Origin of the sequence: Roseivirga sp. UBA838 (genome assembly GCF_002296035.1) — a bacterium.
In the GTDB taxonomy this organism is placed as follows: Bacteria; Bacteroidota; Bacteroidia; order Cytophagales; family Cyclobacteriaceae; genus Roseivirga; species Roseivirga thermotolerans.
Genome location: NZ_DBHC01000010.1, coordinates 117,581 through 232,923, shown reverse-complemented (window position 1 = coordinate 232,923; position 115,343 = coordinate 117,581). Strand labels below are relative to the sequence as shown.

At 44.7% G+C, this 115,343-nt stretch carries 95 protein-coding genes (2 of these 95 running past the window's edge); 48 read left to right on the top strand and 47 right to left on the bottom strand.

Annotation, left to right across the window (positions count from 1 at the left end; genetic code table 11):
• The 4 genes from B3O12_RS03825 to B3O12_RS03810 all read right to left on the bottom strand — a co-directional run.
• On the bottom strand, positions 1 to 173 hold the beginning of the coding sequence (locus B3O12_RS03825) for a hemolysin family protein (RefSeq protein ID WP_189628939.1). 1,111 nt of this gene lie to the left of the window's left edge; the window shows 173 of its 1,284 coding nt (coding positions 1–173); it begins with the start codon at positions 171 to 173; the stop codon falls past the left edge of the window.
• 214 nt (positions 174 to 387) lie between these two features.
• Positions 388 to 933, bottom strand: coding sequence for an LPS export ABC transporter periplasmic protein LptC (lptC, locus tag B3O12_RS03820; RefSeq protein ID WP_189628938.1), 546 nt, complete (start codon positions 931 to 933; stop codon positions 388 to 390).
• Between the two features lie 57 nt (positions 934 to 990).
• Positions 991 to 2,316 (bottom strand): hypothetical protein, encoded by a 1,326-nt coding sequence (locus B3O12_RS03815; protein ID WP_189628937.1) that lies wholly within the window; start codon positions 2,314 to 2,316, stop codon positions 991 to 993.
• A gap of 13 nt (positions 2,317 to 2,329) precedes the next feature.
• The gene (locus tag B3O12_RS03810) at positions 2,330 to 3,646 is read right to left on the bottom strand and encodes a hypothetical protein (RefSeq protein ID WP_286755349.1); all 1,317 of its coding nucleotides are present in this window, start codon (positions 3,644 to 3,646) and stop codon (positions 2,330 to 2,332) included.
• 242 nt (positions 3,647 to 3,888) lie between these two features.
• Between B3O12_RS03810 and B3O12_RS03805 the strand changes: the two genes are divergently transcribed.
• The 3 genes from B3O12_RS03805 to B3O12_RS03795 all read left to right on the top strand — a co-directional run bounded on the left by B3O12_RS03805 (position 3,889) and on the right by B3O12_RS03795 (position 6,921).
• Positions 3,889 to 4,956: an anhydro-N-acetylmuramic acid kinase gene (locus B3O12_RS03805; RefSeq protein ID WP_286755348.1), complete on the top strand. Its 1,068-nt coding sequence runs from the start codon at positions 3,889 to 3,891 to the stop codon at positions 4,954 to 4,956.
• A 128-nt stretch (positions 4,957 to 5,084) separates the two neighbouring features.
• The gene (locus tag B3O12_RS03800) at positions 5,085 to 6,593 is read left to right on the top strand and encodes a sodium:proton antiporter (protein ID WP_286755347.1); all 1,509 of its coding nucleotides are present in this window, start codon (positions 5,085 to 5,087) and stop codon (positions 6,591 to 6,593) included.
• Positions 6,594 to 6,684: 91 nt separating this feature from the next.
• Positions 6,685 to 6,921 (top strand): hypothetical protein, encoded by a 237-nt coding sequence (locus B3O12_RS03795; RefSeq protein ID WP_286755346.1) that lies wholly within the window; start codon positions 6,685 to 6,687, stop codon positions 6,919 to 6,921.
• Here the strand turns inward: B3O12_RS03795 and B3O12_RS03790 are convergent.
• Together B3O12_RS03790 and B3O12_RS03785 are read right to left on the bottom strand one after the other, a co-directional pair.
• Positions 6,915 to 7,334 (bottom strand): Fur family transcriptional regulator, encoded by a 420-nt coding sequence (locus B3O12_RS03790; RefSeq protein WP_189628932.1) that lies wholly within the window; start codon positions 7,332 to 7,334, stop codon positions 6,915 to 6,917. The genes B3O12_RS03795 and B3O12_RS03790 overlap by 7 nt on opposite strands.
• Positions 7,335 to 7,388: 54 nt before the next feature.
• Positions 7,389 to 7,685 (bottom strand): DUF6787 family protein, encoded by a 297-nt coding sequence (locus B3O12_RS03785; protein ID WP_229838518.1) that lies wholly within the window; start codon positions 7,683 to 7,685, stop codon positions 7,389 to 7,391.
• 165 nt (positions 7,686 to 7,850) lie between these two features.
• Between B3O12_RS03785 and B3O12_RS03780 the strand changes: the two genes are divergently transcribed.
• Positions 7,851 to 8,777 (top strand): universal stress protein, encoded by a 927-nt coding sequence (locus tag B3O12_RS03780; RefSeq protein ID WP_189628930.1) that lies wholly within the window; start codon positions 7,851 to 7,853, stop codon positions 8,775 to 8,777.
• A gap of 23 nt (positions 8,778 to 8,800) precedes the next feature.
• Here B3O12_RS03780 and B3O12_RS03775 read toward each other — a convergent pair whose 3' ends face one another.
• Both B3O12_RS03775 and gpmI read right to left on the bottom strand, forming a co-directional pair.
• On the bottom strand, positions 8,801 to 9,370 hold the full coding sequence (locus tag B3O12_RS03775; RefSeq protein WP_286755345.1) for a hypothetical protein: 570 nt from the start codon (positions 9,368 to 9,370) through the stop codon (positions 8,801 to 8,803).
• Positions 9,367 to 10,875, bottom strand: a complete 1,509-nt coding sequence (gene gpmI, locus B3O12_RS03770) for a 2,3-bisphosphoglycerate-independent phosphoglycerate mutase (protein WP_286755344.1) — start codon at positions 10,873 to 10,875, stop codon at positions 9,367 to 9,369. Before gpmI ends, B3O12_RS03775 begins: the two co-directional genes overlap by 4 nt.
• A 127-nt stretch (positions 10,876 to 11,002) precedes the next feature.
• Here gpmI and B3O12_RS03765 point away from each other — a divergent pair, with 127 nt between their 5' ends.
• The 4 genes from B3O12_RS03765 (at position 11,003) to B3O12_RS03750 (ending at position 13,910) form a co-directional block, all read left to right on the top strand.
• Positions 11,003 to 11,407: a DUF4783 domain-containing protein gene (locus B3O12_RS03765; protein ID WP_189628927.1), complete on the top strand. Its 405-nt coding sequence runs from the start codon at positions 11,003 to 11,005 to the stop codon at positions 11,405 to 11,407.
• A 23-nt stretch (positions 11,408 to 11,430) separates the two neighbouring features.
• The gene (nadC, locus tag B3O12_RS03760) at positions 11,431 to 12,288 is read left to right on the top strand and encodes a carboxylating nicotinate-nucleotide diphosphorylase (RefSeq protein ID WP_189628926.1); all 858 of its coding nucleotides are present in this window, start codon (positions 11,431 to 11,433) and stop codon (positions 12,286 to 12,288) included.
• 108 nt (positions 12,289 to 12,396) lie between these two features.
• Positions 12,397 to 12,873, top strand: coding sequence for a YcxB family protein (locus B3O12_RS03755; RefSeq protein WP_189628925.1), 477 nt, complete (start codon positions 12,397 to 12,399; stop codon positions 12,871 to 12,873).
• A gap of 179 nt (positions 12,874 to 13,052) precedes the next feature.
• Positions 13,053 to 13,910, top strand: a complete 858-nt coding sequence (locus B3O12_RS03750; RefSeq protein ID WP_286755343.1) for a DMT family transporter — start codon at positions 13,053 to 13,055, stop codon at positions 13,908 to 13,910.
• 37 nt (positions 13,911 to 13,947) lie between these two features.
• On the opposite strand, the gene uvrA is transcribed toward B3O12_RS03750, so the two are convergent.
• On the bottom strand, positions 13,948 to 16,764 hold the full coding sequence (uvrA, locus tag B3O12_RS03745; protein ID WP_286755342.1) for an excinuclease ABC subunit UvrA: 2,817 nt from the start codon (positions 16,762 to 16,764) through the stop codon (positions 13,948 to 13,950).
• Positions 16,765 to 17,035: 271 nt separating this feature from the next.
• Between uvrA and B3O12_RS03740 the strand changes: the two genes are divergently transcribed.
• From B3O12_RS03740 to B3O12_RS03725, 4 genes are all read left to right on the top strand, one after another.
• Entirely contained in the window at positions 17,036 to 17,635 is a 600-nt protein-coding gene (locus tag B3O12_RS03740) for an RNA polymerase sigma factor (RefSeq protein WP_189628922.1), read from the top strand.
• Positions 17,610 to 17,846, top strand: coding sequence for a hypothetical protein (locus B3O12_RS03735; RefSeq protein WP_189628921.1), 237 nt, complete (start codon positions 17,610 to 17,612; stop codon positions 17,844 to 17,846). Before B3O12_RS03740 ends, B3O12_RS03735 begins: the two co-directional genes overlap by 26 nt.
• A 14-nt stretch (positions 17,847 to 17,860) precedes the next feature.
• The gene (nth, locus tag B3O12_RS03730; RefSeq protein WP_189628920.1) at positions 17,861 to 18,514 is read left to right on the top strand and encodes an endonuclease III; all 654 of its coding nucleotides are present in this window, start codon (positions 17,861 to 17,863) and stop codon (positions 18,512 to 18,514) included.
• Between the two features lie 188 nt (positions 18,515 to 18,702).
• Complete coding sequence (locus B3O12_RS03725) at positions 18,703 to 19,932, top strand: glycosyltransferase family 4 protein (protein ID WP_286742756.1); 1,230 nt, start codon at positions 18,703 to 18,705, stop codon at positions 19,930 to 19,932.
• On the opposite strand, the gene B3O12_RS03720 is transcribed toward B3O12_RS03725, so the two are convergent.
• Positions 19,898 to 21,181, bottom strand: coding sequence for a hypothetical protein (locus tag B3O12_RS03720; protein WP_189628918.1), 1,284 nt, complete (start codon positions 21,179 to 21,181; stop codon positions 19,898 to 19,900). The two genes, B3O12_RS03725 and B3O12_RS03720, sit on opposite strands and share 35 nt — an antisense overlap.
• Before the next feature lie 44 nt (positions 21,182 to 21,225).
• On the opposite strand from B3O12_RS03720, the gene B3O12_RS03715 reads away from it, so the two are divergent.
• Entirely contained in the window at positions 21,226 to 21,879 is a 654-nt protein-coding gene (locus B3O12_RS03715; protein ID WP_189628917.1) for an outer membrane beta-barrel protein, read from the top strand.
• A gap of 77 nt (positions 21,880 to 21,956) precedes the next feature.
• Here B3O12_RS03715 and B3O12_RS03710 read toward each other — a convergent pair whose 3' ends face one another.
• The 3 genes from B3O12_RS03710 to B3O12_RS03700 form a co-directional block, all read right to left on the bottom strand.
• Positions 21,957 to 23,513 (bottom strand): Rne/Rng family ribonuclease, encoded by a 1,557-nt coding sequence (locus tag B3O12_RS03710; RefSeq protein WP_189628916.1) that lies wholly within the window; start codon positions 23,511 to 23,513, stop codon positions 21,957 to 21,959.
• A gap of 170 nt (positions 23,514 to 23,683) precedes the next feature.
• Positions 23,684 to 24,499 (bottom strand): tetratricopeptide repeat protein, encoded by an 816-nt coding sequence (locus tag B3O12_RS03705; RefSeq protein WP_286742751.1) that lies wholly within the window; start codon positions 24,497 to 24,499, stop codon positions 23,684 to 23,686.
• A gap of 18 nt (positions 24,500 to 24,517) precedes the next feature.
• Positions 24,518 to 24,820, bottom strand: coding sequence for an HU family DNA-binding protein (locus B3O12_RS03700; RefSeq protein WP_189628914.1), 303 nt, complete (start codon positions 24,818 to 24,820; stop codon positions 24,518 to 24,520).
• Positions 24,821 to 24,964: 144 nt separating this feature from the next.
• Here B3O12_RS03700 and mutY point away from each other — a divergent pair, with 144 nt between their 5' ends.
• The 7 genes from mutY (at position 24,965) to B3O12_RS03665 (ending at position 32,518) form a co-directional block, all read left to right on the top strand.
• Positions 24,965 to 26,023: an A/G-specific adenine glycosylase gene (mutY, locus tag B3O12_RS03695; RefSeq protein WP_286755341.1), complete on the top strand. Its 1,059-nt coding sequence runs from the start codon at positions 24,965 to 24,967 to the stop codon at positions 26,021 to 26,023.
• A gap of 37 nt (positions 26,024 to 26,060) precedes the next feature.
• The gene (locus B3O12_RS03690) at positions 26,061 to 26,492 is read left to right on the top strand and encodes a single-stranded DNA-binding protein (protein ID WP_189628912.1); all 432 of its coding nucleotides are present in this window, start codon (positions 26,061 to 26,063) and stop codon (positions 26,490 to 26,492) included.
• 21 nt (positions 26,493 to 26,513) lie between these two features.
• Complete coding sequence (gene gldE, locus B3O12_RS03685) at positions 26,514 to 27,845, top strand: gliding motility-associated protein GldE (protein ID WP_189628911.1); 1,332 nt, start codon at positions 26,514 to 26,516, stop codon at positions 27,843 to 27,845.
• Positions 27,845 to 28,429 carry a gliding motility lipoprotein GldD gene (gldD, locus tag B3O12_RS03680; RefSeq protein WP_286742741.1) on the top strand — a complete coding sequence of 195 codons (585 nt, stop codon included), beginning with the start codon at positions 27,845 to 27,847 and terminating at the stop codon, positions 28,427 to 28,429. The genes gldE and gldD overlap by 1 nt, the downstream gene beginning before the upstream one ends.
• A 186-nt stretch (positions 28,430 to 28,615) precedes the next feature.
• Positions 28,616 to 30,709 carry an ATP-dependent DNA helicase RecG gene (gene recG, locus B3O12_RS03675; RefSeq protein WP_286755340.1) on the top strand — a complete coding sequence of 698 codons (2,094 nt, stop codon included), beginning with the start codon at positions 28,616 to 28,618 and terminating at the stop codon, positions 30,707 to 30,709.
• An 81-nt stretch (positions 30,710 to 30,790) separates the two neighbouring features.
• Positions 30,791 to 31,690: a DUF488 family protein gene (locus B3O12_RS03670; RefSeq protein WP_286742736.1), complete on the top strand. Its 900-nt coding sequence runs from the start codon at positions 30,791 to 30,793 to the stop codon at positions 31,688 to 31,690.
• Positions 31,691 to 32,518, top strand: coding sequence for a hypothetical protein (locus tag B3O12_RS03665; RefSeq protein WP_286742734.1), 828 nt, complete (start codon positions 31,691 to 31,693; stop codon positions 32,516 to 32,518).
• Between the two features lie 5 nt (positions 32,519 to 32,523).
• Here B3O12_RS03665 and B3O12_RS03660 read toward each other — a convergent pair whose 3' ends face one another.
• The 7 genes from B3O12_RS03660 to B3O12_RS03630 form a co-directional block, all read right to left on the bottom strand.
• On the bottom strand, positions 32,524 to 34,659 hold the full coding sequence (locus B3O12_RS03660) for a carbohydrate binding family 9 domain-containing protein (RefSeq protein ID WP_286755339.1): 2,136 nt from the start codon (positions 34,657 to 34,659) through the stop codon (positions 32,524 to 32,526).
• Positions 34,660 to 34,797: 138 nt separating this feature from the next.
• Positions 34,798 to 35,577, bottom strand: a complete 780-nt coding sequence (locus B3O12_RS03655) for a LytR/AlgR family response regulator transcription factor (RefSeq protein ID WP_189628903.1) — start codon at positions 35,575 to 35,577, stop codon at positions 34,798 to 34,800.
• Positions 35,574 to 36,632, bottom strand: coding sequence for a histidine kinase (locus B3O12_RS03650; RefSeq protein WP_286755338.1), 1,059 nt, complete (start codon positions 36,630 to 36,632; stop codon positions 35,574 to 35,576). The genes B3O12_RS03655 and B3O12_RS03650 overlap by 4 nt, the downstream gene beginning before the upstream one ends.
• Positions 36,629 to 37,657 (bottom strand): sensor histidine kinase, encoded by a 1,029-nt coding sequence (locus B3O12_RS03645; RefSeq protein WP_286755337.1) that lies wholly within the window; start codon positions 37,655 to 37,657, stop codon positions 36,629 to 36,631. The genes B3O12_RS03650 and B3O12_RS03645 overlap by 4 nt, the downstream gene beginning before the upstream one ends.
• Before the next feature lie 107 nt (positions 37,658 to 37,764).
• Positions 37,765 to 39,327 carry a hypothetical protein gene (locus B3O12_RS03640; protein WP_286755336.1) on the bottom strand — a complete coding sequence of 521 codons (1,563 nt, stop codon included), beginning with the start codon at positions 39,325 to 39,327 and terminating at the stop codon, positions 37,765 to 37,767.
• A gap of 268 nt (positions 39,328 to 39,595) precedes the next feature.
• Positions 39,596 to 42,055 carry an ABC transporter permease gene (locus tag B3O12_RS03635; protein ID WP_286755335.1) on the bottom strand — a complete coding sequence of 820 codons (2,460 nt, stop codon included), beginning with the start codon at positions 42,053 to 42,055 and terminating at the stop codon, positions 39,596 to 39,598.
• 162 nt (positions 42,056 to 42,217) lie between these two features.
• Entirely contained in the window at positions 42,218 to 44,593 is a 2,376-nt protein-coding gene (locus B3O12_RS03630) for an ABC transporter permease (protein WP_286755334.1), read from the bottom strand.
• A gap of 180 nt (positions 44,594 to 44,773) precedes the next feature.
• On the opposite strand from B3O12_RS03630, the gene B3O12_RS03625 reads away from it, so the two are divergent.
• From B3O12_RS03625 to B3O12_RS03605, 5 genes are all read left to right on the top strand, one after another.
• Positions 44,774 to 45,574 (top strand): DUF6503 family protein, encoded by an 801-nt coding sequence (locus tag B3O12_RS03625; protein WP_286755333.1) that lies wholly within the window; start codon positions 44,774 to 44,776, stop codon positions 45,572 to 45,574.
• Between the two features lie 146 nt (positions 45,575 to 45,720).
• On the top strand, positions 45,721 to 46,791 hold the full coding sequence (locus B3O12_RS03620; protein WP_286755332.1) for a WD40/YVTN/BNR-like repeat-containing protein: 1,071 nt from the start codon (positions 45,721 to 45,723) through the stop codon (positions 46,789 to 46,791).
• 636 nt (positions 46,792 to 47,427) lie between these two features.
• Entirely contained in the window at positions 47,428 to 49,815 is a 2,388-nt protein-coding gene (locus B3O12_RS03615; RefSeq protein ID WP_286755331.1) for an ABC transporter permease, read from the top strand.
• A gap of 49 nt (positions 49,816 to 49,864) precedes the next feature.
• Complete coding sequence (locus B3O12_RS03610; RefSeq protein WP_286755330.1) at positions 49,865 to 50,176, top strand: DUF6660 family protein; 312 nt, start codon at positions 49,865 to 49,867, stop codon at positions 50,174 to 50,176.
• 110 nt (positions 50,177 to 50,286) lie between these two features.
• Positions 50,287 to 52,458, top strand: coding sequence for a TonB-dependent receptor (locus tag B3O12_RS03605; RefSeq protein ID WP_286755328.1), 2,172 nt, complete (start codon positions 50,287 to 50,289; stop codon positions 52,456 to 52,458).
• Between the two features lie 528 nt (positions 52,459 to 52,986).
• Here the strand turns inward: B3O12_RS03605 and B3O12_RS03600 are convergent.
• The 4 genes from B3O12_RS03600 to B3O12_RS03585 all read right to left on the bottom strand — a co-directional run bounded on the left by B3O12_RS03600 (position 52,987) and on the right by B3O12_RS03585 (position 65,141).
• Positions 52,987 to 54,594: a S8 family peptidase gene (locus B3O12_RS03600; protein ID WP_286755327.1), complete on the bottom strand. Its 1,608-nt coding sequence runs from the start codon at positions 54,592 to 54,594 to the stop codon at positions 52,987 to 52,989.
• 100 nt (positions 54,595 to 54,694) lie between these two features.
• A complete protein-coding gene (locus tag B3O12_RS03595) occupies positions 54,695 to 55,183 on the bottom strand; it encodes an asparaginase domain-containing protein (protein ID WP_286755326.1) in 489 nt (162 codons plus the stop codon).
• 111 nt (positions 55,184 to 55,294) lie between these two features.
• The gene (locus B3O12_RS03590) at positions 55,295 to 56,323 is read right to left on the bottom strand and encodes a PorP/SprF family type IX secretion system membrane protein (protein ID WP_189628892.1); all 1,029 of its coding nucleotides are present in this window, start codon (positions 56,321 to 56,323) and stop codon (positions 55,295 to 55,297) included.
• 7 nt (positions 56,324 to 56,330) lie between these two features.
• Positions 56,331 to 65,141 carry a PKD domain-containing protein gene (locus B3O12_RS03585; protein WP_286755325.1) on the bottom strand — a complete coding sequence of 2,937 codons (8,811 nt, stop codon included), beginning with the start codon at positions 65,139 to 65,141 and terminating at the stop codon, positions 56,331 to 56,333.
• A gap of 524 nt (positions 65,142 to 65,665) precedes the next feature.
• Between B3O12_RS03585 and B3O12_RS03580 the strand changes: the two genes are divergently transcribed.
• The 8 genes from B3O12_RS03580 (at position 65,666) to B3O12_RS03545 (ending at position 75,696) form a co-directional block, all read left to right on the top strand.
• Positions 65,666 to 66,655: an AAA family ATPase gene (locus tag B3O12_RS03580; RefSeq protein ID WP_189628890.1), complete on the top strand. Its 990-nt coding sequence runs from the start codon at positions 65,666 to 65,668 to the stop codon at positions 66,653 to 66,655.
• 134 nt (positions 66,656 to 66,789) lie between these two features.
• On the top strand, positions 66,790 to 68,289 hold the full coding sequence (locus tag B3O12_RS03575; protein ID WP_286747436.1) for a hypothetical protein: 1,500 nt from the start codon (positions 66,790 to 66,792) through the stop codon (positions 68,287 to 68,289).
• Between the two features lie 129 nt (positions 68,290 to 68,418).
• The gene (locus tag B3O12_RS03570) at positions 68,419 to 71,295 is read left to right on the top strand and encodes a TonB-dependent receptor (RefSeq protein WP_189628888.1); all 2,877 of its coding nucleotides are present in this window, start codon (positions 68,419 to 68,421) and stop codon (positions 71,293 to 71,295) included.
• 146 nt (positions 71,296 to 71,441) lie between these two features.
• Positions 71,442 to 72,071: a peptidoglycan-binding domain-containing protein gene (locus B3O12_RS03565; protein ID WP_189628887.1), complete on the top strand. Its 630-nt coding sequence runs from the start codon at positions 71,442 to 71,444 to the stop codon at positions 72,069 to 72,071.
• A gap of 4 nt (positions 72,072 to 72,075) precedes the next feature.
• A complete protein-coding gene (locus B3O12_RS03560) occupies positions 72,076 to 72,459 on the top strand; it encodes a hypothetical protein (protein WP_189628886.1) in 384 nt (127 codons plus the stop codon).
• Between the two features lie 9 nt (positions 72,460 to 72,468).
• Complete coding sequence (locus B3O12_RS03555; protein WP_286747435.1) at positions 72,469 to 73,311, top strand: hypothetical protein; 843 nt, start codon at positions 72,469 to 72,471, stop codon at positions 73,309 to 73,311.
• Entirely contained in the window at positions 73,304 to 73,786 is a 483-nt protein-coding gene (locus tag B3O12_RS03550) for a Rab family GTPase (RefSeq protein WP_189628884.1), read from the top strand. The genes B3O12_RS03555 and B3O12_RS03550 overlap by 8 nt, the downstream gene beginning before the upstream one ends.
• Entirely contained in the window at positions 73,783 to 75,696 is a 1,914-nt protein-coding gene (locus B3O12_RS03545) for a hybrid sensor histidine kinase/response regulator (protein WP_286755324.1), read from the top strand. The genes B3O12_RS03550 and B3O12_RS03545 overlap by 4 nt, the downstream gene beginning before the upstream one ends.
• 134 nt (positions 75,697 to 75,830) lie before the next feature.
• On the opposite strand, the gene B3O12_RS03540 is transcribed toward B3O12_RS03545, so the two are convergent.
• Both B3O12_RS03540 and B3O12_RS03535 read right to left on the bottom strand, forming a co-directional pair.
• Complete coding sequence (locus B3O12_RS03540; protein WP_286755323.1) at positions 75,831 to 78,362, bottom strand: M14 family zinc carboxypeptidase; 2,532 nt, start codon at positions 78,360 to 78,362, stop codon at positions 75,831 to 75,833.
• 100 nt (positions 78,363 to 78,462) lie between these two features.
• Positions 78,463 to 78,966 carry a hypothetical protein gene (locus B3O12_RS03535; protein ID WP_189628881.1) on the bottom strand — a complete coding sequence of 168 codons (504 nt, stop codon included), beginning with the start codon at positions 78,964 to 78,966 and terminating at the stop codon, positions 78,463 to 78,465.
• A gap of 128 nt (positions 78,967 to 79,094) precedes the next feature.
• On the opposite strand from B3O12_RS03535, the gene B3O12_RS03530 reads away from it, so the two are divergent.
• Positions 79,095 to 79,685, top strand: coding sequence for a 2'-5' RNA ligase family protein (locus B3O12_RS03530; protein WP_286755322.1), 591 nt, complete (start codon positions 79,095 to 79,097; stop codon positions 79,683 to 79,685).
• On the opposite strand, the gene B3O12_RS03525 is transcribed toward B3O12_RS03530, so the two are convergent.
• The 3 genes from B3O12_RS03525 to B3O12_RS03515 are packed head-to-tail and all read right to left on the bottom strand — an operon-like array spanning position 79,675 to position 81,495.
• Positions 79,675 to 80,184, bottom strand: coding sequence for a YceI family protein (locus tag B3O12_RS03525; RefSeq protein WP_286755321.1), 510 nt, complete (start codon positions 80,182 to 80,184; stop codon positions 79,675 to 79,677). The genes B3O12_RS03530 and B3O12_RS03525 overlap by 11 nt on opposite strands.
• Entirely contained in the window at positions 80,168 to 81,001 is an 834-nt protein-coding gene (locus B3O12_RS03520; RefSeq protein WP_286755320.1) for a DUF3298 and DUF4163 domain-containing protein, read from the bottom strand. The genes B3O12_RS03525 and B3O12_RS03520 overlap by 17 nt, the downstream gene beginning before the upstream one ends.
• Complete coding sequence (locus tag B3O12_RS03515) at positions 80,998 to 81,495, bottom strand: DUF6702 family protein (RefSeq protein WP_286755319.1); 498 nt, start codon at positions 81,493 to 81,495, stop codon at positions 80,998 to 81,000. Before B3O12_RS03515 ends, B3O12_RS03520 begins: the two co-directional genes overlap by 4 nt.
• A gap of 83 nt (positions 81,496 to 81,578) precedes the next feature.
• Between B3O12_RS03515 and B3O12_RS03510 the strand changes: the two genes are divergently transcribed.
• Together B3O12_RS03510 and B3O12_RS03505 are read left to right on the top strand one after the other, a co-directional pair.
• Complete coding sequence (locus tag B3O12_RS03510; protein ID WP_189628876.1) at positions 81,579 to 82,160, top strand: HupE/UreJ family protein; 582 nt, start codon at positions 81,579 to 81,581, stop codon at positions 82,158 to 82,160.
• A gap of 11 nt (positions 82,161 to 82,171) precedes the next feature.
• Positions 82,172 to 84,508: a M1 family metallopeptidase gene (locus B3O12_RS03505; protein WP_189628875.1), complete on the top strand. Its 2,337-nt coding sequence runs from the start codon at positions 82,172 to 82,174 to the stop codon at positions 84,506 to 84,508.
• 330 nt (positions 84,509 to 84,838) lie between these two features.
• Here B3O12_RS03505 and B3O12_RS03500 read toward each other — a convergent pair whose 3' ends face one another.
• The 11 genes from B3O12_RS03500 to B3O12_RS03450 form a co-directional block, all read right to left on the bottom strand.
• On the bottom strand, positions 84,839 to 85,444 hold the full coding sequence (locus B3O12_RS03500; protein WP_189628874.1) for a YkgJ family cysteine cluster protein: 606 nt from the start codon (positions 85,442 to 85,444) through the stop codon (positions 84,839 to 84,841).
• A gap of 89 nt (positions 85,445 to 85,533) precedes the next feature.
• Positions 85,534 to 86,178: a hypothetical protein gene (locus B3O12_RS03495; protein WP_286747422.1), complete on the bottom strand. Its 645-nt coding sequence runs from the start codon at positions 86,176 to 86,178 to the stop codon at positions 85,534 to 85,536.
• A 103-nt stretch (positions 86,179 to 86,281) separates the two neighbouring features.
• Complete coding sequence (locus B3O12_RS03490; protein ID WP_189628872.1) at positions 86,282 to 87,040, bottom strand: LytR/AlgR family response regulator transcription factor; 759 nt, start codon at positions 87,038 to 87,040, stop codon at positions 86,282 to 86,284.
• Complete coding sequence (locus B3O12_RS03485; protein WP_286755318.1) at positions 87,037 to 88,062, bottom strand: sensor histidine kinase; 1,026 nt, start codon at positions 88,060 to 88,062, stop codon at positions 87,037 to 87,039. The genes B3O12_RS03490 and B3O12_RS03485 overlap by 4 nt, the downstream gene beginning before the upstream one ends.
• A gap of 20 nt (positions 88,063 to 88,082) precedes the next feature.
• Positions 88,083 to 88,772 (bottom strand): hypothetical protein, encoded by a 690-nt coding sequence (locus B3O12_RS03480; RefSeq protein ID WP_286755317.1) that lies wholly within the window; start codon positions 88,770 to 88,772, stop codon positions 88,083 to 88,085.
• 12 nt (positions 88,773 to 88,784) lie between these two features.
• Positions 88,785 to 89,429, bottom strand: coding sequence for a hypothetical protein (locus B3O12_RS03475; protein WP_286747415.1), 645 nt, complete (start codon positions 89,427 to 89,429; stop codon positions 88,785 to 88,787).
• A 109-nt stretch (positions 89,430 to 89,538) separates the two neighbouring features.
• A complete protein-coding gene (locus tag B3O12_RS03470) occupies positions 89,539 to 89,976 on the bottom strand; it encodes a DUF2141 domain-containing protein (RefSeq protein ID WP_286747413.1) in 438 nt (145 codons plus the stop codon).
• A gap of 10 nt (positions 89,977 to 89,986) precedes the next feature.
• A complete protein-coding gene (locus tag B3O12_RS03465; RefSeq protein ID WP_286755315.1) occupies positions 89,987 to 92,149 on the bottom strand; it encodes a TonB-dependent receptor in 2,163 nt (720 codons plus the stop codon).
• Positions 92,150 to 92,323: 174 nt separating this feature from the next.
• Complete coding sequence (locus B3O12_RS03460) at positions 92,324 to 93,064, bottom strand: LytR/AlgR family response regulator transcription factor (RefSeq protein ID WP_189628867.1); 741 nt, start codon at positions 93,062 to 93,064, stop codon at positions 92,324 to 92,326.
• Positions 93,061 to 94,116, bottom strand: coding sequence for a sensor histidine kinase (locus B3O12_RS03455; RefSeq protein WP_286747409.1), 1,056 nt, complete (start codon positions 94,114 to 94,116; stop codon positions 93,061 to 93,063). The genes B3O12_RS03460 and B3O12_RS03455 overlap by 4 nt, the downstream gene beginning before the upstream one ends.
• Before the next feature lie 199 nt (positions 94,117 to 94,315).
• The gene (locus B3O12_RS03450) at positions 94,316 to 95,011 is read right to left on the bottom strand and encodes a LiaF transmembrane domain-containing protein (RefSeq protein ID WP_286747407.1); all 696 of its coding nucleotides are present in this window, start codon (positions 95,009 to 95,011) and stop codon (positions 94,316 to 94,318) included.
• Positions 95,012 to 95,354: 343 nt separating this feature from the next.
• Between B3O12_RS03450 and fumC the strand changes: the two genes are divergently transcribed.
• The 5 genes from fumC to B3O12_RS03425 all read left to right on the top strand — a co-directional run bounded on the left by fumC (position 95,355) and on the right by B3O12_RS03425 (position 101,527).
• Positions 95,355 to 96,755: a class II fumarate hydratase gene (gene fumC / locus B3O12_RS03445; protein WP_189628864.1), complete on the top strand. Its 1,401-nt coding sequence runs from the start codon at positions 95,355 to 95,357 to the stop codon at positions 96,753 to 96,755.
• Between the two features lie 48 nt (positions 96,756 to 96,803).
• Positions 96,804 to 97,457: an Ezrin/radixin/moesin family protein gene (locus tag B3O12_RS03440; RefSeq protein ID WP_189628863.1), complete on the top strand. Its 654-nt coding sequence runs from the start codon at positions 96,804 to 96,806 to the stop codon at positions 97,455 to 97,457.
• A gap of 87 nt (positions 97,458 to 97,544) precedes the next feature.
• Positions 97,545 to 99,248, top strand: a complete 1,704-nt coding sequence (gene recJ, locus B3O12_RS03435; protein ID WP_286755313.1) for a single-stranded-DNA-specific exonuclease RecJ — start codon at positions 97,545 to 97,547, stop codon at positions 99,246 to 99,248.
• A 12-nt stretch (positions 99,249 to 99,260) separates the two neighbouring features.
• Positions 99,261 to 99,992 carry an LPS export ABC transporter ATP-binding protein gene (gene lptB, locus B3O12_RS03430; RefSeq protein ID WP_189628861.1) on the top strand — a complete coding sequence of 244 codons (732 nt, stop codon included), beginning with the start codon at positions 99,261 to 99,263 and terminating at the stop codon, positions 99,990 to 99,992.
• Complete coding sequence (locus B3O12_RS03425) at positions 99,992 to 101,527, top strand: GH3 auxin-responsive promoter family protein (RefSeq protein ID WP_189628860.1); 1,536 nt, start codon at positions 99,992 to 99,994, stop codon at positions 101,525 to 101,527. Before lptB ends, B3O12_RS03425 begins: the two co-directional genes overlap by 1 nt.
• A gap of 70 nt (positions 101,528 to 101,597) precedes the next feature.
• On the opposite strand, the gene B3O12_RS03420 is transcribed toward B3O12_RS03425, so the two are convergent.
• The 4 genes from B3O12_RS03420 to mazG form a co-directional block, all read right to left on the bottom strand.
• Positions 101,598 to 102,209: a thioredoxin family protein gene (locus B3O12_RS03420; protein WP_286755311.1), complete on the bottom strand. Its 612-nt coding sequence runs from the start codon at positions 102,207 to 102,209 to the stop codon at positions 101,598 to 101,600.
• A gap of 11 nt (positions 102,210 to 102,220) precedes the next feature.
• Positions 102,221 to 102,727 (bottom strand): TlpA disulfide reductase family protein, encoded by a 507-nt coding sequence (locus B3O12_RS03415; RefSeq protein WP_189628858.1) that lies wholly within the window; start codon positions 102,725 to 102,727, stop codon positions 102,221 to 102,223.
• A gap of 597 nt (positions 102,728 to 103,324) precedes the next feature.
• A complete protein-coding gene (locus tag B3O12_RS03410; protein WP_286747397.1) occupies positions 103,325 to 105,091 on the bottom strand; it encodes a chloride channel protein in 1,767 nt (588 codons plus the stop codon).
• Entirely contained in the window at positions 105,088 to 105,897 is an 810-nt protein-coding gene (gene mazG, locus B3O12_RS03405; protein ID WP_189628856.1) for a nucleoside triphosphate pyrophosphohydrolase, read from the bottom strand. The genes B3O12_RS03410 and mazG overlap by 4 nt, the downstream gene beginning before the upstream one ends.
• 86 nt (positions 105,898 to 105,983) lie before the next feature.
• On the opposite strand from mazG, the gene B3O12_RS03400 reads away from it, so the two are divergent.
• The 4 genes from B3O12_RS03400 (at position 105,984) to B3O12_RS03385 (ending at position 109,149) form a co-directional block, all read left to right on the top strand.
• Positions 105,984 to 106,214, top strand: coding sequence for a hypothetical protein (locus B3O12_RS03400; RefSeq protein WP_189628855.1), 231 nt, complete (start codon positions 105,984 to 105,986; stop codon positions 106,212 to 106,214).
• An 84-nt stretch (positions 106,215 to 106,298) separates the two neighbouring features.
• A complete protein-coding gene (glmM, locus tag B3O12_RS03395) occupies positions 106,299 to 107,684 on the top strand; it encodes a phosphoglucosamine mutase (protein WP_189628854.1) in 1,386 nt (461 codons plus the stop codon).
• A gap of 11 nt (positions 107,685 to 107,695) precedes the next feature.
• A complete protein-coding gene (locus B3O12_RS03390) occupies positions 107,696 to 108,838 on the top strand; it encodes a cysteine desulfurase family protein (RefSeq protein ID WP_286755309.1) in 1,143 nt (380 codons plus the stop codon).
• Positions 108,835 to 109,149 (top strand): hypothetical protein, encoded by a 315-nt coding sequence (locus B3O12_RS03385; protein WP_286755307.1) that lies wholly within the window; start codon positions 108,835 to 108,837, stop codon positions 109,147 to 109,149. Before B3O12_RS03390 ends, B3O12_RS03385 begins: the two co-directional genes overlap by 4 nt.
• On the opposite strand, the gene hemH is transcribed toward B3O12_RS03385, so the two are convergent.
• Positions 109,146 to 110,165, bottom strand: a complete 1,020-nt coding sequence (gene hemH, locus B3O12_RS03380) for a ferrochelatase (protein WP_189628851.1) — start codon at positions 110,163 to 110,165, stop codon at positions 109,146 to 109,148. The genes B3O12_RS03385 and hemH overlap by 4 nt on opposite strands.
• 297 nt (positions 110,166 to 110,462) lie before the next feature.
• Here hemH and B3O12_RS03375 point away from each other — a divergent pair, with 297 nt between their 5' ends.
• Both B3O12_RS03375 and B3O12_RS03370 read left to right on the top strand, forming a co-directional pair.
• Positions 110,463 to 111,674, top strand: a complete 1,212-nt coding sequence (locus tag B3O12_RS03375) for a bifunctional alpha/beta hydrolase/OsmC family protein (protein WP_286747387.1) — start codon at positions 110,463 to 110,465, stop codon at positions 111,672 to 111,674.
• A 13-nt stretch (positions 111,675 to 111,687) separates the two neighbouring features.
• Positions 111,688 to 113,055, top strand: coding sequence for an amidohydrolase family protein (locus tag B3O12_RS03370; RefSeq protein ID WP_189628849.1), 1,368 nt, complete (start codon positions 111,688 to 111,690; stop codon positions 113,053 to 113,055).
• Positions 113,056 to 113,272: 217 nt separating this feature from the next.
• Here the strand turns inward: B3O12_RS03370 and B3O12_RS03365 are convergent, their stop codons facing one another.
• Positions 113,273 to 113,737 (bottom strand): hypothetical protein, encoded by a 465-nt coding sequence (locus B3O12_RS03365; RefSeq protein ID WP_286755305.1) that lies wholly within the window; start codon positions 113,735 to 113,737, stop codon positions 113,273 to 113,275.
• A 47-nt stretch (positions 113,738 to 113,784) separates the two neighbouring features.
• Positions 113,785 to 114,327, bottom strand: coding sequence for a DUF2911 domain-containing protein (locus B3O12_RS03360; protein ID WP_189628847.1), 543 nt, complete (start codon positions 114,325 to 114,327; stop codon positions 113,785 to 113,787).
• Positions 114,328 to 114,463: 136 nt separating this feature from the next.
• On the opposite strand from B3O12_RS03360, the gene B3O12_RS03355 reads away from it, so the two are divergent.
• A protein-coding gene (locus B3O12_RS03355; RefSeq protein WP_286755304.1) for a glycine--tRNA ligase crosses the window boundary here: on the top strand, positions 114,464 to 115,343 show its 5' portion. Its footprint extends 665 nt past the window's final position; the window shows 880 of its 1,545 coding nt (coding positions 1–880); its start codon is at positions 114,464 to 114,466; the stop codon falls past the right edge of the window.

The following is a 115,343-nucleotide window of genomic DNA, read 5'->3' as shown; positions in this document are numbered from 1 at the left end:
AGTCTTGAAGGCTTCTGTGTAAAGAAGGAGAGTATTCTACCAGCCAACTTGCCCTGCTGATTTTGTAGCTCAATTTGTAGCTTGCTGGCACTTACAAAAGCGATCTCTGTTCCGGAGAAGAATGCTGAAAAAATAAGACAGACCAAAATCATGGTCAGTTGGTAAGTATCCATTATGCTCGGGGCTTTTTCTTTTTGGTTGAAGGAGTAGTTTGTTGTTTTTCGTTTTCTTTTCTTTTGGCTCTCCTATACCTCACTAAAAATAACAAACCCAATGATAGCATGAAAATGAAGTAGGAAGCAGCCATGCCGAAAGTCATGGTTTGGTGAACTCCTATAACAAACAACACCACGCTCAACGAAAAAAGAATAGTATCTCCTAAATTCTTCAAAACTTCTCTTCGATTATAATTTTACCATCTCTGGGGTTTACAAACTCATATGAGGAAAAATCTTGTGGGGCGGTCATACCCTCGGCCTGAATCACCTCCGTTTCAGTCTCCACAATCACGAATTTTTCGGTAAAAATCTTTTCGGTCTCCGGATTCCAAAACAGCTCCTCCGTTCTTAAAGTTTGTTTTTGCTGCAAGTTATTGACAAAAACATCGCCATTGGCCCTATAAATATTACTGTTGTTTTCTTTGTAGCCTCTGTCGGCCGTAAGCTCAGATGTTTGATTTCCGGTTTTGTCATAAAAGGTAACCTTTATTCCTTCAGGAAATTCTATATCTCCGTTTTGATGCTGCAATTGCTTCTTGCCGGTTATTACCACTTTTACCACAGTAGAGTCAGAAAACTGAATGAATACATCTTCCGACTCGAACATAGGACCATCATAGACCTCCATTTCGGACAGTTTTTTCTGGTCGGCAGTACAAGCCGAAACACACAGAAGTAATAAGAAGATTGCTGGTATGTGAGCTTTTGTTATCATAAATAAAAACGGTCTTCTCCAATAGAAAAAGACCGTTTTAGTAGGTTTAATATTTTACTATTGGTCTGGTCTTCTCTGTAGTTTCACAGTTTTCTGAATCCAGCACCCAACAGTCATAGAATCTCCTTCTTTTTTATTCTCGGTAAAGATGTCCGAAATAGTTGGGAATTGTGCTTTGGCTTGTGCCATTTTGGTAGCATTGCCTGCCGCGGCATAGTAATCATAAGCGGCAATGTATCTGGCTCGGTCTTCTACCTGGCTAACCTTTTTATCACACTGAGTGCTGGCCATAACCATGTCGCCAATCAGCTCCATCATTTCAGGCTTGAGGGTAGGATCTACCTCTGCTGCTTCCAAAGCATATTTTCTGGCCTCTACATAGTTGCCATTAATGCGTTCTGTAGCTGCTACTTGTTTAAGCGCCTTACCTTTATCTGTATTGTCTTCTGTAAGCTCGGCCGCTTTTTTAAAGTACTCCTTAGACTTTTCGTACTCCTTTTCTGCTCCAAACTTAACCCCTAACAAATAACCTACTCCATACTGAGGGCTGTTGGCAAAGTAAGACTCTGCAGCCTGTACAAACCACTCTGTATCGGTACATCCACCATCATAGGCAAACACGAATATTTTGTTGGCCAACTCGGCATCGTTAGGATTGGCTTTAAATTCAGGCACAAGCTTATTCACTATAAAATCACAGTCAATCAACTTCATGTCTGCCAACTTCTCGTCTATAAAAGCCTTTATTTGCTCGTAGCGTTTAGGGCTTTTATTAGAAGCTTTGGCCTGGGCAATCTCATGATCGATATGCTTAGTACACTGATCGTAGATAGAGAGAATCTCTTCTTTGCTAATCTGCACATTGTCTCTGGCAAAGGCCAACACTGCCAACTGCATGTAGTAGCGGCCTAGCGGATAGAAAGCATCTACTCCTTTGAGCTCATAGGCTCTTTTAAACACATCGAGGAGCATTTGAGTTTTCTGTGCATCTCTATAGTAATACTTAAATGCATCGATAGCCTTGCGGTCAATTACTTCTTTCTCCTGACCATCGAAGTTGGCAAATCGCATGTCGTACAACTTCATCACCTTTTCAGCTGCCTTTGCTTTTACAGCCTCATCCTTCGAATTCTCAAAAGTCTCGTCCCAAACTTTAATACCATTTATATAAAGAGAGGTACTCAGCTTAGGGAATTTTTCGAGAAGTTTTTCGAGGTGTGGCTTGGCGGCATCATAACTCCCCTGACGGTAGTTATCATCAAACAGCGTCCAAAGCGTTTGAGCTTCAGATCTTTGTGCCGGATCCTCAGGCCAGTTAAATTGAGCGCTTACTGATGTGGATAGCGCTATCACAGCGAAAATTATTAGAGCTTTTAATCTCATAATATCAGTAGTTTTAGTTAAATCTTTGTTTCGTGAACCAAGTAATATCCTGAAGGGAGAAACCAAGGTTCAAGGTTACATAATTCTCTCTTATGAGTCCAACCGTTGATATATTTCCGCGCTGACCAAGAGTAGCACCGAAGTTAACATGCGACAAACCCCAGAAAGAAGTAAGTGGCAAAGATACTCCAAAATTTATACCAACATCGTTAACTGACTCATTATTAACAAGAAACGGTGTTTTCTCATAATGGAACCCAAACCTAAAACTGGAAACATTCAGTAATTTTGAGGGCTGATCGAAGTTTGGAATGAATTCTCCACCAAATGCCACTCGCATAGATTTGCCATAATAAGACTCTGCCAATCCGTCACGATTCCGATAATCATTCCAATCCTGAAGCTGCACATCGAGCCCGATAGTTAGTTTTCTGAACTTCTCATAAGAGATACCAAAACCCATTCGCTCAGGAATGGTAATAGTTCTGTTCAGGTTTTTGTCATAAACCAATGTATCCGAACTGGTCAGATTTCCGCTGTTGGTCTCGTTTTCGAACGTAACGAGTGTGGTTTGTTTAATATCTACTGCCGGATTGTAGTAAGCTCCGATATGTATTCCCGAATTATCTGAAATGCGCAAGTCGTAAAGTAAGCCTACTGAAGGAGCTAACTCGCTAAAGCTTCTTCTTTCCTTAACTATAGTGGTGGCAAAGTTGGTGTTTACGTTTTGTAAGGTAAACCTATCTTCATTGTTTATTGAACCATAATAGTAGGTGGCCTTGAGGCCCAAAGTGAAATTACCCAAACTCACAGAAGAGGAAAGGTTAATCTGATCGATACCTCCAACTCCTGACACATCTACCAGGGTTGTTCCTCCCTCCGGACCGTTTTGTTGCTGTACAAAGCCGTAGCTAACACTTGAATATGGATTTAAGGAGAGGCCAACGTTCCAGCGATTATATATAAGAGGCATGCTAAGGCCAAAATCTTTGAACCCACCGGTCATGGTGCTGTAAGAGCTCTGCCCGTTGGTAATACTTCTATAGTCTAAAGCCGTTCCAAGCTGAAAAACCGCTTCAGCGTTGGTTCCCAGCAAAGCCGGGTTCAGGTCGTTAAAGAAAAACTTGGAGTTGTTACTAATACCCAGACCACCCATGGCCGCATTGTGGGCATAGCCCGACCAGTTGAGACTTCCGACACCAAAGACCGAATAGCTCGACTGATCTACCTGGGCCACAGCAGATTGCCAGGTAAATAAGCCAACAAATGAGACCAACAATATGCTTCTGGCCTTTGATATTACACCCCTAATCACAATAGATTCCAACATGCACAATTTTGAGGGTTACAAAGATGTCGGTTTTTCCATTAGATTCAAATGTTTTCCCATTCACTGACCACATAAGAGCCTCTTTGCCAACATTTTTAACAAAAATTGAGAAGCGCAATCGATTTCACCCCCTCCTCAACCACCGCTTTTCATAAAATCGTACCACTCGAATTACCTTGGGAACCAACTTTCAAAAAAAAACCGTTAATGGGGTTTAATTTCCGACTCAACCAAAATTCCTATTGAAAAACTACTACCGCATTATTGGCACAATGTCTGGCACTTCTTTGGATGGCCTGGACATGGCTCTGGCCACTTTTAAACGTGAAAATCCTGAAAGTGCATGGAGCTTTAGCATTGAAAAAACCCAAACAGTTCCTTACTCCAAAGAGCTGAAAGAAGCTTTAAAACATGCAATTAGCTACTCATCTGACCAGATCATACGTCTGGACTGGCAGTTGGGCGAGTTTATGGCAATGGCAATACAGCGGTTTAAATACGGTGTTGGACCGGTAGATTTTGTGGCCTCTCATGGACACACAATTTTTCATCAGCCGGATAAAGGGGTTACTCTGCAAATTGGGTCGGCACAAAAAATTCAGGTCATTACAGGCCTCCCCGTTGTCAACAACTTTAGGCAGGCCGATGTAAAAGCCGGGGGGCAGGGTGCTCCACTCGTACCTATAGGCGACAGGGATTTGTTCGGAGATTTCGACAGTGCTCTTAACCTGGGAGGAATTGCCAACATATCTTTCGATTACCAGGGCCAGCGAATAGCTTATGATATATGCCCCTTTAACATGGCGCTCAACGAATTGGCGAGCCAATTGGGTCACGAGTTTGACTATGCCGGAAGAATGGCTGCCTCCGGCACTGTAAATAGCAGCTTGTTGGAGAGGCTCAACCAGATAGAATACCTTAAAAAGCCATGGCCAAAATCATTAGGACTGGAAGATTACAGGGCATTCTGGAAGCCTGAACTGGACCACTCCGATGGCCGCATAGAAGACAAGCTGGCCACTTGTGTAATTCATGCCGTAGAACAAATTGGAGCAGCATTGAATCAATTTGACAAAAAACGTGTATTGATAACCGGTGGTGGCGCTTACAACCGCCACTTCATTGAATCACTTCAGCAATATTGTAGCAACTGCGAGATAGTGATTCCGGAAAAAACCGTGATAGAGTTTAAGGAGGCTTTGGTTTTTGCCTACCTGGGACTTCTGCGTGTGGAGGGCCAGCCGAACTGTCTGGCCTCAGTTACGGGAGCAAGAAATGATGTATTGGGCGGAGATTTAATTGGTTTCTAACTGGACTTTGCAATTATTTCATCTGCTCATAACAAGGATTATCAATTCCTGAATTATCTTACCCGCCACATTGCGCTGGTTTGAATATTAGACTAACTAAATTATTTTAGCGGCTCACACTGACTTTCATGAGAAACACTATCTATCTGATCTTACTAAGTATCTGTCTGGGACTTCTTGTACCTACGCATTCGTTAAGAGCAGATAGTGATACGCCCAAAGAAAGCGTGGTTCTCCTGCAAGATTCTTCCCATGGAGACCAATCGATTGAATCGGCCGATGCACATGCTATAGGTTCCGAAGAACATCATGAAGAAGCCCCTCCGGGCTGGTCGGTTATTCCTTTCGTATTGTTGCTGGGTATGATTGCCACCGGACCGCTCTTTTACGAACACTTCTGGCACAAAAACTATCCTATAGTGGCCGTAAGTCTGGCTGCCATTGTGGTTTTATATTATTTATTTGGGCTGCACAACACCCATGCACCGGTTCATGCTCTGGCTGAATATGTTCAGTTTATTGCCCTCCTGTCTTCTTTGTATATCGCCTCAGGCGGAATAATGATTAAGGTAGACAAGCAGGCTACTCCCATGGCCAATGTTGCTTTGTTACTAATTGGAGCTGTTATCTCCAACTTTATAGGAACCACAGGAGCTTCCATGCTTCTTATAAGACCTTTCATTCGGTTGAATCAGGGACGCATAAGACCTTACCATATCATCTTCTTCATTTTTATAGTAAGTAATATTGGTGGAGCGCTAACACCCATTGGAGACCCTCCACTGTTTCTTGGGTTCCTGAAAGGGGTTCCTTTCATGTGGACTGTAGAACACAACCTGCTACCATGGGCCGCAGCCCTGGCCATTCTGGCGGTAATATTCTATTTGTTCGATAAGCGCAACACCGACCTTGAGCTGGACGAAGATGTAGAGTTTAGTGGAAAGACCAATATAGTGGGAGGTAAGAACTTCATTTGGCTTGCCATAGTAATTGCCTCCGTATTTCTGGATCCAAACGTAATTGATGGTGTTCCTGCCATTGTTTATGACGGCCAAAAGTTCTCTTTCCTCCGAGAGCTTATTATGTTCTCCGTTGGTTTCTTCTCCTACAAATTTGCGGATAAGAAGGCCATTGATGGAAACGAGTTTAATTTTGAGCCAATAAGAGAAGTTGCATTCATTTTCATAGGCATTTTTGGTACAATGATGCCTGCTCTGGCTCTTGTTTCAGAGTTTGCACAGTCAGAATCTGGTGCAGCCCTTATTGGAGCCAATAGTCTCTACTGGGGCACAGGCTTTTTGTCGGGCTTTCTGGACAACGCCCCTACATACTTGAACTTTCTGGCAGCCGCTCTAGCCTCGCAGGGTGGAGATATTAGTGTAATAACCGATGTGCAGGCCTATGCTGCCGGAGGCATTTATCCGGACTCTGTAATTAACCTAAAAGCAATAGCTGTTGGAGCCGTTTTCTTTGGCGCAATGACCTATATAGGCAACGGGCCAAACTTTATGGTAAAATCTATTGCTGAGCAGACGGGTATTCATATGCCTTCTTTCTTTGGCTATATTCTGCGGTATTCCGTTCCCATACTCATCCCCATCTTTGTGGTTATCTGGCTTATTTTCTTTGTGCTATAAGTTTACAATCCGGCCATTGCTGATTGGCTAAAAAGAGCCAAAGTAAAATATTTCGAACCACCAGCTTCGAAAAGAAGTATTACTAATTATTATGGGTAGCTTATACTACGACCTTATTCTAAGCGGGCTCACTTATGTACTGCTTACTTACCTAACCTTTACGCTTATGAGAAGACGAAAGCGTTCTGATTCTAATGGTGATGAGGGAGGAATTAATTGGGAGGAGGGGCCACAGATAGATTTACCTCCCGGAGTTGTTTGGCCAACAGGCCCTTCTGACTCTGAACCACCAAAGAAGCAGCTAAAAAAAGAAGAGTTGGTTTACTGATTGCATTTATTGCAAACCCCGGAAACCAAGTAATTGCTTTCCAGAGCCTCGAAGCCGGCAGGCAACTTTACCTCGGGTATATCTACCAACTCCAAACAGGTGGTTTCATCACACTCCTGGCATTTAAAGTGGATATGATTGTGCTTGTGGGAATCTTCAGAGCATTCATCATGACACAAGGCATATCGGGTAGCACCACTATCGTCAAGTACTTTATGAATAAGTCCCTTGTCCATAAAAGATTTTAGGGTTCGGTAAATGGTTACCCTGTCGTACTTGCCATCAATTTCTGTTTCGATATCGCTATGGCTTATAGCCACCTGCTTATCTAGAAAAACAGAAATAACATCGCCTCTACTTTGCGTGAGTCTTAATGAATGGCTCTTCAGCAGTTTTTTTACTTCGCTATCCACGATCTAAATATAAAGATTGACAGTAAGATAAGGCTATTTTGAATAAAATGGTTCTCAGTTCTTGTCACGCTTTTTGAACAGCCGCCCCATACGCTGCACAAACTGTTTCTCCCAGTTCCAGAAAAAAGCAAACTGTCCGAAAATAAACCCATAAATAAGAATCAATACCTGATAAAGCGGAAAGATGAGCACTATATATAAAAGCACTCCCCAAAACCCGGTAATGTGCTCAAAGCCCACCAAATCAAAGATAAATGGCTTGAGGAAAAGCACTGTTGAGCCGGTGAAGGCAAAAACGATGAGCACCATTACGGTTTGAAAGATGGAGTTGAGGCCCCACTTATTCTGCATTTTTTCTAAGAAACTCCTCTGCGACATTGGCTCGGTTTAAAGGGCAAATTTATAAAAGCCCCAAGGTTTCTCATGCCGTAATTTTAAAAAGACTAAAAAAATACCTGAGGCGGTGGAATGACCAGCTTTAATTCAATAAATTGGAGCCTAATCTAATATTGCACCATGCAAGACCTCACCAAGTTTCAGCGAATGATTGTGGCGCTCGATTTGAGCCAAATGGATGTTTATTTACTGAAGTATGCCTCTATGGCGGTAAAGACTTTCGACATAGATGTAGTGTACTTTATGCATGTAACCACCAGTTTAGAACTGCCGGAAGAGATTCAGGAAAAATATGGCGACCTAATGGCACCCATAGATGAAACTCTGGAGCATGAAATGAATCAGGTTATTGAGCAGCATTTTGTAAAACCTGAAAACTGTGAGATTAAAAACATAGTGGTAGCCGGAAAGGTAACCGATGAGATTCTAAAACTGGCCAAAGTAAAAGTGGTAGACCTGGTGCTACTAGGAAGGAAAGAGAAGCTCGGAGGCTCAGGGCTCAACGCCAAAAAAATCGCTAAGTCCATTAGTGCCTCGGTGATTTTTGTTCCGGAAAACCCACCGCTAGAAATGAACAAGGTGATGGTTTCTATCGACTACTCCGATCACTCAAAAATGGCCTTCGAGATTGGCATTGCTCTGCAAAAAAAATCCGGAGCAAAACTACTGAGCAACCATGTTTATAAAGTGCCCACCGGTTACTACAAGTCGGGCAAGAGCTATGAGGAGTTTGCAGAAATAATGCTTGAAAACACCAAAAAAGAGTGTGAACGCTTCTTCAAAAAAATGAACCTGGAAGGTGTAGACTATGATCACACTTTTGCTCTGGACGATGACCCGCATCCGGCCGATAAAATATATAGAACAGGACTTGAGGAAAAGGTAGACCTCATTATCATTGGCTCAAAGGGAAGGTCCGGACCTGCTTCTGTGCTCATTGGTTCGGTGGCAGAAAAACTTGTCGAAGAAGGAGACGACATGCCCATTATGATCATAAAAATGGGTAAAGAGAACATGAGCTTTCTGGAAGCCATTTTTAGAATATAACTAGCGCTAGCAGGCGGTTCGAACTAATAGGTTATAACCGCCTCTACCTCAAAATCAAGTACATCTTTTAAGTGCATTTCTTCATGCCCTTTGATTTTGAAACCACGCAAGTGGCCCGAATTCTTGTCCAGATACAGGGTAAGTTGCTTTGAACTGTCGAAAATAACGTTGTGCTCACCGGTCACAATATCTACCTGCTCTAATTCTCCGTCCACATACAAACACTCCATAGTTTGCACAGCCTGTTTTGCCGATTTGGCTGTGTAAATAACCTTCTCATGGCCTTCTAAAAGGCTCAACGTCTCGCTAAAGTAGGCTCCCCTGTTACCCGGCATTGCAATATTCGCTGCCAGAAAAAGACCCAACTGCCCCTTCCACTCGTCTTCATCGGCCGGCACAATGGTTATATGGTCTGTGTTACCGTCAGACGTTACCTTTTTCTCCAAGCCGGCCTTCACACTTAGTAAGTGTCGTATTTCATCGGCCAACAACTGTTCTATATTAAAGTAAGCCTCTTCTTTAGCAACAGGTTGTGGCTTTTGGTTGCACGAAAAGGCCCAAAAACAAAGAAATAGCACCAAAGAAACTCTCATAACAATAAGTCGCCTGTCATTTCTGCCGGAATGTCAATGCCCATAAGCTTGAGAATGGTTGGAGCCAGATCGCCAAGCTTACCCTCCTTCAAAGCAGGCTTTAAATTGTTGTCTACGAGTATACAAGGTACCAGGTTGGTTGTATGAGCCGTATTGGGCGAACCATCAGGGTTAATCATTATGTCGGAATTCCCGTGGTCAGCAATTACAATGGACGTATAACCGCTGTTTAATGCAGCCTTCAAAACATCTCCTGCACAAGCATCGACTGTTTCGCACGCCTTCACCGCAGCATTAAAGTCTCCGGTATGGCCTACCATATCTGCATTGGCAAAGTTCAGACAAATAAAGTCGGCTGTTTGTGCCTCAAGTTCAGGAATTATAGCCTCAGTAATAGCTTTTGCCGACATTTCAGGTTGCAGATCATAAGTAGCTACTTTTGGTGATGGGCACAGAATTCTTTTCTCTCCATTAAACTCCTTTTCTCTTCCTCCGCTAAAAAAGAAAGTTACATGAGGGTATTTTTCTGTTTCGGCTATTCTTATTTGCGTTTTTCCGGCACGCTCTAAAACCTCTCCCAGAGTATTGTTTAAGTTGTCTTTGTCGAAAATGACTTTAACTCCTTTAAAGGAATCGTCATAGTTGGTCATGGTCACATAGTGCAAGTTCATGCGACTCATTCCAAACTCAGGAAAGTCCGTTTGTGTGAGTGCTTGTGTAATCTGCCTTCCACGGTCGGTACGAAAGTTAAAGCAGATCACCACATCGTCCTCTTGTATGGTGGCCCCTGTAGCCATTGTTACAATGGGTTTTATGAACTCATCCGTTACTCCTGCCTGGTAAGATGTGTCAATAGCCTGCAGAAAATCATCTGTTTTCTCTCCTACACCATGGACCAGAGCGTCATAGGCAAGCTTAACCCGCTCCCAACGATTGTCTCTATCCATTGCATAGTACCTACCTACCACAGAGGCTAACCGCCCGGTGGTTTGTCTGGCATGGTTAAGAATATCGGCTATATAGGCTCTTCCCCCTTTAGGATCAGTATCACGGCCATCCGTAAACGCATGCAGGTACACCTCCTGAAGCTCATGTCTCGCACAAATGGTCATGAGGCCTTTCAGGTGATTAAGGTGAGAATGAACTCCTCCATCGCTCACCAAACCCATTAAGTGTACTTTTTTATGGTTGGCTCTGGCATAAGATAAGGCCTCCTTTAACGTATCATTGTCTTGTAGAGTGCCCTCTTCTACCGCCTTATTGATTTTCACCAGATCTTGATATACTACTCTTCCGGCCCCAATGTTCATATGCCCTACTTCCGAATTGCCCATTTGTCCTTCGGGTAATCCTACTGCCAGACCAGAAGCTTCCAGAGTACTGTGGGCATAGGTTTCAAAGAGTTTATCCATTACCGGGGTTTTAGCTCGGTCTATAGCCGATACCGTTTTGTCTTGTGCCAGCCCCCAGCCGTCCAGAATCATCAATAAAACGCGTTTCTCCATGGCGGCAAATATAATTATTAAAGCCTGGTTTGTAAGTCCACACTCATTCTATTAATTTGATCGTTCTAAAGAACCAACCTATGATATCTGGCATTATTTTGGCATCATAGGAGTAAGTTCAAAAGACATGAAGACCTATCTAAAACACACTGTAGTAATACTGATGCTTTCGCTTTCGCTACCACTTCTGGCGCAGGAAGAGTCTATTATCAGTAAAGTAGAAGGGGCTCTAAAAGCCAGCAGTTCTAAGGAACTCACCAAGCACCTCCATGAGAAGGTAGAAATTAAACTGGATGGTGATCGCAAAGAATACAGTGTCAATCAGGCTGAAATAATGCTAAAGCAATTCTTTCAGCAATACCCTTCAAAAGGCTTTGAGTTTATTCACGATGGTAATAACTCTTCCGGAGGCATCATTTATGCCATTGGCACCTATACTTCTTCAGGAGGGAGCCACAGAGTAGTTATTCGAGCCAAAAAGTTCAAAGACATCTACAAAGTATACCGTTTGGAATTTACCAAAGAACGATAAGTGCTTTTAGCTACCTTTGTTGCATGAGACCTCCTTATGTGACCGATGCCCTGCTCGATGATTTTATAACCCGCGCACTAAGCGAAGATCTTGGAGATGGTGATCATTCTACACTCTCTTGCATTCCTGCCAGCAGCGAACAATCGGCCTACCTGCTTGTGAAAGAGGCCGGAGTAATTGCCGGTATGGAATTGGCTCCGCTTGTTTTTCGAAAGTTAGACCCAAACATGCACATTGAAATGTTGGCCAAAGACGGTCAGCAAGTGGCCAAAGGCGATGTAATTATGCGCTTGCAAGGAAAAGTTCAGGCTATACTCTCCGGAGAACGCCTGCTTTTAAACTGCATGCAACGCATGAGTGGCATTGCCACCAAAACAGCTCAATTAAATTCGCTGATAGCGGGCACTGGAGCTAACCTTCTCGACACGAGAAAAACAACTCCAAACATGAGGATGCTGGAAAAATGGGCGGTACTCATTGGCGGAGGAGTAAACCACAGGTATGGTTTGTATGACATGATTATGCTCAAAGACAACCACATTGATTTTGCAGGAGGAATAACCCAGGCCGTTCGTGCCACTCAAAACTACCTGAAAAGCCAAAATCTCAACCTGAAAATCGAGGTGGAAACACGAAACCTGCAAGAAGTGAAAGAAGCAGTAGCCGTTGGTGGAGTAGATCGAATTATGCTGGACAATATGTCGGTTGAAGAAATGACAGAGGCCGTGAAATACATTGACGGACGCTCAGAGACAGAGGCATCCGGTGGAATTACTGAATCGTCCATTCGCCCGGTAGCAGAAACCGGAGTAGACTTTATTTCCGTTGGAGCTTTAACACACTCCATAAAGAGTTTAGACATAAGTCTTAAAGCAGAATAAGCATTGGCAAAGGGTAAGCGTAATTTTTTAGTTCTATTGATTGAAGCCTTAGTTTTGATCATTATGTTTGTGTTCCTTTTTCGACACTGTGTATAAAAGGACCAAATAATGATAGTTAAGACAAAGAAATACGCGCTCGATAAAAAGGCCTATATGCGCGCTGGCCTAAAAAATGTACTCAAAGATCAGTGGTGGGTTATACTTATTGCCTTGGCTATTTCGGCCATGACCTTTGTGGTTCCTTCTAACTGGTGGTGGATTGGTGCCCTTATTGCCCTCACCCTTTATGTGCTTTTCTGGGTAATTCAGTTTGCCGGTGTCACCCAGCTAGAGCAAAGCAAAATGCTTTTCGAAAAGCTCTCTTATGAAATTGACAGCCGTCAAATTCTGATCAAACTAAATAGCAAGCAGGGAATGCCTATGAAATGGGAGCAAATAAAGCGGGCCTGGATCGATAAAAATCAGATTGTGCTAGTGGTTAATAAAGCCCAATTAATGCTATTTCCACTAAACGTCTTCAAAACTCAAAACGAGATTAAATTCATAGAAACCATTCTCAAAAGAAAGGGGCTAATTAAAGAATAAGCCTTACTGCCTTTTCTATTTCAGAGACTTGCCGCCTGCTTTTAAGCCGGGAGCCTTATTCCCTTTCTCCACCTTTAGAGTGCTTTAACCACTGGCGAATATTTCAATCACCAGGTATTTAAGTGCCCTAAAAGAAAGTAGGCAGAAATTTATCGGCTTCAATGCGCTAAATTCGCCCTGTGAATCCACGCTACTACGTTGAAGGGCTGATCGCTGTTTTCATTTTTGGCATCACTCCGGTATTTATTAAAGAGGTTAGCGCCAATGCCTTTACCATTGGGGTGGTGAGGCTATCTATAGGCATTGTGTTTCTCTATTTCCTTGCCCGACACTCCAACCTAAAGAAGTTGAACTTAAAAGAATGGAGGGCCTTGTTATGGATAGGCTTACTGTTTGGTGCTCACTGGGTCACTTATTTCATCAGTGTAAAAATGTCGACCCCATCGATGGCCATTTTAAGTGTCTCTTCTTTTGGAGTACATATGATATACCTTAACTGGTTAATTAAAGGGGTGAAGCCACGGTTAACCGATGTTGCGGCTGTAATGATTGCCGTAGTGGGCATTTTCTTGATTATTCCCGACTTTGACCTTCAAAACGATGTAACTGCCGGCATTCTCATAGGACTATGCAGCGCATTGTTTTTTGCCATACTTCCCTTTGTACAACAAAGGCATCAGCACATCGACTCCATGAGCAGAGCCTTCGGTCAGTACACCTTTGCCATGTTGGTTTTTCTTCTTTTTTCTGCAAAAACAAACTGGAACTTAACCCAAATCGATTGGATCTATTTGGCCATTCTGGGTGTAATCTGCACAGTAGTGGCGCACACCTTGTGGCTAAGGGCCTCTACCATGTTACCGCCCACCAATACGAGCCTTATATTTTATTTAGGCTCGCCCATTGCCATGTTCACCAGTTATCTCTTTCTCAATGAAGAAATGAGTAGCTCAAAGCTTATTGGTGCCGGGCTCATTATTTCAGCCAATATTTTTGGGGTTCTTATGAGGAGGTCAGGCAAAAAAAGGCCTGCCTGAACTTAGGTAGAAAACACCTGCAAAATTCCAAAATAAACTACAAAACCTCGGCCAGGTACCTGGCGGTGTGGTTTTCGTCTTTTATGGCCAGCATATCTTCAGGCGTGCCGGCAAAGCAAACACGACCTCCCAATTCTCCCCCTTCAGGCCCCAGATCAATAATCCAGTCGGCACACTTAATCACCTCTGTGTTGTGTTCAATAATTAATACTGAATTGCCCTGCTCTATAAGGGCATTGATGGAATGCATGAGTTTACTGATATCGTGGAAGTGTAGCCCGGTGGTGGGTTCATCGAAAATAAAGAGAACATGGTCTTTACTGGTTCCCTTTCCTTTACCCAGAAAATAAGCCAGCTTTACACGCTGAGCTTCTCCACCACTGAGTGAATTGGAAGACTGCCCCAACCTTATATAACCCAAACCCACCTCTTGCAAAGGAGCCAGTTTATTGATGATCGATTTCTCATTCTTAAAAAACTCCATGGCATCATCTATGGTCATGTCTAACACCTCAGCAATACTCTTTTCGTGGTACTTCACTTCTAAGATTTCTTGCTTGAAACGTTGCCCCTTGCAACTTTCGCAGGTTAGGTGAATATCGGCCATAAACTGCATTTCAATCTTCACAACACCTTCACCCTGACAGGTTTCACAACGCCCCCCGTCTACATTGAACGAAAAGAAAGCCGGCTTGTAGTTTCTTTGTTTCGCCAGAGGCTGATCTGTAAATAACTGCCTAATGGCATCGTAGGCCTTCACATAGGTAACCGGGTTTGATCTTGACGATTTACCAATGGGGTTTTGGTCTACAAATTCTATTTGGGTTACTTTCTTTAGACTTCCCTCCAGGCTTTCCATTTTACCGGTTTGTTCGCCCACAGTACCCAGCATTTTTCCCAGTGCAGGGTATAATATTCGCTTAATAAGGGTAGACTTTCCGGAACCACTCACCCCCGTAACCACAGTAAGCACACCCAGAGGTATTTCTACATCTATGTTTTTAAGGTTATTCTCTCGGGCTCCTTTTATCAGTAATTTGTCGTTCCATCTTCTACGTTGCCCAGGTATTTCCATACGGTCTGTACCATTGAGAAAGCGAGCCGTATGAGTATTTGCATGCTCCATCAGTTCATTGAGCGAGCCCTGAAAAACCAGCTCCCCTCCGTTCGATCCGGCATTGGGGCCAATATCAATTATCTGATCGGCCGCCTGCATCACCTTTTCTTCATGTTCAACCACCACTACCGTATTGCCTAAATCCCTCAATGATTTAAGTACAGATATTAGCCTGTCGGTATCTCGCGGATGTAACCCTATGCTCGGCTCATCGAGGATATACATTGAGCCCACTAAAGCACTGCCAAGCGATGTAGCCAATTTTATGCGCTGAAACTCCCCTCCTGAAAGGGTATTTGTTAGCCTGTTCAGTGTGAGGTAACCAAGACCTACCCTTTGCAGGTAGTCTACCCGGTTAACAATCTCTTTTATGAGTCTTCCGGCAACTTTCTGTTCATGAGCCGTAAGGCTTAGCTCATTAAAGAATAGAGCCACACGTTCTATGGGCAGCAACACCAAATCAGTGATAGACTTGCCGCCAACCTTTACATAGGCTGCATCTCCGCGCAATCGGGTTCCTTTACATTCCGGACAATCCGTTCTTCCCCTGTACCTGGAAAGCATAACCCGGTATTGGATTTTATGGGTCTTCGATTCGAGATAATCGAAGAACTTGTTGAGCCCTTTGAAGTATTTATTACCTGTCCAAAGCAACTCTTGTTCGGCTTCTGTAAGCTCATTGTAGCTTCGGTGAATCGGAAAGTCAAATTCTATTCCATGCTTTAGCAATGGCTGAAGCCACTTTTTCATGGTTTCACTTCGCCAGGGGGCAATGGCTCCTTCGAAAACAGAAAGTGTTTTATCGGGAATTACCAAGTCTGGGTCAATGCCCAAAATCTTTCCAAACCCTTCGCAGCGCTTGCAGGCCCCATAAGGGTTATTGAAGGTAAAGAGGTTGACACTCGGCTCTTCGAACAACATACCATCAGCTTCAAACCGATCGGAGAAGGCATATCGCTTATCTCCGGGAATTTCAATGATACAATCTCCCTGGCCTTCGAACAGTGCGGTTTGAACTGAGTCACTGAAACGGAACTGTGAATCTTCATCGTGCTGAACGATTCCTCTGTCTATGAGTATTTCAATCTCATTTTCAATAAGCTGGTCCGGTTTTTCGAGCAATTCTTCAATAAATCGTGGTTCACCGGAATATATTACTCTGGTGTATCCCTTTTGAAGTAGAATATTGAGCTCTTCTTCTAAGGTTCTTTCTTCTTTGGTAATAAGGGGGCAAAGAATCATGAGCCTGGTACCCTCCTCTTTGGAAAGGATAAACTCTACTATACTGGTTACGCTATCGCGCTGAACCTCCTGCCCACTAATGGGCGAAATAGTCTTGCCAATACGTGCAAAAAGCAGTTTAAGGTAATCGTAAATTTCGGTGGTTGTTCCTACGGTAGACCTAGGGTTTCTGCTACTTACTTTTTGCTCTATGGCAATTGCCGGAGAAACACCTTTAATATAATCTACCTCGGGCTTCTCCATTCTCCCCAAAAACTGGCGAGCATAACTACTCAAACTTTCCACATACATGCGTTGACCTTCCGCAAAAAGAGTATCGAAGGCCAAAGACGATTTTCCGGACCCCGAAAGACCGGTAACCACTACCAGCTTGTTTCTTGGAATGGCTACACTTAGGTTTTTGAGATTATTTACTCTTGCTCCCTTTATGACAATGAACTCTTTGGGATCGAGCTGGTCGATAGGGGTTTGGGCTAAAGCAGTTGTTGTAGACATGAGATTGCAAAGATAACAGAGCCAGCAACTTAAATGTTGCTCAATGGCCGACTCTTTATTCCGAATTTAATAAAGGTGTTCTGGCACAATCATTGAGGATAATTTGGCGCACAGAATTTTCTCAGTTGTAAAAATAAAACGAAAGAACTAGTTAACGAATTTGCTTTGTTTTTAACTTTTAATACATTTGAGTTTAGTTCTAAGTAATTAATGTCTAACCCTAACCAGCACAATATGATATAAACCTCTACGTTAACCTAACATTAAGAACATGAGGAAATATACTGTAAGCGATAGCCAACTAATATCGCAGTATAAAAATGGTAACGAAGAGGCATTTTCTACGCTGGTCAATCGTCACAAGAAAAAGATTTACACCACTATTTATCTGATCGTAAAGGATCAGTATTTGGCAGAAGACCTTATGCAAGAGGTATTTGTTAAGGTGGTTAAAACGGTCAAAAGTGGCCGGTACAACGAGGAGGGAAAGTTTCTCCCCTGGGTAACCCGAATAGCCCACAACTTGGCGATTGATAACTTCCGAAAAGCAAAACGTTACCCAACCATAGTCATGGAAGATGGCAGTAGCGTGTTCAACACATTGGAATTTTCAGAAGACTCTATGGAGTCTAAACAGATAAAACAAGATACTCATGCTTTGCTACGCGATTTGATTAAAGAATTGCCCGATGCTCAGCGTGAGGTTTTAATGATGAGGCATTATATGCAAATGAGCTTTCAGGAAATTGCCGACTCCACAGGGGTTAGCATCAATACTGCTTTGGGTCGTATGCGCTATGCTCTCATAAACCTGAGAAAAAAGATGGACAAAAAGAATGTTGCCTATGATCAAAACCTTTACCCAAGATGACCTAGTACGTTACATTTATCAAGAAACCTCTGAGGAGGAAAATGCTGAAATACTAAGCGCTATGCTTTTCGATGATGAGTTAGCTCAAAACTTTCAGGGCATGTTAGACATTGTGTCTGAATTAGACAGTGCCATGAAAACACCTTCTGACAAAGCTATTGATGCTATTACCAGTTATTCCAAATCATTCCACCTTCATTCCGTTGAATAGCTTATTTTAGCGGAATGACAAGGAAAGAAAGGTACGAGGCATTTGTAACTTACTTTAAAGAAAATCAGCCACAGGCTGAAACTGAATTGAACTACAGCAACCCGTTTGAATTACTGGTTGCTGTTGTTTTATCGGCCCAATGCACCGATAAGCGTATAAATATGGTTACCCCTAAGCTGTTTGCCGATTTTCCTACTCCGGAACACCTGGCGGCTTCCAGTTTCGATGAACTCTTTCCTTACATTAAGTCTGTTTCTTACCCCAACAATAAAACAAAGCACTTGCTCGGGCTGGGCAAGATGCTGGTAGAGCAATTCGATTCACAAATACCCAGCACCATTGAAGATCTTCAGAAACTACCCGGAGTTGGAAGAAAAACAGCCAACGTAATTACTTCGGTCATCTGGAACCAACCTTCCATGGCGGTCGATACGCACGTGTTTCGAGTTTCAAAACGACTTGGGCTTGTAAACCAAAACGCCTCTACTCCTCTTGCCGTTGAAAAACAACTGGTAAAACACTTAGACAAGGAGGTAATACCACTGGCTCATCATTGGCTCATTTTACATGGAAGGTATACCTGCCTGGCTCGGAAGCCCAAATGTGACGAGTGCCACCTCACTCACTTTTGCCGTTACTTCGAGAAGAAGGAAAACATTTTGCGATAGCAATTTTTCGTAAGTTTAGGATAGTGTTTAATTCTTTTGATCAAGCCCTTCGACAAGCGAGATTTTTGCCCCAGCTCAAAGTCGGCTTGTCGGCAGACAGGCATGGAGAGTTTAGGTTGAATACTCGTTTTGGGAATTAAAAGGTTAAAAAAGCTGATTGGATCGAAAGCAGAACGAATTGACATTTAGTGGCTCAACGCATTTTATACATTCACCAATACTTTAAAACTCCTCTTGAAGGGGGAGCCATTCGCTCTTATTATCTGGCGAAAGGCCTGGTTGAAAATGGTTATGAAGTAGAAATGCTCACCAGCCACAATGAGGCTATTTACACCCGAACAGAGGTTGACGGTATAACCGTACACTATTTACCTGTGCGCTATGCTAACGAAATGGGCTTTCTGAAACGAATTTGGGCATTTCTCAAGTTTGTGAAGCTGGCCAAGCGCTACGCTAAAAGCATTAACAGTATTGACAAGGCCTATATTACCAGCACTCCTTTAACAGTAGGCCTTATTGGCCTGTGGCTTAAAAAAAAGAGGGGTATTCCATACATTTTTGAGGTACGCGACTTATGGCCAACAGCGCCTATTGAATTAGGCGCTATTCGAGGCATTGTACTCAAAAGCTACTTATACAGGCTAGAAAAGAGAATATATACCGGAGCAGATAAAATTGTGGCTCTATCGCCCGGCATGCGCGACTGGATTGTAAAGACTGTACCGGAAAAAGAAGTGTTTCTTATTCCCAATATGGCCGACTGTCAGTTTTTTAGAAAGGAAGAAAAGGATCCTAAGCTGGCCGAATTTTATCATGCCCGAGAACCTTTTATTATCACTTACATTGGTAGCATCGGTGTTACCAACCATTTAGAGTATTTGCTCGATGTGGCTGCACTTTGTAAGAAAAAAGACCTTAACATAGGCTTTAAGGTAGTTGGTCAGGGATCCCAGTTGAGTAAAATAAAGCTTACGGCCTATTTGAGAAAGCTCTCCAATGTGGAGTTTATTGGTCATCAAAACAAAGAGGGGGTTAGAAGAATACTGAACATTACAGACGCCACTTATGTGTGTTTTGCCAATATACCCGTGTTGGGTACGAACAGCCCCAACAAAATGTTTGATAGTCTTGCTTCGGGCAAACTCACGATTGTAAACTCTGCCGGGTGGACCAAAGACCTTGTAGAGCAGTATGAGTGTGGGTTTTATGCACACCCGGAAAAGCCCGAAGAATTTCTTGTCAAACTAATGCCGTTCATAGAGAAGAAAGAGCTGTTGGAACAGTATAAGAACAATGCCCGACAAATAGCAGAAAAGCTGTACTCTAAAAAACTACAAGTTGAAAAGCTCACCAAGGTTTTGAGTAACGAGAACCACTTGAAGGCTAGCGAGAGCGAGGTCTATATTTTGACTGCATAAGTATTTTCTGTGCATCTGTTTCAGCCATCAGCTCTTTAAAATCTGCCCCCGTTTCTTTCATATAGGCATTTACAATTTGCCAGCCCAGCCATTGGCCAATTCGGCCAGGACATCGCTTATCTATCTCTAATACGCTTGGACGCTCGTCAATATATCGGGTAATGGCAGTAGGGTCTTCACTATAGAGGAGCCTCTCCTCTACGAAGTGCGACCAGATTAACGCTTCACTCACTGTGGCATCGGCCAGTTGTTGACGTGAATAGCCAATAATTAGGCTGTCATTAACGCACGGCAACATTTGTTTGGCAAAAGCCATGGCCTTGCCGTAGTAGATCATTTCATCTAAAACAGTTCGGCTGTCCTGTTTTGTCTTGTTGTAGCGAAGCGACATAAACTGCATAAGCTGAGGAACCAAATGGTCGGGGCTCATGCGGTTGAGAATATAGTCGTATATGTTGGGTCGGTAAGAGGCTTCTTCTCCCAGGTAATAATCTAAGCCAATTACAATGAGCGAGTCTGACAAAAATAGGTCTTTTCCAAAAGCTGAGTATACCGCCTGTACTTTGGGAGCACTAAAATCAGGGTATATGCCCTTAAGTCTTCCAAAGGCCTGATCTAACTCGTAGGCCACTTCCTGGGCACTAATTAGTGCCAGGGTTTCTTGGTAGAGTGTGTCTACGTAAGGGTTTTGTAGCAGCTCAAAGTTTTCGTTGAGTAAATCTTCAGGGGTCTGAAAACCAAAGACAAATTTAAAGTATTCGTATTCCTCAGGGTTAGATTCCAGATACTGGTCAATAGCCTCCGTATTGGTCAGATCTTCCAGCCGAGAGCCCTTAAGCAATTCATAGATATCTTCCAGGCTTTTTTGCTTATTGGCCATCAAGTATTCATAAGTGAGGTATTCACGGACATCACGATTCTGATCGAGCAGCTCCTGGAAGCGTTCAAAGTCAGGGGCCTTAAATATGGCCTTCACTTTTGGCACCTGGGTGAATCGTAGCACTTCGTTTAAAAAATTCTGCTTTGGTATTAAATCGCCAAAGCCAAAAAAGTAATCGCGTACTACCGGGTTCTCCTCAAAAAAGCTCACCAGCTCTTCCCGGCTTTCAATACCATAAATGGCATGGGTGAGGTCTTCAAAAGCAAGGTCAATATCTACTGCCGAGTAGTCAACATTTTCGCTACAATCATCGTTGGAACATGCGGCTAACAACAGCACAAATAGTAAAAAAAACCACGGTTTAGACATACTCACTTTTTAAAAGACAAAACTATTCATTTATTTTATCCCACATGAAAAAATACGTTTTCACTGCACTGATCGCCTTATTTTTGAGTCAAAAAGTAACGGCACAAATTGAGGATTACAGAATTGGGGTGAAGCTGGCACCAACGGTGTCCTATGTTAGAGCAAGTACCGATGGCAATTCGACCACTTTTGAAAGAAATGGCTCCACGGTGAAGTTTCTGATAGGCGCTTTTGTAGATATTCCCTTCAAAGACAATTACTACTTTCATACAGGGATAAACTATGCCAGCCGCAACACTAAAGTAACGGCCACCGATGCAGCTTATTTTGGTGGCACACCTACCAGTGCCGAATATGATCACGAATACATTCAGCTACCTGCACTTATTAAGCTCTATACCAATGAGGTTTTGTTAGACACCAAGCTGTTTTTCAATTTTGGGGTTATCCCCGAAGTGCGGTTAAACACCAATAACAAAACCGAGAATATAAACCTTATCACGGAATTTCAGCACTTCGACATTAACGGAAATTTTGGAGGAGGTGTAGAAAGAGCTATTGGAGTACAAACCAGCCTCTTTGCCTCAATCAATTACAACATTGGCTTCATCAACCAGGTAAAAGAACAGAGCAACTCCTTAGACGATCTGAAGGTTAAAAACAGCCTGATTGCTATTGAGTTTGGCATTAAGTTTTAACCCCCGGATAAAGAGACATAAAAAACCCCGACCTGAAAAGATCGGGGTTTTATTTTATCCTTAAACTAGCCTAAAGCTTAGGCTTTCAATTCAATCTCTTCTCCCAACTTGTTGTAAAAAACATACTGGTTGAGACCTAAAGAGCTGTCCTTTTCCAGTTTTACCCAGGTGTGGTATTTTCTATACCATTGCCAGCGTTTGGAAAACACCCCTTTGGTGAAGTATGCATGGAGGAAAGGATGTAATGCAATGGTTACACTCTTTTCGTTTTGAGTGGTGAGCAAATACTCCAGGTTCTTTTCAATTAGGTCGGACACCAAGATGGTAGCACTTACCGAGCCGGTTCCATTACAGGTTGGGCAAGCCTCTCTTGTTGTAATGTTGAGTTCCGGCCTAACCCTCTGACGGGTTATTTGCATGAGCCCAAACTTAGTGAGCGGCAAAATGGTATTCTTTGCCCTGTCAGACTTCATAACCTCCTTCATTTCTGCGTAAAGCTTCTTTTTATTTTCGGGCTTTCGCATGTCAATGAAGTCAATCACAATGATACCTCCCATGTCCCTAAGCCTAAGCTGTCGGGCAATTTCCTTAGCCGCTTCAAGGTTTACGGCCAAAGCCGTAGACTCCTGATCTTCGCCTGCATTAGACTTATTGCCACTGTTTACGTCAATTACGTGTAGGGCTTCGGTATGCTCAATAATTAAGTATCCTCCGCGCGGAAGGCTCACTGACTTACCAAACAAAGACTTGAGTTGCTTCTCTATTCCAAAAGCCTCAAAGATTTTGGCTTTGCCGGTATAGAGTTTTACAATCTTTTCTTTGTCGGGAGCAATCTTTCGGATGTACTCCTTTATTTCATCATGAATCTCCTTGTCGTCTGTTACCAGGCTATCAAAAGATTCATTCAAAATATCCCTCAACAAGGAAGAAGCACGGCTCATTTCACCAATCACTTTTTCGCGAGGCTTGGTGCTGTGCAGTTTCTTGATGCCCTGTTTCCAGGTTTCTTCAAGATTTCTTAAGTCCTTGTCTAGTTCGGTTACGTTCTTTCCTTTGGCTACGGTGCGAATTATACAGCCAAAGTTTTCTGGTTTAATAGAAGAGATCAAACGCAATAGGCGTTTGCGTTCCTCACCATCAGTAATTTTTTTAGAAATATTGATGGCATTGGAAAAGGGCACTAAAACCATATAGCGCCCAGCTATCGACAACTCACATGTTAGTCGAGGCCCTTTGGTGGAAATTGGTTCTTTGACAATCTGAACCAGTATTTGCTGACCTTTAGTCAGCACCTGATTCATTTTACCAAGTTTATTGATATCCGGCTCGCCTTTAAAATTGGCCAATGATCCGGAGGCATGCTTGTTTGAAAGCGCCTGCTTGGTGTACTTGTTCAACGACTTAATCTGCGGACCTAAATCAAGGTAGTGCAGAAAAGCGTCCTTTTCGTACCCAATATCAATGAACGCGGCATTTAGACCGGGAACGATTTTCTTAACCGTTCCCAGATAAATATCTCCGACTTTAAATTTGTTCTCATCATTATCATGATGGAACTCAACTAAACTTTTCTCCTTTAGAAGGGCTATACGACTACCATTCTGAGTTGAATTAATGATTAATTCATTACTCAAGGTAGTAGAGGTTAGTGTTAAAAATCAGAACAATAAATAAGTGCAGGTAAGGTAATCCCTTACTTCTTCTTATGTCTGTTCTTTCTTAGCCTCTTCTTTCTTTTGTGAGTAGCAATCTTATGTCTTTTTCTTTTTTTACCGCAAGGCATAATCTTAATGTTTTAATGTTTTTACTTGATTCTCTGCAGATACTCATTCGCAGCGGTCAGAATCTGCTCACTAGCATCTAATGTTTTTATTTTTTCGAACTGTGTCCGAGCCTTCACCATTTGTCCGGCTTCGAAATAACACACGCCCAAAAAGAAGTTTCCTTCAATATGGTTGGGATAATATTGCACCAGAGACTGGAAACGCTCGATGCCGTTTTCAAACTGACCTGTGTTGATCGACATTCTTCCCATGCTCATGAGGGCTTTTTCGTTGCTGGGATCTTCTTCTATAATTTCTCTCAGCATCATAATACCCTGCATTGGGCTCGGACCGGCCACATAGGTAAGCGCAACATTGTGCTTTACATCTAAGTTGTCTGGCTGAGCCTCTAATACGATCTGGTAAGCTTCTCTTGCCTTATTTCCCAATAAACTAGTTTTTTGCTCATTAATGGCATAGGTAAATGCCTCGAAATAAGCATCACCGGCCTTTCGCCAGTGTTCTGTTGAATTGAACCTCTCTGCAAAGGTGTTAGCAAAATAAGCAGCACTGTCGTACTGGTTGATTTGCTGAAAAACAGCCATTAATGAATCGAGAGCTTCATTATTAGGCTGTATGTTGCCATTTGCAAATAATTGACTTTTCCAGTAGTCAATCTTAGGTTGTATTTCTTCAGGGATTGCCGAGCTATGGTCGATAACTCCTCCCGGAGTAGACTCATCAATAAACTCAGCAGAAGCCTCATTGTCATTGTCAACTACCACTCGAGGCAGGCTGTAGAGACCAACTATGGCCGCTATAGCAATGATGATGAGACTTACCTGATTCTTTTTCATATAGCCAAAAGGCTAAAATTAGCTATTAGCCGCCTTTACCTTGGCACTTGTTTTTACCTGCTCTACGAACACCTTAGAAGGCTTAAAGCTAGGCACAAAATGTTCGTCAATTACAATTGCTGTATTTTTAGAAATATTTCTGGCAATCTTCTTTGCTCTCTTTTTGTTCACAAAACTTCCAAACCCCCTTACGTAAATGTTCTCCCCTTCGGCCATCGAGTCTTTCACCACAGCAAAAAGAGTCTCAACAGTTGTAGTAACATCAGATCTGTCTATCCCGGTCTTGTCTGCAATCTGATTGATAACATCTGCTTTAGTCACTGTATTCTTATTTAAGTTGATAAAATTTTATAAAAAACTTATTCCCAGTTATTTTGGCCTGCAAAATTAAGGGTTCGGGGTCAATAATAAAAAGTATTCCTGAAAAATTCTGAAAAGGGGAGTAGGGGTAAAGAAGCAAACAAGTTGGAAAGAGAAATATTTGTAAATCAATTAATTAGGTGGTACGGTCATCAAAAGCGCGATTTACCATGGAGAGAGACCCGGGACCCTTACAAAATTTGGCTCTCGGAAATAATTTTACAACAAACCCGGGTGAACCAGGGAATGCCCTACTACCTCGCCTTCATTGAGCGTTATCCAACAGTAGAGCTTCTGGCCAAAGCCCCGGAACAAGAAGTACTCAGGCTATGGCAGGGCTTGGGGTATTATTCCCGAGCAAGAAACTTGCATGCCTGCGCTCAAACCATTGTGGAGCAGTACCATGGGTGTTTTCCCGATACGTTCGATGAACTACTCAGACTAAAAGGCATTGGCCGATATACTGCGGCAGCCATTGCCTCGCTGGCCTTCAACAAGCCCACGGCCGTGGTAGACGGCAACGTATACCGGGTACTGGCCCGAGTGTTTGGCTTGTACAATGACATTAGTGAATCCAAAACACTCAAAATATTTGAACAACTAGCCAATGAGTTGATTCCGGCCAACAATGCTGCCGAGTATAACCAGGCCATTATGGACTTTGGCGCTACGCAATGTACACCCAAAAACCCGGCATGCGATACCTGCCCGCTCCACACAATTTGCTTTGCTCAGCAGCACGGAGAAGTAGAAAAGCTGCCGGTAAAGAGTAGAAAAACAAAGGTCAAAAAGCTCTATTTCGATTATTTCATGTTTGAACATGGACAGCAAATACTTATGCACAAACGACTGGGCAAAGACATATGGCAAGGACTTTATCAGTTTTACCTGAAAGAGAGCAAAACCCAGCAAAAAACCGAAGAGTGCCTTAAACATATACCCCTAATCGATCACATTCATGTTCAGTCGGTCTCTTCGCCTGTCAGGCATTTACTGTCGCACCGGGAGATTTTCGCACGATTTTTTAGGCTTCGGGTCAATGATTTAAATACCTTTGTCTCTATACAACAAGAATTGAATTTACAGGCCTATTCCCTGAGTGAAGTTCAGGATTTACCAAAGCCCATTCTAATACAGAACTATTTGAAAAGCGAGATGTATTAGTTACTTTCATTCAATTCGTTCTTAAAATAATTAATAGATGGCAGGCGTAAATAAAGTAATATTGGTAGGTAATTTGGGCAAAGACCCTGAAGTAAGGCATTTAGATAATGGCCGGGCTGTTGCCAATTTTTCGCTGGCAACCAGTGAAACCTACAAAAACAAACAAGGTGAACGCGTAACCAATACCGAATGGCACAACATTGTGTTGTGGACTCCTCTGGCTGAAATTGCTGAGAAGTTTTTGAAAAAGGGCAACCAGGTGTATATTGAAGGTAAGTTGACCACCCGCTCTTGGGACGACCAGGATGGGAACAAAAGATACACTACAGAAGTTGTTGGACGAGAAATGACTTTGTTGGGTGGAAGACCCGATGGCAGCTCATCAGGCACCGGTAATGGTGGAGACAATATGGCCGAAAGCCCTGTATCTAACATACCGGAAGACGACACGGACGATCTGCCGTTCTAAGTTGGGACTAAAATTAATATTTTGGACATACCTGAAGACCCTGAACCGAGTTTAGCACTTCTTCTTCAAATTGCCGAATTAAGCTCGCCCTACATTGCCATTAATGTAGTGGCTTTTGTTGTGCTCATTTTTCTGTCGGCAATGATATCAGGCTCTGAGGTGGCCTTTTTTTCACTCGATAGCAACCAGCTGGCCGATTTCGAGAAGGAATCGAGCCCATCGGGCCAGGCCATTCTGAGGCTACTGGAAAGAAAACGCCACCTGCTGGCTACCATATTGATCATGAACAATATGGTAAATATTGCCATAGTTACCCTATCTACGTTTTTTACCTGGTCTTTGGTAGGTTCTAAAACCACTGAAGGCAAAGTAGTAGTGGTGCTTTCGGCAGTGGTTACCTTTGTTATTCTCTTTTTTGGCGAGGTAGTGCCTAAAAACTTCGCTAACCAACACAATGTAAAATTTGCCAAAACCACCGCCAAACCTCTACTCGCCCTGGAGCGGCTACTCCGTCCTTTTAGCTGGCTACTCATTTCTGTAACCAACCTTATTGAGCGCAATGTGGAAAAGAAAGGCAGAAACATTACGGTAGATGAGCTTAACCAAGCTCTTGAAATAACTACTGGCGATGACACTACCGAAGAAGAAAAAGGTATTTTAAAGGGAATCGTAAACTTCAGTACACTGTCGGTAAGGCAGGTTATGAAATCGCGCATGGATATAACAGCCGTAGATGTGGAGCTGGATTTCCATGAGCTAATGGATAAAATCAATAAAAGCGGCTATTCCAGAATTCCTGCCTATAAAGAAACCATCGATAAAATAGAAGGGGTACTTTATATCAAGGACCTCATCTCTCACATAGACAAGGACGATACTTTTGCCTGGCAAACCTTACTTCGGCCGGGCTTCTTTGTGCCGGAAAACAAAAAGGTAGATGCTCTACTCAAAGATTTTCAGGAACAGCGGGTACACATGGCCATTGTGGTGGATGAATATGGAGGAACTTCGGGCCTTATTACCCTGGAAGATATTATCGAAGAAATAGTTGGCGAAATCAACGATGAGTTCGATGATGAAGATATTGCCTTCAATAAACTCGATAACTCCACCTTCGTCTTTGAAGGAAAAACATCGCTCAATGACTTTTGCAAAATTATTGGGGTAGAACCATCCGAGTTCGACTCCGTAAAGGGCGAAAGTGAATCGCTCGGAGGGCTGCTTCTTGAAATAAGCAGCAAAATGCCTCGGGCCGGAGAAAAAATTGAGTTTGGCCGGTTTTTATTTACCATTGTTGCCGTAGACTTAAGGCGTATTAAACGCGTTAGGGTATTAATTAGACCACAGACTTAGTGAAGAAGAATTACCCTCTGTTCATCTGTATTTTATTACTCGGCCTGGTGAGTTCGTGCAAAGAAGTGTACCTGCCCAAACCCAAAGGTTATAATCGAATAGACCTTCCCGAACCCGCTTACCAAATACTACCTGACACCTTCCCCTATCGGTTCCAGTACTCGGCACATTCTCAATTGTCCGAAGATGACTCTAAACATGCCGAGCGCTATTGGATTAACCTTACCTACCCGCAGTTCGATGCCCTGGTACAAATCACCTATAAAAATCTTATAGACCCTAACAATAAGCCGGAAGTGCTTCTCAACGAAGCCTTTGAACTGGCTATGAAGCACAATGTGAAGGCCTATGGTATTGAAGAGAGCCTCATCCGTATTCCTAATGGCCAAATTGCGAGTGTAACTGAACTGGAAGGAGAAGTACCTACACAGTTTCAATTTTTTACTTCAGACAGCACGCATCATTTCTTTAGAGGAGCACTTTACTTTAACACCGCCACACAAAACGACTCACTGGCTCCCATCATTGAATTTATAAAAAAAGACATGATCCACCTGCTCAATAGCTTTGAGTGGAAATATTGATTATTCCGCCTATTCTCTTTTTCCCGGTAAAAAGTATTCTGTAAAACCATAACCTTTGTCAATACTTCGGCCAGTGTTTGTGGAATGGCTTCCGAATACAGACTGAACAGCTGAGTACAACATTTATATGTTCAAAAAATTCTTATTGAACACCTTTGTAAACACAAACTCTATTAATTTCATCCGATGCCTTCATTTTTCGATACGAGCATAGAGTTTCTGAAAGGAGTGGGACCACAAAAGGCTGCACTCATCGGCAAAGAGCTGGGCATCTTCACTTATGCCGACCTGATTCAGCACTATCCTTTTCGCTATGAAGACCGTACCCAATTCCATTCCATAGAAAGCGTGCATGCCGACATGCCCTTTGTACAGATCAAAGGGCGCATCACCAAAATGGAAACCGTTGGAGAAGGGAGAAAAAAAAGACTCGTAGCGCGCTTCGAAGACCAAACGGATAGCCTTGAGTTGGTTTGGTTTAAAGGCATTCAGTGGGTGGCTAAAAAACTAAAACTGGGTGTAGACTACGTTGTATTTGGCAAGCCAACCGTCTATGGCCGTAAGGTAAACATTGCCCATCCCGAAATTGAAGTGCTAACCACGCAAAACGAAAAAGCCGCTTACTTACAACCGGTCTATCATAGCTCCGAAAAACTCAAGGCCAAATACATAGACTCCAAGGCCATCTCCAAGATGATCCGGCAGGTAATGGTTCAGGCCGAACCCCATATTTATGAAACACTCCCCGAAAGCTTGCTGAGCCAGTTTGGGCTGATTGAAAAAAAGTTTGCGCTTTGGCACATTCATTTTCCCTCTAACTCCGAGCTACTTCAAAAAGCGCAGTTTAGGTTGAAATTCGAGGAGTTCTTCTTCATCCAGCTCAAACTGCTGAAAATGAAGGTGACCCGAATCGATAAGTTTAAGGGGCAGGTTTTTAACGACTCTTCCCTGCTCACAGAGTTCTACAACAAGCATCTGCCTTTCGACTTGACCAATGCACAAAAGAGGGTGATCCGAGAGATTTACCAGGACATGAAATCGGGCAGACAAATGAACCGACTGCTTCAGGGCGATGTGGGTTCAGGCAAAACCATTGTGGCTTTTATCTGCATGCTACTGGTAGTGGGTTCGGGGGCTCAAGCCTCTATGATGGCACCCACAGAAATTCTGGCCGATCAGCATTATGAAGGGCTGAAGGAGTATGCCGATTTGCTCGGGATCAAAATTGCCAAGCTCACCGGTTCCTCTAAAGCTGCCGAAAGGCGCGAAATTCATGAGGCATTGGAAGACGGTTCTTTGCAAATTCTGGTAGGGACTCATGCCCTGATAGAAGACAAAGTACAGTTTAAAAATCTGGGACTCGCTATAATCGATGAACAGCATCGCTTTGGGGTAGCACAACGGGCCAAGCTCTGGAGCAAGAATGCCACCCAGTTCCCACATATTCTGGTAATGACGGCCACTCCCATTCCACGCACCCTGGCTATGACGGTTTATGGCGACCTGGATGTATCCATCATCGATGAGTTGCCTGCCGGAAGAAAGCCTATCCAGACCATTCATGAATATGATGGCAAGCGACTTTCGGTTTTTGGCTTTATGAAAAAAGAGATTGCCAAAGGCCGACAAATCTATGTGGTGTATCCGCTCATTGAAGAATCGGAAAAGCTAGACCTGAAAGACCTGATGGATGGCTATGAAAGCATTGCTCGGGCCTTCCCTGACAACCACATCAGTATTGTGCATGGAAAAATGAAGCCGCAAGACAAGGACTTTGAAATGCAGCGCTTTGTGAAGCATGAAACCCAGATTATGGTGGCCACCACGGTGATCGAAGTGGGCGTAAATGTGCCTAATGCCTCTGTAATGGTGATTGAAAATGCCGAGCGTTTCGGTTTGGCACAGTTGCACCAGCTCAGGGGCCGTGTGGGGCGTGGGGCTGACCAGTCTTACTGTATTCTGATGACGGATTATAAGCTAAGCAAGGAAGCCCGCATCCGCATAGACACCATGGTGAAAACCAATAATGGTTTTGAGATTGCCGATGTAGACCTCAGGCTCCGTGGCCCGGGAGATATTACGGGCACCCAGCAAAGTGGTGTGCTGGACCTACTGATTGCAGACATTTCAAAAGACACCAAAATACTCCAGGCAGCCCGCAATGCCGCCAGCGACATCCTGGAAGCCGATCCAGACCTCAGCACAGACCAGAACCGTAACATTTTGAGACATATCAAATCCCTCAAGAAGACCACAGTGAATTGGGGGAGGATTAGTTGAGCTTGAGCTAACTTGATTTTATTTATTTTCCGTATTTTAGAATAATATGGAAAGCCTAAATCTGAATTGTACCTTTGCAACATGTTTTATAGGCGAAAACTAATCTTAGCAACTTTAGAGGAATTTGGAGGAAAATTGAACCATACAAACCTCCAGAAAATACTTTTTTTGATTACACGGAATCAGGAGAAAAAAGCCTTTGACTTTGTTCCTTATAAATACGGCTGTTTTTCTTTTCAGGCCAATCAAGACATCTCTACACTAACTAAGTATAAACTAGTTCGCTCAGAAACAGTAGCTAATACATCCAATTGGGTTCTGACAGATGAGGGATTGAACTTTTATTCTCAGCTGAAAAAACAAGATCAATCTGCAATAAGACTTGTGAAAAGAGAGATTTCCAATTTTTCCCAAAGAGACCTAATTAGGCATACATATATAAAGTACCCATACTACGCGTCTAAAAGTCAAATTGCCTCGGAGATACTGAATAAGACAGAAATGGAGGCTGTTGAAAAACAAAAAAGAAATTTCAGTGAGCCCAAATTCTTCACCATAGGCTATGAGGGTATCAGTTTGGAAACATACTTGAATAAGTTAATTATCAACGATATTCGACTTCTTTGCGATGTAAGAAAGAACTCATTGAGTATGAAATATGGATTCTCCAAATCTCAGCTGAAGAACGCATGTCAAAGTATTGGAATTAAGTATATACATATCCCAGAATTAGGCATAGAATCTGAAAAACGTCAAGACCTTGAGTCAATGTCAGATTACAATAAATTGTTTGAAGAATATGAAAACACTACTTTAATAAATAATAAGCAATCTATTAACTACTTATTCCAACTAACCAAGGAGTACAAAAGAGTAGCTATTACCTGCTTCGAGAAAGAAGTATGTATGTGTCACCGAGGAAGAGTTCTAAATGCTCTTAAGGAGTTACCTCAATGGGATATACAGTACAAGAATTTATAAATGACACGCAAAAGAATATTATTAACAGTAACCACATACCCCTTACCATCAAGAAGCTATGACGAGCTAGTCTGTACTGCTGGAATACTTGAAAATGGAGAATGGATCAGGATTTACCCTGTACCGTTATCTTTCCTTCTGAGACAAAGAGCGTCCGGAGACCAGAAACTGTCAAAGTATACCTGGATGGAACTGGACTTGAAAAGAAGAACTGATGATTTTAGGCCTGAGAGCTATTCGCCTAAGAACTATGACTTCAGAGATTTAAACCTGTCATCATGGATTGATACCAAGCAAAATTGGTCCTTGAGGAAAACATTGTGCCTTAAAAACGTCTACACGAATCTTAAAGAGCTGATTAATGACTCGAAAGCTCCTAAAAACAAATCACTTGCAACATTTAAACCTACTACCGTCATCAAATTGGAGATTGAAGAAGATGACCCTGAATGGAAGAGTGAATGGAAGGAGCTTAGAAAGCAGGGTGATTTATTTTCTCAGGATAAAGAACCAGAAATCCTAATACCCAAAATCCCATTTAAATTCTACTATCGATTCACAGATGATTCTGGAAAATCGAGTCGTCTGATGATAGAAGACTGGGAAATTGGTCAGCTTTATTGGAACTGCTTAAGAAGTGCCAATGGTGACAAAACCATAGCCCTTAGTAAGGTAAGAGAGCGATACGAAGAAGAATTCATTAATACAAAGGAGCTTTATTTCTTTTTAGGCACAACAAAACAATGGCATACAAGAAGAGCGACTAACCCATTCGTAATTATAGGTGTCTTTTACCCCAAGAAAGAATCTCAGATGAGACTCTTTTAACTACTTTACCACCTCCACAAATAACTCGCTTTAAAGAAGAAGCCTTGAGCGGTGTTGAGGTATTGATCATTCGGCACATAGTCGGTGCCATCCCAGCGAACTTTTTCGTAGACTGAGCCCCAGCCCAGGTGCACCACCGTACCCGGAATGTAAGTGAAGCTCACCAGAAAGTTCGGGCTAAGCACCTGACTCAAGCTGTTGTATTGGGCAATTCCACGGAAGAAGAGGTATTTGTTCATCTGGTAAATCAAACGGCCACGGGCAATATGGATATCATAGTATTTGGCATCGGTCGCTTTGCTGTAAAGCGACACAAAACGATGCGTGAAATCCATGCTGAATTTGTCTGAAGCCTGAACATTGAGTGTTGCCCCAATTCGTTTTCCGTAACCTTGTTCGGCTGTGGGATAGTAAACACCATTGTCCCAGTCGTAGTTAAGCCTAAAGTATATGCGTTTGGTTATTTGAGAACTGGCATTGAGTCCTATACTTCCGTCTTTAAACTCTTCTCCCAGATAGATTTCCGAAGAATGGTCGGCCGAAACGGCCAGGCGTGTATTGCGAGGCAAAACAGCCGCTAATTGAACAAACAACACATGCTCGTTGAGACCACTGGGTTTATCTTTAGTAAGCGAGGCATACACTACAGGGTCTATCCGCTGAATAAGCCCCTCGCCTTTGGGAAAGATTTTGGGCGATGCACTGGCCGTAATTCGGCTGATCCCTGTTCTTGTCACATATCCCACACCGGACTCAAAGTCCTGTCCAATGTCTAGCAAGCTCAACGAGCCATTGAAACTACGTGTGTTTTTATTGATGCCTATGTACACCGAGCCGGCATTGCGCAAGTGTCCGCCATCCAGAACAGCATTCGTCTCCGAATACAGGTAGTGTCCTGAAACCAGGTAAGCCTCTTTGAACCGATACTGACCATCGAAACCATAGACATTGTTGCTTCCGCCATTCTGCATTCTGGTGGTTCCCAGCAAGCCAATGTAGCTATCTTGGGTGAGTGATCGCATATAGCGCATAACGGCTACATCAGCCGTATTGTCACCAGTCCCGGGTATGTCAGGGTTCACCCTATCGTCCCGATCAACGGCATAAATGGTGGAGATAATGTTCTTATCACCAATTTTTCCGGTGAGCTTAGTGGCAAACTTAGGGGTTACGATAGACCTGGAGTTAACCGCCATTTGTATAGGTTGAAAGCCACCAGTTCCTGCAAAGTTGAAGTTTTCATTTCCTTCTAAAAAGAAGGGTCTTCTTTCGGGGTAGTTCACCGGAAAACGCTGGTTCACTTCAACCTGTTGAGCGTCTGATTCTACCTGGCTAAAGTCGGGGTTAATGGTGGCATCTAGCACCAATTCTGAGGTGATACCGATTTTAGCCGTAAGGCTGGGCTCAAAATTATCTTCCCGGTGGTATTCGCCATCCTCATGATTTCGATTTACTCCATAGGTTACGGCAGGCAATAGCTCCACAAGCTTGGCTTTTCTTACACCGTTGTATTGAATAGGGAGCATTTGAGTAAGAAATGCAAAGCCTTTGGCCGGATCGAGAGCTGGGTAGGTGCCCTGAGTTGAAAAACGGCTAATCCTTCTTTCAAAAATAACACCCATGTCTACTTTGCCGTCAACCGACTTATAGCGAATGCTCTTAAACGGAATTTTAGCCTCCACTACATAACCATCTTCCACAATCTTGGCTGCGCTGTAAAAGATTATGTCCAGGCCAATATCTTCTCGGCCGGCCGCAAAGCGCGTGTCCATCTGAATACCGCTTGGGTTCACATAAATGGCATAAAGCGATTGTCCACTGTTGAAGGAGTCGAGATTGATGCACACCCAATCATCGGCTGCAATTTTATCGCGGGCGGCAATAGATGTTTTTATCTCTTTGGGGTCGTCAAAACATTTAAAGGCAAAATAGAGGTTGTCTTCATCGTGAGCCATATAAGCAATGGTCTTATAGGGCATGTCTTTGCCAAAGTCGGGCACAAAGGTTTTATAACCCGTTAGCTGGGGACTTTTTTGCCAGATATCGTCATCGAGTACTCCATCGATGGTTGGAGGTATTTCGGCAAGAGTAGATAGTATGGGGCTCTGGGCATAAGAAAAAGCTAGCACCAGACAGAGCATTGGTGTTAAATAGTACCTGAGTTTCAACCTTGAAAAATTTGTAGCAAGTATACTACTTCTGGCTCACATATAAAGGTTGTTTGTCTTTTCGCAACTTTCGCCAAATTTCCCCAAGCCTGTGCCAGCCCATTGAATTAATCACTCTCCATCAAACCAGACCTTAAAGGCATTCACCTTCTCCCTGCTCACAATAATCTCCCGGTCAAAGTCGAGCTTAAGGATAATCTTAAGTCGGCTATTGGAGTACACCAATACATCTTTTATGGCATCTATCTCCACAATAAAGGTTCGGTTTACTCGAAAGAACTTCTTGGGGTCCAGCATTTCTTCCAGGGTCTCCAGTTTGTAGTCAATAATAAGCCTACGGCCTTCGTGGGTCACAATGTAGGCGTTTCGGCCTTCAGCATAAAAGAGGTCAATAGAGTCAGTAGTAATAGACTTTATATGCTCGCCAATCTTGACCATGAAACGGGTTTTATAGTCGCGTTTGCTTAGCATCTGAAGCGCACTTTGCAGGTCAATAACCGATTTGGCTTCAGCCTGTCCCTGTTCCTGAAGCCTGTTTTTGAGAGCCTTAAACTTCTCCAGACTTTCGCTGATGGCTTCAAACGAGAGGGGCTTGAGAAGGTAGTCTATACCATTGGCTTTAAAAGCATCTATGGCGTATTCGTTGTAGGCTGTGGTAAAAACCACCGGAATGTCCAGATTCACTTCTTTAAAAATATCGAAGCTAAGTCCATCGGTGAGTTGAATGTCCATAAAAAGTAAATCGGCTTCTCCGCCATTCTTCACCCAATCAGCAGCTTGTTTTACACTCATGGCTCGCCCTACCACTTCAATGCTTTCGTCATAGCGCTTTAGTAGTCGCTCTACTTTTTCGGCAGCAGGAATTTCGTCTTCAATGATAAATACCTTCATATACGATCGTTTAGGTCTAGCAAGGGTAGTTTTACAAATCCATTGCCATAGGCTTTAATTTCTATTACTGGTCTGTCTGAAAAAAAGGCAAAGGCTTCGTGTACTCTTTTGCAGCGTTTCTTGATAAACTTATTCTGACTCAGTCGCTGATTGTCTGTGTATTGGATCACCAAATAACCTTCTTCTCCGGCAGCGTCTATGGTTACATGCAAGGGTCTGTGCGTGTTAATAATGCTATTGTTCACAATACAGTCTAGCATAGTAGGCAAGGCGCTTGGCACCATTAGCTTTTCTGCATTTTGCTCTTTGTTGAGCAATTTGAATTGTAGCATCTCCGGGTAGCGCTCCTGAAAAAGATACATTAGGTTTTTAGCGGCTGCCAACTCCTCTTTTACCACCACCAGTTCGCGCTTTCGATTTTCCAAAATATACCGATATACCACAGCGAGCCGATCTACAAAATCTTCGGCCTTGTCTTGATTATAGTGCACCAGGCTTATGAGTGTTTCCAGGCTTTGAAAAAGCAGGTCGGGGTTTATCTCATTGTTGAATATCTCTAACTGATGTTCCAGATTTTGGCGCTTTAGATCTTCTTTTCGCAGCTCCGTCTCGTTTTTTTCAGACAGAAAATGGGTACTCAAAAAGAAGAGGGTAAAGAGTAGACCACTTATACCATACACCACCACCATTTTAAAAAGAGTGGCCTTAAAAAGAGAAAAATAAGACATGCCCTCCGAAAAACGGAAATAGCAATAGGCCGCCAAAAATACCAACGCGGCTCCTACGAGCAGGTTGGTCAATACAAGAGCGCCAATGGTTGTTGTTTTGAGCAGGTCTTCTCCGGCTTTCTTCTGAAATAAGAGAATTACCAAACGCAGCGATTCAGAAATGAGAAAGGCCAGGGCAACACACACCAACATTTCAATAGTAAACACGGTGTCGCCCAACTGCCCCAGACTATTGTTGAGCAACAGTATGAGCAGGTACATCATTGTACCGTATATGGGCGGAACCAATACGCGAAACAGCGGCTGATGTATGAGGTTCTTCTTCATGAGGCAAGCATGGGTAAGCGTACTTCAAAATGGTCTGAATCTTCTACCCGAATGGGCCTGTCGGTAAAAAAGGCATACCGGTTTTTAATATTCTCCAGCCCTACTTTGTGGCTGTCTGTTTGAGAAGGAGCCCCTGTCTTATTGTTCAACACAATGAGCTCTTCTTCATTCGCTCTAAGTTCTATGCGCAAGGGCTGATCACTGCTTACCACATTGTGTTTTACGGCATTTTCTACCAACAACTGAAGGGTGAGTGGAGGAATGGGCTTTTTATAAAAGGCCTGATCTACTTGAAAAACAACTGAAACGGCATCTCCAAACCGAATGGAAAGCAAATAGGCATAGTCTTTTAGGGCTTCCAGTTCTTCTTCTACATACACCTGCTGTACTTCACGGGTGTTGAGCACATAATTGAACGTTTCGGCCAGGTTACGAATAAAATTTTCGGCTATGTCCGGATCGCGATACACCAGAGAAGAGATGGTGTTCATACTATTGAACAGGTAATGTGGGCTGAGCTGGCTTTTGAGTGCCTCGAACTGCAGCTCTAACTGCTTGCGTTGCGAACGGAGCTTTTTTATTTGTCCTACGGTGTACTCGTTGTAACTAAAGCTGTTGAACTCTACCAGAGTAACCATAAAGAGGGTAAAGAAAGAGAGCACAATGAGTTTCAGTTCAATCTGCCTCACAAACATGTCTTCCGGAAACATGGTGTAGTAAATAAGACCGGACCAATTGGCCAGGGCTCCTAATATGAGCAGCACAGCTCCTAAAAACAGAAAGTCGAGCGCCAGCCCAGTTATAAAACGTCCCAGAACGTTGCTCTTCCAGGGAATTTGATGGTTGAGCCACCTATTGATCACTCCAATACCCGAGCCAATGCATACCGAAGCTACCAGAGTGAAGACGTACAGGTTCAGGTCGTTCACCAGATGTGGCAACCTGTTGTTTTCGGCATAGTGAAGATAAAACAAGAAGGCTATGCCAATAATTACAAAAAATATGAGGCGTAAGAAGCGCAACATAAATGCTGTTTCACTTAAGATATGAAAAAATGAGGGTGTATTTCAAAAGACCAATTTCGCTATGGGCTTTTTGGCTCTTTCAAAACACACCCTCCGGATAGAAAACACTAGTCGATGCAGCGTGCTACTTTACCATAATAGGTATCGGACCTAATGCTTCTGGCCACCGACCTGTATTGATTTTTTACTTCATTGTCTGACTCCCTCACCAGGTTGCAGGCATTTTTGAGCACTTCCGACTTGTAATAGTCAGAGTCTATACCATCGGCTACTTTCAAAAGCCCCATGAGGTTTTTCTTGTTCAGCGAACCGCGCATTACATCTTTTAGAATACCCACCTTGTAATGATCAGAGTCTATATCGGCCACTCTTTCTAACACAGCCGTGTACATGGCATCGTTCAGAGTCTTATCCTTTAAGAGTCGGGCCAGTATTTGGCTTGCATAATGGTCAGAGTCAATTTTGCCCACCGTTCTGAGTAATGACTCAAAGTATTTCTCCGAAACTTTATTGTTGGCAAAAAGATCGTTCAGAATCACTGTTCGGTAGTGGTCAGAGTCCATATACTCTATACGATTAATCACCGCCTCTATCACTTTATCGGGTACTTCTCTGGAGCGGATCATGGAGCGAAAGGTCTCCGTTACGTAATGATCTGAACCTATATTAGACATAGCATCCATAAGACTGTTAAAGGCCTGGTCTGAAAGGTTGGGGCGGCTTAGGGCTTCCTTTAAAACCTGAGTGGCATAATGATCTGAATCTATGTCGCCCGCCAACAATACCACCCGGTCTATGGTTTTGTCATTGAGGTCTTTTCTATCGAGCAAGCTCTTGATTACTCCGGTTTTGTAATGATCGGAGTCCATTCTTTTTACACTCAAAAGCACTTTTTCTAAAGAACTATCACTTAGATTTTCGCGTAATACACGCTCTAAAATACCGGCTATGTAATGGTCAGAATCCATACGCCCAAGAGCCGCTAAAAAGGCATTGGTGGCCTCTTCGTTCTTTAAAAACTTATTGGAATGGTCTTTAAAGAGTTCGGCCGTGTAGAAATCTGAACTTATTCTTCGGCTTATAAAATCGGCCACTCCTACCAGTTCCTTGTTGTTCAGGTTTTGCGATGTCAGCAGAGCATCGAGGTATATGCGCGATACATAGTCACTCCTAATATTGCTTACCTCCTGCAATACACCGTCCAGACCGCCTCGCTTGTAAAATCGCTCTACCCTGGCTTCGGCACCAATACCGGTTGTGCGAATAACTTCCAGCAACATAGTGGCCAGAAAATCCTGCGCCTCTTTGTTCCACTCCTGTCGGTTACGACCCACCCTATATTCATAGTTAATGGTGCCATCGGCATTGGGCTCGGCTAATATCTCACGCCTGTCGCCAAAGCTGGTTTTACGAATGAGGAGGTAACCACCTCGCGAAATGGACTTAATGGCCCGATCATCGTCTGTAAATTCTATTCTACCATCGTACTCTACATTGAACCTTCCCTGTGAGTTGGTATGGCTAACCTTATGAACACCTTTTTCTATTGAAATTGAAGTGGAGGTTTTTTCGTCTTGCGCTTTTAGTTGATGGGTGAAAGATAAGAGGGCCAATATGGCTACTGCCACTCCCATTACTAAACTTCTGATTTTCATTTTTTGAGTTTTCATCTTCTAACAATTTTTGGTCCCTTGAGGTGGGCAACCAACCTGCCTTTAGCATAGGGCAGACCCACCATTCGGGAACCATGAGTTTTTGACCTTTGGCAAACACCGCTCTTTTAGAACGGTATTGACATTACAATGATGAAAAGATTGTATGCAACAAAAAACCCAACTGAAATGAACTGTTGGGTTTTTGAACTGAACCGTGGAATAGCCCCCTTCGCCCTAAAAGGTGTCTCCTAAATTGTGGCTAAGGTCTGAAAAGTTATAAGGCTTACTCGTGTCTCAACGCCTTTACCGGATTGCTGCGAGCCGCCATATAGGTCTTAAAACTAATGGTGATAAAGGCGATAAGAAGGGCAACGACAGCAGCACTCAAAAAAGTAACGGGGCTTATATTTACCCTATAGGCAAATCCGCTCAACCAATTATTGAGTAAACTGTAGGCAGGGTAAGCGGCCATGATATTGGCCAGCAAAACCAGCAGCACAAACTCTTTGGAAAGTGCCACCATAATGGAACTAATGGAAGCTCCCAGTACCTTTCGCACCCCAATTTCTTTGGTGCGCTGCTCGGTAATAAACGAGGCAAGACCAAAGAGACCCATGCAGGCTATAACAATAGCCAATAGAGTAAAAAAGGTGATGGTTTTGCCCATGCTCATTTCGGTTTTGTACTGTGCGTCATATAGGCTATCCAGAAAGAAGTACTCAAAGGGAGCAGCGGGTTGAAGTTCGGTCCATTTGGCTTCCAGACGCTTTATCGTTTCCTGCACGCCATCAGTAGACAGCCTCACATTGAGGTAGGCCGCGTGGGAGGGCATTACATGAACCATCAGTGGCTCAACTTCGGTGTGCACCGATGCATAGTTGAAGTCTTTTATAACCCCCACAATCTGCCCTGCTTTTGGTTCAGGCAAACCATAGACATATTCAAACCTTCTACCCACCGGGTTTTCTTGCAACCCAAACTCTCGAATGGCAGCCTCGTTGAGTAAAAAACCCTGGGTTGCATCGGTAACCATCTCTTTAGAAAGGTCTCGGCCGGCTACAATCTGCAACCCATAAACCTCGGCCAGATCTTCATCACCAGACATTATGCGCATGCCACGAATGCCATTATCTTCTTGCTGGCTTTCGTTTCCGGCATCGGTTGTCACCAAGTCCGGAACCCTTACGGTCATTATGTGTACCCGCTCTCCGGGGATAACCGATGATGGCGCAGCCACCACCACCGAAGGGTCGGCCATGAACTCTTGTTTTATGGTTTCCAGATTATTCACCCTGCCTCGGCCGGGCAGCTTTAACACCAATACTTGCTCTTTGTTAAAACCCACATCCTTCTTTTCAATAAATCGAAGCTGTCGGTATATGGTGCTGGCACCAATGATAAGCAATATGGAGATGCCAAACTGAAGAATAACCAGCCCTCTGCGCAAGTATATACTAAAGCTATGCCCCTTGCCCGAAAGTACATTGGACTTGAGCGCTTTGAGCGGTTGAAAGTTGGAAAGAAACACAGAAGGGTATAAGCCCGACAAAAGACTCACCGCCCCATAGACTAACAATATGCTCAAAAGCAGCTCTCCGTTATTCAACAGGTTACCATCTATGCGCTTACCCGTAAAATCGTTGAAAGAGGGAATCAGTACCACTACGGCCATTAGGGCCAAAAGAGTAGCAATAAAGGTAAAGAAGAATGACTCGCTCAAAAACTGCCAAAACACCTGCGGCTTGCGAGCCCCCAGTACCTTGCGCATACCCACTTCTTTCGATCGTTTGGTAGAACGGGCCGTAGCCAGGTTCATATAGTTAAAGCTGGCTATAATAAGGATGAACACAGCCACTGTAGAAAAGATGAAGATATACTGAGCCTGACTATTGTTGTCCAGTTCCTTTTCAGCATGCCCATATAAGTGAATATCCGTTAGAGGCATGGTGCGTATACTCACGCTCAGACCCTCTATGGGGTTAATTTCTCCATTGGCATCGCGAATATTCATAATTTCCAGCACGTCTGCATCGAGCTTTGCTCTTAGGTTTTTGCTGGCCTCTTCATTGAGCGTTTTCACATAAGAATAGAAAGTAGAAGGCCCCCTGCCGTTTACAAACTGAGGGAACCTGCGTTGAAACTCTGAAAGAGGGATTAGTAAATCGAACCGAAAGTGTGAGTTATGCGGTATGTCCTGAATCACCGCAGAGACGGTAAAAGGAGTTGCTCCCCGCTTTATGATCTCACCAATAGGATCGGGGCGACCAAAATATTTTCTGGCGGTAGATTCGGTAAGTACGATGTTCCCTGGGTCATCGAGTGCTGTAGACAGGTCTCCAAAAAGAACGGGAAAAGTGAATACATCAAAGAAGGTAGAATCGGCATAGAACAAGTCCTTCTCGTTGTAAAAATTAACATCGGTACTGAAGGTCTCCGGTGTGTTGTTGTGGTAAATCCTCGTGGCCGACCGTATTTCAGGGTAGCGACTCACCACTTCCGGAATAAGAAACCCTTGTGTGGCTGCCCAGTGGTTTTCGTTTCCTTCGTATTGTGACCAATTTTCAAGACGATAAATTAGGTGTGCATCATCATGCATTTTATCAAAACTCCGCTCGTCTTGCACATAAAGAAAAATGAGCATGCTTGTACACAACCCAAGCGTAAGGCCAAAGATGTTGATGAAAGAGTAGCCCTTGTATTTGAACAAGTTTCTGAAGGCCACTTTAAAATAGCTCCTGATCATGATTTTGTGTTTTTGAACCCAATAGTTTGCCTCAACATGCAAAAATGAGTCAATGATCAATAGCCGTTTTATCTGAACAAGAAGTCCAAAATTGCTTTTTATGCGGTTTACAACAGAAATATCGGGTTTAACCAACCCATTTACATCCCTTGCCTTCAGAATTTACTCATAGCGCATAGACTGCACCGGGTTGGCCAAAGCAGCCTTTGCCGTTTGCAAACCAATGGCCATAAGGGCCACAAACAAGGTGCCGACCAATGCCACCAAAAACACTAACGGCCCTAGATGAATACGATAAGCAAAATCGGCCAACCAATTGTTGAGTAAGACCACTGCCACGGGAATGGTCAGCACAAAGGCCAAGCCAATGAGCAGGGCAAACCGCTTAGACAATAAGCCGATAATAGACATTACAGTGGCCCCTAAAACTTTTCTAATGCCTATTTCTTTGGTTCGCTGGGCTGTAATAAGAGAAGAAAGGCCTAGCAGTCCCATGGTGGCTATAATTATGGCTACCATAGAAAAAGTACTTATGGCACCCGTAAGTCGTTCTTCAGCCTCATAGAGTTGTTGAAAGCGCTGGTCTACAAAATAATAATCAAAAGGTACAGAAGGTAGCGCCAGTTCCCATTGCTCTTTGGCCAGGCTAAGCGCATCGGCCGTACGGCCGGCAGCCACCCGAGCTACCGTAAAGGAATGCACTGCATTTTCCGGAGGACGATAAAAATGAATAATGGGGGCTACTTCATTAGCCAGTGATTCAAAATTATAGTCATCTACCACTCCAATTACCTGAACTTTTCGATTACCAAAATTGAGATATTTGCCTTCTATGTCTTCCCAACCAAAGGCTTGCAGAGCCGCCTTGTTTACGATAGCCGCTTCGCTACGGTCTTGCTCACTGTTGGGTAAAAAATCCCGCCCTTTTAGGAGCTCTATCCTTAGGCTGGAGAAAAAATCATGATCTACAAACGTAAACCGCATCCTCAATCGCTGCTCTGCAGTAAAGCCATCGGGCACCACAAAGGTGAAACGCCCCGGAAAATTACCGGGAATCGAAGAGGTGGCTGTTAACGAAGTCACTGAGGTATGACTTTTAAGCGCATTGCGCAAACCGCTCAGTTGGTTTATACCTTGCTCCTCGCTCGGAAAATCGTCTACTCTAATGGGTAACACCAGCAAATTCTCCTTGTCGAAAGCCATGTCTTTGTTTTTCATGAAATCTACCTGCCGCCCAATAACTAGCGTGCCGACTATGAGCAGGGTAGAAAACATAAACTGAAGCACCACCAGGGCGTTTCGAATAAACTTACCAACACCGTTGGTCTTTAGCACCTTGCCTTTTAATGTATCCACACTTTTGAGAGAGGTGATATAGAAAGCAGGGTAAAGCCCTGAAGCCAAACCAATGAGTAACCCGACTGCTAAAATAGCCAGCATATTCCCCGGATCCTGCCAAAAATCGGTGGCCAGACCAATATTATAATATGTGTTGAACCGGGGTAAAAGTGCCACGGCCAGTACCAATCCCAATACGAGTGAAATAAATGTAATGGTTAGCGACTCTGTGAGGTATTGAATAACCAGTTGGGGTTTTACGGCCCCCAACACCTTGCGCATACCGGCTTCGCGTGCTCTTTCCATTGAGCGAGCCGTGGCCAGGTTCATAAAGTTTATAGCCGCAATGAGCAAAATACCTATGGCCACAATCAGCAAGATGTAGGCATACTGCCGATTGTCATTGAATCGGTCATACACATCTAGTAGGTTAAGGAGCTTAAAGTTGGTATTCTCGGCAGTTTGAGCATCCCATATCTTAGCAATAAAGTCCTCAAAACTCGCCTCGAGTTCAGCCACATCGGTGTCGGGTTTCAACAGCACATAAGACTCCAGAAACGAACTGCCCCAGTTTCCTGCTATTCCTTCAAACTCCGGGTGGCTCTGTACCGGCACAATCAGGTTAGGCTGTAAGTAGGAATTATAGGGTACCTCCTCTAAAATTCCGGTAACAATGTATTGATTATCCAGAGAAGGAACCATAATGGTTTTACCCATAGCATTTTCTCCGGGAAAAAGTCGCTCAGCCAGCGCCTGGCTCACCACTGCCTTATTGAGCCCGGAAAGTACTGTTTGGCGATTGCCCTCCTTCAGCTTAAAATCAAACAGCTCAAAATAACTGCGGTCTGTTAAAGTAGCCGGTTCGTTGAAGCGCTCTCCATTCACTTCTACCCACAGCCCCTGGTTAATAACCCGCGCTCCGTTCACAACCTGAGCATAGTCTTCCTTTAAAGCCTCCCAGGTTGGTGCCCAGGTATCGAAAGTTTCTTGAGTACCGGTGGGGGTAATCCGCTCTTTGTAAACCATGTAAATGTTCTCTGCCTGGGAATGAACACGATCATACGTGAGCTCACTTTTTGCATAAAGCAAAATGAGTAAAGCAGCACACAGGCCCACGGTAAGACCAAAAATATTGATGAAAGAGTAGCCTTTGTGGCGGATGAGGCTTCGAGTAGCCACCTTAAAGTAGTTTCTGAACATGACCGGTTTTGTTTGAGTTTGACCACTTAATGTAAGTAATTACATACTTTCTGCCTTGTGAGACTCCCTCAGTTGTTCTATGGTTACAGTCAAATATCAATTGCCTGTAGTGAACCGATTACTTCACCGGTATTGTCTGAAGCCACCGAAAGCTGTAATTTGACAACAAAACCTTAGCCCATGAAAATCATTGCCCGACTTTCTGCCATGTTTCTGCTCCTGGCCGTTGTGCTTGCCTGTGGAAACAACTCAACCTCCGATAATGAAAAACCTTATGGAAACCCTCCGGCTGAAGGCTTTAACATGGAAGGCTCCGATGCACGAGCCATTACCATTGCCGATGAAGTAATGGAAGCCATGGGTGGAAGAAAAGCCTGGGATAATACCAGGCACATCGCCTGGAAGTTTTTTGGTCGCGATGCACTGGTCTGGGATAAATGGACAGGCAATGTTCGAATAGACAGACCCAATGGCATGACGCTCATTAGCAACATTAATGACGAAACCGGACGAGCCTTTATGAATGGTCGGGAAATAACCGATGCCGACTCTGTGGCCAACCTGATGCAAACCGCCAAGAGCATCTGGATCAACCATTCTTACTGGTTGGTAATGCCTTATAAGTTGAAAGATTCTGGAGTGACACTGAAATATGTGGGCGAAGAAGCCACGCAAGATGGCCGACCTGCGGACAAGCTGAACCTGACCTTTGAAAGCGTTGGCCGTACCCCACAAAACATGTACTACGTGTGGGTAGACAAAGAAAGTAAGCTGGTGACTCAGTGGGCCTACTATTCGACAGCCGACAATGAAGAGCCAGGTTTTATTAATCCCTGGAAAGACTATAAAAAACACGGAGAAATAATGCTTTCCAGTAGCCGGGGAGAAAGAGGCATGGAAGATATTATGGTCTTCGATGAATTACCTGCCTCCGTATTTACCTCTCCTGAAAAGCCGGATCTTCAAGCCCTGAAACAATAAGATTAGAACGTCATCCTGAACTTGTTTCAGGATCATTTTTATTCTATATCTATGGTGATGATTAGACGCTGTAACAAGTTCAGCATGACCTAAAATGTAGATTTCTGCCCACGCAGCAATGACATAAAATATATTTTATTAGACCTATGAAATACTTCGCTCTGCTATTCATCAGCCTTTTCGTTTTCTCCTGTTCACAAAAAGCCGATAAAAAAGAAACCTCCCAGCAAAAGCCTGAGCCTTGTTGGCAAGCCCAGGAGTCTGGAGTCAATGCAGGACTTCGCGGACTCTCCGCTGTGTCTGATCAGGTGGCTTGGGCCAGTGGCAGCGGGGGCACCGTTATCAAAACCACCGATGGTGGAGCCACATGGCAAAACGTATCTATTCCCGGCACCGACACCCTTCAGTTTAGAGACATTGAGGCCTTCGATGCCAACACAGCCATTGTGCTGAGTGCTGGCTTACCTGCCGTTATCTATAAAACCACTGATGGCGGTCAGAACTGGGAGCAGAAGTATTTCAGCATGGTGGAAGGCACCTTCTACGATGCCATGGACTTTTGGAATGAAAAGGAGGGCATTGCTTTTGGAGATGCCATTAATGGAAGACTATTGATTCTCAAAACTACCGATGGTGGAGAAACCTGGAACGAACTGCCCTTTGAGCAAAGACCACAGGCGCTGGAAGGCCAAGGAGGCTTTGCCGCCAGCGGTACCTGCCTGAGAACGGTAGGTGAAAGCCAGGTTTACATTGGCTTGGGGGGCCAAGAAGCCAGTCTGTTCTACTCCTTCGACAAAGGGGAAACCTGGCAAAAAACAGTTACCCCTATTCAGTCGGGAGAGCCTACCGAAGGCATTTTCTCTATAGACTTTAAGAATGAAATGGAAGGCCTAATGGTGGGTGGAGACTATCGGGGTGACTCTCTCACCAAAATCAACGCGGCCTATACCACCGATGGTGGCAAAAGCTGGTTCCCGGTAATGGCCGGTATGAAACCCAAAGGTTATCGTTCTGGGGTTGCCTTATGGAAAAACTATGTGTTTGCCGTTGGCCGCGAGTCCTGCGACTACTACCGCGAGGGAGATAAAGCCTACACTCTTATGGAAGGGCAATACTATGCCGTAGGTGTATCACTCGATGGAGAAGCGGTATGGGCAAGTGGACCTGGAGGAGCGGTGGGAAAGTTGGGGTTTAAGGACAATAGTATTAGGTATTGAGACTGGCGCTCGGTCTGTTTGGTCATTGCAAACGAAGCATAGCGAAGTACGGCAATCTCCATATTTTATAATTAGTATGTGTTCAAAATGCTTCAAGGAAAAACTTATAGAACTCAAAGAAAAGGGCTTCGATATCAAAGAATGTAAGACAAACTACCTTCTTTACTGGAAGGCCGAAAACTCTGACCAAGAAGTGAAGATTATACTGCCAGAAATATATTTAGAGAAAAATGATTGAGCATCTCCTTCTATGTGGGAACGATGCTGATTAATCGGTACTACTGGTCTGACCACTTCGAGTGGTCAGGCCAGTTAAAGGACATAAAAAAAACCCGAAGGGTAACTACTCCTTCGGGTCCTAAACAAATAAACTACTAACTGTATGAAGAGAACTACTGACTAGCTCTCGATTTTTACTTTCAATTTCTTATCCAATTATCATACCAAATCGCCTCTGCATACCCTACTTCTTCGATGCTTATTAACGCAAAAAGTAAATCTGAGTGTTCCATTTTAACCTTCTTTAACCAATTGCTATAGACTCAGTATAGACAAAGGCCAGAGTAATGGGGCTTTTCATTGCAAAAGTAGATTTATCTTATCACCTTGAACGAAAGTGTTAGTTAAAAAATTGTTATGCTTAAGTTTGCTCTGCGTGTACTCTGGAAAAATCGTCTGTTTAGCTTTTTAAACATTGTGGGCCTCACTTTTGGTCTTTCGGCCAGTATTTGGTTGCTCCTGTTTCTTAGCCATGAACTAACCTACGATCAGCATTTTACTCATCACCAAAGAGTATACCGCGTAAGTCATGTGCTCTCCGCGCCCGGGGTTGAATTCAACACCGCCTTTTCGGCTCCCGAACTACCGGAGAAAATGATGGAAGAACTCCCGGGAATAGAAAATTTTTCTCGATTTGGCTTTGTTGGAAGAGGAGAGATTCAGCACAATAACCAGGTTTTTCGGCAAGAACGCATGTACTATACCGATCCCTCTGTATTTGATGTGTTCGACCTGAAATTAATGGCTGGCCATGCCAAAACAGCCTTAAAAAACCCGGGCAGCGTGGTTATTTCTAAAACCGTCAACGACAAGCTGTTTGGCAACGATATGGGTCTAAACCGAACCATAACTATCGATGGTCAAAAACTGAACATAACAGGAGTTTATGCCAACCTCCCCAAAAACACTCACTTTGCATTCGATGTGCTGATTTCCGGGGTACGCTCCAGAGAATTCGCCATGCAAAACGGTACTTTCAATTCTGAGGCCCTTTGGAATGCGGAGTGCATAACCTATCTGTTGCTGCAAGAAGGCACCACCAAAGAAGATATTCTAAGCAAGTTTGGCCCCTTTAACGAAAAGTACTACATGCCTTTTGGCAATCAGATCAACGGCAAACATAGGCTGCGGCTGCAAGCACTGGCCGATATTCATTATGATGCAGAGACAATAGACGATGATTTTGCCAAAGGCAACCCCGCCAACCTATTGGTGTTTTCCATGGTAGGGTTAGCCATTTTACTCTTAGCCTGCATTAATTACATCAACCTTTCTACGGCCAGAGCAGGCCTAAGAGCCAAAGAAATTGGTATTCGCAAAGTATTGGGAACTCATGCTACTCGTTTGAGAACCTCCCTGCTGGTAGAATCGCTGGTGCAGGCATTTTTTGCCTATTTGCTCTCGCTGCTGCTTGTTTGGTTGCTCATAGAGCACTCTCCGCTCCAATCGTGGTTGGGGGTAAACTTCAACTTCAACCTGTTCAATAATCCTTCCCTGCTGGCAGGCACCTTATTGGTAGTGGCCGTCACGGGCCTTGTAGCAGGCCTCTACCCAGCCTTTTACCTATCCGCCATAAAACCGGTTAGCGCGCTTAAAGGCACCTGGTCTTCCGGCAAAAAAGGCCAGCTAATGAGGCAGGGACTGGTGCTATTCCAATTTGTAATTTCAATAGGAGTGCTACTCTCTACCTTACTCATGAAAGATCAGATTGCCTTTTTACAAAACAAAGACATGGGTTTTGAGAAAGACCAAATATTACTCATTACCACTGCCGACTCGGTAACCCAGAGCAAGTACACCTCCATGAAAAATGCGCTTGAAACTTTTCCGGTAATTGAAAAGGTAACCTCCTCTGATTTTTTACCCGGTACCAACATTGGCCAGATTGTGTTTAAAGCCGAAATGGATGGAGAAATGAAACAGATAGAATTTAAGTACCTGCACGGTGGCGCAGACTACCTTGAAACTCTAGGAATTCCTTTGGCTGAAGGTGAGTTTTTCTCGCCAAACGAAACACGGGGCAACGCTAAGTTTGTCATTAACCAAACTGCTGCCAAGGCCATTGGTTGGCAAGAACCATTGGGTAAAAAAATGGGCTTCTTTCATCAGGAACAACCAGGCCATGTAATAGGCGTGGTACGCGACTTTAATCACTTCTCGTTGCACAACCCTATTGAGCCGCTGGTCTTTGTTTTTAACCCCAACCCCGGGCAGCATCTCATTGTGCGATTCAACCAGAACAATGCAGGCGAAGCGCTGGCTGCTGCTCAACAGGTATGGAACGAACAACTGCCCAATTATCCCTTCGAATACAGTTTTTTTAATGACCGCCTGAATGAGCAATACGAGGCCGACAAAACTCAAAGCCAGCTTATTGGATTTATGACCATTCTCTGTGCGGCTATCTCCATTATTGGATTAATAGGTCTCACCAGTTTTACCATCGACCAACGCAGAAAGGAAATTGGCATACGGAAAGTACTAGGTGCCATGTCGGGTCAAATAGTGACCATAATGTACAGTGGTACATTCAAACTAATACTGCTTGCCAGCCTCATTGCAACTCCTTTGGCCTATTGGGGCATAAACCGATGGAGCCAAAATTTTATTTATCAAAGCCAACTGAACATTGGCCTTCTGTTGACCGGACTGGCCGTGGCCCTGTGCACTTCCTTTGTTTTAGTAGCCGCAATTGTTATGAATTCGGCCTTAAAAAATCCGGTAAAGACATTGCGACAGGAGTAATTTTGCAATTGTTATGCTGTTGCACCGAAATGATGCCTAGATTTGAATCATGAAAAGGCTGTTTGCCATTTTTTCTTTTCTGCTACTTGTTCTAAGCCTGGTTCCCTGCCCCGATGAGGTGCTGGTTTCTCCTGACTTTAATGAGGGAGTAGTGGCCAGTGCAACCGACTTCCCTATAGAAAACGGAGAAGAAGAGGAGTGCCCTCCCTTCTGTTGCTGTGCCTGCTGCAAAGTACCTCTCATTCGGTTGGCCGACAGTGTGGACGAAGCAGAAAGACGCAACCAGTCCCCTCAAATATTGCCAGGAGTAATGCCCATTAAGGGTGTTATCAACGAAATCTGGCAACCCCCGCAAGTTTAATTGCTCATTTACCAAAGCGGAGGCCACGCTATTCATTGCACTCCCTCAAAAGGAGTGCAGGGTAACTCTGCTCAATTCTTACATTTTAAAAAAGCAATTAAAACTATCTCATGAATACAAGAAAAGCATTGATAGCCCTTTGCGGTATGCTTGCGAGCGTACTGTCTTGGGCACAAAACTCATTATCGTTCAGAATTCTGGATGCCGACCATAACGAACCGCTCATTGGAGCTACTGTTTATGCCGGCCCCAACAAGGGTGCTATTGCCGATATAAACGGTGAGGCCACTTTGACAAACCTGCCCAATGGCACCATAAAACTCAGGTTTTCCTTTGTGGGCTATGAAACACAAACCCTTAGTTTCTCCATTCCTTATACTGGGGAACAACCCATACGCATATTAATGGAGCACCATGAAGAGGAAATGGAAGAAATGGTGGTAACTGCCACCCGTACCAGCCGAAGCATAGAAGACATTCCTACTCGCATAGAGTTTTTGGGTATGGAAGAACTTCAGGAAAAAGCAGTTATGCGGTCGGCCAATATTGCCATGCTGCTTCGCGAAAGCACCGGCATACAAATGCAGGTTACTTCTCCGAGTTCGGCCAACCAGAGCATCAGAATTCAGGGACTAGACGGAAGGTACACCCAACTTATGAAAGATGGATTTCCACTTTACAGTGGGTTTTCGGGAGGCCTGAGCATTATGCAAATTCCTCCACTGGATCTGCGTCAGGTGGAAGTAATTAAAGGCAGTAATTCTACACTCTATGGTGGTGGAGCCATTGCCGGTTTGGTTAACCTGGTGAGTATTAGACCAGAGGCCGAAGCCCTAACAAAAATTATGATGGATCAGACTTCTGCTGGCGGAACCACACTGAATGCCTTTCATGCCTCAGAAGATGGCCGATGGTCATATACCCTTTTTGGTTCGGCACATAGACAAACGGCTTATGACGCGAATGACGATAACTTCTCTGACCTGCCGGAAACCAGAAGCATCACCCTTAACCCAACGCTTTTCTTTAAGCCTTCAGAAACCGATGAGTTCAGATTAGCACTGAACGGTACCTTTGAAGATCGCTGGGGAGGAAACCTCACCGCAGTAGACAATCGTGAGCCAAGTGCTCAAAACTATCTGCAAGAGAATGAATCGAGAAGAATGTCTTACCAATTGAGTTATACCAAAACCTGGGACGAAAACAGGAGACTATCCATTAAAAATAGTTTACTGCATTTCGACAGGGGCATTCATCAGTATCAGTATGGCTTTGATGGTGAGCAAATTGCCACTTTTAGCGAGGCAACATACTCGTTTGGCCAATCAAGAAGTAGCTGGCTGGTTGGTATGAACATCTATTCCGATCGGTTCAACGAAAGCCATGCAAATAACAATGACAGAAGCTACAGTCAGTTCACAGCCGGTGTCTTTGTTCAACAAAACACACAGCTGAGTGATTTTTGGTCGCTGGAAACGGGATTAAGGTTGGATCAGAGCAAAAATTACGGGCTGCAGACTTTGCCCAGGCTTTCGCTAATGTACAAAGCGCACCCTAAACTCACCTTTAGAGCGGGCGGTGGACTTGGCTACAAGCTTCCAAGCATTTTCACGGAGGATACAGAAAGGCTTTCTTTTCAAGGCCTGGAGTCCTTCAACCTGAATAATCTGGATGCGGAACAGTCGTATGGCGGAAACTTCGACATCAACTACAAAACGGCCATTGGAAACGAGTGGACTTTCAGCGTAAACCAACTTTTCTATTATACCCAATTGAATAATCCTGTGGTTCTTTCGGGGCCAAGTATTGAGGGCACTTACACATTCCAGAATGCTAATGGCAACCTAAGTTCCAAAGGGCTTGAAACGAATCTGAAGCTTACTTATCAAGACTTTAAGCTCTTTGTGAATTATGCACTCATAGACACGGAATTGGGTTACAATGCCGATTTGCAAAAACCGCTAACTGCCAAGCATAATATTGGTGCTGTGCTGGTTTATGAGGAGCATGAAAAATGGAGAATTGGGCTGGAAAGCTATTATACAGGAAAACAGTTCAGAAGCGACTATTCCCAAACGGATGATTATTGGATTGTAGGTTTTATGGCCCTAAGGAAGTTTGAGCGCATTAGCCTTTACCTTAACTTTGAGAACTTCTCCGATACAAGACAATCCAGATTTGAGAACATCAACCTCTCTAACAGTATGAATCCCGAAGCCCTTGAGGTATGGGCTCCTATGGACGGTTTTATTGTGAATGGGGGAATTATCCTGGAGTTTTAGGTAAGTAGAACGGTGATCAGGAAATCAGTATATCAGGAAAAACTCCCTGATATGCTGATTACTCCGGCACCCTCAGTGTCTCCGGCACGGGACGCTGAGGATTGACCTGGGAAAGAGCGATATCCCGTCAAGGAAGCACCTCAGAAGCTTCAGAACAGTATATATTAATCGGTGTGGACACCGATTGTGGCCGTAGATCGGTAGAACGGTTTTAGGAAATCAGTATATCAGGAAAAACTCCCTGATATGCTGATTACTCCGGCACCCTCAGTGTCTCCGGCACGGGACGCTGAGGACTGATCTGGGAAAGAGCGATATCCAGTCAGGGAAGCACCTCAGAAGCTTCAGAACAGTATCTATCAATCGGTGTGGACACCGATTGTGGCCGGCAATAACAAAAAATAAGGCTCATGATTGAACATGGGCCTTATTCGTTTTATCTCCTCTCAATAATACTTCTATGCGAGAGTCTCTGCTTGGGTTGAGTCAATCTCTGGAGCCGATACCCGTTTAACTCATTTCTGATCCCTACTTTTTTCCTTTAAGCTTCATCGATTCTGCCAATTTCACAGCTTCGTAGGCATTGATGATACCTCCTGAAACAGAAAGGCTAGAGAACTTCACTTCTTCGCCAGTGCCGGGCTGATTCACCTTAACATCGATGCCTCTAACCGATTTCATCAGTATGTCTTTCACCTGTTCTGCCCTAAGCTCAGGGAAGTATGAAAGCAGAAGGGCTGCTACTCCTGTGGTTACAGGAGCCGCCATGCTGGTGCCCTGAGCATCCTGATATTCGTTTCCGGGGGCAAGGGAGTAAATGGCTACACCAGGAGCAAAAACGTCTACAGTTTTCTTACCATAGTTAGAAAATACTCCCACATAATTGTTTTCAGAACCCCATGATGACGCTCCTACTTCAATCCAGTTGGGCCAGTCTTTCTTTCGGCCAAATTTGTCGTTGGGGTAGTTATTGGCTTCATCAATATTTTCAGCCGAGTTTCCGGCTGCATGAATAAGCAATACGCCTTTCTTAGCGGCATATTCAATGGCCTCAAATACATATTCAGAATTAGGAGAGTAGCTTTTTCCAAAGCTCATGTTCACAATTTGGGCCCCATTGTCTACGGCATAGCGAATGGCGTTGGCCACATCTTTGTCTCTTTCGTCTCCATCGGGTACAGCCCTAATGGCCATAATCTCCACATTGTCGGCTACACCGTCAATACCAATGCCGTTACCCCGAACAGCCGCGATTATGCCACTTACATGGGTGCCATGAAAGTTATCGGTTCCTTTACCAATTACATCATTGTTGCCATAGCCAACTTCATCGAGCTTAGTGGGATCGTCTCCCACAATTTCTCGGGGGTCAAAGTCAAGGCTGTAGGCAAATTTGGTGTCTTCACTGGCTCGTTCAATGTCCTGGTCTATAAGGTAAATAAGCGTATCTACAGACAGCGAGCTGTCGGTCATACCATAAATCTGTGAGAGCACTTCTTTACCTCTGGAAATCACCTGGTCCGTAGAGTTAATCTTGCTCAGGTCTTCAAAGGTTATTTCATCATCGAGCAAATAGGCTTCAAAAAGCTTGTTGTAGCGTTTTAACTGGCTATTCACACTATTCATAATGAGCACCTGTTGGTTAGACTCGTTGTAGGTTTTTTCGAAGTCAGCCTTAATCTTTTGCCAGTATTCAAACTCTTCTTTCTGGGATTTGGCTATGTCTTCGGCCGATTTGCCCTCGTATTTTTCCTTCAGTCTTTTATATTCTCGGGTAAGTTCATAGGTATCTTTTCCCACATTCCGGCCGTCTTTTCCTCCAATAAAATTCCAGCCGTGAATGTCGTCTACAAAACCGTTATTATCATCATCAATACCATTGCCGGGAATCTCATCTTCATTAGTCCACACTACATCGCGCAGGTCTTCATGTTCAATGTCTATGCCCGAGTCTATAACGGCCACCAACACTTTTTTACTCTTTCGCCCCTTTAAATATTCCAGGGCCTTTTCTGTACTCACACCATTGACAGAGTCTTTTACCGGATCTAGATTGAACCAGTTTTTAGGTGGTGTGTTTTGTGCGTTTAGTGCAAATGCTGCCAGAAAAAGCAGCGCGAAAATCAACTTCTTCATATACTTAATTAATCGTTTCAATAGTTAATCATTACAAACTTACATGCTCCCGGGCACTCTATTCTATTCTCCCGTGCATTTCTCGGCAAATCAACCAATACTACTGGTACTCAAACTTACCGGTAACGGAGTTCTTCCGCACTCTGTTGGCTGGAAAAACTAATCCATTCATGGCAATAAACGTGCCTTGCTCTAAGGTATTGAGCGAACCAATAGCCACGCCAATGTTAAATGCGGCATCTGAATTGGCAAATCGCTCTGGTCTGTAAGCACCGGTAAGGACAATGGTTTTTCCCTGAACATTGCTCAGAAAGCTGGCCGTTTCGGGCATGGTGTCCGAGCCATGGGTAATCAGAATTTTTGTGGCCTCGGCCGAAATAATCGTTTTGCGCAACAATTTCCGGTCGGCTTCTGTGATATCCAGAGAGTCTTTCTTCATTAGCTCTATGCACTCATATTCAAACCCGGGCGCTACTTGCTCCAATACGCGCAAGACGGCCGGTTGATCAATTTCAAAAGCATATCCGTTAGTCGTTTTCGGATAGTCTTTGTCTATTGTTCCTCCGGTTTGGATAATGAGAATCTTCACGCATGGAAGATAAGCATAAAGTGCTTACTGGAGGCAACTCTTCTGTCGATTAAGCTTATGAATTGGCAGCCCCCTCCTTTACGCAACGAGGCTTTCGTTAAAGCATCTTGTCTAGTATTTGAAGCAAGGCAAAATGGTGTCTCTTCTGGTGCGTTTCACAATTTTGCCAAAGTTAAGCGTAAGCGAAAATTCATGAGCACCTCCTGTTGAACCGGCCAGGCGCGAAACAGTGAAGTCATAGCTATAGCCAAAAGACATATTACTATTAAGCTCCAACCCCACAAGAGCAATAATGGATTCGTTCTTAAACACTTTGTTTACACTCTGAATAGGAATGCCCCTATACCAACCACCAATCACAAGGGGTTGAAAGTAGAGCTGAACACCCATGTCGAGCTGATTGAACCCTCCTTGCTTTTTGTAGTTTAGGGCCAGCGTGGCCGATCGCTCCTGAAACTGATAGGCCACTGTTCGAAGCCTTTTCCCTTTAGCAAACATAATCTTGTAGCCTGCATGAAGCGAGTACTTTCTGGCAAGTCGGCTCTCCTGATCGATGAACGATTGGTTGGGCTCATTGATGTGGTGGGTGGAAAAGCCCAGCCAGGCCAGATTGGTATAGAGCAACGCTCCGGCCGATGCACTAAGGAAGTTGACATTGGCTCCTTTTTCAAACACCTCTCCGCTTGGCCCCACTACTTGCCCATTTACAATGTCGATTTGGTTGCCAAATACCAACTCTTCAAAATTGATGTTCTTTTGAAAATAGCTCAATTGAACTCCGGTACGAAGCACCAGACCGGAAGCTACTTGCATTTTGTAGGAATATAAGCCTCCAATTTCGGTGGACTTAAAATCGAGAAAGCCTTCTTTATGTTCAGTAACAATAAGACCTATACCACTTTCCGCAGCTTTGGAAAAGTAGTCGGCATAGGCCGAAATAGTGGTGAACGTGTGGGTGAGCGAAGGCCACTGATTTCGATAGTTAACACCCACACGCCCCCGGTCTGTGGAACCAGTTAGTGCCGGATTTAAATAAAGGGGTGACGCATAGAACTGAGAAAACTGTGGGTCTTGTGCCTGCAGTTGAGGCTTTGGCCAGCCAAGTATAATTATCCATACAATTAGAAAAGCTCTTTGCATATACTCACTATTTAATGAGAGCAAAAATGCCCTCGCGCTCTACCGGAAGCCCGTTAAAACTCACCCCTATTATTTTGTATACATAGTTTCCATTTTCGGCTTGCCGACCATTAATGGTGCCATCCCAGCCCTTGGTTTCAATGTCATCAGTACTAAAGATCACCTCTCCCCATGTGTTATAGATAATCAGGCGGGCCTTGGTCATGCCCAGCATTCTTGGCCTAAAGAAGTCGTTGTTTCCATCTCCATTGGGAGTAAAGGCATTAGGAATTATTATTCTGTAACCCTCCGTAATCTTCAGCAGTGTGGTTTTTTCTGTCTGGCAACCGGTCCGGTCGGTCACTGTGAGTTTTACGGTGTAGGTGCCTGGCGCATCGTAAGTATGAATGGGATCTATTTCGTCCGAATCGAAGCCATCGCCAAAATCCCAGTACCAATCAATTACCTCGCCTTCCGAAAGATCGAAGAAGCTTACCGGATCGTTTACGGCCAGATCGCCCGTTTTATCTATAGATTCTGCTTTGTATTCAAAGTCGGCAAGACCAAGCTCTGGCACATCAATATCTATGGCATTTTGCTGGAAACAGCCCCGGCCATCATAAACTTCAATGGTCAGTCTGCCCGGTTCGGTCATTAGCACTTCATCGTTGGTACTATTTCCACGAGACCATTCGTAGCGGTAATTCCCTACGCCTCCTTTAACCTTGGCCTTTACCAGCAGGCCTGCTACACGGTTCTGACAATCGATGTATGGTTCGGTACTAAAACCAATTTGCAAAGGCTCCGGCTGCAATACGGTATAAGTACCCTGAGCCTCACATCCGTTACGGTCTTTTACTGTAACCACGTAGGTTCCGGGGAATACATCGGTAATTTCAGAACTCCGCTCTCCGTTGGACCAATGATAGGTGTATGGCCCCGTGCCACCTGAAACAATTACGTTTACCCTGCCACTCTGCGGGTCGTTGCAACGGGTAGCATCTTCAATGTAGGCATCCAGCGTGAGGGCTAGCGGCTCAATAATGTTAAAGGTTTGTTGAATGGTACAGCCTTTCTCATCGGTTACCAACACATTGTACTGACCGGGCCCAAGGTCGCTTATGGTTTCGGAAGAATGCCCTGTGCTCCAGCGAATGGCTAGTGGTTCTATACCGCCTTCAATATTGAGCGAAATGGACGCATCGTTTGCCCCCAGGCAGCTAATTTCCTTAACCTCCGGTTGAATTCGGAAGAGCGCAGGATCGGCCAGGGTATAATTGCCCTGCACCTGACAGCCATTGGCATCCGTAACCAATACAGTGTAATCTCCGGAGCTTATGCCCAACAGGTTTTTGGTAGTGGCTCCGGTAGACCATTGATAAGAGTAAGGCTCCACTCCTCCTTTAATGTTGAGTACAATGCTGCCATTTCTGTCGTCATAGCACTGGCTTTCGTTTACAATGGCATCTTCCAGCGAAAGCTCTTCCGGTTCCGTAATGCTAAAAACGCGCTCCTGAACGCAACCATTCTCATCGCGTACCCTCACCGTATAATCGCCTACTTTGAGATTTTCTATCGAAGAAGTGGTGGCTCCCGTACTCCAAATAAAACTATACAAGCCAGTACCTCCCTCTACATCGATTACTATGCGTCCGTCATTGTCTCCCTTACAGTTTAGGTTAAACTTGCCTTGGGCTTTGATGGTGATGGGCTTGTCGGGCTGGCCTATTTGGGCACGGGCCTGAACAATACAACCATTAGCATCGGTAACCGTCACGGTATATTCACCAGCTTTGAGTGTATTGATTTGTGCTGTTCTTGCTCCTGTGCTCCACAGGTAGGTATATGGCGCTACACCTCCATTGACAAGGGCTCGCATACTCCCAGATTCATCACCAAAACAGAGTAGATCATTATAGCCTGTGAGTTGCACAGAGAGGTTTTCGGCCGGTTCGGAAATAACCACTGTGACCGTGGTTGAGCAGCCCCCATCGTCCGAAACCGTAGCCTCATATACCCCGGCCTTCAGACCTGTAAGATCGGGCTGGGTGGCTCCGTGAGACCAGGAGAAGCTATAATTTCCACTTCCTCCGTTGGCATCCAGAAATATTTGTCCGGTTGCCTCACCCTTACATAACACATCGAATTTCTGAACGGTCACCGTCAGATTTTCCGAATCGCCCACCTCCACACTTCGGGTTATAGAACACCCGTTGGCATCAGTAAGGGTTACATTGTAAGTTCCTCCGGACACATTGACCAGATCTTTACTGGTGCTTCCGTTAGACCATACGTAACTATAAGGGGCAGTACCTCCCGTTGGGGTAACTCTTATGGCTCCGTCATTGTCGCCCAAACAAGAAGAGTTGGTTACATCGAACGACAAATTGAGGGGCTCAGGGTCTTCAACTTCATAGTTTTGCTGAATGGAGCACCCTCGCGCATCGGTTATGGTTACGGAATACGTTCCTGCAAAAAGTCCGCTTACATCGCGCTGTGCCGAACCATTGGACCAGGCATAGCTATAGGGCGCAGTACCGCCTGACACCGCCAATTGAATCCTACCTCCCGGCTGCGAATTACAAAATGCATCGGTAATGGAGGCCGTGGCCGACAGTTCAGCAGAGGGAGCCTGTACCACCACCTGTAGTTGTTGTTCGCAGCCCCTAGCATCGGTAACTGTTACTTCATAGGTGCCCCCGGCCAGATTACTTATGTCTCGGGTAGTAGCACCATTGTTCCAGGAGTAGCTGTATGGCAAAGTTCCTCCCGAAACGCTCAAGCTCACCCCTCCATCGTTGGCACCAAAACAAGACACATGGGAGGTTACCTGATTTATGGTGAGCGGTAGGGGTTCAGTAAGCTGCCATGAGGCTGAAGAGGTACACCCGTTGGCATCGGTTATGGTTAATTGATAGGTTCCCGGGGCAAGCCCCGAAATGTCTTCTGTAGTAGCACCGTGGTTCCAGGCATAAGTATAAGGTGCCACTCCACCACTCACGGTCACATCGACTGCTCCATCGCCCTCACCTCTGCATGAAATTGGGCTAACACTGGCCGAAATGGCCAATTGATCGGGGCTACCAACCGTATATACCGCGCTGACCATACAGCCGTTTTTGTCAGTTACGGTTACCTGATAATCTCCACTTTCCAGCCCCACAATATCCTGAGTAGAGGATCCGTTATTCCAGCTGTATGCATAAGGGCCTGTTCCTCCCGTAACTGATAGGTCTATAGCTCCCTGACCATCGCCAAAACAAAGTTCATCGCTCACCACGGCACTCAGGCTGAGGGCCGCTGCAGGCTCGCCAACCGTTACATTCTGAGACAGTGTACATCCCATGGCATCCGTTACAATTACCTGGTAAGTGCCTCCTGACAAGTTGTTCAGGTTGCGCGTGGGGGCCCCATTAGACCATGAGTAGGTGTAAGGAAGGGTTCCTCCGCTCACATTCAGGGCTATGGCACCATCGCTTGCTCCAAAGCAAGTGACATTGGTTGCAGAGAAGCCAATATTCATAGCCAGTGGCTGAGAAATACTGAATGTTTTATTTACCGAACATCCATTGGCATCCGTAATTAGCACGGTGTAATTTCCCGGGTTTAAATTACTGAGGTCTTCGGAGGTTTCGCCATGGCCCCACGCGAAAGTATATGGCAAAGTGCCTCCGCTGACCTCAATGTCTATTGCTCCATCGGCCGCTCCATAGCAGCTAACGTTCGATGTTGTACCGCTTACCGCCAAAACTGCGGGACCGCCTACAGTATATGTACCTGAAACGGTGCAGCCTTTGCTATCAGTTACCACTACCTGATAAGTACCTTGAGCCAGGCCACTTAAATCTTTTGACGTAGATCCTTGATTCCAACTATAGTTGTAAGGAGCAGTTCCTCCGCTAACATTAAGGCTAATGGCTCCCTGGCCATCTCCAAAGCAAAGTTCATCGGTAATGGAGGCATTTATGTTTAAAGCAGCGGCCGGTTCGGCAATGGTATAATTCTTTACGGTTGAACAACCGTTGGCATCGGTTATGGTAACGGAGTAGTTGCCTCCTGACAAGCCTGTAACATCTTGAGAAGTGGCTCCGTGAGACCAGGAGTAGGTGTATGGAGCAATTCCTCCCGAAACCGACAAATCAATGGCTCCGTCCGAGGCTCCAAAGCAACTTACATCGGTAACTATTTCTCCAATGGAAAGAGCCAGGGGTTGCGTAATAGACCAGCTTCCGAAAGTACTGCATCCATTGGCATCGGTTAGCGTCAACGAATATGTACCGGGAGCCAGATTACTAAGGTCTTGATCGGTTGAGCCATTGCTCCAATTGTAGGTATATGGGCCAACTCCTCCGGTCACGGAAATATCAATACTCCCATTGGCTGCTCCGTTACAGTCCACAGGCAATACACTGGCCGATAACAGGAGTGCGTTTGGTCCGCCCACCGTAAAGTCGGTCGTCAAGCTACAGCCATTGTTATCTGTTACGGTTACCTGATAAGTGCCTCTTGAAAGCCCGGCTACATCTTTGGTTCCCGGCCCGTGATTCCATGAGTAGGTATAGGGTGCTGTACCTCCTGTTATTGTAAGGGCAATGGCCCCCTGCCCGTCACCAAAGCAAGACTCATCGGTTACTGCCCCGGTCACTGCCAGGGCACTGGAAGGCTCGGCAATCGAATAGTTTCTAATGGTAGAACATCCATTGGCATCGGTAATGGTAACACTGTAATTGCCTCCGGAAATGTTGAACAAGTCTTGGGTAGTGGCCCCGGTATTCCACAGGTAAGTATAGGGGGCTATTCCGCCTGTCACTGAAAGATCTATGAAACCATCGCTAAGGCCAAAACACGAAACATTTTGAACGTTTTCCGTCACGGTGATGTCCAACGGTTGCGTAATGGTAAAGGAGCGGGTTAGGTTACAGCCTTCGGCATCGGTAATGGTTACCTGATAATTGCCTGCCGTAAGTCCGGTGAGATCTTCTGTGGTCGCTCCGTTGCTCCAGGTAAAACTATATGTTCCCGTGCCCCCTGTTACACTAAGGTCAATTGCACCTGCAGCATCGCCATGGCACAAAATATTGGTTTGGCTGGCACTAACCAGGAGGGCCGGAGGCATGTTAATGGTGTAGGTTTCCTGAATAAAACATCCATTGGCATCAGTAATGGTTACCTGATAATTGCCATCGCTAAGTCCTGAAATATTTTTGGTGTTTGCTCCATTGCTCCAGGCATAAGTATATGGTGCTGTACCGCCTGCCGGATTAAGCTCAATACTGCCATCGCTACCCCCAAAACAGCTAATATCGGCCACAGTAGTGGTGGTACTTAAGGGGGCAGAGGGCTCTGTTATAGCAATGGTTTCCACATAGCTACAACCGTTGTTGTCAGTAACAGTGAGGGTATAGTTGCCTGCCGTAAGTCCGGTGAGATCTTCTGTGGCTGCTCCGTTGTTCCAAGAATAGGTATAAGGTGCGCTGCCTCCGGCCACAGAAACATCAATGCTCCCATCAGAACCACCATAGCAGCTTACCTGAGAAAGCGTATAGCCCAAACTGAGTGCCATTGGTTGCTGAATGCTGAAGCTTTGAGTAACCGAACAACCACGAGCATCTGAGACGGTAACCGAATAACTGCCGGGAGTTAGGTTGGAAAGGTCTTCTGCAGTTGCCCCATTGCTCCAGGCGAAGGAGTAGGGAGCTTGCCCTCCTCCCACAGTTATATCTATAGCCCCATTGGCTGCACCATTACAGTCAATATCGGTAACCACGCCCGATAAGCTGAGTACCGGTGGGTCGGTAATGGTAAATGTCTCGGTATAGGTACATCCTAAATTATCGGTAACTAATACCGTATAATTACCAGCAGGCAGACTGCTTAAATCTTCGGTGGTGGCTCCATTAGACCAGTTGAAACTATACGGTGCAGTACCTCCACTCACTGTCAGGTTAATGGCTCCATCGGCTGCTCCGTTGCAAGTTATTTGGCCTACAGTACTACCTACCGTCAGTGGGGCCGAAGGTTGAGTGATGGTAAAAGACCGAGACTCAGTGCACCCATTGGCATCGGTAATAACCACCGAATAACTGCCTGCTCCAATATTGGTGAGGTCTTCAGTTAGTGCACCGTTGGACCAGGAAAAAGTATACGGGGTCGTTCCTCCGCTTATCGAAAGATCGATTGACCCCGTACTTTCACCAAAACAACTAACATTCAGCTGTGTTGCCGTTGAACTGAGCATTGCCGGTTCTGATATTGTAAAGGACTCTACCAGTGTACATCCGCTGGCATCGGTAATGGTGAGGGTATATAACCCCGGACCAAGTCCTGTTCTGTCTTTTGTTGTTATACTGCCATCATCGGCCCAGACATATGTGTAAGGACCTGTTCCTCCGGAAACATTCATAGCCACCGATCCATCGGAAGCTCCATGACACGAAATCTGATTTACCGTTTCACTGGCTGCCAAAGGGCTTGGCTCAGCAATGGTAAAGCCTATAGACTTAATACAGCCAACGGCATCCTGAACCGTCACTGAGTAATTTCCAGGAGCCAAATTGGTAATGTCTTCTGTTGTAGCTCCGGTATTCCAGCTGTAGGTATAGGGGGCCGATCCTCCGGTTATGGTTAGGTCAATGCTTCCATTATCAGACCCGGCACAGGTGGCGTCTGTGGTAGCACCTGACAGGGTCATAACGGTGGCCGGTTCGGTGAGTGTAACAGTTAAGCCCAAAGAGCAGTTAGAAGCATCTTTGATGGTGACAGTATATGTTCCTGCCACTACGTTGTTAAGGTCTTCGGTTGTGCTGCCATTAGACCAGAGATAAGTATATGGGGCTGTTCCGCCTGCCGGGGTAATGTCTATGGCTCCGGTGCTGGCTCCCTTACACAAAATATCTTGTTGTGTATAGCTTACCGACATCACTGCCGGGTCTATGATGGTATAATTTTCGGTAAGCGCACAACCGTTGGCATCAGTAATCGTCACCGAGTAATTACCAGGGTTAAGGCCGGTTATATTGTTACCGGTTGCTCCGTTACTCCAGGCATAAGTATATGGCCCAGTTCCTCCGGTTACGGAAAGGAAGATACTACCATCGGCTGCTCCATTGCAAGACACATCATTTACGGTAGCATTGTCTGCCAGTGGGGCGGGTTCTCCCAAAGTAATGGTTTCCACTACTGTGCACCCGGCTCCTCCATTATCAGTTACGGTTACGGTATATGTACCTGCTGTCAATCCGCTAATGGTTTGACCCGAAGCACCTGTATTCCAATTGTACACATATGGAGCGGTACCATTCGATGCCACCACTGCGATGGAACCATCGGCAGCACCATTGCACGATGGCAGGGTCAGGGAGGGAGATACGGCAATTGAAGGAGGGTCTGAAAGGGTAAACGTTTCGGTATAAGTACACCCATTGGCATCGGTTACAGTTACGGTATGATTACCCGCTGTAAGGTTACTGACCGTGGATGACGTGCTGCCGTTAGACCAGGTGTAGGAGTAGGGCGCAGTGCCGCCCTGCATGGTAATACTTATTGAACCATCATTGCCTCCGGCACAAGAGGGATCTGTGAGGCTTTGGTTTTGCTTACTCAAAGCAGCAGCAGGCTCTGTAACGGTAATATTATTTTGAGTCACGGAGCAGCCATTGGCATCGGTTACAGTTAAGTCATAAGTTCCGGCAGTCAAACCAGAAATATCAGCGGAGGTGGCCCCTGTAGACCAGACATAAGAATAGGGTGCCGTACCTCCACTGACGTTACTCTCTATCACACCCGTAGCGTCTCCAAAGCAGGCAACTTGGGTAACACTGGCATTAATGGCCAAACTGGCCGGTTCGCCAAGGGTGAAAGAACTACTGATTGCACAGCCTGCATTGTCCGTAATAGTAACGGTATAAGTTCCGGCCGCCAGGCCGGAAATATCCTGGGTGGTTGCTCCATTAGACCAGCTATAGTTATAGGGGGCCACTCCTCCGGAAACCAAAAGATCAATTGCCCCATTAGAAGACCCGTTGCAAAGGGCATCGGTAAGTGAAGCACTGGCCACAATCTCGGGCGGAGAACTGATGGTTTGTATGGGAGTAGAAATGGTACACCCTGTTCCGTTCCTATCGGTAATTACCAGTCGGTAGTCTCCCGGAGCCAGCCCTGTAACGGTGGCAGAATTACCCACTACCACACCATCAGACACCCTAAGCCATTGATATACATAATTGCCCCATCCGCCTGTACCCGTAGCCGAAAGTGTACCATCGGCTGAATTGTAGCAGGTGGCATCGGTCGATGCTCCCAGCGAGTAGCCTAAAAAATCGGCTGGTTCTGTAATGGTAAACGTAATATCTCCCGTACACCCGTTGGCATCGGTTACGGTAAGGGTGTAGTTTCCAATTCCCAAACCATTGAGGTTTATGACATTGGAAAAGGGCGCTGCCGAACCGGTTCGGATAGACGCCCCGCCTCCATTGAACAGCTCCCAATCATAAGTCGGGTTTCCATTCGACATGGTTACAACCACCTGAGCATCCGAATCGCCACGGCAGGTCACATCATTGACCGAAACGGAGCCCACCAGATTGGGCGGATTGGTTACGGTATATGTTGCCGTCACCACATCGCCATCATTATCCGTTACGGTTACGGTATAATCATCAGGGGCAAGGCCACTGGCAATGAAAGAATTTCCTACAGTGCCACCACCGCTGTCCACCCAGTTGTAAGTAAAGGGGCCATCGCCTGTTACACTAATAGTAATCACCCCTTCACAACTGTTAATGTTCACGTTGGTAATCACCGGGCACTGGTTGGTACACTGTGCCTGTAAACGGGGCATTGCCATCGCCATGAATATGACGAGCAGCAAAATAATCCTACTATGCAACTGTTTAGGTGATGTCATCGACAAAATAGCAGCTATAAAGTTTTATTCATTTATAGCTTATATTAGATGAATATCAGCCATTTATAAACACATAGCAACATCGATCCGGCAGACCATTAACTTAGAATAGTTCAATTTAATAAATATACACAGTATGACTACCCGGGCCAGATTACGAGTATCGTAGAGTACCCAACAGAAATTAAAATGTGAACGACAAAAGCCTTACCACTTGAGGCCTTGCATTAATTTTGGAAGTAGCAGAACGATTTTAATCTTTTGCCTGAAAATTTTTTTCAACTTTTTTACCTTGTTAATTCTTGTTAAATGCTTCTGAATCAGCCGCACTAACTTTCAATTTCCCACATATTTGCCCTGCTTTACCTCCTGCACACCAACATTTATCGCTCATATAAAGTATAGTGTAGGTGGTTCATTGTATTTCTTTATTTTAGCGCGCATTAAGTATTAATATCATGGAAGAGGTTGTATCGAACGATTTAAAAAAAGAGCATCAGGAAAAAATAAAACGTGTTGCCTCTGAAGTAGGCAAAATAGTGGTGGGCCAGGAGTACATGGTAAACCGTCTCATGGTTGGGCTTTTTACCAACGGACACGTTTTGCTAGAGGGTGTTCCCGGTATAGCCAAAACCCTTACGGTTAATACGCTGGCCGATGTTCTGCACCTGGACTTTCAACGGATTCAGTTTACACCTGACTTGTTGCCGGCCGATCTGATTGGTACCATGATATACAACCAAAAAAAGGCTGAGTTTGAAGTAAAGAAAGGCCCCATCTTTGCCAACGTAATTCTGGCCGATGAGGTAAACCGTGCCCCCGCCAAGGTACAGTCGGCACTGCTTGAGGCCATGCAGGAAAAAACGGTAACCATTGGCGAGAGCAGTTATAAGCTCGATCGCCCGTTCCTTGTATTGGCTACTCAGAACCCGGTGGACCAAGAGGGAACATACAGCTTACCGGAAGCACAGATTGACCGATTTATGCTGAAAGTGAAGGTTGACTACCCTTCTAAAGATGAGGAGCTGGAAGTAATGAGACGTATGTCTAACATGCGTTTTCAACCACAGCTGGAAACACTACTTACGAAAGAAGATATTTTCTCCATTCGAGACGAAGTTAACCAGGTCTCTATCTCCGAGTCGCTCGAACGTTATATTATAGAGTTGGTATTTGCTACCAGAAAGCCAAAAGACTACGGCCTGAATGATGAGGCCTACTACATGCAGTTTGGTGCATCGCCCAGAGCGAGTATAAACTTGAACCTTGCAGCCAAAGCCATTGCCTTCTTTGACCAACGCGACTATGTGTTGCCAGAAGATATTAAGGAAATAGCCAGCGATGTTCTGAACCACAGAATTATACTGAACTATGAGGCCGAAGCAGACGGAATAACCACGGAGCAAATCATCCAAAAACTGCTCACCAAGATTCCTATCAACCATTAATTCTTAGGTTAACATTCCGTTAATACAATTAACCTATTCATAAACGGAATGACAACTATTCTTAACAAAGGCGTAAACGCTTTGTAAAAGCGATAGAGTTTTTTTGTGTCAAAATTTTAAACCTAATCAAAGACATGAAAGACTCTGTTAAACTTTTAAACCTACTATTAGCCTTTGTGCTCGTTCTGGGTATCTCTTCTTGTGGAGACGATGAACCGGAAATTGATGGCCCTAGCGTAACGCAGCCTGATGCTGTTAGCGTGACTGAAGGTGAAAGTACTACCATTACTTTCTCGGCTACAATTGCAGCTGGCTACGCCAGCAACTCAGTTACTGCTACAGGTGGAACTGCCGAAGTAACTGAAGCACCAGAAGCTGGTGCCACGACAGGAACTTTTACCATTAGCTTTCAGGCTACCACCGCAGGAGCAGGCTCTGTAACTCTTACTGTCGTAGATGCCAATGGCAAATCAGGCAATAACACCGCTGTTATTACTATTGAACAAGAGCCTACTACCATCACTGTTTCTGATAATATTTCGGGTACAGAAACCTGGGAAACAGGAAAAACTTACATTCTTGGTGGCAGAATTACTGTACTATCTGGCGCGACACTTAACATTCAGCCTGGAGTAGTTGTAAAAGGTCAGGCCGGAACGGGTGCCAACGCTACCGCTCTTTTGGTAGCGAGAGGTGGTAAACTGAACGCTGCCGGAACCGCTTCAATGCCAATCATTTTCACTTCTATTGCAGATGAAATTACTCCGGAAGACGTGGCTGCCGGAAACTTTGCCAGCCCTAACCTGACTGCCGATGTAAGCGGCCTTTGGGGTGGTGTTATCATTCTTGGAAAAGCCAAAATTTCGGCTTCGAATAAAACTTCAGGATCTGACGTGAGCGAAGTACAAATTGAAGGTATCCCAACCTCTGACTCTAACGGTCTTTATGGTGGTAATGATGACGATGATAACTCAGGAACCATCACTTACATCTCTATTCGCCATGGTGGATCTAACATCGGTAACGGTAACGAAATCAACGGATTAACCCTTGGTGGTGTTGGTAGAGGTACTACCATCAACCATGTAGAAGTTGTGGCCAACCAAGACGATGGTATCGAATTCTTTGGCGGTACTGTAAACGTAAACAATGCAGTGGTTTGGAACATCAACGATGACGGTATAGACACTGACCAGTCTTGGGCCGGCAAGTTGGAGAACTTTGTAGTAATTGCTCCTAATACCTCTGAGGCACACTGCTTTGAGCTAGATGGTCCTGAAGGTACTTATGAGGCCGGACATACCATTAAAAATGGTACAGTAGTGGCTAGCGCAGGCGACAGAAAAGCTACAGATTTGATCAACGTAGACGACAACTCTATTGTGGCTCTTGAAAACATCTTTATCACGGGCCTCAAAACAGGTCAGGATATCAACAGAACTACAGCCAGTGGTGTGACTTTCACAAAAATTGAATTGAACGTTCCTTCTGGTTCTACTTTACAAGACTTTGTAACTGGTACTATTCCATCGGGTGTTACTGCTGCTGCTACACCAAGTGCAGGAGTTGGTGCAGACCTGTCAGTATTTGCCTGGACTTGGGCTTCTACTGCCACTGAATGGCCTGGTAACTAATTCATATAAAATCAAAAAGGCTTGATCACTTTTCAGGTGATCAAGCTTTTTTATTAAGCCAACAAGCCAAATAGCACCAAAAAGAATAAACCCACACACGAGCAAGAACATTACTAATTGATAAACTATATGAACAAGTTTTACTTAAAACTTCTACTTTTTCTAACCGCCTTTTCGAGTACGGCTTTTGCCCAGCAGGGTATTATTAGAGGAACTGTATACGATGAAGGTTCTGGAGAAACGCTCATTGGTGTAACGGTGTTGGCAAAAGGCACCAATTACGGAGCCATTACCGACTTTGATGGTAAGTTTGAAATCAAAGCTCCGGTTGGTACTTACGACATTCAGTTTTCATTTATTTCTTTCGAAACCATTGTAATTAGTGGAGTTGAAGTAACAGCCGACAAGCCTGTGATCTTCAACAACATTCGAATGAAAGAAGCCATCTCTGAGCTTGGCGAAGTGGTGGTTACTGCTGAAGCCGTAAGAAACTCAGAAGCTATAGTAGCCATTACTAAAAAGAAGGCCATTAACCTACTGGATGGTATGTCGGCTGCCAGCTTTAGTAAAATTGGAGACTCTGACGCCTCAGAGGCAGTAAAAAGAATTACCGGAGTTTCGGTAGAAGGAGGCAAGTACGTGTACGTTCGTGGCCTTGGCGACCGATACACTAAAACTACTCTGAACAATGTAGACATCCCCGGGCTGGATCCTGACAGAAACAGCTTGCAAATGGATATTTTCCCTACCAACCTCATCGACAACATGATGGTGTACAAAACGGCCATTGCAGAACTATCGGCCGATTTCACCGGAGGTGTGGTAAATATTGAGACCAAAGATCTTCCGGACGAAAAAATTCTGGATGTATCGCTAAGTGTAAGTTACAATCCTAACATGCACTTTAACAGAGACTTTATTATGGGCAATACAGGCTCTACCGACTTCCTTGGTTTTGACGATGGTACCCGAGCTCTGCCGGATCAGGCTCGCCAGGAGCGCATTCCGAGCCCTATTAACAGAAATAGCGGACAAGAGATATACAACTTCTTAAAGCAGTTTGACCCTACTTTGGGTGCTACTCAACAAACCAGCTTTATGGACTACAGCCTTTCGTTTACCTCTGCCAATCAATACGATATCTGGGGTTCTCATAAGCTAGGCTACATATTTTCAGCCAGCTACAAGAGCAACACCGTTTTCTACGATGATGTGATTTACGGAGAGTATCAGCGCTATGTAGACCCTAACAATACCAACCTGCGCTATGCCACCATTCAAAATGGTGTGAAAGCAGAACGAAACGTGCTTGGCGGAATTTTGGCCGGACTGGCCTATAAGACCGATATGTCTAAATTTAAATTCACCGCTCTTCACCTTCAGAACGGTATTAACACTGCTGGTCAGTTTTATATAGACAACGATGGTGAAGCCATTGGCCAATCGGGCTACAAAGCTTACTCTAACAACCTGGAGTACAATCAGCGAGGCCTTACCAACTTCTTGTTGAACGGTGAACACCACCTGGGTGACGGCAAATGGGATATTGACTGGAGAGTATCGCCTACGTTCTCAAACATTCAAGACCCCGATGTAAGAAAAACCGCCTTTACCTACAGCAATACAGATACTACTTTCTCGGCTGGTGCCGGAGGTAACCCAAGCCGAATTTGGAGAGAGCTGGAAGAAGTAAACTGGGTAGCCAAATTTGATATTACCCGAAACAGCCAGGCCTTTGGCAGAGATGCTAAATACAAGTTTGGCTCAAGCTACATTTACAAAGAAAGAGACTACGAAATTCTGAGCTACGATCTTCAGTTCTTTGGAGCTCAACCCGACTTTGGTATCGACCCTAATGCAGTGTGGCAAGACCAATATCTGTATCCTAACGGAACCATATACCTGAACTCAGGAAACAACACCCCTAACCCTAATGCCTACAACTCCAATAGCAAAAACTACGGGGTATATGTTTCTACAGAGTTGAACCCAACCGCTAAATTAAAGGCCGTTCTTGGCCTTAGAGGTGAGAAGTTTATTCAGAGACACACCGGGCGCGATGTAGAATATGCCAACTTGGGTAGTGGTAACAATCTGGAAAACGAAGTGGTTATTGATGACTTCGATCTTTTCCCTAGTGTAAACCTTGTGTATGCGGTTAATGACGATCAGAATGTAAGGCTTTCATACTCCAAAACCATTGCCAGACCATCATTCAAAGAGTTGTCGTTTGCTCAGATCATTGACCCACTAACCAACCGTATTTTTAACGGAGGTTTATTCCAGTACAGCGACTGGGACGGTCAGCTGGGTGTAACCCGAATAAATAACTTTGACCTGAGATGGGAGATCTTCTTCCCAGGAACCGAAATACTTTCAGTAAGTGCTTTCTACAAAACTTTTGACGACCCAATAGAGTTGGTACGAATTCCTGAGCAACAAACCAGTACAGAGTATCAGCCAAGAAACGTAGGAGATGGCCGCGTATTAGGAGGCGAAGTAGAGTTTAAGAAAGACCTTTCGTTCCTTACTCCGGCACTTAGCAACTTCTACATTGGCACCAACGTAACCGTTGTGAACTCAGAAATTACCATGACCGACAGAGAATACAACGCTCGTTTGCAGTATGAGAAAAATGGTGAGAATGTGAAGAACACAAGAAACATGGCCGGACAAGCGCCATTCATCATCAATACAAGCATTGGCTACGAAAACTTTGACAATGGCCTAGATGCCGGTCTATTCTACAACGTAAAGGGCTCTACCCTGTACATTGTAGGTGGTGGTTTGTTCCCCGATGTATATACCGAGCCTTTCAACAGTCTGAACTTTAACCTGAACAAGACTTTTGGTAAAGAAAGAAACATGTCGTTCAACTTTAGTATATCCAACATTCTGAACGATCAGAGAGAAGAAGTTTACAGAGGGTACCAGGCCGATGATCAGCCGTTTACCTTCTTTAGCCCCGGCCGTTCATTTGGTCTTGGCCTAAAGTATTCTTTCTAAAAAGACAGTTTATTCAATTAGATAACCCTGGTTCCTGCTCACGGAATCGGGGTTTTTTTATGCCTTTTTCCTTTCCTCAGGCCTATTCGGCTGGTGCTACCATAAATTGTTTTATTTTTATTGCTAATCCATCTAAAGACACTCTAATGAAACGGCTCATTTTCTTCGTCTTATTTTTAGGGTTGGCCTCATATATTACGGTTCAATACCTCAAGGACCGCAGGTTCAACCCCCCTGCGGCTTACGACTATGAAATATCTGATGCCATTGACACTGAATTTTACGACTCAACCGTAATACAGCAATATTATAAGCTCGCTCTCGATGCAGGCAGCTATGCCCGTTCGCTATGGAACAACGATGGCATAGACGTGCGGTACATGGATCGAGAAGATTTTGAGTCTACTCAAGCCACAGACTATTACAATACCTTATTGCAAACCGTCATTTGGCTGGAAAAGAAACTGGAAAGATCGAAACGGCTAAGAGACCAGGGCTACAGCACGGACGAAATAAGACTGATGATGGAATACAACTTAAGTCCTGAAGACATTGCGCTAAGCCGCAACCAGTCGTTGGTAGGGCTCAAAATTGGTGATACCGGAGCAGACGTGTGGGAACTGCAAAGGCTTATTAATAGCAAAGCCGATAGTATTCCACAAGATGGTATTTTTAGCACCATTACCCGAAACAGACTTCGCGAGTTTCAGAAAAACAACAACCTTTACCCCTCTGGCGAGGTAGATGAAAAGACCTTAAAAACTTTACTGAAATAATACTATGGCAAAGAAAGAAGAAGCCCCTAAAGCACCTGCCAACCCGGCAAGTGATCCGAAAATAGAAGCTGTAAAGCAGCTCATTTTTGGAGAGAACATGCAACAGTACGACAACGAGTTCAATGAGATCAAAAACCTCATTAAGAAAACCCGTACCGAAATAGAAAGCGAGCTCAACGAAACACGCGATGCGCTCAACAAACTCATTAATCAAACCAAAGACGCCCTTACCAACGAAATTCAGGATCTAAGAAGCGATATGAACAAGAAAGTAACGCAGCTCAGAGCCGACATGGACGAAACTGTGGCCGACCTGGAAGACCGCAAACTTAACCGTAAACTTCTGGGTACTCTGTTACAGGAAATGGGCAAACAGATTGCAGAATAACACCATTCTATGAGTCGGGGACCGGGCTTTGAGCAACTTCGAAAAATTCTCCTGGAGCAAGACTGGGAAGAACGGGAAGAGCTTGCCCATAAGCTGGAAGACCTCACCGACCAACTCAATAACCGGGAGCGGCTCGAAGAAAAAATTCAGCCCATACTTAAAGATGAAGCCGACCGGTTTTACCAACAGTTTCCGGTGGTTTATGGCCCGGAAATTACCAAATCCATTAAACAACAAATACAAGAGTCGCAAGATGAGGTGGTAGAGGCACTCTATCCCATCATTGGCCGAATGATTAAAAAGTACATTGCCAGTGAAATTCAGAAGCTCTCTGATAAAATAGATGCCCAAATGGAATTGGCCTTCTCTTGGGAAGGCTGGAAGATGCGCATTAAGGCGTGGTTTTCGGGCACCTCACAAAAAGACGTTATTCTATCTAAAGTGATTGAGCCGAAAATCGATGAAATACACGTTATCGAAAAAAATTCAGGCCTGTTGCTCGGTAGCTACTCAAAAAAGCCAAACCTAGATCGCGACATGGTTGCCGGAATGCTCACCGCCATTAAATCGTTTGTAGAAGACGCCTTCCAGTCAGACTCTCAGGAGCTTGAAAGTATAGATTATCAAAACCATAAGATCATAATCAAAAGCTTTAAATCGTTCTTTATTGCCGTAGTATGCACCGGCACCATTAGCAGTGCCTTTAAAGATAAGGTAGACGATGAGCTTCTGGGCTTCTCCGAAAAAGTGCTTAAAAAAGCCCGAAAAGGATCAGAAGAGCCCGTAAAACCGGAAATGATTGAGAAGGGACTGGAAGAACACTTCCAGGATTTTGAAGAACTGAATGAATAAGAAAGTAATACTTGTTGGCCATTTTGGAGTAGGGAAAACCTCCCTGGTCAGGCGCTTTGTACACAGTCAGTTTTCAGAAGAATACATTACCACTATTGGTGTAAAAATAGATAAGAAGACCGTCACTCTCAATGGCCGAATGGTAACGCTGCTTATCTGGGATATTGCCGGAGAAGATGCTCAGCATAAAGTACCACAAAGCTACAGACTGGGAGCTCACGGAGTGTTGTACGTGATAGATGTAAGCCGGCCCTCGTCTTATCAAGACCTAATTACCGAGCTTACAGCCATTCAGGAATTATTGCCCGGTGTTCCCGTAGAAATACTGGCCAACAAACGAGATCTGGTATCTGAAGAAGAGTGGCAGCATGTACAAGAGCAAATCCTCCCCTTTAAGGCTATTGCTACTAGCGCCAAAACGGGAGAGTACGTAGAAGAAGCATTTATTAGGCTTACTGAACGTATGGTGGTATGAGCGAGCGGCTAGACTCCATTAAGCTAGAGCAACTTGGGCCAAAGTGCCAGGTAGTGCTCTTCGATGAGCAGGGGCTGGTAAGCGAAAGCTGCAATACCCTACTCACCATAAACAAATCCGTTCCTCTGTTCGAACAGTTCGACTTTCTATTGAGCCTGCAAGACGTTTTAAAAAGTCTCCAATCCGAACCATTGGTATTCGATCTGGTAGAGTGGCACGAACAGAAAGAAGCCCTTTTCTCCATTACCTTTCAGAGAAAATCGGCCAAGCAATGGTTGTGGTTCATAGTAGACCGAAGCCACGAACGAGAACAAATTCTCACCGTTCAGCAATCGCGCAACAACGCGGCCATCAATGAAGAAGTGTTGGCCATACAACAGAAGTACCTGGAAGCAGAAAAGAAGCTACTAGCCTACCGAAACGATGAATTGCTGCGGATTCAAAAATTTAAGCAGCGATTCTTCGCTGAGGTTAGCCACGAAATGCGCACCCCACTACACAGCATTACAGGTTTGGTAAAGCTACTGGAAACTACCAAGAGTCAGGATGTGCCCAGCCTGCTTCATGCATTAAAGGCCACATCGCAACACCTCAACCATGTAATCAATGATGTGCTCGATCTTTCTAAAATTGAAGAAGGCAAGCTACAACTCGAAGAACTCGCTTTTGAACTAAAAGACATTCTCGACTCTATTGTAAGAGGCTTTACACTGAGTACTCAGGAAAAAGGAATAGTTCTTGAAACCACCATTGCCCCAGGAGTGCCGCAAATTATTGTTTCCGACCCCATCAGACTCTCCCAGGTACTGTATAATCTCATTGGCAATGCCATAAAGTTTACCCATTCGGGGAGCGTTACCCTTGCCGTAGAACCAGTGAGCCAAAAGGCCAAGTCGCTTCGCCTCAAATTTTCTGTGCACGATACAGGTGTGGGTATGAGCGAGGAAAGTATTGCTAAAATTCTGGAACCCTTTACTCAGGTAGAAGGACAAAGCTTTTATGAATATGGTGGCACCGGGCTGGGTATGGGTATTGCCCAGGGAATTATTGAAACAATGGGGGGGCACCTGAAAATTAAGAGCGAATTGGGCAAAGGCACCTCCATGTGGTTCTCTATTGACTGTAAGCCGGGAGAGGTTACTCAGTATACCACCCGCGACTATCTGGAAGAACCCTCGGCTGCCTCTCTGCAAAACCTAAGGGTACTTTTTGCAGAAGATGACGCCATGAGCACCATGATGCTCAAGCAATATGCCGATAATTGGGGGCTATCGGCCCGCTTTGTAGAAACGCTGCCTGATCTGAAAGCCCTACTTTGGTCTGAAAGCTACGACTTGCTTGTGTGCGACCTCCATCTTGGCGATGATCACTCGGCAGGCCTCATTGAAGAATTGCGGACAACGGCAGGGCCCAACCGCCAAGTCCCCATCATATTTTTATCGGGCGATGCTCAAAATAAGCACCCGGAACTTTCAAGCATATCGCAATGGGCCTATTTGGTGAAACCAGCCAACCCCAAAACCCTGGCTCTTAAAATAAGAGACATGGCCAAACCTAAACACAACACAATGAACGAATCGGTAGACTTAACACACTTAAAGAATTCGGCTCAGGGCAACTTGGCTTTCCTTATAGACCTGATTGAAACCATAATGGAAAACTTGCCCAAAGACTTACAGAAGCTCAAAGAAGCTCTGGACCAGCCCGATTATGAAACCTGCCGAAAAATGCTTCACAAAGTAAAACCGAGCATCGGCTATCTGGGAATACCCGATTTGCTGGAAGAACGCAACAGGCTTTATGACCTTGTTGCCGAACAACGGTTAAGCAAAGAGGAAGTTTTGCGCTTTGCAAACCGAATAGAGGCTGCACTCAGCGACCTGAAAAGACAGAAAGAAGAATTACAGTAGTCTTATTCCAAAACCTTAAGCTGCCCGGACTGCCTCACTCGGGCTTAGAATCACCGGCCATATTACAAACAAAACGGCTGCCCCACATCTGTCTAAAATGCTGAGGCAGCCGCCAAAGTTTTACGAATTATACCTTACTGGCCAACAAAGAACATGGCATTCACCATGAACAGCTTACCATTTTCCCAGAAAGCTCTGAAGAGTGGATTATCGGCCATATATACCACAGCACCACGGCCCACATTCTCCACACCAAATACCATGGACTTGGCCAGGGTCTTCTTGGCTTCTTCGCCAGCTACTCCGCTCACATACGCTGCCTCCGAATCAATGATGCCCACATTCCAGCCATTTGGCAGATAGGCATATCGGCTACCGTTATTTTTCAGTGTAAAGTAGTAATCAGGGTATCCGTAGCCCAATGGGTGGGTATTGTCTACCTTTAGCTTAAAGATAGCCCCCGGAAGCCTGAAGCTTTCAAACCTTGAACCTCTCTCGGCATAAGGGGTAAGAGCAATAGCCTCTTTCTCCTCATCCGATTGTCTGGAAGCTTCTTTTTGCTCAGCATCAGAAGCATAACGGCTCAGGTTAAAGCCTCCTTTACCCATAAAAGTATTCATAGCTCTTTCAATGGCTATAACCCTGCCGCCTCCACGAATCCAGGCAGTAAGCTCTTCCATTCGGCTCTCACTTAACATTCGACCATAAGAACCAGACGGCATTACTATTACATCGTAGTCATCCAGATTTACACGGCCAAAATCATCCGTATTCACCATGGTAATTGGGTAGTTCAACTCTTGTTCCATGAAATACCAGAACTCTCCAAAACCGAGCGAAGAAACCCCCTCGCCTCTAAGTGCCAAAATAGTAGGAGCCTTAATGAAAGGCACGTTGTTAGAGCCAAAGTCTTTTCCCGTATCTACAAAAGTGGTGGGTGTTGAGTAAAGCGATCGGCCAAACTTCTGCGCAGCTGCTTTTACCGCTTCATCGAAACGGCTACCCATGTGCGTGTTTCCTTTTCTGGTAATAATGAGCGTTCCTGCCGCATATTCTTTCCCGTTCACACTAAAGGGACTTGTTGCCAAACGTAGCTTAATTCCGGCTTTCATAATTTCGGCCAAAAACCTAGCGTCTTCCAGTGTTTCCCACTTAGCCAAATAGGCAGCAGGAGTAGTTCCCAGCTGCATTTCCGGAGCCGCATACATTGGTTTGCCTTCAGAAACAGACAGCCTTTCGGTGGTGGCAAAAGCCTCCAGGTCCATCATATAAGGAACAGCCCATGCGGTAATGTCATAAGTATCTGTAATACTGGCGTAAGTATCTGGCTCAAAAAAGGCCTGCACCAACACGGCCTTGGGCTGGTAGGTAGAAATCACGATGTCTCCATCCTGAACCGAAACGTTTTGGTTCTTTCCTGTTCTGTAAGCAAAGGCCGAAACCGGCTTTTTAGTACTGGAAACCCCATACCGAATCTGATGCCTGTTTAGGAAAGCCTCCAGAGCTTTGAGCTTATCGGGGTGATTGTTTCCCTTTATAATGTAGGTTTTATACTTGGCCTTAGGGTCGGTTGTGGCTTTCTCAAAGTAGGCCGCAAACTCATCTACCATACGTTCGTTGTACTGAGCAGCAATTTCTACGGTAGACATTCCGGTTGTAAAATGGTGGGCAATGGCATCGGAAAGCTTAAGGGTATCTCCCTCATCGGTAAGAATGGCCAGGTCGCTGCTGGCTTGCTCGTAAGTCATCCCTATGGCACCATTATACATTGGGTAAGAGTCGCCATAGCTTGGATAGAGTATATCAAAGTTTTCTTTGGTAAAGAACAACCAGCCGCTGGCATCGAAATATTTGGCGTGGTTTTTACCAATGATCTCCTGAAACTGACGCTGCCAGGGGGTTACTTGTTCGTGAACAGGCTCGGCAGCCGGAGCAAAATAGTAGGGGCTGTTACTTCCCTGCTCATGGAAATCTACATGTATGTGGGGTAAAATGGTGTTATAGAGCTTCATGCGCTGCTGAGACTCTATTTGCTTTTGCCAGGCCCAATCGCGGTTCAAATCAAAGAGGTAGTGGTTGGGTCTTCCTCCGGGCCATGGCTCGCTATGTTCAGCCGCCTCGGGACGAGGGTTAGGGGTGGTGCCTGCTACCTGGTTGATCCAGTTAGAGTAGCGGTCGCGGCCATCTGGGTTAATGCACGGATCCATGATAACCACCGTGTTTTTCAACCACTCTTTAGACTTGGCGTTGTCTGGTCGAGCCAGTTCATAGAGGGTTTTCATTGCGGTTTCGGTAGAGTTGGCCTCATTGCCGTGCACATTGTAGCTCAACCAAACAATACCCACTTTTTTACCGGAAGGCTCACCATCCATCAACTTGGCTCGCTTCAGGTTGTCTGTTCTTATCTGTTCCCAGTTGTCAATGTTTTCCTGAGCCGATAGGTATGCCACAATGAGTGGCCTCAACTCGTTAGTTTCTCCATACTTTTGGAGCTTTACGTTAGACAATTGAGAAGCCACGTGCTCATAGTAGTCTACGACCTTATAGTTGGGGGTAAAACGTGTACCTAGCTCGTAGCCTAAAAACTCACTAGGGCTCTTTATACCCTGCCCAAAAAGTGATGCGGAGAGTAAAAATAGTAGCGTGAAAATTGCAGATTTCTTCATTTCAGATTTGTTAAAGGCTTGGAATTTACTCTAAAAAGTAATGCTCACAAAACTGAAATGGGCAACTGGTCGGATTGATTATACCGAACGCTCCAAATGTTTAAGGAGAAGAGGGTTCAAAAACTATGGCTTTGGAGTAACGACCATTCTCACCAGAAGCGAAAAACACCCTGTTTTCTGAAAGTTCCACCAGCTCCATTACAAAAAAGTGTGAATAGAAAAAGCCTCCGTTTTGCTCTGCCCTTCCATGCTCAAGAAATACCCGCCCGCTTTGCTCGTCATACGTATAGTTTACAGTGGCCGATTCCGCAGTAGCGTCAGGCCAAAAGCATCGTACACTTCCAAGGCTCACTTCCACCGCAGTGGTATCGCTGCTAAACGTGTAGAGGTCGTCTTTGTAGCAATTATTAAAGCGGCTAAACTCGGTTTGGCTGTAGTTTTCATAAACCACCGATACCTTCCAGGTGCGGCCACTTTCTCCATGTAACGTTTGTAGTTGGTCTTTGGTAAATTTGAGCTCAGCCACAGGGGCATCGTCTGACTGGCAGGCTACGAGAAAAAGAAAAAATACAAGAGTGCCTGCAATACAAAAAGCCTTCAACATATAGGGAAATTTACCAAACGCCTGTAGTCAAATTACATGCCAACAATGGCCTTACATCTGGTATCAGGCAACTTCTTATGTACAATACGTTCTGAAATGTAATAAAACGTTCGGGTTTTATAACTTCGTTGTTGAAGAGTGAGCTTCAGCAAAAAACCATTAAGTCATTCCCGGAATTGAAAGCAGGCGAGTACCGATATTTTCTGGCCATAATACCTCCCCTAGAGTTATGCGATAAAATAGATAGCATTAAGCAAGAGTTTGCCGATGCTTACGGTTGCAAGGCTGCATTTCGCTCTCCTCCACATATTACATTGCACATGCCTTTTCAGTGGCGCGAAGCCAAAGAGGCCAGGTTGTTTGAAGCCCTCCGCTCGGCCGGTCCGTTTGAGCCTTTTACTATTACGCTCAATGGTTTTGGGGCTTTTGAGCCTCGCACCATTTTTATCGAGCCGGAGCCTTGCCCTCCTTTAATGAAAATGAACGAGAGCTTACTGCAAGCCACAAAAAGAAAACTGCACCTGTTTCATGCAGTTCATGCCGGGGGTTTTCATCCACACATTACGGTGGCTTTTCGCGATCTCAAAAAAGCTCACTTTACAGAAGCCTGGCCCTTCTATGCATCGCGAGTCTTTAAGGATGAGTTTGATGTAAAAAGTTTTTGGCTGCTAAAACACAATGGAAGTCGATGGCTGCCCTATGAGGAGTTTAGTTTCTGAGTTTTATGGAAACTCTAACTTCATCGCCTAAAATCAGATGGTTGCGCCCCACCCCAAAGTCGCGCCTGTTCAGCACAAACGAAACCGAAAATTCTTTCTGTCCTCCATCTCCATGGCTTATTAACAAAGGGGTGGTTATTGGCCGTATGGTGTTTTTTATATTAAGCTCGCCCTCCAGTACATAATTAGCGCCTTGCTTGTACACTTTGGTAGACTTAAAAGTCATTTTCGGGTAGTTCCCGGCATCAAAATACTTGGGCTTGAGCAAGTGCCTGTCGCGGGCCTTTATGCCGGTATCTATAGATGCAACATCTACCTCTGCTCTAAAAAAGGCGCTTTCAGGCTGCTGTCTATCAAACATATACTGAATGGATGAGCTGCGAAAAGTGCCCTCTACTGGAATACCGGCATTGTTTATGGCAAAGCGTACCTCAAGCTCCTGTGCCTGAAGAGAAGCGCAGGCCATATATAGCAGGAAAAAGCTAATTCTTATACCCATCAATTACACTGCCGTCTGCTATAAGGTCTACAAAGTCTGTCAGTTTTAACTCCAGCTCGGTAGGTCCTACAGAATATGGGGCTATTTCGTAGGGATTGAAATAAAAAACGAGGCTCTTGTTAATGATCGCAAAGTTTTCATTGAGGCTAAACTGCCCCTCATCGAACCAAAATCCCCCTTCCTGAAGGCTCATTTCAGGAGGTATTTCGCGGGTCATGCGAAACTCAATTTCGGCTGCCGGATAGAGTTTGGCCTCGTAGTTTTCTACCAGTAGCTGATCGAGGGTAATGGGGTCTCCGGTGCGCAAATCGTAGCTTCTATACACCTGGCCAGAGTTGGGGTGAGCTCCTCCCGTGTAGGAATATACCGTGGTGGCTACACTAATGAACAGACTGTCTTGGTAAAGGATATCGCTGTTGACCTCAAAAACCCAGGCATTATTATAATCAGGAAAATCGCTGATCATGCTTGTATAGTCTGCATTGAGCTCTTCTTTGAGTTCTTTAAAGCTGCCCGGTTTGTTGCTAATAAATGACGAAGAGAGAATGTCTTTCTCTATATGGTAATTGAGCTTCTCCGCCACAGACTGAGGCACAAGACCGGTAATTACCGGAAACTCTACCTGAAAAATAAGACATTGCCTTTGAGCACTGTCACTTTTGCAAGGGCCCATCATCTCTGTAAAGGATGAAATCTCGTAGTTGACAAACTTGCGAATAGCCTTCGGCTCAAGCGGGGTGTTTTCCGAGGCTTTCTTTTCGAAGGAACACGCAGCCACTAAGACCGCCAATACGAAAAAGCAGAATACTCTCTTCACTGATTAAATTTAAAGGTTTTGATGTTTCTGTTTTTATCGAGACGATAGCTGTAAACTTTGCCCCTCACTTTAAAATGAACAATGTTCTGCTGATCGTCAAACACATCCATTAGTGCAAGGTTAGACAGCTCCACTTCTTTCAGAGCTTCAACACCTTTTATCTCGTAATAGCACCAGCGGGCATCGCCCTCCAGTTCCGAGCCCACATAATAAATGCTCTTTTCTTTTCCATTCACCACAAAGAAAACCTTTTGTTTTAGGTAGCTGCCAATAAGGCTATCTAGCCGTGCCGCATCTTGCGGATCTACGGTATCAACCGACTCAAGTCCGTGAAAATCAGCCAGTGCGTCTTCCAGATCGTCTGAGAATATACGCTGGCTTACCTGTATAGATTTTGCCTGCGCATTGTACTCGACATCTACCACACTCACATGAAAAGGATGAAACCCACTGAATATCAACAAAAACACCAAATGTGTAAGCTTCAATTGCATGAACAATACTTTTTTATGCCCATTCAAAATTAAGCTTTATTATTGCATTCCTAGGAAGTTGTTGGACACATTGATATGAAAATATGAGCCAGTTTGGCACTTATCTCGAGGTAGGCTATAGACACATCATAGACCAGAACGCATATGACCATATTCTTTTTGTCATTGCATTGTGTGCTATTTACGTTGTTCAGGATTGGAAAAAAGTACTTATTCTGGTAACGGCCTTTACCATTGGCCACTCCATTACTCTAGCCCTGAGTACGCTCAACATTGTTAACTTCAGAACCGACATTATTGAGTTTCTTATTCCGGTAACCATTTTTATTACTGCCGTTTCCAACCTGTTTAAAAAACATGGTTCTGCCCCTTCTAAATTCAATAGCAACTATTTCTATGCGCTATTTTTTGGCCTCATTCATGGCTTAGGGTTCAGCAATTATCTCAAAAGCCTTTTGGGCAGGGAAGAAAACATATTTACACCGCTTTTGGCATTTAATGTAGGCCTCGAATTGGGGCAAATTTTAATAGTGGTGTTCTTTATAATCACCTCATTTGTTTTTGTGGGGTTGTTTAACGTGGCTAGACGCGACTGGAACATGATTGTATCATCGGCAGTGGCCGGGATAGCCATCATTTTAATGATCGAAACTAAATTTTGGTAAACTAAACTAACATGAAGAGAATCATCTATTCTTTGGTGGCTTTCTGTATACTGGGAGGTAGTGCTTTTGCCCAGATTGTAAACAGTAACCACGGAAAAAGATTTGAGCAGCTAGAACGAATGCTGCGCGACCCCAGCATGTACAGAAGTGCTTCCGGAGCTCCGGGGCCCAAGTACTGGCAACAACGGGCCGACTACAAAATTGAAGCGACCCTGAATGATGAAAATCAACGACTGGATGGCTACGAAACCATTACTTACTTTAACAATTCGCCAGATCCGCTGACCTACCTGTGGTTGGCATTGGACGAAAACGTAAGACATCCGGACAACGATTCATACAAGTTTGACGAAAGCAGCATCAGACCCAGAATGACCTATGACCAAATTGACGCTCTTGATGGGCACGACAACGACTGGGGATTTCATATTACAGAGGTTACTGATGCCAAAGGCAGCCAGTTGCCTTACACCATCAACCAAACTATGATGCGAATAGACTTGCCTCAGGTACTTAAACCGGGCGAGAAAATATCGTTCAACATTCGCTGGTGGTACAACACAACCCCTAGAAACGAATCGGGAGCACGTGGTGGTCATGAGTATTTTCCGGAAGACGGCAACTATATTTATACCATTACGGGGTGGTTTCCACGCATGGCGGTTTACTCCGACTTTCAGGGCTGGAACAACAAACAGTTTACCGGCCGTGGTGAGTTTGCCCTCACCTTTGGAAACTACGATGTGAAAATGACAGTACCGTCTGACCACATTGTTGGCTCAACCGGCTGGTTGCAAAACCCTAAAGAAGTGCTCAACGCAGAGCAACAGAAGCGATGGGCTCAGGCTCAAAAAACCTTCGATGAACCGGTGAAAATTGTAACTCTCGAAGAAGCCAAAGCCAATGAAAAGGAAAAAGCTTCAGGCACTAAAACCTGGCACTACAAGGCAGAAAATGTGAGAGACTTTGCCTGGACATCTTCCAGAAAGTTTGTTTGGGATGCCATGGCTGTAGACATTGAAGGCAGCGAAAAGCACCCAATGGCTATGTCTTACTACGCCAAAGAAGCCTATGGTATTTATGAGCGTTACTCTACCAAAGTAGTAGCTCACACGCTCAAAACTTATTCTAAATATACCATTCCTTATCCTTATCCTGTGGCAATTTCTGTAGAGGCTTCGAACGGAATGGAGTATCCAATGATTTGCTTTAACTATGGTAGAACTTTGCCTGACGGTACCTACTCAGAGTCTACCAAATGGGGTGCTATTGGTGTAATTATTCACGAGGTAGGACATAACTTCTTCCCTATGATTGTGAATTCTGACGAACGCCAGTGGACCTGGATGGATGAGGGGCTTAACACTTTTGTTCAGTATTTGACAGAGCAGGAGTTTGACAACAACTACCCTCACCGAAGAGGGCCTGCCTATAAAATTGCGCCTTACATGGCTCTGCCCAAAGACCAGTTGGAACCCATTATGACCAACTCAGAAAACATAATAGGTTTTGGCAACAATGCCTACGCCAAGGCAGCCACTGGTCTCAATATTCTGCGCGAAACCATTATGGGTCGCGAACTGTTCGACTTCGCCTTTAAGCAATATGCACAGCGTTGGGCCTTCAAGCACCCAACTCCTGACGACTTGTTCAGAACACTGGAAGACGCTTCTGCGGTAGATATCGATTGGTTCATAAGAGGTTGGTACTTCACCATAGACCATGTAGACATTGCCATTGAAAACGTGAGATGGTATAAGCTAGACACCAAAAACCCGGAAATCGAGTATCCCATTGCTGCTGCCGAAGACGCTTTGGAAAATACCGATATAGCCGATAGTCGAAACCGCGAGGAAGGAATGAAGTTCTTAGTGGAGGAAGACCCCAAACTTCAGGACTTCTACCATACTTACGATGAGTTTGAAGTAACCGAAGAGGCGAAAAGAGCTTATCAGAGGTTTACAGCCTCCCTTTCGGCAGAAGAGAGAGCACTGTTGGGCGATAATAAAAACTTCTACGAAATTGAGTTTACCAACAAAGGCGGACTGGTAATGCCGCTAATCATTGAGTGGACTTATGTGGATGGTACCAAGGAAGTGGAGCGAATTCCGGCCTATATATGGAGAAAGAACGAAGAGCACATTACCAAAGCCTTTATGAAAGATAAAGAGGTGGTGCAAATTAGACTGGATCCTTACAGAGAAACGGCCGATACGGATGAAGACAATAACTACTTCCCGAGAGTAAGCAAGCCTTCTCGATTTGAGCTGTTCCGCTGGGGTGGTGGTGGAGCCAGAGGACAGTCTACTGGTTCTAACCCTATGCAAAGAGCCAACGGAGGCAACTAAAAACACCTAAACCGATATTGAGCGGGGGTGTCTTAAAAACCAAGTTAGCGTCACCCTGAACTTGCCTGCCCGCGGCAAAGGCAGGTTTCAGGGTCTTTATATCGCTGATAATCCAACTCATAGATTCTGAAATAAATTCAGAATGACGAGTTTTAAAGGTTTTTAAGACACCCTCGTTTTTTTATTCGGTAACTCTCCCAATTCATTGAAATAACTCCAGGAAAGCCTCTGAAAACTATTGGGAGAAATTGAATGGAAACATAGGATAGTTTCCTCTCCTGTATAGTGCCATGCCTCTATACAACCGGAGCTCACCCGGTAATAGAAAAATTAAGCAATGAGCTTTCTTTTCAAAGAGGGTCTTCTACGGTAGGCATAGTAGGCCATTACGTACTCAATAGCTTTTCGAATGGCCTCATTGATTGGGTAGCGGTGTGTGCCTAAGTCTGGGTCTATGGAACGGATTCTAAAATAATAGTCGCTCATCATTGGCACTTCGTTGCCCTGAATGCTCAAGGCCTGCGCATGAGCCACCTTTTCCGGCTGGGACTCCTTAATAATCTTACACGTAACGTACTTAGGCTCTCCGTTTTTTCCTTTCATGGCCGAATAGCCAAAAAGCCTGCAAATTAGCCCCCTGTGTACATACTGGCTGCAACTGCCTTTGTCCAGGCTGAGCGGCTTAGGTGCAAACAGAAGACAATACGGCTGCGCATTGGCCAACTGGGCATAGGCTTCATCAATACGTCTGGTCAAAAATAAGTCGAAAGCCAAAGGAAGAAACTCCAGAGGGGTAGCCTCAATATCAGGCTTAAAGCAACATTTGCCGCAGCCTGCCAGGCAGTTGATTTGGGTAGTCTTCTGAAAGGACCTGATCTCGATATCGAGTGCAGCAAAAACCCGTTCTACTGCCCTCACCTTGCGAACAACCGACATAAAAAGCGCGCAAATATATGGGCTTTTTCAATAGACCAGTTGAATACGCAAGAGAATTGTTTGAGGAACCTAAAGCTTAAAGGCTTTTTCTATTTCAACCGAAAATTCAGCCGCCTGGCTTTTGGGCGTGTAAAATCGTCTACCACCGGATAAAACAAGCCCACATAGCGCTTGCGCTTTTCCTGAAACAGATAAATGATGCCTAACTCTACTTTGCCATGGGCTTTATCTATTGCATACTCAACCACTTGCAGCGGCTCCAGAGTTGTTAAAAAAAGCTCTTGTCCCGGAGTGGCCGTGTTCACCGCGTAAACTGTGTCTTTTTGAAACAACCACCGCTGTCCATCAAACACATGTTCATCGATCGAGAGCTCTAGTTGAGCTTTTGCCGGCAGAGTAGTTAGGCTCAAACCACTTTCTACTTTGAGAAAAGTGTATTCTGTAGGCACAGCGTCTATAGTAGAGCTAAGCACTATTTCATCTGTACTTAACCGACCATACAGGGTATCCCTCTGTCCAAACATCAGCAGACTATCCTGAATTATCCGCCATCGCCAGTTTTCGTTGCCGTCCCAGGAGTAGCTTTTAGCTGTTCGGGCATCTCCAAACTGCAGTACCATCAGGCCGGGAGTATACACCTCAGAAGAGTCGAAAGGAGTGCCTTTGTCAAAAACAAGTTCGCCTTGTTCCATAGTGGCCGAAAGTACCGGTTGGCGGGCTTTGCTGTAGGCCATCACCCACGTGCCAGAGGGCTGTTGGCGGGCTATAAGAATGGATGAGAATAAGAGTAAAGAGAGAACCAAGCCTATACGCATACACGAAAATAGAGCTTATCGTCTACCGATCAAGCCACTTTTTAAAATCCTGCACCCTTTCGCGGCTCACAATGGCATCCATGTCGTCTGCCTGCCTCAACATAATGCGCAAGCGGCTGTTAGAGTAGGTAATAATGTCTTTTATGGCTCGCATTGAGACAAGGTATTTACGGCTGATCCGAAAAAACTCATCCGGATCTACCAGACCCTCCACTTCTTCCAGAGTAAAGTCAATGATGTATCGTTTGCCGCCTTCCGTTACCAAATAGGTGGCTTTTTCCTGACTGAAAAAATAGGCTGTGTCTTTTACAGCAAGGGTATGAATGTGCTCCCCTACTTTCACCACAAAGCGCTCTTTATATTGCCTGGAGAGCATTTTCATAGCTTCCTGGAGCATATGCATATTGGGAACAACTGGGCTTTTGTCTTCAAAGTTTTTATGAAACTTGGCCAATGCCATTTCCAGTTCTTTGGGGTCTATGGGCTTGAGCAGATAGTCTATGCTGTTGACCTTAAACGCCCTGATGGCGTACTCATCGAAAGCTGTGGTAAATATGATGGGTGCTTTAACGCTTACCTGATTCAGTATCTCGAAACTTAAGCCATCGGCCAGCTGAATATCGAAGAACAACAGATCCGCTTCATTGACTTTAAGCCATTTTACGGCTGTTTTAACGGAGTCTAGTTGATCAAGTATTTCAACTGTCGGCTCCATCTTCTTCAACAGGGCTGACAGCCGCTTGGCGGCCATAGACTCATCTTCTACAATTAAAACCTTCATTCTGAAATGCTTAAAAGTGGAAGTTTAACCCTAAAATAACTTTCTGTTTTCTCTACCACCACGGGCTTGTCGCTCAAAAACTCGTAGCGAGCCTTAATATTGGCCAAGCCCATTCCTGAGCTTTCTTCAGTAGGAATATTCTTAATCTGCAGATTGTTCTCCACCACCAGCATGTCTTCTTCTACTCTAATGGAGATGGTGAGCGGTTCATCTTTGGCTATGGTATTGTGCTTAATGGCATTTTCGAGCAGCATTTGCAAAGCAAGAGGCGGTAGCATCCGGTTTTCAAAACCGCTCACGCTGGCTTCAACCCTTAGCTTGTCATCGAAGCGTATATGCTGCAGAAAGAGATAAGATTCTACAAATTTCATTTCTGTTTCAAGGCTCACTACCTCCTTAGATCGTGTTTCCAGCACATAGCGATATACTTTGGACAACTGCCGGATAAAGTCGGCTGCCAAGTCCTGATCTTCATAAACCAGATTGGTAAGTGCGTTGAGTGAATTGAACAGAAAGTGTGGGTTTACCTGGTTTTTAAGTGACTCGTACCGGGTAGCCATTTGCTCTTTCTTTAGCCTTTCGGCATCGAGCGCGGTTTGTTTCCAGTTGCGTAAAAACTCCGCAGCATTGAGAAAAAAGCTAATGACAAACGTAATTCCGATAGAAATAAGGGCTATTGTCCCTACGTTGTCAACCTTAATGTTCAAGGTCCACAATGCCATAAGGTACAGAAAGTATACCGCAGCAGGAGAGTAAACCAGTACTCCCAGAATGCCCCAGATAAACCGTTTGAGTGGGTTTTCGAGCCAGGAGATTTTAGAACTCAGGTAATCGGAAAGGTGGCCGTTTCCCTGCCACAAGAACACCCACATGAGCCCGGTAAAGGTCATAGAGAAAATTTCTTTTTCTATTTCCCATATACAACTGAAACACCACAGAAATGAGGTAAATGAGCCGAAGAAGAAAATAAGAAAGGTGTTTCTAAGTTCGGTCTTCCAGTTCAGGTTTTGTAGGTAGCCCATCCGATAAATCTAACTAAAAATCAATTGTTGCCAACGGCATATTTGCCGACTCTAAATTTCTTTCGATACTTATTGGCCCAGTAAGACACTAAGGGCAACCCCACCATAGCAGGAAACACCCAGGGCACCCAGCTCATAGATGACGGCAGGTCGAAGGCTCTTCCATTCTGAACCAAAAAAGCTGTAATGCTGGCTATAAGCGCCCCACACATGGAGTTCATATGGGCAAACCACCACCACATTTTTTCTGCCTTATGCACAGTTCTGAATCCGTTAAAGTTGAGCCAACCGGTTTGCATGGTAAAGAAGCCAAAAAACAGGCACAAATAGCCCAATACCGAAGCCCATTCATACTGCCACTGGTAGTAAAGGCCCAACCCCATACTAAACAGACCAAAGGCCATGGTAAGGCATGCGGCCAGCCAATCTATAAAAAGAGGCTGAAGCGTCTTTCTCAACGTCAGCACGCGAACTCCGGAAAAAGTCATATACCAACTAAATACGGCTATCACCATTAGAAAGGCGCTGAACCGCACAAAAGAAATGAGCAGTATGGCACTAATGAACACCCAGAACATAGACCAGTAAAATACCCGGCCTGACAAGCGGTGCCACCAGCCACCTTTCTTTCCCAAAAAGGCAGCCAGCAAGCCCGAAAGAAGGGTGGCACTACCGGCCACCACATGTGATATTATTAAGGCCTTTTCCATGGGTTCAAAAATCTATTTGCCACACTGGCTCACTATTTCTTCGGCCACTTCTTTCCCCCATGCAGGATCAAACGACTGTGCTGAACCAGAGCTCTCAAAGAGTTTAAGTGCCTGGCTGGCCTGGCCACAGGCCTTTTCTGTAGAAGAACCAAAAAATTGAGCCATGCCCATTTCCATTTGGGCCAGAAAGATATTGGCCCTTGGGTTTTTGGGGTCTATCTGCAAAGCTTTACCAAAATATCGCATGGCTTTTTGTGATAATGACTGTCCTCGATTGGCAGGGTCGGCCGAAAGCTCTATCATGTATTTATAGCCTTGCAGGGCCACTACTTCCGAGTTATCCGGAGAAGCCTTATCGGCCGCATCTATAAAGGCCTGGGCCTTTTGGGTATACTTGTCTTTTTCAGCCACTCCTTCAACCCTAAACGAAGCATTGATGTTGGCCAGGGCGGCATAGTAATGCGGGTGCCACTGGTCTGGCATGGCCGCAGCTATGCGCTCAAAATGAGCGGCAACTGCCTGCAGTTCTTCCAGGGTTTGAGCGGTTGCCAGTTGACCCAGACCCTTGCCCATAGCCTGCTGGTATGCTTGTTGGTTTTGAGCTTTGAGAGCCACTGTGGCTACAACAAGCCCGATAATGAGTATAATCTTTTTCATGTTGTTTTTATTATGAGTCTAAACTAATGAGGTATAAAAGGCTGGTAAAAAGAAGGCTACTGAACTGTTGATTTTTACTGACCAACAGTAGAGTAGAGTAACCTCAGGTTTACCGAAGTAGGTAAATCAGGTCTATGGACTGAACCGTATTTTGCGTGAGCTTAAAAGATGCTTCACCAAAACTGGGCGGTCCCATTTCTCCTTCGGCATTGAGCGAAAAGCCATAGCCCTCTTTGGGCATTCCGTTTTGCGCATAGTCCATTTCCTCATTGCCGTTTTCATCGTGCATTACAGCAATAGCATACTCTCCTTCTTTGAGTCCCTTAAATACAACTTCTACACTAGACCCTTTTACTTCTACATATTTGGACTGAAGTCCATCGCCTTCGGGAAAATCGCCATGGCGGTCGAAGAGTCCTATGGCAATATATCCGTTGCGGTTTCTGATGCCCTCTACCTGCACCGTGAGTTCATAGCCATTGTCTTGTGTGGGGGTAGTAGGCAAAGCAAGCATAATGCTTAATAGAATGGTGAATACTGTTTTCATAATTTTTGACTTAAAGGTTATCTAACTGATTGTTTTTCTGATCTTTAGTGAGTGTAATAAATAGGCCTACAAAGAGAAACCGTCTGGCGCCCTGCCCTATTGGGCGGCCTTCGTATACGCCTTGTCCGTTAGGTTGGCTGGCATATTCATAACCAAATATGTTTTCGCGCCCCAGCAGGTTAGAGGAAGAGCAGTAGAGAATAATGTTTTGCTTAATAAGTACTGCAGCATTCACACTAATGTCTTGAAAGCTGGGTGTTTGACTATTCTGAAAGCCGGGCTTGTTAGGGTTGGTATAGGCCCTTGGCGAAGCATAGTTGAATGTGGCCCCCACCTGAGTGCGAAGGGGGTCTATCATGTGCTTAATAACCACCGATAGGTTATGAGACGAAATGAATGATGGGGTTGCCTTTTGCTGAAAGTTCTGATAGTTGCGTTCGGCATCCACATAAGAATAAGACACCCAGTAGTCTGTATTCTTTAGGGTTTCATTGTCTCTCCAAAACACATCAAACCCTTTTGCAGAACCTTCGCCCATATTGTTGTAGTTGTTTGGGTTAGTATCGCGTTCGGTGCCAAATTTCACCAGGTTGTCATAGTTCTTCAGGTAGGTTTCTATTCTGAAAATTCTGTTGTTACGAATGTGTTGATAGTTGAGAATATAGTGTGTAGCCTGTTCGGGTCTTAAAGCCGGTTGAATAGCACTGTAGTCGTTTTGGGGAGCTTGTACAAACCGGCCATAAGCCAAAGAGAATTGACCCTCCTGATTGAGCTTATACGACATGGCCACCCGTGGGCTCAGAAAGTTCTGATGGGTAAGGCTGGTATACTCATTTCTAAGTCCAACTCTTACCACAAACCGGTTGGAAGCAAAGTAATCGGCCTCTACAAAATTGGCTAGCAGGTTTTCTTTGAAGCTTGTTTTAGAAGCACCCTCACCCACGGGTTTTACCCTTCTCAGGTATTCACGGCTAAACCAATCGGAGCCCATGTTGATGGAAAGCTTTTCGGCAGCCTCCCACTGAAGAGTCATTTTGGAATGCATACCCAGCTCCTCGCCTGCCAGCTGATGGCTGTTAAAAGCCAGAAAGTCTTTGTTGCTCGTGAGCGACACTCCACTCTTCAGTGACCACCTGCTGCTGAGTACATCGCGGTAGCTCGCGTTTAGGTATAGGTACTTGTTTTCAAGGTCTAGTGTATCTTTTCGGTCTGGGCTGTCTAAATTGGTCTGGCGAATAATGAAGTCTGACTGATCGGTATTGAAATACACTTTAAGCAGGCCTGTTTGGCTTACCTTATGCCTAAATACCAACTCCGTAACGGTGGCGTTTGGAGCTTCTTCCCAATCAAAGTTCTGTTTTACCAAATCCTGATAAGGCCTTAGGTCTGTCACCTGCACTTTGGCAGAAAGGCTGGTGTTCTCCCAACGCTTGGTGTAGGCAGCATCGGCTCCTACCGACATCAGTGATATATCGGCCTGAGATTCATCGGGTAAATCGTTGGAGTTAAGGGCCAATACGGAGGAGAGGGCTTGTCCGAATTCGGCCGAATAACCGCCCGTGCTAAAAGTTGTTCCTTTGAACAAAAACGGGCTAAACCTTCCTCGTGTAGGCACATTGGGCACGGTGGCTCCAAAGGCATTTCTAACCTCCAAACCATCAATAAACACCTTGGTTTCGTAGCCTTCGCCTCCTCTTACAAAGAGTCGTCCCGACTCGCCTACAGTGGCTGTTCCCGGTAAGGTATTTATAGCTCCCATAATGTCGCCAGCAGCACTGGCGGTAGTCACTATATCGAGAGGTTTTAGTACTGTTACCTTTTTAACATCGCTGGCCTCATAAGCTCCGGCCGTAATGGTTACGCCATCAAGCTTATTAATAACTTCTTCCAGCACAAGCTCTACTTGCACCGGGTTACCATTCAATTCTACATCCAGTTCAAGGGTTTTGTAGCCTACAAAACTGGCCACCAGAACGTGTTTACCTTCGAGAGTGCTGCTAAAAGAAAACTGACCATCGCTTTTACTTACGGCACCATCGAAACTATTCTTAATGTAAACATTAGCTCCGGGTATTGTCTGTTGCATTTTGTCTAAAACCCTCCCTTCTATGGTAGTTTGTGCGTAGGCTGTTCCTACCAATAGAAAGAAGAGCAGTGTTGTGAGTTTTTTCATAACCGTTGGGCTTTTGATAAACCAAAGGTGGTTTAAGCCTTGGGGTCAGGGAAAAATCTCTTACTGAACCGTAGTATTAGGAGGATGAGTTGTAAAAGTGGGGCTGTTGGGAAGGTAAATTAATTATACGCGTTGTCAGTAACTCATACAGAGTTTTAGCTTTTCTATATGTGTTCAATACCTCAGTACCTCTTTTAAGCGACTGTGCCCACTTCTACTCACTGGTAGTTGCTGGCCATTTTTGAGGTAGAGTATATAGGAGTCTTTCTCGTATAGCTCCAGTTTCTCTATGTGCTTTACATTGACTATGTGGGAGCGGTGTATACGCACAAAGTCATCGGTAGGTAATCCGTTTTCCAGGGCTTTCATGCGCATTAGTTTGAGAAATTTACCCTGATCGGAATGAATGGCCACGTAATCGTCTTGTGCTTCGAAATGATGAATTTGTTTGAGAGAAAGAATTTGAATTTTGTTGCCTGTTTTCACCACCATCCGATCGAGCGTATCCTGCTCAGCCCGGCTTTCTTGCAGTTTATCGAGCTTTTGTTTTTGCTCCGACTGCTGACCTACTCTGGCAATGGCTTTTTTAACAGCTTCTTCAAAGCGCGATTCGGAATAGGGTTTAAGCAAATAATCTACTGCACTCAGCTCAAAAGCCTTTATGGCATACTGGTCAAACGCGGTACTAAAAATAACCACAGGCGGATTATCTATAAGCTCCAGCATTTCAAAGCCCGTAATCTTGGGCATTTGAACGTCCAGAAAAATAAGGTCGGGGCCATGCTGCTGAATGGCCTTAAGTCCCTCAAACCCATCGGCACACTCTGCTATCACTTCTATCTGATCAAACTTTTTGAGATAGGCCTTAATAAGCTCTCTGGCCAGGCTTTCGTCATCTATAATTATTGCCTTCATGAATCCGCTGTTGTTTGAGGAATGTCTAAACGTACCGTGAAAATACCATCTGTTTTGCTAACCTCCACCAACTGGCTCACTCCGTAAATAAGTGCCAACCGTTCTCTCACGTTCTTCAAACCTATTCCTTTTCCTTTTCTTGACACGGCTTCGGGGTCATACTCATTGCTCACCTGAATTTTGAGCAGGCTGCCCTCTCTCCAGGCCTTCAGTTGAATGGTAATTTCTCCAAGGCTCTCATATATGCCGTGCTTTATGGCATTTTCAAAGAGTGGCTGAAGGATGAGGTTAGGCAGTTTGTTGTGTTTTACCTCATCAGACAGTTCCTTTTCTACCCTTAGTCGCTCGCCAAACCGTACTCGCTCAATGTCCAGATACAGCATGATATTGTTGATTTCATCTTCAACGGTGTTCATCTGGTCATTCTCTTTACCCAGAGAGTAGCGAAGAAAGTCCGAAAGTTTTATCACCATTTCCCGGGCTCTATCGGGGGCAATAAGAGTGAGTGAGGAAATGGAATTGAGGCTGTTAAATATGAAGTGGGGATTTATCTGCGACTTGAGCATTTCCAGCTCCGAGCTTTTGAGCATAGTCTCTAGCTGTGCCTGTTGTTTAGATCGCGTGTTAAGATCGTCATAGTAAAGTATGAGATAGTAAATAAGCACCACAATGGCATAGTATAACACTCCCAGTGCCCCTCTCAACGGCACAGAAGAGGTAAGGAACTCTTCATAGAACTCATCATGAATAAGAGAAAGTATAATGAACTTAAACACTACCACACCAACTACTATGGAAATAGCTGCTGCTGCTAAGTGACTCACCAATTGGTTTACCAGTTGAGATTTATCGAAAGTGCTATAGCGCACATTGAACCAGTAAGCCAGCCCAAGCCCCATAAAAAGAGCATTGAATACCAATGAGTCTAACAATGCGGTTTGCCAGTCGAGCCCGTAGAAATTATACAGGGCAAAACCAAAAACAAAGGCCACAAGCAACCAGGTGCCCAAATAGGGAATGAAGTTTCTGTTTTTTAAAAAGGGATGCTGCATAAAAAAACCGCCCGAAGGCGGAATTTAGTAAAATTTAGAAACCTGTTTTAATCAAAAAGCTCTTTCAAACGATTCCGCCCGGTGTGCCGAACTTGCTTTAGCACCTTCCAAAAAAGCCCCTTAAACGAGCCCGCCTGTTGGCAGATTAGCTCAGAGAAGGATAAATAAAAGAGCCTCTTCAATCAAAGAGGCTCCTAAATCACTTTACGCTACCACCTCCAAAGAGAACCAGCCCCTGAACGATGAGCTCTTTTCCTTCGTTGGCTTCATTCTCGGCAATCATTTTTCGTTCATCAGAAAATCCACCAAAAATGGCCGTAACCTTAACCTTCACATTCATGTCAGCAGGTACACGAATATCGCAACCGCCAAATAATATAAATACATCCAAAACATTCGTGCCGTGGCTTAGGTCTGCGTTAATGAGATTTAAATCTGTTCCTCCAAAAATAGAGGTGAGTTTTCCGCCTTTAAATTCTTTTGAGGTAACCATTCGTTCGGCTCCTCCAAAGACGGCCAGTTCATCAACGAAGTCGAGGTCTCCGCTAATATTTTTTTTTTCGTAATCGCGGTGCTGTGCCTTTTTAAAGATGAGCGAGGCTCCTATAGCTACAAAAACGAGCGGCCACAATCTGAAAATATCTCCGATTTCAAAGTCCCACCAGTAGTAGTCGGCCATATCGCCCAGCAGAAAGACACCTCCTACTATAATGAGCGTTACACCAAAGCCTACCTTTTCTCTTACGGTAGCCATAAAAATACCTATGACAACCAGAAAAGTGTGCCACCGGTACAGGTACCCGGGCAAATCGATATCGAATATATCCAGGTTGTCCAGCGTGAGTACTGCTCCTATAACCAGAAACAAAGTACCAATTAATACGCGTCTATCCATTTTCGTTTCCATTTGATTAGTGTTGTTGTTTTTATTTTGAGTTTGCCTTTGGGCTCTTAAGGCGACCAACCTTAATCCAAAGAGTTGTTTGTTGTTTTTGACTGTTCAAATGTACGCTGAACCTGAAGCTTGAAGATGATGGAATTCGGTAAACAGACGCCTGGCATCGGTAAACTTCAGAACAACTCGACAAAAAAATATTTATGAGACGCCCCATCGGTAAAATGCAACTCCTCGTCCACTAAAAGGCAGCCCACCTGTCTACCTCAAGTTCCTGGTAAAATCATTTCAATTCCATGCTTTCTATAGCTAATTTTGGCCTCCTCTGAAAAAAGCAAACACTATGGAATACAGAATAGAAAAAGACACCATGGGCGAGGTTCAGGTACCTGCCGATAAATACTGGGGAGCTCAAACCGAGCGCTCAAGAAATAACTTTAAAATTGGCCCGGAAGCCAGCATGCCCTTAGAGGTGGTCTATGGCTTTGCCTACTTGAAGAAAGCCGCAGCCCATGCCAACTGTGAGCTAGGCGTTCTTTCTGAAGAGAAAAGAGATCTGATTTCTAAGGTTTGTGATGAGATTCTTGAGGGCAAGCACGATGATCAGTTTCCGCTGGTAGTTTGGCAGACAGGATCTGGTACGCAATCGAACATGAACGTGAATGAAGTGGTTTCTAACCGTTCGCATGTATTGGCCGGTAATAAATTGGGCGAAGGCAAACCGTTGGTTCACCCGAATGACGATGTGAACAAATCGCAATCGTCTAACGACACCTTCCCTACAGGCATGCACATTGCCTGCTATAAAATGATTGTAGAAACCACTATTCCCGGAGTCGAAAAACTCAGAGATACGCTAAAGGCCAAATCAGATGCCTTTATGAAAGTGGTGAAAATTGGCCGTACTCACCTAATGGATGCCACTCCTCTTACCCTTGGGCAAGAGTTTTCAGGCTATGTATCGCAGCTTAATCATGGACTTAAAGCCTTGCGCAATACGCTCGATCACCTTTCTGAACTTGCATTGGGGGGCACAGCCGTAGGCACCGGAATAAACACCCCGGAGGGTTACGCTGATCTGGTAGCCAAAAAAATAGCCCAGTTTACTGGACTTCCCTTTGTTTCGGCAGAAAATAAGTTCGAGGCACTGGCCGCTCACGATGCCCTGGTAGAAACGCATGGTGCACTCAAACAACTCGCTGTATCGCTTAATAAGATTGCCAACGACATCCGAATGCTGGCTTCCGGCCCGCGGTCAGGCATTGGCGAAATCATTATTCCTTCAAACGAACCCGGTTCCTCAATTATGCCCGGCAAAGTAAATCCCACACAGTGCGAGGCCATGACCATGGTTTGCGCGCAGGTAATGGGCAACGATGTGGCTGTAACTGTTGGTGGCACCCAGGGACACTACGAACTAAACGTGTTTAAGCCGGTAATGGCATACAACGTACTGCAATCGGCTCGTTTACTAGGCGATGCCTGTGTGTCTTTCGAAGCCAATTGTGCCATAGGTATAGAGCCCAACTACAAAAACATTCAGCAGCACCTGAATAACAGCCTAATGCTGGTAACCGCTCTGAACACAAAAATAGGCTATGAGAAGGCGGCCAAAATTGCCAAAACAGCTCATGAAAACGGAACCACACTAAAAGAAGAGGCCGTGAATCTTGGCTACCTGACAGCCGAAGAGTTTGACGAGTGGGTGAGACCGGAAGACATGATCGGCAGTTTGAAAAGCTGATAAGATTCCGCTAATTTGTCATATATTGAACTTGAAAAACCGACTCTCATGAAAGCGCAAAAGGCAATATTAACTCTTCTGTTGGGTGTAATGGTAGCAGGGCTCACTGTAGCCCAAACCTCAGACACCCGTCCACTAACCAAGAAAGAACTTAAAGAGTGGAAGAAAAAGAAGAAGAAAATGTCTCCTGAAGACTTCCGTATTCTCTATGAAGAGAACACCAGCAACAAGGCTAAAATAGCTAGCATGGAAAGCGAAATCAGCTCATTGGAGGCTCAGGTTTCTTCAAAAGACGAGAAAATCAGTGATTTGCAAAAGCAGGTTACCCGTATGCAGGCGGCTTACCAGGCGGCTCAAAACGAAATTGAAAACCTCAAAGCAAAACCACAACAACCCGCCTATAATCCAGACATTATTAATGGAGAAGACTTCTCCAAAGGTGTGGTATTCAAAGTACAGGTAGGTGCTTTCCGAAAAATAGATCTTCAGAAATATGCCGGGACCTCCAAAGAATTTGCCGAGGAGGGAGCAGACGACCTTCGAAAGTATGTGATCGGAAACTTCCGAAACTATGAAGATGCCAATGTGCTTAAAAGATATCTGAGAGAGATGGGAGTAGAAGATGCCTGGATTGTTCCTTACAGAGACGGGCAGCGAGTTCCATTAAAAGATGTAATTAAAGAACCGGCCGGTTCTAACTAATAACGAAATAGCCAATCTGAAAAGCAGTGTCATCAGATGGCACTGCTTTTTTTGTACTGATAGCCTATTATCCCTTAATTTTAACGAATGCAGAAACGGTGGATTATTCAGGAAGATTTTGATGGTGAAGCCGTGCATACCCTTCAGCAGGAGCTGGGCGTGAGCGAAACCCTGGCCAAACTAATTCAACTCAAAGGGATAAACACCTTTGAAGAAGCCAGGGATTACTTTAGACCCAGCCTGGAGCAGCTTCACGACCCATTTCTCATGAAAGACATGGATCGGGCTGTAAACCGGCTCACCGAGGCCATTGGTAATGAGGAGGGCATTCTCATATATGGTGATTATGATGTGGATGGGACTACTGCCGTAGCCACCTTTTACGGCTTTCTCTCCAGATTTTACAATAAACTGGAATACTATATTCCCGACCGCTACAAAGAAGGCTACGGGGTTTCAGAAGCAGGTATTCGCTATGCGGCCCAAAATAACTATTCGCTGATTGTAACACTGGATTGTGGCATTAAAGCCTACGAAAAAATTCAACTTGCCAAAGAATTGGGCATCGATGTAATAGTATGCGACCACCATACTCCTGGCGATGAGCTACCCCCTGCCTATGCTGTTTTAGATCCAAAAAGAAACGACTGTCCTTACCCCTACAAAGAACTATCAGGCTGCGGAGTTGGCTTTAAGCTGTTGCAAGGGTTTAGTATGCAAAGTGGTATCGATATGAAAGAGCTTTGGGCTTACTTAGACTTGCTGGCCGTTTCTATAGCCTCAGATATAGTACCAATTACTGGCGAAAACCGAATACTGGCTCACTTTGGGCTTAAAAAGCTTAACCAATCGCCCAGACCCGGACTCAAGTCGCTAATAGACCTTTGCAAAACCAACAAAGATCTTACAATCTCCGGAATAGTATTTGGCATAGGGCCCCGCATCAATGCGGCCGGCAGAATGGATCATGCCGGATCGGCCGTAGCACTATTACTGGCTAACAACGAAGAAGAAGCCAACTTGCTGGCCGAAATGGTTAATAATAAGAACGATGCCAGAAGGGACTTTGACAGCACCATTACCGAAGAGGCTATTCAAATGATCAGTACCAACGAGGAGTTTGCCAATGCCAAAGCTACTGTGCTTTTTAAAGAAGACTGGCACAAAGGGGTAATTGGAATAGTAGCTTCCCGCTGCATCGAAAAGTTTTACAGACCAACAGTGATTCTCACCGAATCCAATGAAAAGGTCACCGGTTCCGCTCGTTCGGTAGACGGCTTCGATATTTATGCGGCCATCAGCGAGTGTTCCGACTTGCTCGACCAATACGGAGGGCATATGTATGCGGCCGGTGTAACCATGTCGATCGAAAATGTAGAGGCATTTCGCAAAAAGTTCGAAGCAGTAGTAGCCAAGCACATTACCCCGGAGCAACTCATTCCTTCAATTCACATAGATTCAATTATAAAGCTGAACGAAATAGACCGGAAGTTCTTCAATATAATTTCACAAATGGCGCCATTTGGCCCTCAAAACATGCAGCCCGTGTTTGTGGTAGAGCATGTACAGGCCACAAATGTTAAACTTTTAAAAGAACAGCATTTAAAATTCACGGTAAAACAACCGGGCACCAATGTTGCTTTCGATGCCATTGGTTTTGGCCTTGGTGATTATTATGACCTGGTGAATTGCGGGCTCAAGTTTCACATGGCCTTTACTGTAGAAGAAAATGAATTCAGAGGACTAAAAAGCCTCCAACTCTTTGTCAAAGACATTAAGTTTGACGATTAACCCAACAGGAAAATGAAGCTAAGTGCTGACAACCTCATTAAGACCTACAAGAAAAGAAAAGTAGTAAACAATATCTCTGTAGAAGTAAATCAAGGAGAAATTGTTGGTTTACTTGGCCCCAATGGTGCCGGAAAAACCACCACTTTTTACATGATTGTCGGGCTTATAAAACCCAATGAGGGAGCCATTTATCTGGACAAAGAAGACATTACTCCGCTACCCATGTTTAAGAGAGCACAACTGGGTATTGGTTATCTGGCCCAGGAACCTTCTGTTTTCCGCAAGCTCACCGTAGAGCAAAACATAATGGCTGTGCTCGAAATGACAAAGCTCAGCAAAGCAGAACAAAAAGATAAAATGGAGTTTCTGCTGGAAGAGTTTAGCCTAACCCATGTTCGCAAAAACCTGGGGCGCGTTCTTTCCGGGGGAGAAAGAAGAAGAACAGAGATTGCGCGAGCCCTCTCGGTAGACCCAAAGTTTGTGCTGCTCGATGAACCCTTTGCTGGGGTAGACCCTATTGCCGTTGAGGAGATACAGAGTATTGTTGCCCAGCTAAAGAACAGAAATATTGGTATCCTCATAACAGATCATAATGTGCAGGAAACTCTTTCCATTACAGACAGAGCCTATTTAATGTTTGAGGGTAAACTACTGAAGGCCGGTACAGCCGAAGAGCTGGCAGCCGATGAACAGGTAAGAAAAGTGTATCTTGGACAACACTTTGAACTGAAAAGGAAAATCTAATGGCCATCATCAACTCCATCCTAACCTGGGTGATGAAAAAGCGAATGCATCAAATTGAGCTTTTCATCAAATACCCTCTGGAAGTGCAGGAAGAGTTGTTTAAACGACTAATAACCACCGCACGCAACACCGAATTTGGACGTACACACGGCTTTGCCGATGTACACACCCCTGAGCAATTCAGAAAGCTAATTCCTCTTTTCTCTTATGAGGAAATAAGCCCTTACATCGAACGCAACATGGCAGGAGAACAAAACCTGTTGTGGCCTTCCGATGTCAAATGGTTTGCCAAATCTTCTGGCACTACCAACGCCCGAAGCAAGTTCATTCCCGTTTCTTATGAAGCCCTGGAGGAGTGTCACTTTAAAGGAGGCAAAGACATGCTGTCCATTTATTGCAATCACTTTCCGGATACACGGCTCTTTGACGGAAAAGGCTTAACCATTGGAGGCAGCCAGCAAGTAAATCAACACGACAGCAACAGCGAGTCGTTTTATGGAGACGTATCGGCTGTAATTATGTCTAACCTGCCTTACTGGACACGCTTCGTACGAACCCCCACTCTCGACATTGCTCTGATGGACGAATGGGAGGCCAAAATTCAGAAGATGGCCGAAGTAACCATGGATGAAAATGTGACCAGCATTTCTGGTGTTCCTACCTGGACCATAGTGCTGTTGCAAAAGATTCTTGAACTAAAAGGTGCCAAAGACATAACTGAGGTTTGGCCAAACCTGGAAGTTTTCTTTCATGGAGCGGTAGCTTTTGGCCCTTACCGAAGCATTTTTCAGCACCTCATCCCCTCAGAAAAAATGAGGTATATGGAAACCTACAACGCCTCAGAGGGCTTTTTCGGAATACAGTATGAGCCGGGCTCAGACGATATGCTGCTTATGCTGGATTATGGTATTTACTACGAGTTTATTCCTTATGCAGAGATTCATAAGGAGGAACCAAAAGTGATTGGCCTGGGCGATGTAAAGGTAGGAGAACACTATGCCTTGCTCATATCGACCAACGCGGGGCTCTGGCGATATAAGATTGGAGATACCGTTGTGTTTACCTCCACCAGCCCTTATAAGATTAAAATATCGGGTAGAACCAAACACTTTATTAATGCCTTTGGAGAAGAGGTAGTGGTTGAAAATGCCGAAAAGGCCATAGAGGTAGCTTGTGAGCAAACAGGAGCACAAATAAACAACTTTACGGCAGCGCCAAAGTACTTTGGCGAAAATGAAAATGCGGCCCATGAATGGATTGTTGAATTCGAAAAATCACCTTCCGATTTAGAAACTTTTACCCGCGTGCTCGATGCCACCCTAAGGCGTATAAACTCCGACTACGATGCCAAACGACATAAAAGTATTGCTCTTAGCCTACCCATTGTACACCAGGCCCAACCAGGCACCTTTTATGAATGGATGAAAAGAAGGGGTAAGCTGGGGGGTCAGCACAAAGTGCCAAGGCTATCGAACACCCGGGAATACCTGGACGATATTCTGGAGCTCATCAATTCTTCTGAGTTCAGCCAATAGAAAAGGGCACCTCAAAAACTTGTTTCGGAATACGTTTTTGAAATGCCCCCTTATGCAATGAGTTGTAGTACTACTCGCCCCACTTAATGGTGCAGCCAATAGCTTTGGTGGTTGTAATAGGCACATCTCCACCACCAATCAGGTTATCCAGAGCTTCCTCTACATAACGTTTGCTGGCCGCCTCGGCATTGCGGCTATTGTTATCAATGGCTCCTATGTATTCTATCTTAAAGTCGCCACCGGTGGTTTTGTTAAGCACATATACATGAGGGGTATTTGTAGCTCCATAAGTTTTGGTTACCTCCTGGGTTTCGTCCATCACATAGGGAAAAGGAAATCCCTTTTGTTTGGCTCTCACTTGCATGTTCTCAAAAGAATCGCCCGGAGATTTTTGTGGGTCATTGGGTTGAATAGCCAAAACCGGATATCCCTGCTCAGCATATTTTTTGTGTAAAGCAATAATACGGTCTTCGTACATCACTGAATACGGGCAGGTATTACAGGTAAAGACAAGAATATAGCCTTTGGCATTCTTGTTGGTTTTGAGAGAAATCATCTTCCCGTCTACATTCTTCAGGTTAAAGTCGACAGCCTTGTCACCAACCTGTAGCCCTTCCATACGTTCGCCTGTGGTAGCAAACACCAGCGTAAGGGCCAAAACAACTGTTTTTAGAAACTGCATGTTGATATGGTTTAATTTGTTAATTCTGAGATTATTGACTCAAGTTCTTCTTTAGTAAGTTCTTTTTCAACAAACCGTCTTTTATTGGTACGGTGATTAATCAATAAAGTAGCAGGAATGGCTCCACTCCACGATGGGTCTACTCTGTCTATCCAGGCATTGTAGTCAATTTCGTCAAGCAGGAGCACATCGGCACTAAGCCCTCTTGAGTCAACAAATGGCACCACTTTCTTTTCGAATTCATCGGCAAAATCTAATGATACCAGTGTGACATGTACCGATTCATTTTCTGAGTGTAGTTCTTCAAAGTAAGGTAATTCCTTAATACAGGGCTTGCACCAAGTTGCCCAAAAGTTAATCACCTCCAGTTGCTCCGAATCTCTATTAATCAGTTCATCAAGAGCATCGAACTTTACCACCTCAAGCCGCTGCTCGCCCTGAGGAGAACAGGCCAATGCAGACCAAAGCAATAGAGCCCAGGCCAGGGTTAGGGGATATGCACTACTTCTCGATTTCATAGACAGAAAGGTCATAAGCCCATTCGATCTCAACAACAAGTTTTACACGAGCGAAAGGGCTCCAGGGTTGGAAACTTAGAAAATATGGATGTACCTACGCACAAACTCCAATTTTTGGAATTGTACTTTTTTAATAGACCCCTCCATGAAAGACAGGCCGGGAAAAACGTCACTCAAAAATTTTCTCCAATGCTTTACCATTGTAACATTTTAAGTTAATGTTGTCTTAACATAGACAACTTTTGGTTCTGCTCTCTCCATTCTCAATAGAGCCTTGTTTATAGAAATGAACATGAAAATTCCTGTTGAATGAATGAGCTGATTCGTTAAACAAAAAAACATTGTTCAGGGAGGCTTTGAGCGAATGGGTTTTAGACAAAAAAAAGAATCAAAAAAAATAGCCTATTTTTTTCCACATTTTGACTCAGTTATCCACAGTTTTCCACAGGCCCCATATAAGCGGCTGTTTTTCAGAAACTTACATAGCTTCCGTTCATTCTAATTCTTGTTGATAACTTTCATGAATTTTTTGAATTATGCAGCGAAGAGCCCTTAAAAACACCCTGTAAACGAACAGGTTAGTACGCATCACTGAACCTACTCCTTGTGTTGTCTGCGCAGCTTGGTACGATACGCATTAAAGATTCTGGACTTGGAGACTATTCCCACATACTGGCCGTGGTCTATCACAGGAAGGTTCCAGGCTCCTGTCTTCTCAAACTTTGCCATTACCTCTTCCATTTTCTCATCGGACTGTACGGTTTCGGGCGGCCTGTGCATAAGGGACTGTGCAATTACACTTTTTTGAGATTGCGGATCGAACATAATTTCGCGCACATCATCGAGCGTAATAATGCCCTTGAGCTCACTCTTTTCGTTGACCACAGGAAAAATATTTCTTCTGGACTTTTTAATTAAACCAACCAGCTCTTCCAGAGTTTGCTCCGGATGAATAGTGAGCAAATCCTTCTCGATCATTTTTTCAATGCTAATCAGGCTTAACACCTGCTTGTCTTTATCATACGGTATAAAGTCGCCCGACTTGACCAGCTTGGAGGTATAGAATGAGTATTTTTCGAAATAGCTATTGGTACTATAGGCCACAGCCGAAACCAACATTAGTGGCAAAAACAAGGTATAGCCACTGGTAATTTCGGCTATAAGAAATATAGCTGTAAGAGGAGCATGCAGTACCCCGCTCATTACTCCACACATGCCTACCAGTGTAAAATTTGAGATGGATATACTGTGCCCTGTATTGAGCAAGTTGTTTACCTGAGAAAAGATAAAACCTGTAATACCGCCAATAAATAAAGAAGGCGCAAAGATTCCACCATTTCCTCCCGCACCAATGGTTAACCCGGTGGCCACAGGTTTAAGCAACAGAATGGCCAAGCCGAATATGACAATGAACCAGGGATCAGAAAATTGAGAAAAAAGAGCGCTCGAAGCCACAATCTCCTGAGCACGCCCCTGCAATATGAGCTTTATAGAATCATAGCCTTCGCCATAAAGAGGTGCCAGCACAAAAATAATAACCGTGAGTGCCAGACCTCCGAGCAATGCCCGCGGAAACACCTGCTTAACCCTCGAAATTGCCTTTTCGGTCCACAATGTGGTACGGGTAAAGTACACAGACACCAAACCGCAAATAGCCCCTAACAATAGAAAGAAAACAAAGTCTGAAGCCAGAAAAGGGTCTGTAAGCTCAAATGAAAAAAGCACATCATCGCCTAAAAGCAACATAGAAACCATAGAGCCAAGTACCGAAGCAATAAGCAGGGGAATAAAGGTACCGATGGTGATGTCTGTAAGAATAACCTCTATGCTGAATATCACCCCGGCCACAGGAGAGTTAAATATGCCGGAAATGGCAGCTGCAGCTCCACAGCCAATCATTAGCGTACGCTGTTTGTAGTTGAGGTGCATCAGGCGGGCAATGTTAGAGCCAATGGCCGAGCCCGTAACCACAATAGGCGCCTCCAAACCCACCGAACCACCACAGCCCACTGTAATACCCGAAGTAATCATTCGGCTAAACATCTTGTTCCGGTGAATAATGCTCGATTTTTTGGAGATGTAGAATAGAATAGTGGTGATACCATGACCCAACTGCTCTTTGAGTAAATACTTGGCCAGAAGGGCGGTAATAACAATACCCAATACAGGAAAGAACAGGTAGGAATAATCTATATTGGTATGCTTTATCAGCTCTTGAATAAAGTGAACTGCGCTTTTTAACGAAACGGCCGCCACGCCACCAACTATACCCACCAATCCGCCAACAATGATCACAAAGTTTCTTGTGCTCAAGTGGCGAATACGCCAAATCAAAAATTTAGCTAGTAGTTGCTTAAAGCTCATTTCAACTGTTTGGCTTTTTCCCAATACTCATCCATTTCGGCCAAAGTCATCTCACCGATATCTTTACCATCTTTTTTAGACTCCTCCTCCAAAAACCGGAATCGCTTGATGAATTTAATATTGGTTCTTTCCAGAGCCTCCTCGGGGTCTATGTCTATAAACCTGGCGTAATTAACCAGAGAAAAAAGCAAGTCGCCAAACTCCAATGTTGCCCGCTCCTTATCAATCTCGCCCTCCTCAGCATTGAATTCTTCTTTGAACTCCTGCATTTCTTCCTCTACCTTTTCCCAAACCTGCTCCTTTTTTTCCCAATCGAACCCTACGCCACGAGCCTTATCCTGAATTCTCACGGCCTTAACCAATGCCGGCAACGATTGAGGAACCCCGCCCAATACCGATTGATTACCCTTTTCTTTAAGTTTTATTTTCTCCCAGTTCGCTTTTACTGCCTCCTCATCATTGGCCTCCACATCACCATAAATATGCGGATGTCTGTTCACCAGCTTATCGCAAATCGCATTCAATGCGTCTGCCACATCGAAAGCCCCTTGTTCATCCGCAATTCGAGAGTAAAAAACCATGTGCAACATCAGATCACCTATTTCTTTCTTTACCTCATCCAGATTCTGGTTCAGGATTGCATCAGAGAGCTCATAGGTTTCTTCTATAGTAAGGTGCCTGATGGATTCGAGGGTCTGTTTTTTATCCCACGGACAATTAAGCCTAAGTTCGTCCATTATAGTAAGCAGCCGGTCAAAAGCCGCCAGCTTTTCTTTTCTGCGTAAATCTTTAGGAGGTTCAATCATTGGTCCGGAAAATGGAGTCGAAACTTATGTCGCAAAGGTAGTGTTATGCAGCCAGTAATGTTAAATTTGCATCAAATTAGTCGATAATGACAACATTAATTCTCACGCTGGTATTAGTCGCTCTGTTTTTTGTTGGAATGTCCGTTAGATTGCTTCTGCTCAAAAACGGAGAGTTTAAAGGCACCTGTGCATCGCAAAGTCCCTTCCTGAACAAAGAAGGAGTAAAATGCGGCTTTTGTGGTAAAGATGTAAAAGCCGGAGAAGCCTGTGGCAATCCTGACAATGAAGTAGACAAAGTACTGGCCAAATTCAAATAAATACCCCACTGTACATCTCTTGGCAAAAGGCCCTATTGTTAGGTGCTTTTTACTAATTTTGACGCTGCTTAAAACGATAGGACTTTGACACTCATAAAATCTATTTCTGGAATACGAGGAACCATCGGAGGTAAAGTAGGTGAGGGCCTCACTCCGGTTGACGCTGTAAAATTTGCTGCCGCTTTTGGATCTTGGGTAGTAGAAAAAACCGGAAAAAGAAAAATCGTTATTGGTAGAGATGCACGCCCTTCCGGCCAAATGATTTCCGATCTGGTATCGGCTACACTCGTTGGCCTGGGTATTGATGTGGTAGACCTCGGGCTGTCCACTACTCCAACCGTTGAAATAGCTGTGCCTATTGAAGAAGCAGGCGGTGGAATTATACTCACGGCCAGCCACAACCCGGTGCAATGGAATGCCCTCAAACTACTCAACGACAAGGGAGAGTTTATCAGTGGCGAAGACGGAAAAGAAGTACTGGAGCTCGCAGAAAAGGATAATTTCCGATTTGCCGAAGTAAAAAAACTGGGTAAGGTAACCACCAACGACAGCTACATACAAAAACACATAGAAATGGTTTTAGCTCTACCCCTGGTAGACGTGGAAGCCATACGAAAGGCCAACTTTAAAATAGTGGTAGATGCCGTAAACTCTACAGGAGGTATTTCTGTATTGCCTCTGCTTAAAGCACTTGGGGTAGAACATGTTGAAGCACTTTACTGCGAACCCAATGGGCATTTTCCACACAACCCGGAGCCCTTACCTGAGCACCTGGGTCAAATAAGCTCAGTGCTGGAAAGCGGTAAGTACGATTTGGGCATAGTGGTAGATCCTGATGTAGATCGCCTGGCCTTTGTCGATGAAACAGGTACCGTATTCGGAGAAGAATACACTCTGGTTGCCGTGGCCGATTATGTATTGAGCCAAACTAAAGGAAACACCGTGTCTAACTTATCTTCGACACGAGCACTACGCGATGTTACCGAAAAACACGGAGGTCAATATGAGCCATCGGCCGTGGGAGAGGTAAATGTGGTGCAAAAAATGAAAGAAATTAATGCTGTAATTGGAGGTGAAGGCAACGGAGGCATTATCTATCCGGAACTACACTACGGGCGCGATGCCCTAGTGGGTATAGCCCTATTTCTTACCCACCTGGCCAAGTTTGGAAAACGAATTTCCATATTGAGAGCCAAATACCCCAATTACCACATTTCTAAAAATAAAATCGACCTCTCTCCTGAAATCGATGTAGACAAAGTGTTGGTGAGAATTCGTGAGCAGTATAAAAAGCAACCCATCAACACCATTGATGGAGTAAAAATAGAGTTCGATAAAGAATGGGTTCATTTGAGAAAGTCGAACACTGAGCCCATTATAAGGATATATGCAGAATCAGAATCGGCTGCAACTGCAGAGCATCTGGCACAAAAAATTATGTCAGACATACGCGAAATTGTAGCCAACTAATTTTTTGAGCCATGAAAGTATACTTCGACAATGCCGCTACAACTCCATTAGACCCGGACGTTTTTGAAGAAATGAAGCCCCTCATGCTCGACATGTACGGCAACCCTTCTTCTACCCACGCTCATGGGCGAGAGGTTCGAACAAAAATAGAATACGCCCGCAGAAAAGTGGCCGAATTACTCAATACGGTTCCGGCCGAGATCTTCTTTACCTCAGGAGGCACCGAAGCAGACAACACAGCTATTCGTTGCACGGTCGAAGCATACGATATTAAACATATCATTACCACATCGATAGAACACCATGCCGTTGGCCATACGGTAGAGCGATTAGTAGCGCAGGGAAAAGTAAAAGCCAGCTATGTGGAGCTCGATGGTCAAGGCCATGTAAACATGGATCATCTTGAGCAGTTGTTAAAAAGCAATCCCAATTCTTTAGTTAGCATAATGCACGCCAACAATGAAATTGGCACCATCAATGATATTGAGCAGATTGGAGACCTGGCCAAAGAATATGGAGCCACCTTCCATTCAGACACCGTGCAAACCATGGGGCATTATGTGCACGACCTAAAACAACTGAATTGCCAGTTTATAGTAGGAGCTGCACACAAATTCCATGGCCCAAAAGGCGTTGGTTTCTTGCGCGTGTGCAAGAGCAGAACTATCGGTAGGTTTATTGAAGGTGGCGGACAGGAAAGAAACCACAGAGGCGGTACGGAAAACGTATATGGTATTGTGGGCCTGGCCAAAGCACTGGAAATTGCTTATGCTGAGATGGAATCCCATCAAAAACATGTTCAATCATTGAAAACCCGAATGATTGAGAAGCTACGCGAAAACATACCGGGGGTAGAATTCAATGGAGACATTAGCCCGGAAGGTAGCTTGTATACCGTTCTCAATGTGAGCTTTCCTCCGCATGAAAACAACGGCATGCTACTCTTTAGTCTCGATATCAACGGTATTTCGGCTTCTGGTGGAAGCGCCTGTTCCAGCGGAGCCAACAAGGGCTCACATGTACTCAATGGCATTAAGGCCGACCCAAACAGGCAAGGCATTCGCTTTTCATTTAGCAAGTACAACACAATAGAAGAGGTAGACTATACCGTTAATAAGCTGGTAGAAATTCTTGTTCCGGAAGCCGTGTCATGAAAACCAAACTAGCCGTTGTTCTAGCCCTGCTGGGCTGTTTCATTTGCGCCTGCTCTAACAGCGAAATTGACATTGTTGAGCTGCAGGGAACTATCGTAGATGTGAGAGACATACCGGCTATGGCCGAATGCGAGTGGATTTTGGATGTAAACGGACGCCTTTATAAACCCACATACCTTCCCAGCAATTATCGCGAAGACGGACTGGAAGTAATCGTGAAAGCAGAACTTTATAATCGGCAAGCCTCCTGTGCCTTTCTTAATAACAGTATAGAAACACTGCGAATAGAGCAGATCTATCGGATAGACTAAGCCTTTTTTACCAGATCTTCAAGGCACTCCACCCACAGAGGCGAATCGTTTAAGCTCGGCACAAGATCCCATACCTGGCCTCCGGCCTCCAAAAACTCTTCTTTGAACTCCTCTCCAACCTCCAGGGTTGTTTCCAGACAATCGGCAATAAATGCCGGAGAAAAAGCCAGCACCCTCTTTTTACCCATAGAGGGCAACGTTTTCAAAAACTCATCAGTGTAAGGCTGAATCCACGGGTCTTTGCCCAACCTAGACTGGAAGGTGGTTGTATACTCATCTTCCTTGAGCCCAAGCGCTTTGGCCAGTAGGCGAGAGGTATAAAAACACTGTGCTCTATAGCAATACCTATTCCGGTCGTGGAAGGCATTGCAGCAAGTGCCTAACTGGCACTGGTTGCCGACAGAACCCTTTTTGATATGGCGTTCCGGCACCCCATGATAACTAAACACCACATGGTCGTAGTCATTCCTAGCCATCATAGATCTTCCATTGGCTGCAAAAGCCTCAATGAACTTAGGGTGATCCATGAATTGATTAATATGCGCAATAGACGGAATAATTTGCCATTGGTTTACAATGGAATTCACCTTTTGAGAAACAGATCCCGTAGTGGCCGAAGCATATTGAGGAAACAGGGGCACCACAACAATGCGGCTCACATTTGCAGCCCTCAGTTCCTCTAAAGCACTCTCAATGCCGGGGCTCTGATAACGCATGCCCAGAGCCACCTTATAGCCAGCCCCCAGTTTTTCCTGAAGCATATCACGCACGTCCAGGCCATAAAACTTAAGCGGGCTGCCCCTGTCTTCCCAAAGCTTGGCATACTCCTTTGCACTTTTGGGAGCCCTAAAAGGGGCAATGATACCGTTCACAAGCATGGCTCGCAGCAGGTACGGAATATCAATAACGCGACCATCCATTAGAAACTCGCGCAAATACTTTCTCACATGGGGGGTAGAAGGGCTGTCTGGTGTACCCAGGTTTACTAACAAGACTCCCGTAATGTTCTTTGCCATAGCATTTATCTCTTTTGGAGAAACAGGCCGTAAAGATATTTGTTTTAATGCTGGGTAGAAAAGAAAGAAGCTGCCAGTTCAGACAGCTCCAGATATATCACACTCTATATAATTAGGCTTAATCAGTAATCTCCTCCTATAACTGAGTTTTGACCTTCCCAGAGTGCTTCTAATAAGGTAGTTGCATTGAAAACAATGAAGATGGACAATACCCTTACTCCCACATGGTTCGGATTAGAGCAAGAAACTTTTCCTTATGCTATTCTATTAAATTGAAGAAGCAAATCAATCGCAAACATGAAAACCATCAAACTCAAATTTCCCAACAAAGAAGGAGAACAGTTGGCCGCCAGGCTGGAAATGCCGGTAGATAAGCGCGTATATGCCTATGCCCTGTTTGCACATTGCTTTACCTGCTCAAAGAACCTGATGGCTGTAACCCACATCAGCCGTGCTTTAACCGCCAGGGGAATTGCCGTTTTGCGATTTGATTTTACAGGCTTAGGCGAGAGTGAAGGAGACTTTGAAGACACTAACTTTTCCAGCAATGTCAGCGATCTGATAGCTGCAGCCAATTATCTGGAAGAACACTACCAGCAAGCACAAATCATTATTGGTCACTCCCTGGGTGGAGCGGCTGTGCTCATGGCTGCCGCACAGCTCAAATATATAAAAGCGATAGCCACCATTGGTGCCCCAGCCGACCCAACGCACGTCACCCACCTGTTTCAAAACTCTATTGAGCAAATTGAATCGACCGGCAAAGCAGAGGTTTCATTAGGCGGAAGGCCCTTTACCATAAAAAAACAGTTTGTAAATGATTTGGCCGAATACGAAAAATCGGGAGTGATTAAAGAACTCAGAAGGCCTCTGCTCATTATGCACTCTCCTCAAGACGATGTGGTTGATATTAAAAATGCCGAAAAAATTTATGTTTCTGCCATGCACCCTAAAAGCTACGTTTCGCTCGATGGGGCCGATCATTTGCTCACCAACAAGGGAGATGCGGCCTATGTGGGGCAAGTAATAGCCGCATGGGCATCGCGCTATGTAGATTTTGAAAAGCAAACAGACCTAAATACCAATGAACAGGTAGTGGTAAGAAACGAAGCCGACCGGGGGCTGCAAACAGAAATAATGGCCAGCGGACACTTCCTGTTGACCGATGAGCCCGAAGAAGTAGGGGGAACAAACCTCGGGGCTACACCCTATGACCTGCTCGTTGCCGCGCTTGGGGCCTGCACCGCCATGACCATCAGGCTCTATGCCAACCACAAAAAATGGCCTCTGGAAGAGGTAAAAGTACACCTCACTCGTGAAAAACGCCATGCAAATGATGCTCGTGATTTGAGTGAAAAAAGTAAAATAGAGTTTATTGACCGCTATCTGGAGCTCTCCGGCAACCTGACCGATGAGCAGCGCAAACGCATAACAGAAATAGCCGACAAATGCCCCGTTCATAAAACTTTGACCAATGGTTTGCAGGTAAATACTACCTTAAAGGACTAACCAAATCAGAGTTATGAAAAGATTTATTGGCTTTCTCAGCTTATTACTCTTTTTAACGCAGTCTTCGCTAGTAGCCCAAAACCTCTACATTACTGGAGGTTACTACTTTCACACGCCTTCAGGGCAAATGAAGGCCAACAAAGGCATGGTCATAAGAAGTGGAAAATTAGTTGCCATTGGAGAACCACTTGAGAACACCCGTGAGTACGAGACTCTTGAGCTAAGTGATAACCAATACATTTTGCCGGGCATATTCGACCTACACGCCCACTACCGGGTAACTTTCGATGGCGTGCGGAGAGATGAAGTAGTGGCCAACCCCGTTATCTTTCTGGCCAATGGGGTCACCTCTACCTTTCCGGGAGGAGAAATTCAGCCGGAAGTAATGTTAGAAGCCCGAAGAGCTATTGACAGGGGAGAAAAAATAGGCCCTCGAATTCATAGCTCAGGCCCCTACTTTGGAACGGCCTTTCCCGCTTGGGACAGACGCACTACGGTAGAAGATGTCTATGCCACCGTAGACCATTGGGCTGAACAGGGAGTTGCAGGCTTTAAGGCCAAGGGCATAAGCCCGGTACTATTACAGGCGCTTATAGAACGAGCCCACTTGCACGGCCTTACCGTTACAGGACATCTGGGTTCCGGCTATCGAAACACCGTTAACCCAAAAGAAGCCATACGCATGGGCATTGACAGGATAGAGCATTTTTTAGGAGGCGATGCCATACCTGATTCCGTATCGGCCTATGCCACCCTTCAGAATCTGGATTTAAACAACCCGCAAACGGCCTCACAAATCGATGCACAGATTGACTGGTTCATTGCCAACAACGTATATTTCGATGCCACGCTGACGGCCTATGGATACTATGGGCACCGCAAAGCTTTCTATGATTATTGGCACAACGAAAGACAGTATCTCACTCCCTATGCTTTTGAAATTACCAAAGACACCCGGCAAGAGCTGGCCATGTTCCAAAAGATATTTGATGTAAAGAAAAAGACTGTGAAACGGTATTACGATAAAGGCGGCAAAATAACCCTCGGAACTGACCACCCCTCTGTGGGGGAGTTTATTCCCGGATTTAGCGCCCATCGTGAAATGGAAGCCTTAAACGCCATTGGCATTCCCAATGCCGATGTACTGCGTATTGCCACAATCAATGGAGCAGAAGCCCTACGGATGAGCGATAAGCTGGGTAGTATAACCGTGGGTAAACTAGCCGATTTATTTGTGGTAACGGGCAACCCCTTAAATGACATAACCCACACACGAAACGTTCAGTGGGTGGTTAAAGGAGGTATTAAATACAACAGTAAGGAACTACTGAATAGTGTAAAAGGTACCATGGGACCCAAAAATGAAAACGATTGGAAATAGCAAAGAGGCTGTCTCAAAAGCTTAGTATCATTCCCCCACACAAATGGGAGATCTCTTAAAATGAGGTATAAATCCAGATTAAGTCTCCCGATCAAACAGAGGATGACGAACTAGTTGGCTTTTGAGGCAGCCTCTCTTTTCTAACAACTGATGAAATTTCTGAGGTTTTTTAGGCCCGCGCTGACCTTTTCAAAAACACCCTTCTCACAAGCAGCCGCTAGCGGCCACCATCCTTTCGCACGCTCTTTCTCAATTCCATTCTTCGTTTGAGCATGTGCCGCTTAAACCTCATAGGCTGTCGTGGGCCATCGAAATGGCGTCCCTTGTCCTCTCTCTGCATGCGCTGTATTGCTTCGCCTCGTCTGCCTTTCAACTCTTCCAGTTTTGCCAACTGTTCCGGTGTAAGCAGAGCCTTCATTCGTTCACGTTGCTCCTGTCTTTCCACAAAAGCATCGCGCCTCAATTCTTCACGCATTGTTCTGAATTGTTCCATACGCTGCTTGCGAGCCTCTTGGGCAGCTTTCAATTCCTTATCCAGTTCAGCCTTTTGCTCCGCATTGAGCCCTAGCCTTGCCGCCAATTGCTCCGTTTTCAAGAGCGTTTTTTCACTGGTTTGAGCAAACATTTGCTGGCTTACCACGACCATAATGGCAAACACCATAAATTGAATAGATTTTGTCATAATGTTGTTGTTTGCCTTTTGGATGGGCAAAACTGCAGAAGGTTTAATTACTGTACCCTAAAGGGCACCGTAACCTTGGTGTCGTCCCAGGCCATGGTGAGGCGAGGCTGACCATTTTCTTCTGTAAAGTCTATGGTAAAAACCTCTACGGGTTGGGGAAGCCGCTCTACCTGCCCAGGTACACGTAGTACGTCAAACTCGGGGAAATACTCGGTTCCCCAATCAGGAATTTTGCTATTGAATATCACTTCCCATTCGTTGGGTTTCGGAATGGTTACCAGTGAATACTTGCCTGCCGGCAGTTGGGCACCATTATCAAACTCAATGTCTCGGCTCAGCTCTATATGAGTTGGTTCATTGGCCCCTGTGCGCCACCAACGACCATAAGGTACTAAATCGCCAAAAATGGTTCTGCCTTTTCTCGAAGGACGATTGTAAAACACCTTCACAGAAATATCGGAGGTTATATACTCTGCACTAGCCTCGGGGCTAAACTGTTTGGTGTAGTAAAGCATGTATTGGTTTATGCCCACATAGGCCAAAACCACAAACAGCACGGCACCCACAATGTATACAATCCGTCTCTTCATGTCCTGTAAATATATCCAATTCGAAAAAGTCGCCACCAGAAACGGGCCAAATAATGGTCAAATATGGGTTTATTCATGTTTTTCATTTTTGAATTCCCATTGGTTTAGTTGAAAGTGATTTCCATATCTTTGCGGCATGGCACAGAATGACGATAATCTGCTCAAGAAAATAACAAGTCACGCAAAGGAATATGGCTTTATATTCCCCTCCAGCGAGATATACGATGGTTTGGCTGCGGCCTATGACTATGGCCAGAATGGTGTTGAGCTAAAGAACAACATAAAGGAGTATTGGTGGAAAGCCATGGTGCAAATGAATGAAAACATTGTCGGTATTGATGCCGCCATTTTCATGCACCCAACTACCTGGAAAGCGTCTGGTCACGTAGATGCCTTCAACGATCCATTGATTGACAACAAAGATTCCAAGAAGCGGTATCGTGCCGATGTGCTGATTGAAGAAGTAGTGGCTAAGTACGAGGCTAAAATTGCCAAGGAGGTTGAAAAAGCTAAAAAGCGATTTGGCGATGCCTTTGATGAAGCACAGTTTCTGGCCACCAACCCAAATGTACTGAGAAGCCAGACCAAGATCGATGAGATTGAGCAGCGTCTAGGTGCCAGTATGGAAAAAGGCGATCTGGCCGATATAAAAGCTTTAATCGAAGAGCTTGAAATTGCCTGCCCTGTTTCCGGTTCTAAGAACTGGACGGATGTGCGTCAGTTCAACCTGATGTTCTCTACCGAACTGGGTTCTGTAGCAGAAGGTGCCAATAAAATTTACCTGAGACCAGAAACGGCCCAGGGTATCTTTGTAAACTACTTAAATGTGCAAAAAACCGGCAGAATGAAGATCCCTTTCGGTATTGCACAAATTGGTAAAGCCTTTAGAAATGAAATTATAGCCCGTCAGTTCATTTTCAGAATGAGAGAATTTGAACAGATGGAAATGCAATTCTTTGTGAAGCCGGGTGAGGAAATGACCTGGTACGAAAACTGGAAAGCCAAGCGAATTGCAT

Excerpts from the sequence above, each read along its gene's own strand:
- lptC (WP_189628938.1), bottom strand. The coding sequence starts at position 933 with ATGATAACAAAAGCTCACATACCAGCAATCTTCTTATTACTTCTGTGT.
- B3O12_RS03815 (WP_189628937.1), bottom strand. The coding sequence starts at position 2,316 with ATGAGATTAAAAGCTCTAATAATTTTCGCTGTGATAGCGCTATCCACA.
- B3O12_RS03810 (WP_286755349.1), bottom strand. The coding sequence starts at position 3,646 with ATGTTGGAATCTATTGTGATTAGGGGTGTAATATCAAAGGCCAGAAGC.
- B3O12_RS03800 (WP_286755347.1), top strand. The coding sequence starts at position 5,085 with ATGAGAAACACTATCTATCTGATCTTACTAAGTATCTGTCTGGGACTT.
- B3O12_RS03795 (WP_286755346.1), top strand. The coding sequence starts at position 6,685 with ATGGGTAGCTTATACTACGACCTTATTCTAAGCGGGCTCACTTATGTA.
- B3O12_RS03785 (WP_229838518.1), bottom strand. The coding sequence starts at position 7,685 with ATGCAGAATAAGTGGGGCCTCAACTCCATCTTTCAAACCGTAATGGTG.
- B3O12_RS03780 (WP_189628930.1), top strand. The coding sequence starts at position 7,851 with ATGCAAGACCTCACCAAGTTTCAGCGAATGATTGTGGCGCTCGATTTG.
- B3O12_RS03775 (WP_286755345.1), bottom strand. The coding sequence starts at position 9,370 with ATGAGAGTTTCTTTGGTGCTATTTCTTTGTTTTTGGGCCTTTTCGTGC.
- gpmI (WP_286755344.1), bottom strand. The coding sequence starts at position 10,875 with ATGGAGAAACGCGTTTTATTGATGATTCTGGACGGCTGGGGGCTGGCA.
- B3O12_RS03765 (WP_189628927.1), top strand. The coding sequence starts at position 11,003 with ATGAAGACCTATCTAAAACACACTGTAGTAATACTGATGCTTTCGCTT.
- nadC (WP_189628926.1), top strand. The coding sequence starts at position 11,431 with ATGAGACCTCCTTATGTGACCGATGCCCTGCTCGATGATTTTATAACC.
- B3O12_RS03755 (WP_189628925.1), top strand. The coding sequence starts at position 12,397 with ATGATAGTTAAGACAAAGAAATACGCGCTCGATAAAAAGGCCTATATG.
- uvrA (WP_286755342.1), bottom strand. The coding sequence starts at position 16,764 with ATGTCTACAACAACTGCTTTAGCCCAAACCCCTATCGACCAGCTCGAT.
- B3O12_RS03740 (WP_189628922.1), top strand. The coding sequence starts at position 17,036 with ATGAGGAAATATACTGTAAGCGATAGCCAACTAATATCGCAGTATAAA.
- B3O12_RS03735 (WP_189628921.1), top strand. The coding sequence starts at position 17,610 with ATGATCAAAACCTTTACCCAAGATGACCTAGTACGTTACATTTATCAA.
- nth (WP_189628920.1), top strand. The coding sequence starts at position 17,861 with ATGACAAGGAAAGAAAGGTACGAGGCATTTGTAACTTACTTTAAAGAA.
- B3O12_RS03720 (WP_189628918.1), bottom strand. The coding sequence starts at position 21,181 with ATGTCTAAACCGTGGTTTTTTTTACTATTTGTGCTGTTGTTAGCCGCA.
- B3O12_RS03715 (WP_189628917.1), top strand. The coding sequence starts at position 21,226 with ATGAAAAAATACGTTTTCACTGCACTGATCGCCTTATTTTTGAGTCAA.
- B3O12_RS03705 (WP_286742751.1), bottom strand. The coding sequence starts at position 24,499 with ATGAAAAAGAATCAGGTAAGTCTCATCATCATTGCTATAGCGGCCATA.
- B3O12_RS03690 (WP_189628912.1), top strand. The coding sequence starts at position 26,061 with ATGGCAGGCGTAAATAAAGTAATATTGGTAGGTAATTTGGGCAAAGAC.
- recG (WP_286755340.1), top strand. The coding sequence starts at position 28,616 with ATGCCTTCATTTTTCGATACGAGCATAGAGTTTCTGAAAGGAGTGGGA.
- B3O12_RS03670 (WP_286742736.1), top strand. The coding sequence starts at position 30,791 with ATGTTTTATAGGCGAAAACTAATCTTAGCAACTTTAGAGGAATTTGGA.
- B3O12_RS03665 (WP_286742734.1), top strand. The coding sequence starts at position 31,691 with ATGACACGCAAAAGAATATTATTAACAGTAACCACATACCCCTTACCA.
- B3O12_RS03660 (WP_286755339.1), bottom strand. The coding sequence starts at position 34,659 with ATGCTCTGTCTGGTGCTAGCTTTTTCTTATGCCCAGAGCCCCATACTA.
- B3O12_RS03655 (WP_189628903.1), bottom strand. The coding sequence starts at position 35,577 with ATGAAGGTATTTATCATTGAAGACGAAATTCCTGCTGCCGAAAAAGTA.
- B3O12_RS03650 (WP_286755338.1), bottom strand. The coding sequence starts at position 36,632 with ATGAAGAAGAACCTCATACATCAGCCGCTGTTTCGCGTATTGGTTCCG.
- B3O12_RS03645 (WP_286755337.1), bottom strand. The coding sequence starts at position 37,657 with ATGTTGCGCTTCTTACGCCTCATATTTTTTGTAATTATTGGCATAGCC.
- B3O12_RS03640 (WP_286755336.1), bottom strand. The coding sequence starts at position 39,327 with ATGAAAACTCAAAAAATGAAAATCAGAAGTTTAGTAATGGGAGTGGCA.
- B3O12_RS03635 (WP_286755335.1), bottom strand. The coding sequence starts at position 42,055 with ATGATCAGGAGCTATTTTAAAGTGGCCTTCAGAAACTTGTTCAAATAC.
- B3O12_RS03630 (WP_286755334.1), bottom strand. The coding sequence starts at position 44,593 with ATGTTCAGAAACTACTTTAAGGTGGCTACTCGAAGCCTCATCCGCCAC.
- B3O12_RS03625 (WP_286755333.1), top strand. The coding sequence starts at position 44,774 with ATGAAAATCATTGCCCGACTTTCTGCCATGTTTCTGCTCCTGGCCGTT.
- B3O12_RS03620 (WP_286755332.1), top strand. The coding sequence starts at position 45,721 with ATGAAATACTTCGCTCTGCTATTCATCAGCCTTTTCGTTTTCTCCTGT.
- B3O12_RS03615 (WP_286755331.1), top strand. The coding sequence starts at position 47,428 with ATGCTTAAGTTTGCTCTGCGTGTACTCTGGAAAAATCGTCTGTTTAGC.
- B3O12_RS03610 (WP_286755330.1), top strand. The coding sequence starts at position 49,865 with ATGAAAAGGCTGTTTGCCATTTTTTCTTTTCTGCTACTTGTTCTAAGC.
- B3O12_RS03605 (WP_286755328.1), top strand. The coding sequence starts at position 50,287 with ATGAATACAAGAAAAGCATTGATAGCCCTTTGCGGTATGCTTGCGAGC.
- B3O12_RS03600 (WP_286755327.1), bottom strand. The coding sequence starts at position 54,594 with ATGAAGAAGTTGATTTTCGCGCTGCTTTTTCTGGCAGCATTTGCACTA.
- B3O12_RS03590 (WP_189628892.1), bottom strand. The coding sequence starts at position 56,323 with ATGCAAAGAGCTTTTCTAATTGTATGGATAATTATACTTGGCTGGCCA.
- B3O12_RS03585 (WP_286755325.1), bottom strand. The coding sequence starts at position 65,141 with ATGCCCCGTTTACAGGCACAGTGTACCAACCAGTGCCCGGTGATTACC.
- B3O12_RS03580 (WP_189628890.1), top strand. The coding sequence starts at position 65,666 with ATGGAAGAGGTTGTATCGAACGATTTAAAAAAAGAGCATCAGGAAAAA.
- B3O12_RS03575 (WP_286747436.1), top strand. The coding sequence starts at position 66,790 with ATGAAAGACTCTGTTAAACTTTTAAACCTACTATTAGCCTTTGTGCTC.
- B3O12_RS03570 (WP_189628888.1), top strand. The coding sequence starts at position 68,419 with ATGAACAAGTTTTACTTAAAACTTCTACTTTTTCTAACCGCCTTTTCG.
- B3O12_RS03565 (WP_189628887.1), top strand. The coding sequence starts at position 71,442 with ATGAAACGGCTCATTTTCTTCGTCTTATTTTTAGGGTTGGCCTCATAT.
- B3O12_RS03560 (WP_189628886.1), top strand. The coding sequence starts at position 72,076 with ATGGCAAAGAAAGAAGAAGCCCCTAAAGCACCTGCCAACCCGGCAAGT.
- B3O12_RS03555 (WP_286747435.1), top strand. The coding sequence starts at position 72,469 with ATGAGTCGGGGACCGGGCTTTGAGCAACTTCGAAAAATTCTCCTGGAG.
- B3O12_RS03550 (WP_189628884.1), top strand. The coding sequence starts at position 73,304 with ATGAATAAGAAAGTAATACTTGTTGGCCATTTTGGAGTAGGGAAAACC.
- B3O12_RS03545 (WP_286755324.1), top strand. The coding sequence starts at position 73,783 with ATGAGCGAGCGGCTAGACTCCATTAAGCTAGAGCAACTTGGGCCAAAG.
- B3O12_RS03540 (WP_286755323.1), bottom strand. The coding sequence starts at position 78,362 with ATGAAGAAATCTGCAATTTTCACGCTACTATTTTTACTCTCCGCATCA.
- B3O12_RS03535 (WP_189628881.1), bottom strand. The coding sequence starts at position 78,966 with ATGTTGAAGGCTTTTTGTATTGCAGGCACTCTTGTATTTTTTCTTTTT.
- B3O12_RS03525 (WP_286755321.1), bottom strand. The coding sequence starts at position 80,184 with ATGGGTATAAGAATTAGCTTTTTCCTGCTATATATGGCCTGCGCTTCT.
- B3O12_RS03515 (WP_286755319.1), bottom strand. The coding sequence starts at position 81,495 with ATGCAATTGAAGCTTACACATTTGGTGTTTTTGTTGATATTCAGTGGG.
- B3O12_RS03510 (WP_189628876.1), top strand. The coding sequence starts at position 81,579 with ATGAGCCAGTTTGGCACTTATCTCGAGGTAGGCTATAGACACATCATA.
- B3O12_RS03505 (WP_189628875.1), top strand. The coding sequence starts at position 82,172 with ATGAAGAGAATCATCTATTCTTTGGTGGCTTTCTGTATACTGGGAGGT.
- B3O12_RS03500 (WP_189628874.1), bottom strand. The coding sequence starts at position 85,444 with ATGTCGGTTGTTCGCAAGGTGAGGGCAGTAGAACGGGTTTTTGCTGCA.
- B3O12_RS03495 (WP_286747422.1), bottom strand. The coding sequence starts at position 86,178 with ATGGCCTACAGCAAAGCCCGCCAACCGGTACTTTCGGCCACTATGGAA.
- B3O12_RS03490 (WP_189628872.1), bottom strand. The coding sequence starts at position 87,040 with ATGAAGGTTTTAATTGTAGAAGATGAGTCTATGGCCGCCAAGCGGCTG.
- B3O12_RS03485 (WP_286755318.1), bottom strand. The coding sequence starts at position 88,062 with ATGGGCTACCTACAAAACCTGAACTGGAAGACCGAACTTAGAAACACC.
- B3O12_RS03480 (WP_286755317.1), bottom strand. The coding sequence starts at position 88,772 with ATGGAAAAGGCCTTAATAATATCACATGTGGTGGCCGGTAGTGCCACC.
- B3O12_RS03475 (WP_286747415.1), bottom strand. The coding sequence starts at position 89,429 with ATGAAAAAGATTATACTCATTATCGGGCTTGTTGTAGCCACAGTGGCT.
- B3O12_RS03470 (WP_286747413.1), bottom strand. The coding sequence starts at position 89,976 with ATGAAAACAGTATTCACCATTCTATTAAGCATTATGCTTGCTTTGCCT.
- B3O12_RS03465 (WP_286755315.1), bottom strand. The coding sequence starts at position 92,149 with ATGAAAAAACTCACAACACTGCTCTTCTTTCTATTGGTAGGAACAGCC.
- B3O12_RS03460 (WP_189628867.1), bottom strand. The coding sequence starts at position 93,064 with ATGAAGGCAATAATTATAGATGACGAAAGCCTGGCCAGAGAGCTTATT.
- B3O12_RS03455 (WP_286747409.1), bottom strand. The coding sequence starts at position 94,116 with ATGCAGCATCCCTTTTTAAAAAACAGAAACTTCATTCCCTATTTGGGC.
- B3O12_RS03450 (WP_286747407.1), bottom strand. The coding sequence starts at position 95,011 with ATGGATAGACGCGTATTAATTGGTACTTTGTTTCTGGTTATAGGAGCA.
- fumC (WP_189628864.1), top strand. The coding sequence starts at position 95,355 with ATGGAATACAGAATAGAAAAAGACACCATGGGCGAGGTTCAGGTACCT.
- B3O12_RS03440 (WP_189628863.1), top strand. The coding sequence starts at position 96,804 with ATGAAAGCGCAAAAGGCAATATTAACTCTTCTGTTGGGTGTAATGGTA.
- recJ (WP_286755313.1), top strand. The coding sequence starts at position 97,545 with ATGCAGAAACGGTGGATTATTCAGGAAGATTTTGATGGTGAAGCCGTG.
- lptB (WP_189628861.1), top strand. The coding sequence starts at position 99,261 with ATGAAGCTAAGTGCTGACAACCTCATTAAGACCTACAAGAAAAGAAAA.
- B3O12_RS03425 (WP_189628860.1), top strand. The coding sequence starts at position 99,992 with ATGGCCATCATCAACTCCATCCTAACCTGGGTGATGAAAAAGCGAATG.
- B3O12_RS03420 (WP_286755311.1), bottom strand. The coding sequence starts at position 102,209 with ATGCAGTTTCTAAAAACAGTTGTTTTGGCCCTTACGCTGGTGTTTGCT.
- B3O12_RS03415 (WP_189628858.1), bottom strand. The coding sequence starts at position 102,727 with ATGAAATCGAGAAGTAGTGCATATCCCCTAACCCTGGCCTGGGCTCTA.
- B3O12_RS03410 (WP_286747397.1), bottom strand. The coding sequence starts at position 105,091 with ATGAGCTTTAAGCAACTACTAGCTAAATTTTTGATTTGGCGTATTCGC.
- mazG (WP_189628856.1), bottom strand. The coding sequence starts at position 105,897 with ATGATTGAACCTCCTAAAGATTTACGCAGAAAAGAAAAGCTGGCGGCT.
- B3O12_RS03400 (WP_189628855.1), top strand. The coding sequence starts at position 105,984 with ATGACAACATTAATTCTCACGCTGGTATTAGTCGCTCTGTTTTTTGTT.
- B3O12_RS03390 (WP_286755309.1), top strand. The coding sequence starts at position 107,696 with ATGAAAGTATACTTCGACAATGCCGCTACAACTCCATTAGACCCGGAC.
- B3O12_RS03385 (WP_286755307.1), top strand. The coding sequence starts at position 108,835 with ATGAAAACCAAACTAGCCGTTGTTCTAGCCCTGCTGGGCTGTTTCATT.
- hemH (WP_189628851.1), bottom strand. The coding sequence starts at position 110,165 with ATGGCAAAGAACATTACGGGAGTCTTGTTAGTAAACCTGGGTACACCA.
- B3O12_RS03375 (WP_286747387.1), top strand. The coding sequence starts at position 110,463 with ATGAAAACCATCAAACTCAAATTTCCCAACAAAGAAGGAGAACAGTTG.
- B3O12_RS03370 (WP_189628849.1), top strand. The coding sequence starts at position 111,688 with ATGAAAAGATTTATTGGCTTTCTCAGCTTATTACTCTTTTTAACGCAG.
- B3O12_RS03365 (WP_286755305.1), bottom strand. The coding sequence starts at position 113,737 with ATGACAAAATCTATTCAATTTATGGTGTTTGCCATTATGGTCGTGGTA.
- B3O12_RS03360 (WP_189628847.1), bottom strand. The coding sequence starts at position 114,327 with ATGAAGAGACGGATTGTATACATTGTGGGTGCCGTGCTGTTTGTGGTT.